Source organism: Phycisphaerae bacterium, from assembly GCA_018003015.1.
Lineage (GTDB): Bacteria > Planctomycetota > Phycisphaerae > UBA1845 > PWPN01 > JAGNEZ01.
On sequence record JAGNEZ010000004.1, the window covers coordinates 111101 to 210511 of the forward strand.

Genomic DNA, 99411 nt, shown 5'->3' on the forward strand with positions numbered 1-99411 from the left:
GCCCTCTCTTCGCGACTCCTCGTGGTGGTGTCCTGGGGCGTGTCAGCGGTCTCTGATTCTCAGGAGAAACGCTCAGGAGCCAGCGAGGGAGCCGAGCGGATATCCACAAGAGTACCGTCAGAGGGTATACTGCGCCGGTACGGCTGCAGCGTCTGTATGGGATCATGTGAAGGATTCGGAAAAGGAGACTGATATGATGACCTCGCCTCTAACAAGAACTGGATGGCTGTTTCTTTGGTTCGGCTTGTTGACCTTTGCGCCGCTCGGGGCACTGGGCCAGGACGCCGCGGCGACCACCAGCGGCACGGTGCGCGGGGAACAGGCCTTCCCGACCGGCAACGCAAGCACCAGTGTTCTTCTCATCCGGCATATCGGGCCGGCCGAGATGCGCGTCAACGCACCGTTCACCTATGAAGTCCAGGTCCGGAATCTGACCGACGCAAACCTGCCGGAAGTCGTCATCACCGAGAAACTGCCCAATGCGTTCAAGGTGAGCTCCATCGATCCAAAGCCCGCCGACTCGGGCGAGGGGACAGCGAGTTGGACCCTGACACAACTGGGCCCCAAGGCCTCGCAGGTCATCAAGATCAGCGGGACGCCAAGCGCGGTCGGGGCAGTCTCATACTGCACCACCGTGGCCTTCAAGACTACCGCGTGCGCCGAGACGCAGATCGTCGAGCCGGCACTGAAGCTGGTCAAGACCGCCCCGGCCGAGGTCATCATTTGTGACCCGATCCCCGTCAAGCTGGTGGTGACGAACACCGGTACGGGTGCCGTGCAGAACGTCAAGGTAGTCGATAAGCTCCCCGATGGCTGGGAATCGGGCAACAGCAAGGACGCGATCAACTTTGACGCCGGTACCCTCAAGCCCGGAGAGTCTCGCGAGTTCTCCTTCCAGGCCAAGGCGACCAAGACCGGAAGCTTCGTCAACGAGGCAACGGCCTCGGAACCTGGGGGGCTCGCCGCCAAGGCCAGCTCCGAGACGGTGGTGCGCAAGCCGGCACTGAGTGTGACCAAGACCGGCCCCGAGATCCGCTACATCGGTCGCCCCGCCGAATACAAGATCACCGTGACCAACACGGGAGATGCGCCCGCCAAGGATACGACGCTGGTCGACACCGTGTCCGGTGTGGGCGAGTTCGTCAAGGCCAGCGACGGCGGACAGTCCGCCGGCGGAAAGGTCACCTGGAGTCTTGGAACACTCGAGCCCGGCGCTTCCAAGAGCGTCGAGCTGACATTGGTCGGCCAGAAGGCCGGTACGATCAAGGATGACGCGGTCGCCACCGCCTACTGCGCTCAGGGCCAGGCCTCGGCAAGCACCGAAGTCAAGGGTGTTCCGGCCATTCTGCTGGAGGTCGTCGACGTGTCCGACCCCATCGAGGTCGGCGCCGATGAAACCTACATCATCACGGTCACCAACCAGGGTACGGCTGACGACACCAACATCCGCATCGAGTGCACCCTCCCGGCCGAGGAAGACTACGTTTCCGCCGAAGGCCCGACCAAGTTCAAAGCCGAGGGCAAGACCGTCTCCTTCGAGCCACTCGCCACGCTGGCACCCAAGGCCAAGGCGACCTATCGCGTGGTCGTCAAGGGCACCAAGGAACAGGACGTCCGGTTCAAGACCAGCATGACCAGCGATATGCTGAAGAGCCCCGTGGAGGAAACGGAAAGCACGCATATCTATTGACCAGCGTCGCTGATAGTGGTGATCCGGGACAGAGAAAGAGGTTGTCGGATCGTGCCCGGCAACCTCTTTCTGCTCTCGGTCCACAATCGATGTGAATCAAGGAGATGGGTTATGAGAAAACCTCGATATCTGATTTGGGTGGCCATCCTCTCCCCGGCGATTCTGGCCATGGGCTGTAACAAGGTCACTCCCGAGAATTATGACAAGATCCAGAACCAGATGACTTTGACTCAGGTGGAACAGATCCTCGGCAAGGGTACAGAACAGAGTGGCGGTGGCCTCGCGGTGGGCGACTTGAACGTCTCGGCCAAGACCGTGACTTGGGCGAGCGGCGACAAATCGATCACCGTCACCTTCGCTAACGACAAGGTGGTGATGAAGACCAAGAAAGGCCTCTGAGACGCGGTGCGGCCGGACCGCGAGGGCAGGGGAATGGCATCCGGGGGCTGCGTGCGCCATGATTGGGAGAGAGAACGATGAGCCCGGAAACCCAGTCCGAACACGGGGAAGGACCAGGCGGCAACCTTCCCGTGACAACCGAGGGCAAACCGGTGAAGCGGAAGCGGCGACGCCGGTGGCTCAAGCTTGTTGTCTTGCTCGGCGTGCTGATTCTGATCATCGTCTGCTGTCTTCCCTATCTCCTCTCGACCAACGCCGGCAGGAGACTCGTGGTCTCCGTAGCGGACAGCTACCTGCCCGGCAGCGTGGAGATGCGGGATCTCTCGCTGTCCTGGTTTGGCCCCTGTAGGATCAGCGGATTACGTCTTCACGACCCGGAAGGCAAGGAAGTCGCCCGCGCGGACGATGTCGTCCTGACGGAGGGAGTCTGGCGGGGGATCACCTCGCCCTCTCACTTCGAGCAGCTGAGCCTCGATACTCCACGAGTCACCCTCTTCGTCGATGAACAGGGTCAGATCTCGCTGCTCCGGGCAATCGCGACAAGTGAGGTATCACCCCCTGACCAGAAGCCCTCTCCGTTGCCGGCGGTGACCGGCAGGCTGGTTCTCCGCAACGGCTCGATGAAGGTGGTCCGCCCGGACGGCCGCGAGTTGGAGGTGTCCCACGTGGACGGCGACCTCCGCCTCGAAGCCACCAGCAGCATCGCCGGCCAACTCGTCGCTCAGGCGGCCGAGGTTGGCACCGTCACCGGCGAAATCGACCTCCGGGAACTTGTGCGGGATGGCCGATTCCAGCCTTGGGGGGCAACAGGAACTGCCCGCCTGTCGACCCCCGCCAGTCTCTCCCTGGCCGGACTCGGGCAGTTCGCGACGGGCCAATCCCACGCGGACGGTTCGGCCCAGGTTCAAGTCAGAGCCGCCTTTGGACAGGGAGAGATCAAGGTCGACACCAGCATCGAGCTCGCCCGTCTGCTGGTCCGGCTGGCCGACAGCAGCGGGGCCAGTCCCGTCGACGTCCGGCTGTCCAGCCAGCTCCGGGCCACACGCGAGTCTCTGACCGGTCATGCCGCCTTGGACGGGCAAATCGGCGACGGGCGGGTGGATGTGACCTGCTCCTGGCCCAAACAGACGGAAATCCCTTCCGTTGAGGATATCGTCTCCGGTGCCTTGGCCGGGAAAGCCGTCAAATGGCCCGATTTCGTCGTCGAGGCCAAATCACACCTGGATCTCGCCCGGTTGGCTCAGGCGGTGCCCGCGCTGCTGCATATCCAGTCCCAGGTGGTGGTTACTGGAGGTACGCTGGATGCCCAACGCGTCATCCTCCGCGGCGGTGAAAAGCCCTCGACCACCGGAGCGGTCACCATCACCAGGCTCGCCAGCCGGCGCGATGCCCAGATCACCGCGTGGCAGCCGATCTCGCTGGATTGGAACGTTCACATCGAACCCGGCACGGGTCTCAAGGTGGAGAAGCTCGCCTTGGCATCCGATTTCGCCAATCTCGTCGCCAAGGGCACCCCTTCCGATCTGCACGCCGATATCCAGAGCAACTTGGCTAGACTGCAGCAGCAGGCCGCGCAGGTCTTCAACATGGATGGCGTGGATCTGGCCGGCGGCACCTCCGGCACGTTGGACCTGAAACGGGCTGATCAGGAACGTATCGACCTCGCGGTGACCCTGGCAGGCGAGGGAATCCGATACCGGGCTGGAAAACGGAATCTCGAGGTCGGCAAGCTGTCCGTGAAGAAGAACGGCTACTTCACCTTGGCCGGCTCCAAGGTCACCCGGCTGACAATCGCCGACGCGACCTGGAATGCGGACGGCAGCGTCGCCGGAACCGGATCAGGCTGGACCGGCGTCGGGGACGGAACCTTCGAAGTGGAGATGAAGATCCCGCGCGCGGACCTCGCGTATGTCGCCAAACGCCTCGTCGACCTCGGCGTTGCCGGTGCGGCCGGGTACGCCGGTGAGGCCGCCCTTCAAGCTCGGGCCAGCCGCTCATCCCACAATGCTCCCGTGGTGTCTGAAGGCTCCGCGGCTCTCCGCAACACCCGCCTCGGCAACGAGCCCCTCCTTGCAGAGGATGTCTCACTCAGTTGGTCCGGCCTGAGCATCGCACCCGACGGGCGGCGATTCGAGATCAAGTCGGCCGAACTCGCCAGCACGCCCGCACGCCTCGCCGCCGCGGCAGTGAGTCTCCGCACCGACGGCCAACCGGTCGTCGAAGGCAAGGTCGAGGGCAACGCGGATCTCGCCCGCTGTCTGGCCATCGGCAGCCGGATCGCCGGTTGGGATAAACCCCCGGCCATTGCCGGCCGCCTCACCCTGTCCACCGTCAGTCAGGGCTCCGCCGACGGGGCAAACCTCACCGGCAACGCCCGCATCGATGGGCTCGCGATCGGGGCCGGCGAAAAGACGATTCGAGAAGATCAGGTCCGTCTTGCCGTCAAGGCCGGGGTCAACCGTCGCCAGGAGACCGTCACTCTCGATCAGTTCCAGATGGACTCGCGCATGATCGCTGTCAAGATGACCGGTACCATCTCAGATTACGCCCGGACCTGCTTGCTTGATCTCAAGGGCAGCTATCAGGCGTCCTGGGAGCCCATCAGCTCCCTGCTCCACGAACTGGCTCCGGCGACTGCCGACAAGGTGACCCTCGCCGGTGCGAGCGAGAGCCGGTTCACGGTCACCGGTACCGCCAACCAGCCCCAGGTGACCCCGACATATCGAGACGCCTCCGCCACCGGAGAGGTGAGCTGGGTCTCGGCGGATGTCTGTGGCGTCCAGGTGGGGAAAGCCCTCCTCACCCCGGCATTCAAGCAAGGACAGCTGACCGTGCCCGTGTCCGCGATCCCGGCCGCAGGCGGGCAGGTCCACCTCGGCGGCGGCGTTGATTTCCGTCCGGCCACCCCAGTACTCAGCCTCGGTCCCGAGCTCCAACTCCTGGAGAGCGTGCGCATCACGCCGGAAATGGGCCGGCAGCTTCTCAGCCGCGTGAATCCCATCTTCGGCAGCATGACCCGCGTCGAGGGGACCGTCTCCCTCATCACCAGGAATATCCAGCTCCCACTGGGCGAGGCGATCAAAACCGGCGGCTCCGGGCAGGGCCGCCTCGACCTTCAGAACCTCAAGGTCCAGCCGGCGGGCTTCATGATGGTGCTGCTTGATCTGGGCGGACTGACCGGCGGCGACAACTACACCGTGCAGGTCAGCGGCGTGGATTTCCACCTCAAAAACGGACGGCTGCACTACGACAAGTTTGCGATGACGTTTGGCCCGGACTTCGACTTGCGATTCCGTGGCTCAGTAGGCTTCGATGAGACTCTTGACTTGGCCGTCTCCCTCCCGATCAGGGCCGCACTCCTTCAGAAACTGGGCGTCGCTGGCCCGACCGCCGAGTACGCACGCCGACTGGAGAAGGTGCGAGTCGAGATACCGGTCGTGGGTACACGATTGCAGCCCAGAATGGATCTGTCCCAGATTGACATGAAGCCGCTGATCGAGGAAGCCGCCCGCTCCGCCGTCTCCCAGGGAGCCGACAGCTTGCTCAAGGACCTGATGGGCATCAAGCGAACGCCAAAACTTGATTCCGGGACGGGCGCATCGGAGCGGACGCCCGTGGCCGGCCCGAGGACCCCGGTCCGTCCGCCCGCCGACCCCGCCAAAACCCTCGAGAAGAAAGCCCTGGACCTGCTCAAGACGCCCAAGCCGGGTGCCAGTCGTCCCGCCCAGCGGGGCCTCGAAGCCCTGCCATCCATCCTCCGCGAGCGAACTGGGCCACCGGCGAGCAGGCCCAGCCAGCCGGAGGTGCGTCGTTCCACCACCGGCAGCACCGCCCAACGCGGCGGCCCATCAACTCAGCCGGCGATTTCCAGGCAACCCGCAACGCCGCAAACGAAACCGGCCGTTCAGCCATTTCGAGGTATCTTCAGACGAGAACGACGATGACCGCGACGCCCGGCAGGACAACCCAGCCGCCCGTACCTCCTCCACAGAAGATCAGGTACGACCTCCTTGAACAGGCGACGTCCCTCGCCCGGTACCATGGCCGGATGTGGCGAATCGGCGCCGCTCTGCTGTGGAACCACAACGTGACCGCCATGAGCGCGGCGCTCTCCTTCCGGACCATCTTCGCCATGGTCCCCGTCCTGGTGCTGGCTTTCCTCGTTCTGAAGTCCGTCGGCGTGCTGGAGGATAGCAAGCAGGGCCTTCGAAGCGTCCTGCAGGCGTCAGGCTTCGGCCAGATCGCACTCACTCAGCCAATCGACATCGCCCCGACAAGTCCCTCCGACACCGGCTCCCCATCCGGTGAACAGGTGCTCAATCTGGCCGACGAGATCGAACGCCTCGTGGAGAACGTCGAGGGGAAACTCACCGTGGGCCGGCTCGGTCCCGTCGGAATCGTGCTGCTGATCTACACGGCCACCACTTTGCTCACTTCGATGGAACGCTCGCTAAACAGGATCTTCGGCATATCACGCAGCAGGTCTCTCGCCAGGCGCGTTCCTCTCTACTGGTCGGTCATGACCCTGGGCCCCGTGCTCGTCGTGGCAGCCTCCTACCTGGGTCAGCGGACCACAAAGGCACTGGAACAAGTCAGCGGTGTCTCGTGGCTCCTCGCAGCTTGCGGATACTGGGCTGCCCCTGTCGCTGGGTACTTGCTTCTCTTCCTTGGACTCTACAAGCTCCTGCCCAACGCCAATGTCTCGTGGCGTGCCGCGCTCGGCGGCGCCCTGTTTGCCGCACCGGTCTGGCTGGTCGCCAAATGGCTATTCGCCCTCTACGTGCGCGAGATCGTCGCAACCGGGAACCTCTATGGAGCACTGGGCTTGGTGCCGATCTTCCTCCTCTGGCTTAACCTTTCCTGGCTCATCTTCATGTATGGTGCCGAACTGGCCTACGTGGCAGGAAACCTGGCGAACCTGCAAGGTCCTGATCATGCAGAGCCTGCATCCCTGAGACCTCATGATCTTCTCGCCGCGGCGCTGGCCGTCGCGCGACCGTATGAGGCCGGCGGGGGAGCAGTATCGCTGGATGAGGTTCGGGGCAGGCTCAGACTCACAGATCAGTCCGCCCGGCAGCTCTTGGAGCAGCTGGGCTCCGTCGGGGCCGTATGCCCAGTGGCAGGCGACGGACCTCCGATGTACGTGCTCGCGCGTCCGGCTAACAGGATTCCCGTTCTCGAAGTCCTCGGAGTCCTGCGACCGGAACGGGACTTCGAACCCGGACGCTACGATCCCGAGATCGGCGCGACCATCAGACGCTTTCAGCAGCGATCACAGACCGCCCTGGGCGATCTGACCGTCGGCGACCTGATCCGGGCGGGAACATAGCACCCACGGCCGTGTGTCGCAGCATAATCCGCCTGTGCGCGTGACCACCCACGGTGCGGATGCTGGTTTGTCCTTCGGAATCATGGTCTTCACCTTCGCCTCGCAGGCAGGCGGAGGAAGACCCGGACTCTTAACTGAGAAAGAGAGGTTACTATGGATCCGGCGAAGAAAGGCTTGGCATTGCTGCAGGAGTTCAAGAACTTCGCACTGAAAGGCAATGTGGTCGATCTGGCCATCGGCGTGATCATCGGAACGGCATTCGGCAAGATCATCGACTCGCTGGTCAAGCACATCATGATGCCCTTCATCAGCCTATTCATGCCCGGCGAGCAAGGTTACCTTGCCTGGAAACTGACCGTCGCCGGCAAGGAAATTCCCTATGGACTGTTCATCGGCGAGGTCGTCAACTTCCTGGTCGTCGCACTGGCCCTCTTCATCTTCATCGTCAAGTTCCTCGGTTGGATCATGAAAACCAAGAAGGAGGAGGCACCCCCTGTCCCACAGCTGACCAAGGACCAGGAGCTGCTGACCCAGATCCGTGATCTGCTCACGCGCCCCGGGTCGAGGCCGCAGTCAGCGTAACCAGACCAACGACCATCTCCCGAGGGACCAGTCTCGGAGCGAGAGGCTCGTTGCGGCCCTGGCGATGACTCTCCAGATGGCTCGCCGTGCTCCCCCAGGAGAGCACTGCGGGCATCAGCTCCCGCAGGCCCACCTGGCGTGCGATGGCCCGGCGTAGCGGCTCGCCCAGACACAGAGTCGCCGCCGGGCACCCGCCTTCGCCGATCAGGCGGTCGTTGTCGAGAACGCCGCTGCCGGTCACGGTTGCCGGCATCGGCGAGTCTTGCGCGCCAGCCGTCTCAGTGATCTGCGGTTGGCGAGGAGGGCCGTTGTGGTCAGCGCGCTGGCGGCGCCCCGGGCTGCGGCGCTGGATCGGTCAATGCGGCTCGGGTATGCGCGTCCGTCGGCCTCGGTCACAGAGCTCGGAGGATGAACTCGGATTCGGGCCCGCTGGCAGTGCAGACCAACCGCCGGCTGCATTCGCTTAGCGGTTCCATCCGGATGGTCAGCAGGTCGACGGGCAGGAGGTCGGCTACGCGGTCGGCCCATTCCAGAACGATGGCCCCCCCCGCCAGCATCTCGTCGAAGCCCAGAGCCTCGAGATCACGGCTTCCCCGGAGCCGGTAGGTGTCAATGTGGTGGATCGCCAGACCGGCCTCGCTACTCGTGCCTTCATACTCGTTCACGATCACGAAGGTCGGGCTGTTGACCTGACGCAAGTCGGCCACGCCCGCACCCTCGGCAATCCCCTTGACCAGCGTGGTCTTGCCTGATCCCAGCGGCCCGATCAGGCCGATCACATGCCCCGGCATCAGCCGGGTACCCAACCGTCGGCCGATCGCTTGCGTGGTGGCCACGGAGTCGCTTTGCAGAACCAGTTCAATCATGTCCAGTGTTCGAACCCGCGGGGCTCGACAAGCACCCGCTTGCCCCCGGCCAAGACCATCCACAGGCTCGATCGTTCGGTCGACGAGCGAGCTACAACGCGGCCCACCGGCCACAGCCCTGCCCCCACGCCCGTTCCGGCCGCACCCTCCAGACACGTATCGCCGACTACCAGCAGCTCGAAGTCCTCACCATCGCTGAGGGCATGCTCGAGGGCCGGCCGCCCATCCTGCTTCGCGATCTCGCGGGCCGCATCGCTGATGATCCGCTCGATCAGCTCCGGTCGCAACTCGGCATCGCACCCCGACGAGGTACACAGCCGGTGCAGATCCATGGTCAGACCATCGGAGATGTCCATCATGGCGTGCAGACCAGCCTCACCCGCCAGCCGCCGGGCGCATTCCAGCTTGGGCTCGAACGTCAGGTGCCGACCCAGCAGGCTGCCGCCCAGCGGACCACTGACGAAGAGGATATCCCCGGCCCGGGCTCCGGATCTGCGCATCGGACCACGAGCGGCCATCGGCTCAGCCACCATGGCCACGTCGATCGCCAGACGGCCGTCCCAACTCGTCGTGTCTCCGCCTACGATCGCGCACCCGTACCGGTCGGCCACACCCGCCATACCCTCGTACATCCGTTGCACCTCGACCAGGGACATGTCTCGGTTGAGGGCGATGCTCACCGTGGCCGCCCGGGGCGCGCAGGCCATGCCCGCGCAATCGCTCAGTGAACAGGCCATCGCCTTCCGCCCGATCAGCTCGTGATTATGCCGCTCGGTGTCGAAATGGACCCCGTCCAGGAGCATGTCCGCGGTGATGGCCACCAGCAAGCCGTCCAGCCGCACCAGGGCCATGTCGTCACCGATGCCAATCGGTACCCGCCGCGTGTCGGCCTTAAACCGCTCGGTCAGCCAGGCAACCAGTGCGTTTTCACCCTTAGCCATGGGTGTTAGCTTACCCGTGGCCGGGCAAGCCATAAAGGTGCAATTCTGCTCCGCGACAGGGGTATAATGACTGTCAACCGCATTGGTCGCCGAGCATCGCAAGAGGATGTACATGCCAGCATCAGAGGCGAAGTCCCTCATCCACCGTACCGTCTTCCTTGGGATCCTGCTCATCGCAGTTCTGACTATCGGTGTCTTCCTCTGGTCCATGGGTCGAGCTTGGCTCCTCGCGTCGCGGTCGGTGAATCCGACCCAGGTCAGAGTCCCGCCATTGGCCACCGCATCATCCTCTGCCGGTCGGCCGTCACCGGATGAGTATCGGCGGCGGTGGTCCGAGCGGATCGAACCACGCATGGCCGCTGCGGACGTGGCCTGCGATAGGGCTCTGCGCAGGAACATCGGGTTGGTGCGGTTGTTCCTCCTTGAGCGAAGGGCGGGCAGCCGGGCGTTCGCCGAGGACATGCTCTCGATCCGCGGCAAGTGGGCGCTGGTCAGGACCCATCTGCCCAATCTGGTGGGGGGGCGAGAGGATGCCGAACTGCGGTACCTCGCGGACCGGTTTGCCTGTCACGTCGTCTCCGATGAGGAGTTGAAAGCGGTCCTTGAGATCGCGGTGGCCGCCTACGTGGCCCAGGTGCAGGCGATCGAGAACGAATTGCTGGTCGGTGTTCGGGCGGATGTGGCGGATCTCCCGCTGGCATCATTGCCGGCCAATGCGACCGACGAGATCGTAAGGGCGGAATACGAGCGGCTGGTGCGGGTCATCGCTCCTGCGGTGGCCGCCGATCTGGGCGTGGATGCGGCCCGCGAGTTGGCCAGCCTGGTGGCCGGTGATGTGGCCGCCGGAATCGCCGGCAGCGTGCTTGGCACCGTCGCCACGCGACTGGGCATCTCTTCCGGAATCCTGGCCGTCGGAGCAGGTTCCTCGTGGGCCACGCTTGGACTCTCCATCGTGGCGGCGGTGATCGCCGATCAGATCATCGACTTCGTCATCGACCAGGTGCACGATCCGACGGGAAAGCTCGCAGCCCGGGTGGACGAGATGCTGGCCGACGTCGGCCGTCTCATCGCTGAGGGGGACGGCGAGCGGCCGGGCTTGCGGGCCCAGCTGACTACCTTCGACAAGGCCCGGTCGACCATTCGCCGCGAGGCCCTGCGCAGGTTGGTGTTGGAAGAGCAGACTGCATCGAGATAGGAGTGAGAACCGAATACCGAAAGCCGAGAGAGTAGTCGTTCCAGCGTCGAGACCGGAAACTGACCAATGCGACTTCCCTCCCGCCTTTCATTCTCGGCGAAAACGGCTATCCTCGCTGTCATCATGACCAAGAAGGAGGTCGTGCTCGAATCCCTCGCATTTCGTCCGCCGCCGTATGTGCCTTGGGCTTGGGAGATGACCAAGGGATGCCAGCAGCGGGTTCGGGAGTTCCTCGGGACGGATGAGCTGACGGAGTTCGCGGGATCCCACTTCCTGGACATCGGGCCGGCGCCCGGGCGGTTCATCCAACTTGACGACCATTGCGTGCGAGATCTGTTCGGCGTCGTCTGGGATCGATCGGTCGACAAGGAGGTCGGTACGCCGCGAGAGTGGCCTATCCGTCAGCCGGAAGAACTGGACAGCTACCAGTTCCCCGACCCGACGGCCGACGTCTGGTTCGACGCAATCCCTGAACGGAAGGCCGCCCATCCCGATCTATTCTGCCGGTACCGCGTAGGCTTTGCCCTGTACGAGCGGGCGTGGGCTCTGCGCGGTATGTCCGATCTGCTGATGGACATGATCGAGCGCCCGGAGTTTGTCGATCGACTTCTCGACGAGGTGATGGAGCACAATCTGGCCAAGGCTCGCCAAGCGATCGAACTGGGGGCCGACGCGATTCTGTTTGGTGACGACTATGGCTCACAACGTGGGCTGATCATGGGCATTCGGCTCTGGCGTCAGTTCATCAAGCCGCGCCTGGCCCGGCTGTTCGCCGAGGTCCGGGACGCGGGGCGCGTTGTCTGTCTGCACTCCTGCGGATGCGTCGCCGAGTTGTTCGACGAGTTGGTCGAGATGGGTCTGCAGGTCTTCAACCCGTTCCAGCCAGAGGTCATGGATATCGCCGCGCTGAAAAAGCAGTATCACGGGCGGCTGGCCTTCCACGGCGGCATGAGCATCCAGAAGATCCTGCCCTTCGGCACGCCCGACGAGGTTCGCGCTGAAACCCGGCGTCTGATCGAACTAGGCCGCGAGGGCGGTTACATCGTGGCTCCGTCGCACATCGTGCCGCCGGACGTCCCGCCGGCCAACCTGGCGGCCATGATGGAGGTGCTCAGGGGCCAGCAGGGATTCCCTCGTTGAGCCTTTTCACACACCGCAGCCGCTTTCGTGGGTGGCCTGGGCGCGCTCAGACCACCCCAGTGCCGCAAATCGACCGCTGTTTCGGCCGACGATGTGACGACGCCTGGGAACTCTCTCCGCCCAATCCAGTATAACCCGATAGAGAACGGCATCGACGGCGTAGGGCAGGTTCATGGACGAGGACGCGATCCTCATTCAGCGGGTGGTCAACGGTGACGCGGGGGCGTTCCGGCCGCTCGTGGAGCGATACCAACGGCCCGTGCTCCGGTTCATCGCTAACATCGCCGGAGATCGCCATCTCAGTGAAGACATCGGCCAGGAGGTCTTCTTGGCGGCGTACCGGGCCCTGGGATCATTCGATTCCGCGCGGAGCCGGTTCGTAACGTGGCTGTTCACTATCGCCCGGAATCGGACGATCACGGCCGTGCAGAAGCGGCAAGTCGAGTATGTGCCGGAACTGCCCGATTGTCCGGCGGCAGGGAGGCCGGATGAGGCTGCGGAGCGGGCTGAATGGTACGGGGCTCTGGACCGGGCTCTGGCCGGTCTGCCGTTTGAGCAGCGGACGGCATTCGTTCTGGCCGAGTTCGAAGGGTTGACTTACGAGGAGATTGCCCGGGTAGAGCAGACTCGCGTGGGGACGGTTCGATCGCGCATCAGCCGGGCTCGGGAGAGACTCCGGCAGGTGCTGCACGAATATGGAGAAGAGCGATGAGCCGGCAGGATGAGCTGTATGAGGACTGGAAGGCTCGCAAGGCGGATGTCGTCGTGCCCGACGACTTCGTTGCGAACGTGATGGCCGGGGTTTACCGACAAGTGGCCGAGGGGGCGGCGGGACCCGCGTGTTCGGATGGCGTGTTAAGTCGGCTGCCGAGGCACCAGCTCGCCCAGGCGGGTCTGGTGGCCGCCGCGGCCGTGCTGGGCTTCCTGCGTTTGGCGGCGATGACCCACCTCGTGTTGGGCACGACCGTGGGAGGATGAGCGGATATGGCGGACGAGATGATCAGGGGGTCGGGGCCGGCGAGCGACGGTCCCAGTGATGCTTCGGGAAACGGCCTGGCGAGTTGTCCTACGATGCGAAAGCCATCGACCGCTCTTGAGCTGTCGCTGGTCCTGACCGGCCTGGGACAGGTGTATTGCGGTCGAATCGGACGCGGCTTGGCGCTCATGTTCCTGGCCGCGCTATGTCTTCCTGCGCTCATCGTGCCCCTGTTTCATGGGCCGTCGATGCACGCCTTCTGTGTAGTCCTGGTGCTATCTTCGATCCTGTACGTCGGCACAATTGTAGATGCTTATCGTCTCGCCAAGCGGACTCCCCCGGCGTATCAGCTCAAGGACTATAACCGTCCGTACGTGTACGTGCTGTTCATCCTGCTGTTTACGGGGGGCGCCGTCGCGTGCGCGTTCAACGTTCGATCGTCCCTGATGCAAGCCTTCTGTGTGCCGTCCGGTTCCTGCTTCCCCTCGATCATGCCGGGCGACCGTCTGTTGGCCAGCAAGATCGCGTACGACGATCATGATCCTGAACGCGGCGACGTGATCATCTTCCGACCGCCGGACAATCGGCGCGTTTTCGCGGTCAAGAGGATCGTGGCTCTGGCGGGCGACCGAGTGGAGATCCGAGGCGGGCAGCTCTACATCAACGAACAAGCGTGTCCGCGGCAGGAAGTTGGAGCCCGCACGCTTCAGCTCAAGGATCGTCCGGTCGCGGGAGCTGTCTTTCGCGAAACGAATGGAACGGCCGCCTATTCGGTCTTTTTGAGCAATGACGCAAAGGACCAACCGGCTGACTTCGGCCCGTTCACGGTGCCCAGATATTGCTGCTTTGTGCTGGGCGACAATCGGGCGAATTCCTCCGACAGCCGCCGCTTCGGCCCTATCTCGGTGACAAGCATTGTCGGCAAGGCTGAATACCTCTACTGGCCAGTGGATTCGTGGTCGCGGTTCGGCAGGTTGGAGTGAGGCTGCTACTCCCTCAGGGGCACGCCCGCGGCGCAGAACGCGGCGCGCAGATCGACCATACGCATGACGGGGGGCATCGGCCCGGACATGGTGGCCGCGAAGCCGCAGGAGCTATCGCCCCGGAGATTGCCATGGGCCCCGCGCAGACCGCCCAGGAGTTTGGTCATCGCCGGGCTGCCGACATACCATCCGTCCTCGAGGCTCACGAACACATCCGGAACATGGGCGAAGAGGCCGTGGAACGTCCGCCACAGGCGCTGAACCACGTCCGGATAGGTGTGCGTCGCCGTGGCCTCAAACAGAACCCGATCATCGACGAAACCGTTGGCGGCGATCTTGCCCGCGGCGCGAAGCCGGTCAAGCAGCGGCTCGAGCCGGAGCGGGTCGCCGGACTGGACTCGGTATCTGAATCCCGCGGGCGAGCGGTTGATCGTCGCCACGCCTTTGCGGTCGACCACGACGATCGAGTCTTCATCGCCACGGTAGGCGGCCAGCTCCATCCCGTCGATGTTGACCACGTCCCGGGCCACCTGGGCCGGCTCGCGGGTGTGGATGGCTGCGCACGTCACCAGACCGAACTCGGGGATGACGACGTCACCCGGTTGTCGGAGCGCATCGCCGACCCGGTAGCCGAGATCAGCCATCTGCTTCTTCAGTGCGACCCGCTTCCCGGTGATCAGGTCGTGGCCGTGGTCGCTGAACAGGCTGATGCGGATCCGGCCGCGGGTCTGATGGAGCATGGTCATGCAGAAGCGGTCGAGAGTGACCAGGCCGATGGCATGTCCATCGCGGCCTTTCTTCGCTCCCAGGGCGGACGTGCAGACCACGTAGGCCACCATCCGGCGCTTCCGGCCGCCGCCATGCTTGGCGTAGATCTCCTGGATCCGCCGCAGTTCGTGTTCGAACCACGCCCGCTGCCAGAGGTAGGCGACGGCATGGAGCGAGGGGGTGAGGTAGTAGTCCGTATCGGCGTGCCACGGCGTGTTGCCGTCCGCTGCGTAGGTCGCATAGCCGTTGGTGAGCTTCTGTCCGTCGAAGTACTCGGCCTCGACGCCGGGCAGGGGGGCTCGCCCGAAGAACTCGCTCAAGATCGGATCGGTCATGACTGGGAATGGACTGACGACCCGCGTCGGCCTCGGGAAGTACCGCAACCGGCCCTGGTCCCAGAACTCCTCGACCATGTTGAAGGGCACGCTGTCCAGGATGAGGACCAGGTGGTGAATCTCGTTCGCAGGAACCTCGGCCAGCTCGACGTCCTCTTCGATCTGCCCGTCCTCGTTGGTGTCGTACCCAATGCGAGTGACGAGCCCGGCATGAGAGAGCCTTTCCCGATAGTCCGGGTGGCCGTTGCCGTCCACGTCATACCATCGTTCGGTTATCCCGTCGGTCAGCCGGTCGAGCTTGGCGGCGGCGATGGGCAGCAAGCGAGGACCCGGTCCGGCGCAGCCGGTGCACAGCCCGAGCAGGGCGAGGATCGCGCTGCGGTATCGGAGGCGGGCAATCGGATTGATCATGGGCTCTGACCTTTCAGCCGTTCACGGCATGCGGCGACGATTTGTTCGGCTCCTTGCCGGCGCAGGTCACTCAGGATCTGAGCCACGCACTCATTCCACCGCATGGGGGGCAGGCCGGTAGCGGCTCGGAGGGCCTGTTTGCCGTCTGCGCTCATGACTTGGGCTTGCACCTGCAGCCGGTCATTGACCACGCGAGCGTAGACGGCCACCGGTGCCCGGCAGCCGGCGTCGAGGCCGCGGAGGATGGCTCGCTCGGTTTCGACGGCGAGGGTCGTCGCCTGGTCGTGGATCGTTGCCAGCCACCCGCGAAGCCGCGCGTCCTTGGTTCGTCCCTCGAGGGCCAGCGCGCCCTGTCCGGGGGCGGGGAGCATGACCTCGACCTCCAATGGGTGGGTGACATGTCGGGCGAGGTTGAGCCGGTTCAGACCCGCCATCGCCAGGACCGCTCCGGCGCAGCTGCCGCCGTGGATCTTCCGAATCCGGGTATCGACATTGCCGCGTAATCCGACGAAGGTCAGGTCGGGTCGGCGGGCCAGCAACTGGGCTTGGCGGCGCAGGCTGCTGGTACCGACCACGCTTCCGGCGGGCAGCCGCTCGAAGGATGTTCCATCGGCCGACACCCAGGCATCGCGAGGGTCCTCGCGGACCGGCACGGCCAGGATGGCCAGTCCTTCCGCCAGGTCGGTGGGAAGGTCCTTGGCCGAGTGTACCGCCAGATCGATTTGGCCCTGGCGCAGGGCCAGCTCGAGTTCCTCGGTGAATAATCCCTTGCCGCCGATCTCGGGCAGCGGCTTGGTCTGCTGCCGGTCGCCGCGTGTGGTGATGATCTCCATCCGGGCGGACAGGCCGGGATGGGTGGCTTGAAGGCGGTCGATGACCCACTGGCTCTGGGCGCGGGCCAACTGCGAGCCGCGGGTACCGACCACAAGTGTCTCGGTTGGGTTCATCCCGATTACGTCAGCGCCCGGATAACCGCCTCGGTGAAGCTCTGGGTCGTGCCCTTGCCGCCGATGTCCGGTGTGAGGGTCTCGGGGTTGCCCTCCTGCAGCACATGGTCATAGGCGTTACGGATCCTGGTGGCGGCCGTCGTCTCCCCCACGTAGTTCAGCAGCATGACGCCGCTCATGATGCAGGCCAGTGGATTGGCGATGCCCCGCCGGGCGATGTCCGGAGCCGAACCGTGGACTGCCTCGAAGACGGCGCACGACTTGCCGAAATTGGCTCCCGGCACGACGCCCAGGCCGCCCACCAGACCGGCCGCCAGATCGCTGACGATGTCGCCGTAGAGGTTCTCGAGCAGCAACACGTCGAACTTGGACGGATCGCGCACCATCTGCATGCAGGCGTTGTCGATGATCATCTCGTCGTACTCGATCCGATCGGCGTACTGGCTCTGGACCTTCCTGGCACACCTGAGGAACAGCCCGTCGGACAGCTTCATGATGTTTGCCTTGTGGAACACGGTGATCTTCTTGCGGTTGCGGGAGGCGGCGTAGTCGAAGGCGAATTGGGCGATCCGGCTGCACCCCTTGGTCGTCGCGATCTTGAGGCTCTGTACCACTCCCTCGACGACCTCGTTCTCGATGCCCGAGTAGAGCCCTTCGGTGTTCTCTCGAACGATGATCAGGTCCACATGGTCAAAGCGCGTCTTGATGCCCGGCAGTGATCGGACCGGCCGGACCGCGGCGAAGAGGTTGAGTCGCTTGCGAAGCTCGACGTTGACGCTGGTGTGACCGGAGCCGATCGGGGTGGTGGTCGGTCCTTTGAGAGCCAGGCCGTGTCCTTCGATGGCGGCGACCGTGCGGGCGGGCAGAACGCTCCCGCAGAACTCCAAGGCGGTCGTCCCGGCGGGCAGGACCACCCACTCGACATCCACCCCGGATGCATCGATGACCTCGCGGGCAGCGGTGGTCACTTCCGGGCCAATCCCGTCGCCCGGGAGAAGGCACACGATGTGGTTCATGCCAGGATTCCTCGGACCCCGGCCGCCGGACGGTGCGGTCGGAGCAAGTTTCGGGCGGTGGCGGCCGCCTTGCGTTTTCGCCAACGAACGCGATTATAACTGAGGGCGGGGACGGAGCAACGACCCTCGCCGGTGTGTGGGATCGTCCTCGCCGACGTGTCGGGTCGTTGTTCACTCGGGTTGTCGTTTCCCGGAATACCGTGTCCGGCGGGCGACTGGGACATAGGGAACTCGCTATGAGCCACGCTGACATACCGGTGGGGGCCGGTGATCTCGCCGCCGGCTTGCCCGCTACCGCTCGGTTGAGTCTGGTGACGGCCGCCCTCGCGGACGGCGTCTCCACGCTGCGAGGCGTGACCTTGGATGAGACGGTCTGCTCGATCCTGCAGGCCCTGTCTGTCCTGGGCATGAGGACTCGCGTGGACGAGTCGCTTTTGAAGATCGAGATCGCGGGCTGTGCGGGGCACTGGCCGGAAGGCGAGTGTGACCTGGAATGTGCCAACCGCGCGGTTCTGGGAATCCTCGCGTCCGCATGCTGCACGGGGTGGGGACGATACCGGTTGATTGATGTCCCGGGCGGGGCCCTCGCCCCGGACCCTGGCATGCTGGCGGCGTTGCGGGATCTGGGCGTGTCCGTGAGTCATGACGAGGCGGCCGGGCGGTTGCCGCTCGACATTCGGGCGAGCGGGCTGACCGGTGCGATCGTCAAGGTCACGTCTCCTGGGGCTGGCCAGTGGCTTGGCGGGTTCCTGGTCGCCTCGGCGTGCAGCCGGTCCGATGTCTTCATTGAGATCGACACGCCGGCGTTCTCTCTGGACGCGGTTCGTCCGGCACTCAGGCTCATGGAGGTATTCGGTGTACCTGTGGTGGGCCCGGATCACGGCAAGATTGTGATTCCTGCTCCGCAGGTCTATCGGGCCGCCGAGATCGATTTTTCGATGGCGTGATGCTACATTGTTCGAATGTGCGTCTCGAGCGCCGCAGGGCACGGTGCCCAGCCGGTCGTTTGTGGTGTTCTCGGACGCACAGGGCTTGTCGTTCACGCCGTGTCGGATCGTTTCCCGCGGGGTCTGGACGCAGAGGTTGGATTGGGTTGAGTCATGCGCGATCGTGGCCACTTCATGACGGAGCAGAAGAACGAGCGGTCTCGGACGATCGACCGGATGTCGATTGCCGAGGCCGTGGAGTTGATCAACAGCGAGGATGCCAGGATTCCGGAAGCCGTAGCCGCCTGCAAGGCTCAGATTGCGGCGGCGATTGAACTGGTGGTGGCCGCCTTCCGTGCGGGTGGTCGCCTGATCTACGTCGGAGCCGGAACGAGCGGTCGACTTGGCGTCGTGGACGCGTCCGAGTGTCCGCCGACCTTTCTCACGGATCCCGAGATGGTTCAAGGGGTCATCGCCGGTGGCAACGGGGCCATGTTCCGAGCGGTGGAGGGTGCCGAGGATAGCGAGGCGGACGGCGCGGCCGCGATGAAGGATCGGAAGGTCGGTTCCAAGGATGTCGTCTTCGGGATTGCCACCGGCGGGACCACGCCGTACGTTCATGGGGCGATCGGCTACGCTCGCCAGGTCGGAGCCAGGACCGTCTTCTTCGCCTGCGTGCCCAAGGAACAGTGTGATGATGCGGCCGATGTCTCGATCCGTGTGCTGGTCGGTCCGGAAGTGATCACGGGTTCCACTCGGATGAAGGCCGGCACCGCCACCAAGCTCGTGCTCAACATGATGACCACCATCTCGATGGTTCAGTTGGGCAAGGTGTACGAGAATCTGATGGTGGATGTAAATGCCTATTCCAACGTCAAACTCGTGGATCGCGGGGCCCGCATCATCGCCGCCATTACCGGTGTGGATCGCGACAAGGCCCTGGAGCTTCTGCATGCGGCCAAGGGCCGGGTCAAGACCGCCATCGTCATGCACCATCGCCAGGTGGACCGCGAGAGCGCCGATCGCCTGCTGGCCGCACATGGAGGCCGGGTCAGGGCGGTGCTCGAGAGCGATATGCCGTGATGGATGAGAAGAAGCGACCAGCGATCGGTGGTCAGCTGGGTCGGGTGTGCCGAGTGACTGTTGACTGCGGCACGCTGTGTAACGCGTGCTGAGTTGGGTGACCTGCGGGTCTCGATTCGGCTTTCGGCGTTTCGGTTTCTGTTCCGACGTTTTCCTTTGTTTCTCCATCCTCTCAGCCTGGCGTACCTCATTACCGACCTTGAAGTCGGGGGCGTGCCCTTGCACCTCTTTCGACTGGCGACGGCGTTGCCGCGTGACCGGTTCCGGGTTCGGGTGATTTCGCTGGCGGGGGAGGGGCCGGTAGGGGGGATGCTTCGCGAAACAGGGATTCCGGTCTGGGCCTGCCGGGCCCGATCGGTCGCCGATCTTGCCGCCCTTTGGCGACTCTGGCGATTTCTGCGGGCGGATCCCCCCGATATTGTGCATTCGTTGCTGTTTCACGCCAACACCGCTGCCCGGTTGGTGGGCCCGATGGCGGGCGTACCGATTTCCCGGATCCTGTGCGAGATCCAGACGGCCGAGGTCGAGCGGGGCTGGCACCTGATCCTCGACGGCCTGACCTGTCGCTTGTGTGCCTGTGAGATCGGCAACTCTCCCTCCGTCGTCGAGCACCTGCATCGGGAGGCTCATATTCCCCGGTCCCGCCTGGCTTGCGAGTGGGGTGCGGTCGAGGTGGCCAAATACGCTGACGCGTTGCCGCTGGCCCGCGAGGCGCTGGGCCTGGGTTCGGACCAGCAGGTGCTGATCTGGACCGGCCGACTGGATCCGGTGAAAGGTTTCGAGGAGATGCTGGCCGCGTGTGCCTTGGTGCGTGAGCGACATGGCATCAAGCTTGTACTGGTCGGCGAAGGACCGTATCGGCCCGTGGTCGAGCGGCTCATTCGTCAGCACGGCTTGTCGGGTGACGTGCTGATGCTTGGTCGTCGCACAGATGTTCCTCGGCTGCTTAAGACCGCCGACGTGTTTCTCTTCTGTTCTCGGACCGAGGGGTTGCCCAACGCCCTCCTGGAGGCCATGGCCGCCGGTCTTCCGATCGTCGCCACGGACGTCCCCGGTTGCCGGGACTTGATTGTCCATGGCCGGACCGGTCTGCTGGCCGCGAAGGGGCGGCCCGACGAGATTGCGGCGAACCTGGCGGTCCTGCTGGCGGATGCAGATCTCGCTCGGCGGCTGGGTTTGGAGGCCCGCCGGTGGGTAGGTCTGAACGCCGATGCCAGCCGGTTGGCCCTGCGCTGGGAGGATCGCTACACGGCCATCGTGGGCGGGGTGGGGCCGCGATCGCTCGGCAGGCGAGGTCTCGATATGTTGAAGCCAAACGAAGCCAGCGAGTTGCGGGCGTGACAGACCGTGGTCGGTGGGTGACGAGCAGCGTCTGGGTGGGGCGGAGAAAGCCGCAGCCGGCCGCCAATAATTCAAAGCGCCAAACGAAGCCAAACGGCCCGCGGGGGCCATTCGCAACCCCATTTTTAGCCGATGGTTACACATGCAGCGATGGAGCGTGGGCATAGCCTATCCGACCGATCGAATCGGATCTGCGACGCGAAGCCCGTCGGTTTCCTCGGCCTCTGGATTTCCCCGTGCCGTTCCTTCTTTCTCGCGCGCGTTGTTGACCTTACCGGCTTGGTGTGGCTGTATGTAGCCAGCGGGCAGCGCCGGCCTCTGCTCAAGAACACGGCGTCTGTCCCGCGGCGGCACGTGGATTGAGTCGGAAGAGGGTGGTCAGGTGCCCCGATCTGGTCAGGGCAGCTTCCGTGTCTCTGTGTGATCGGGAGTTGGGCCTCTATTCACGGGTCAGGCGGTGCCTTCGTTGGGCGGGGCAGCTGCATCAAGGCTGGGGACTGGCTTGGAGCTGCCCAGCGGGGGGGTAGAAGTCCTGTTCGTGAGTCGCCCGAGTCTCACGCCCGTTCGGGCAGGCCCGCAACGGAAGTTGTTTGCCATTCAGGACATCCATCGCTATACTCATGATTGCGCGTCGGACGTTGCGGCCGTCCTGCGGGCACTGTCGCGAGTAATGCTGTTGTCCGGCGTACATGTCAAGGCATGGTGTTGTCTGACCCCACCGCTTGGCTTGTGGGGCCGCACCCGGGAGCCAGGCGAATACCCGGGGGAGGTCGATATGTCTTCGATACCACAGGTTCCCGCGACGAATGCAGGCTCGATCAAGGTTTTGGTTGTTGACGACCATGGTTTGGTTCGCGACAGCGTCAGTACGCTGCTGGCCCGTGAGCCGGACATTGTCATCGTTGGCGTGGCGGAAGATGCGGATGCCGCGATCAGCAAGGTGCTGGAGCTGAAACCTGACCTGGTGCTGATGGACATCGACATGCCGGGCATCAGTTGCTTTGATGCGATCCAGATCGTCCGGTCGCGTGTGCCCCAGACGAAGTTCATCCTGGTGACGGCTTACGAGCACGATGAGCACCTTGAGCAGGCGCTCAAGGTCCGGGCCAATGGGTTCATTGTGAAGAGCCAAGGAATGAACTCGCTGATTGGGGCGATTCGCGAAGTGGCGGCGGGGCGCATTCACTATTCGCCGGAGATCATGAGTCGTTTGATCGTTGAAGGTGACCAGATTCGCCTCGAGAATCCGCCCAAGAGTCGCTTGAGCACGCTGAGTCCTCGGGAGCGTGAGCTTCTTCGGGTGCTGGCCCGTGGACAAAGCCTCAAAGAGGCGGCGAGCATTCTGGGGATCAGCTACAAGACGGCGGACAAGCAGAAGGCCTCGCTGATGGCTAAGTTGGACATTCACGACCGTGTCGAACTGGCTCGGTATGCCATCCGCGAGGGGCTGGTTGAGCCGTGACGTCCGCCGGCGGGCCTATTCCAGGGCTTTGCGGAGCTCTCTAGGGGTATTTGACTCTAGCGGCGTGCCCTGGGGTGGTTGCAGGGTGGGCGGATGGCCGGCGTGGGTGTGCCGAGGGTCTGGGGGCAGGCTCTTGGGTCCTCCTCCATTCAGACTGTTTCTCCGAATTTAAAGGACCGGTAACTCGTGATGAGAGCCTGTATAATCAGGGTTGAATCCGTATTTTAGGTAAGCTTGGTAAGCTACATTAGGCTTTCCCCAACCATATGTGGATAGGGAATATGCCCCAGCTCACGAAGCCTGGGGGGTGTGAAAACCTTTTGAGTACATGGAGGTCTATCTGTCGTAAATCATTGTCGAATAAGGGTTTTACTCCCCTTGATCCCAGCCGATAATGTGATACACTTGCCTCAGCTTTGAGGATACTGGCGGGTGAAGGGACCATCAGGGTTGCCGCCAGTGGGAGCCAATCAGGAAACGCTTGCGGTTCACGATTGATAATCAGTGGACCGGGCGATCAGGAAGCTCAGAACGTTCCCTTTCTCGGGGGCGGCCTCGCCGAGATGCGGGGTTTCATGTCTGGAGGAGAAGGAACTCCCGAAGATAGCCAGTCCGATCGGCCCGTTAGTCATTGCGTGGGACACGTGGATTTCTGTGCGTGGGTCAGGGACCGGGTCCCTGGAATGGGTGTCGACCGGTGTCAGGGATGATGCCGCAGGCTGATCGCGGGAGCCATGGACGGCCAACCAGGCCGCTTTTACTGCCTGTCGTTTATCGGTGCCATTCAGGGACATTTCGTTGGTGCCAGCCGGTCCTCGGTGATCGGGTGATCCAGATTCAGACAAGCTGCGGGTTGTGAGGTACCGTGGCCGCTGATGCTGCGGCAGTGAGCAGCAAGGGATTGCGGGTCAGTCCCTTGGATCGAGAGCCGGCAATCACACTACAGTGGTGGCCCGGCGCGGCCAGGAGAACGAATCGGCATCCGAGGCGGTTCATCGCGTGACTGGCAAGGGGCCGCTTCGGAATATGGCATCGATGAAGAAGGGATGCTTCATCGATGACCTTATTCGTCCGAGTGTACGACCAGACCGAGTGTCTGACAAGTGGATTTGGATCGATCAAGTGGGTTCTCTGAAGGAGGATCTGACTAAGACGGGCCAGGGCAGCGAGGATGCGTTGCCCTGACCAAGCTTCGGCGGGCCCGGAGGCGATGCCCCTCCTCCAACTGTCAGGTTGTATGCGTTTGGACCGCAGCAAGACTTGATGGTTCCCTCGCTCAAAGCCAATACCAGGAAGCATTCGCTTCCGGGCCAGCCTCTTTTAACGACACGCGAGCGGCCGGTTCAAGGAGGAACCGCCGCTCGCCTGTATCTGAAGGACTGAGCGAATGATCATCCATCCTCGGGACAAGGACGTCATCAAATGGGCGATCGACCAGGGACACGCCTACGAGTACACCCGTGAGTACGGTCTGCCCGAGCCCTGTCTTCGCGTTCATCTGGGCTTGAGTGTCGCGTTCTTCCATGCTGGTCGGCTGGTTCGCTGGCGGGCGGATGCAGAGGGCGGGCAGATGGACCAACTGATGTGTGAATTGACCTCGCTCTTTGGCCTATGCGCCACGGTTCGGGCTTATCCTCGCCAGGAAGCTTTCGTGTCTCCGGCGGAGATGACCCTCTTGCATCGCTGAGCTTTGCTGTCTGTCCGGCTCGCGGTTCCGTTTCGGTTTTATCGGCGGTCGGTTATAGCCCCGATTCGAGCCTCCTGGCGTCTCCTGGCGCGTTTTCGGACTCCTCCCACACACCCCCACCATCACCCCCGTGCAGCAAAGTTGCTGGTTCTCTGGGCTTTCCAGATCGTTGAGATGAGCGGTCGATAGAGGTTTCGACGGAGGTCCATCCTCACGTTGACGGCCTGCTGTCTCTTCTCGGACGAGGTTATCGGGCGTGGGCTGGCTGCAGCTACCGCCGGTGGGGGTGATCTGCGTGTGACGCCCCACATGGTGGTGCTAACTTAAGCCGAATCATTCCGCGAAGAAATGGAATTCGGATTTCGGGTAACTAATCCGAAAAAAGGGCTTGCTTTGGTGTGATGCTGTGGTATCTTATCCCTGTCTAGCCCCAGTAGTGGGGCCAAGTGAGCAGGTTCTTGGCGCGGCAGCGATCATGTTGTTCACTGGGACGTTTGATCTGAGCGTCGATCCCAAGAATCGTCTTTCGATACCCGCGAGCATTCGAGCAGGCTTGGATCCGGAGAGGGATGGGACGCGTTTCTATCTGGTGCCGGGGACGCCCAAGACGACGTTGAGTTTGTATGCGGACCGGTACTTCGAGCGGTATGCGGACGAGTGCAGTGCATCGCTTGATCCCAACGACGAGCGAGAGAAGTTTGAGAAGGTCTTTTACGCGATGGCCACACCGCTGGACCTGGACAAGCAAGGACGCATGGTCCTGCCTCAGTGGGTGTTGGACAGGGTGGGGATTGGCAAGCAGGTCACGTTGACCGGTGCTCGGGACCACTTGGTGATCTGGAACCGGAGCGAGTACAGCTCCTTCATGAACGAGAACTGGGACCGGTATCCCGACCTGCTGCGAGTGGCCCGGCTGGAAACGGCCCTGAACCGACGGAACGGTGGAGGCGCGACCAGCGGCCGCTGAGAACGGAATAGAGAGCGAGGGCGCGGTCTCGGGAAGGGAAGCGTTCGTGGCGACCCGGTGGCGTTTCCCTTTCCGAGCCGAGCAACGAGTCGACCGGAGGCGAAAGAACGAGTGCTGGGCTGGCCGGACTCCTGGCGCGGCGTCCGGCGTGCCGCAGCGGTGGAAGGTGGAGGTGAGGGTGATTTGGCCGGACCCCGGGCAAGCGGCGCGGCTCCCGCGGGTCCGGCAAGAGGTCGTTGATCAGCGGTTTCAGACGGACCGACCATACTGATCGGCGGGTCACTCGCCGGTCAGGCGGACCGCTTCCCGTCGCAGAACGCAAGGGATTGCCTGGGAAGAGGGTGCCCGAACGACATCTCACTCGGGTTTGACCCGCAGCTGCCGGGTGGGTTTGGCCGGCTCGACGACGCGGACGAGCCGGGAGTTCACCTCAGAAGGCGGCGGGTGTCTTGCCGGAGGGCAGGAGTTGTTGTCGGGCTGCTTTCCATCCGGCCGGGAAGTGCTGGGGCCAACGTCGGCACGGATGTCCGACGTTGCCCTGCTTAGAAGGATGCCGCCTGGTGAGCCGATCTGAGATCGAGCATATCCCGGTTCTCGGTGAAGTCCTCATGTCGCTCGTCGATCCTCGACCGGGCGAAACGGTGGTGGATGCGACGGTGGGGCATGGGGGGCACGCTGAGTTGTTGGCGGGGGCCATCGGGTCAAGGGGCCGGCTCATCGGCCTGGATATTGACGAGAGCAATCTGGCCCGAGCCCGCAGTCGTGTGGAGAAGGCCATGGTCGGCAAATCAAGTCCATCGCTGCACTGGGTGCGGGCCAACTTCTCCGAGCTGGGGTCGGTGCTCGACGAATTAGGCGTGAGCCGTGTCGATGTGATCCTGGCCGATCTGGGGGTCAGTACCGATCAACTGCTCGATTCAAGTCGAGGTTTCACTTTCAGCGAGGATGGGCCGCTAGACATGCGGATCGACCCGCGGCTGGAGACGACTGCGGCCGATCTGGTCAACCGGCTGGAGGAGAATGAGCTAGCGGATCTGATCTTCCATTCGAGCCAGGAGCGGTTCAGTCGGCGGATCGCGAAGCGGATCTGTGAAGCTCGTCGGGAGAAGCGGATTCGAACGGTGTCGGAGCTGGTGCAGATCGTCTGTTCGGCGATGGGGGTGTTGGGGCAGTTTTCCCCCCACCGGCTCCATCCCGCCACGAGGACGTTTCTTGCCCTGCGGATGACCGTCAACCACGAGCTGGAGAACCTGCAGGAGCTGCTGGAGTTCGCCCCCCGACGACTATCTGTAGGGGGTCGGCTTGCGGTGATTAGCTTCCATAGTGGTGAAGATCGAATCGTCAAGCAGAATTTTCTTGATCGTAAGCGCGATGGCGTGTATGAATTACGGACAAAGAAGCCGGTTCAGGCTTCGAGTGAGGAAACCCTGCGGAACCCACGTGCTCGCAGCGCCAAGCTTCGGGTAGCGTTGCGGTTGGCGTCAGTCCAGGGCGCGGCCTGAGGGCTTGAGGGGGGCGACTTGCGAAGTGGGCATAGCGGTTTTGGCAGGGTGGACATGGAGGTTCAAATGACCCGGGAAACGAAAATCGGGCTTTTGGTGGGGTTGGGTTTCATCGTCGTGTTTGCGGTACTTCTCTCGCAAACGACCTCGGTGCCGTCGACGGGAGAGAACCTGCCGTTTGTGTTGAAGCCGTCGCCGCAGCTGCCCAGTCTGCCGAGTGGCCGCGAGGTGGCCAACAAGCCGTCGGGCTCGAGCGGCGACCGGGCCGTTCCGGCGCCGGGCGTGGGACGGACGCCTGAGTCTCCGTCGACGCCGGTGGACAGAGATGGTGGCCTGGTCAGGTTGCCGAATTCGCCGGATTCGTCGTCGAAAGGGCCGGATGGTGTGGCGTGGCGTCTGCCCAATCCACCCTCTCTGGGCCCGTCTCCATTCGCGTGGACGCCGAACGGCGGCGGCAGCACCCCGTTGAGCGGCCAGATGCCATCGAGCGAAGGGGATCCGGACGTCGTCACGACGAGCTACGTGGGCAAGAGGGCTCCGAGTCCGGTAGGGCCATCGGTGGTGGGCACCGCGCCTCCGGGGCCCTCCGTTGCGGTGAAGCACCCCGAGTCGACCGACCTGGCCAAAGGTATGATTGATGCCCCGAAGCCGGTGGCTGTCGATCCCGACGAGCTGGTGAAATCGCCGGATCCCGCTCCCGCCAGTCCGCCGAAGGAGTACCTGGTTCAGAAGGGTGATACCCTGCGGAGTATTGCGAAGGGGCGGTATGACTCGGTTTCCGCCAAGGTGGTGGAGTTCGTAGCGGATGCGAACAAGGATCGGATCAAGGACAAGAACAGGGTATTCGAGGGTCAGAAGCTGTTGCTGCCTGATCTCCCGCCCGACATGTTCGAGGTGGTCCAGCCGGTGGGTGGCAAGAGGCCCAGTCTCAGGGAGTTGGCCAAGGAACTGACGACGGTTGATTCCCGCAAGGCGCCGCAGGAATCGGCGAGGCCCAAGAGTGGTTCGACCGCGCCCTTGTCGGCGGGCACTGCCGTCGTGAAGGGCGGCACCGACGGAAGGGAGGCATCTGGAAGCCCCTCACCGCAGGTTGTCGACTACCCGAAGCTGACCCCCAGGAAGAAGGTGTCGTCGCCGACCCTGACGCCGGCGCCGGCTCCGAGCCCGGCACCCGACGACGCCGACGATCGGCGGGCTCCGACGGTGATTGCCAGGAACGACGGCGGGGCTCTCAAGGGCAAGTTGACGCTGGACAGTACTGAGCTTAAGCCGGCAGCGGCCTCGAGCAAGTACCGGACTTACGAGATTCGGGACAAGGACACCCTAGGTTCGATTGCGGCCAGGGAATTGGGTACAGCCACTGCTTGGCCGGAGATCAAGAAGCTCAACAAGGACCTTGATCCGAGGAAGATGAAGGCCGGCATGAAGATCAAGTTGCCCGCCAGGCCGTCGGTTCCTTCGCCGAGTGGAACATCGTCTAGACCTGAGGTGAATCGAGCGTCCGCATGACCATACCGCGCATGGTGGGCTTGCTGGCCGTGCTGGCGATGGTGGGCATCACCGTGGTGGTGATGCGTGCCGATCAGCGGCAGGTTTGTCAACGGATCCAGGAGCTGCAGTTCCGCCAGACCGAGCTTCGACGGGAGATCTGGACGCAGGATATGGAACTAGCTCGGCTGCGTTCGCCGGCGATGATACGTGAACGTGCCGAGCGGTTTGGGCTGGCGACGGGGCTGGTGAGCTCGAAGCCGACGCCGAAGCCGAAGCGATAGCGGCCCTTCGGCCACCAGGAGTGGCACATCGGCCGGAGTGGCTTGATATGAGCCTGAACGAACCGAAGGCAGGGGAGGGGCGGGCGGTCCCGATGGCCTATGCCCGCGTGCAGGCCAAGCCGGTCTGGTTTCGCCCGTGGGTGGGGCAGCTGGTGATCGGTCTGATCTGTGCGGTTCTTTTGGGGCAGGTCGGCCGGCTGGCCTACATTCACCACGTTCTTCGCCCATCGCTTCTGGAGTATTCCGAGCGCCGGCAGACGAGTACGGTGGCTTTGCCTGCTCGTCGGGGTGCGATTCTGGATTGCCGTTTCCGGGTGCTGGCCGGCAGCCATGACTCGCCGACCGTCTACGCCGATCCTCGGATGGTGAAGAATCACACCGAGGCTGCCCAGGAATTGGCTCGTGTACTTGGCAAGCCGTCGGAGGAGATCCTGCAACTCCTGCGGGATCCGAAGAAGAGGGCATTTGTCGTCATTCAGCGTGGTGTGGCGGAGAACGAGGCCGAGGGCGTTCGCGACCTCAAGATCGAGGGCGTAGGTGTCCGCAACGAGCCGAGTCGTACCTACCCGATGGGAACGCTGGCCGCCCACGTGGTGGGGTTCGTCCGTGCCGGCAAGGAAGGCCCGGAGGGTATCGAGGGTATTGAACTGGCGATGGACAAGTATCTGCGCGGCAAGAGCGGCCAGCGCGAAGTCTATCGCGACGTGAAACGGCGCGCGATTTTCGAGAAACCGGACAGCTACCAAGCGCCCAAAGACGGCATCCACGTGGTGCTCAGCCTGGATTCCGCCATCCAGGAGGTACTTGAAAGCCAACTGGCGGCGACCGTCGCGAAGTTCAGAGCCGAGAGCGCCATCGGCGTGGTCATGAGCCCCAAGAACGGCGACGTCTACGCGATGGCCTGCTACCCGGCCTTTGACCCCGGCAAGGTCGCCCAGGTGCCCCGCGACAGTCGTATCCTGTGCAACCGCGTTTTGACCGATCCGGTTGAGCCAGGCAGCGTGTTCAAGCCATTTGTGCTGGCCGAGGTGCTGTCCGAGAGCGCGGCCAGGCCGGCGGAGACGGTTTTCTGCCATAATGGCCTGTATGAGACCGGTAAACGACGACTTCACGACCATCACCCTTACGGATCGTTGACCGTTGAGCAGATTCTCACCAAGTCGAGCAACATTGGCATGGCCATTCTGGGGCAGCGGCTGGGCAACCCCCGGATGCACGCGGGGCTCAGCCGGTTCGGATTCGGGCGCAAGACGGGGGTCGATTTGCCTGGTGAAGACCCGGGCCTGATGCTGCCGGTCAAGAGGTGGAATTCCTTTTCGACCACTTCGATTCCGATGGGGCAGGAGATTGCGATCACCCCGATGCAGCTGGCGACTGCGTTTTGTTCGTTGGTGAACGGTGGGAGGCTGCTCATGCCCCGGGTCGTGTCGGCGGTCCTGGACCATGACGGCAACGTGTTTGAGGATCGAACGGCGGCGCAGGGCCGAGGGCAGGCGCTGAATCCGGCCACTGCGGCCGTCATGAAGAGTCTCCTCGCCAAAGTAGTCAACGAAGGCACGGGCAAGCCAGCGCAGCTCGTTCAGTGGCAAGTGATGGGCAAGACCGGAACCGCTCAGATCCCGAAGTTTGGGCACAAGGGTTATGAACCGAATGCCTATCTTGCCTCCTTCATTGCCGCCGCGCCCGAGACGGATCCGGCTGTCGTCGTCCTGATCACCGTGCGCAAGCCGGATCGGAGCATCGGTTACTATGGGGGTACGGTGTCCGCTCCGCCGGTCAAGGCGGTCCTGGAGATGGTTCTTCCGTATCTGGGTATTCCGCCGGAGCGGTCCGAGGAAGAGGGGGCCAAGCTGAAGGTGGGAATCGTCGGCGGTGGCGACTGAGTCAGGGAGAGGGGCTGGCCACAGGTGAAGGGTATCGTGAATGGTGTGATGACATGGGGCAGCCTTGTTCGGCGGGCAGGGCTGGTATCGCGATGGCGTGGCCCGATTGACCCCCCGATCAACTCCGTGATTGAGGATTCACGCCAGGCGCGTCCCGGGGCATGTTTTGTTGCAGTCCGCGGGACCAAGGCCGACGGGCACGACTACGTGGAGGCGGCGGTCAAGGCCGGGGCTGCTGCGGTGGTATGCGAGCGGCCGATCGCCATGCCGCCCTCGGTGGCGGTGCTCGAGGTGGCCAGCGCCCGCGGCTTGGCGAGCCGGCTGGCAGTTGCGTTGTGGGGGCTTGATGAGACTCTTCGCGAAGGCCGACTGAAGCTGGTGGGCATCACCGGCACCAATGGCAAGAGCACGTTCTGCTACCTGGTTCGCTCGATACTCCGGCAGGCCGGCCTGCCGACGGCCATGCTGGGGACGGTGCAGTACGATCTGTTGTCGCGATCGGTTGAGGCGTCGATGACCACGCCTCCGGCAACGGTTCTTGCGGGCTACCTGGCGGAAGCGGCCAACGCGGGGGCTTCTCACGCGGTGATGGAAGTATCGAGTCATGCGCTTGATCAAGGGCGATGCGACGGCCTCCGTTTTGCCGTCGGTGTCTTCAGCAACCTGACCGGCGATCACCTCGACTACCACAAGACGATGGACGAATACCTCCGGGCCAAGAAGCGGCTGTTCGATCGCCTTGCTCCGGATGCGGTCGGTGCGGTGAACGCCGAGGACCCGGCCGCCGAGCGGATGGTCACCGACTGCAGGGCTCGGGTTCTCCGCTACGGGATCATCGCCGATCTGTCCAAGGGGGGGCCAGGCGGAGTCGGAGGCACGGCTGCTCCTGAAGGTGTGGCGAGGGTTGAGGATCTGGACGTCTTTGCCCGGGTTCTTGACGGCGACGCGCGCGGCACGCGGTTCGAGGTCACCGTGCGGCGTGGCGGTAGTCTTCGAAGTGGGCAGGTTGAATCGCAGCAGGTGAACTCGGTTCTGGTGGGCCGGCACAATGTGCAGAACTGCCTGGCGGCCGTATCCGCAGCGGTTGGATTGGGGCTCCCGCTGGGGCGGATTGTGGCCGGTCTGGAATCGGTGCGGATCGTGCCTGGTCGGCTGCAGCGTGTGGAAGGTAATGGGAGCGGCGTTGCCGTTCTGGTGGATTACGCTCACACGGATGACGCGCTGATGAACGTTCTTCGGGCGGTGCGGCCGATCGCCAAGCGGCGGCTGATCGTGCTCTTCGGCTGTGGCGGCGATCGTGACCGTTCGAAGCGTCCGAGGATGGCCAAAGCCGTGGCCCAGTTCGCGGACTGCATCCTCGTGACCAGTGACAACCCGCGAAGTGAGGAGCCGCGTGGTATCATCGACGACATCCTGCCCGGCTTTGCGCCCCAGGATATGGAGCGAGTCGTGGTGGAGCCGGACCGGCGCAAGGCGATCGCGGCGGCCATCGAGATGGCTTCCCCCGGCGACGTCGTTCTTCTGGCCGGCAAGGGTCACGAGACGTATCAGGAGATCCGTGGCCAGCGACATGACTTTGATGACGTGGCCATTGCGGCCGAGATCCTGAAGGGGAAGAGCAGGGCATCTTGAACGATCGGGACTGGGCAGGGTGTATTGGATGAGATACGTCGGCGTCCGCAAGCCATTGAAGGCGGACGACTGGTTGCTGATGGCTGATAGCGCCGCCCATGAAACCGTTGACCTTGCAGGAAGTCGTCACCGCCATGGAGGGCACACCGGATCGGCCTGTTCCGGTGGGGAGCGTTTCGCGCGTGTCGATCGACTCGCGAGCGGTGGTCGCGGGTGATCTCTTCGTTGCGATCAAGGGCCTGCAGTATGACGGCCATGACTATGTTGGGCCGGCCTGTACCGCCGGGGCGATGGCGGCGGTGGTTCGTAACGACTACCTCGGTCCCAAACCCCGCGGGAGCGCTGCGGGCGCGAATCCCTCGGCCGGTCTGCTGATCCGGGTGGACAGCCCGGTCGCGGCGTTGGGAAGGCTGGCTCGCTACTATCGCCGGTCGGTGATCGGAGGATCGGTCAAGGTTGTGGCGGTGACCGGCAGCAACGGCAAGACCACGACCAAGGCCATGATCGGGCACGTCCTGTCGAGCAAGTGGCGGGGTCGGGCTGGCATCAAGAGCTTCAACAACGAGATCGGGGTGCCGCTTACGCTGTTGTCGACGGAGCCATCGGACACGTTCCTGGTCTGCGAGGTGGGGACCAACGCTCCTGGCGAGATTGCCGCGTTGGCTCGGCTGATCGAGCCGGAGATCGCGGTCATCACGAACGTGGCGGAGGTTCACCTTCAAGGCCTGGGTACGATCGAAGGCGTGGCCCGTGAGAAGTTGTCGTTACTCAGCTACGTGCGCCCGGACGGATGTGCTGTCATCAATGCCGATCTGGAGGTTCTCCGGGCCATGGTGCTTCGCGAACGCCAGTACTCGGCGGTCAAGAAAGTGATGTTTGGCGAATGGCCGGAAGCGGAGCTGCGGCTGAGCGGCCTGCGGTCGGTTTCTGACGGCGGAGGCGGCTCCGGGGGAGCCCCTTGCGGGACGGAGTTCACGGTCAATGACCGTTTCAAGTACCGGCTCAACGTGCCCGGTCGGCACAATGCTCACAATGCCCTGGCGGTGATCGGCGTAGCCCGGCGCTTTGGCATGGAAGACGAGGAGATCGCGGCCGCCCTGGCGACGTTCACGCTGCCCCCGATGCGGCTGCAGTACGAGCGGCTTGGCGGATTGACGCTGATCAACGACGGGTACAACGCCAATCCGGCGTCGATGGCCGCGGCCCTGAATGTGCTGCTGGAAGCCGGGGCGGCTGGCCGGCGGGTGTTTGTCGTCGGCGACATGCGGGAACTGGGCGCGGTCTCTGAACGGTGTCATCGTGAGTTGGCGGATCGCATCGGGCAGTTGCCGATCGACCTGCTGATTGCGGTGGGCGAGAACGCCGAGCTGATGGCCAAGGGGGTCAAACGGGCCAGTGCCGGGCGGATTGAGACTCATGCCTATGCGACGACGGAAGCGGCCCGGCGCCGGCTGGTGGCGTTCCTTCGTCGCGACGACACCGTGTTGGTCAAAGGCTCGCGGGCTTTGGCGCTGGAGCGCCTGGTGGAAGCCATGGAGAAATGGGCTCAGCGCCCGACGGTGAAGGGCAAGGGTGCTGCTCGCTAGGGGCCTATGAGGGATACTGAGACGTGCTCTACCATCTCGTAGACTGGCTCGTCAGGTCACACGGATACCCGCCGGGGCCGTATGCCTATAAGGACCCGCTGTTTCGTGGGACCTGCGCCCTCATTCTGGCCTTTCTGGTCGTGGTGCTTGCCGCCCCAAAGGTGATTCGAATCCTGGTCCGCCACAAGATTGGCGATCGCACGGAGTTCGATCACAAAGCGCTCAACGAGCTGGTTGGCCATAACAAGGAGAACACGCCGACGATGGGTGGAGTGCTCATCGTGGCCGCGATCCTGATTTCCCTGCTCCTTCTGGCCGACCTCATGAACTACTACGTGCGAATGGCCATTTTCTGCATGCTGTGGCTGGCCGCTTTGGGAGCGGTGGACGACTGGCTGAAGCTGACTGTTGGGCGGCGGAGCGGGTCGCGTGACGGGCTGAAGATGTACGAGAAGCTGCTTTTCCAGATTGCCCTGGCCGTCCTGCTGGGGACTTTCGTCTACCAGTACGGCCGCGAGAACATGGCCATTGCCACGGTGGTGGGCGACGAGCCGGTGGAGACCTATCGCATTTTCAACGTGCCCTTCTACAAGCAGGGCATTTTCCTGAACACCACGGCGTTTCTCATCCTGACCGTCCTGGTGACTGCCGGAACCTCGAATGCGGTCAATCTCACGGACGGGATGGACGGACTGGCCGCCGGCTGCATGGCTTTGTGCAGTTTCGTCTTCATGATTTTTGCCTTTCTGGGCGGTGATCCGCTGAAGGCCAGCAGCCTACTATTCCCTTACATTCCGAAGACAGCCGAACTGGCGGTGCTCTGTGGAGCGATGGTTGGAGCGTGTCTGGGTTTCATGTGGTACAACGGGTTCCCGGCCCAGGTGTTCATGGGTGACACCGGCTCCTTGGCACTGGGTGGGCTGATTGGCTACGTCGCGATTGTCATCCGGCAGGAGCTGATGCTGCTCATCGTGGGCGGGGTATTCGTGATCGAGGCGTGTTCGGTGTTGTTGCAGGTGGGCTCCTACAAGCTGACCGGCAAGCGGATCTTCCGGGTCGCTCCGATTCATCACCATTTTCACCTGGGTGGCTGGACGGAGACCCAGGTCGTGATGCGTTTCTGGCTGATGGCGGCGGTATTTGCGGCCTTGGCCCTGGCTACGATCAAGCTGAGATGACGAGGTGATGGGGCAAGGGTGAAGAGTAGAAGGTCATGAGTGACGTTTTGCGGATCGACATGATGGACGCGAGCGGGATGATGATCGAGGGGCAGTCGCAGGCCGAGGGTATGGCCCGAGGCCGGGCGGTGTCAATCGCGATTGTCTCCGTGGCCGTGGGACTCATGGCCATCGGCGCGGTGATGACGTTTTCGGCCGCGTCGGGCGGTGATCGGACGCTGATCGGATGGCCGTTCTGGAAATACCCGGCGCTCCGCCAAGTGGTCTTTCTCCTGGGTGCCCTGGTGGCCCTGCTGGTTACCACGATGATCCCCTATCGTCTGTGGTGTCGACGGAACGGTTGGCCGACGATCATCCTTTTGGGTTTGGGGTTGGCGACATCGGTTCTGGTGCTCGTGCCGGGGATCGGGCAGGAAGTCAACAACGCACGACGGTGGATTCGTCTCGGACCGGAGAGCCTGGGCTTGCAGATCCAGCCGTCCGAGATTGTCAAGATGGCACTGCCGCTGTTCCTGGCGTTCTGGATCACGCAGAAAGCCCAGATCCGTCTGTTCTGGAGCGGTTTTCTGCCGGCGGTGGTGGCCATTGGTCTGAGTGTCGGTGCGGTCGGGGTCGAGGACTTTGGGACGGCCGCTCTGCTCGCGGTAGTTGGAGGGGCGATGCTCCTGGTAGGCGGGGCCAAGTGGAGCCACATGCTGTTCCTGGTGCTGCCGGCGGTTCCCGCGTTCGGTTATCTTCTTCTCAGCAGGGCCCACCGGATGGACCGGTTAGTCATGTTCCTGGACATCTGGCGTGATCCGGAAGGCAAGGGCTATCAGGCGATCCAGTCTCTGTGCACGATCTCCAGCGGCGGCTGGTGGGGTCGTGGGCTTGGTGCCGGCTTCGTCAAGGGGTATCTGCCGGCGGCTCGGACCGACTTCATCTTTGCCGTGATCTGCGAGGAGCTTGGCATCGTCGGGGCCATCGCGGTCATTGGTTTGCTGATTGCCCTGCTATGGAATGGGCGAACCGTCTTTGTGCGGTGCGGCGATCCGTTCGGCCGCCTGTTGGCCTTTGGCATTACGCTGGCGCTGGGTGTCCAGAGCGCGATCAACGTTGCGGTGGTGACGGTTTCGGTGCCGACCAAGGGGATCGCCTTGCCGCTGGTGTCGGCTGGCGGGTCAGGGGCCATCATTCTGGGGGCCCTGGTGGGGATCCTGGCCAGCATTCCTCGTTCGTGTCCTTCCATGCCCGAACTCGAGCAAGAGTAGGCTATGTCACCATCACCCTGGTTTGTTTTTGCCGGCGGAGGCACGGGCGGGCACCTGTTCCCCGCCCTGGCGGTGGTGGATGCTCTGCGGGCTCTGGGCAATCCTGTGGATGTGTCGTTCTTCTGCACCGAACGGCCGATCGATGGTGAACTTCTGGGGGCGGCCGGGATCGATGCTGTGCCGCAGAGTGTGCGGCCGCTGGCGACGCGGCCCTGGCACTGGCCTGGTTTTCTTCTTCACTGGTGGCGATCGGTCGGGTTATGTCGGGACCGGTTTCAGAGGCGGCGGCCGGCGGCGGTGGTGGGTGCTGGCGGTTACGCGTCTGGGCCACCGGTTCATGCCGCCCTGGGACTGGGGGTGCCGACCTTTCTGCTCAACCCGGATGCCGTTCCGGGCCGGGCCAATCAGCATCTGGCCCGGAAGGGCCGTCTGCGGGGGATTTTCGCCCAGTGGGAGGTGACTCGGGGGCATCTTCCCGCCCAGGCTCCGGTTTGCGTCACGGGTTGTCCGGTCCGGCCGATGTTTCGCCCGCAAGTCGAGCCGGACAGGGCCCTGGTGTGGCGGTCATTTGGCCTGGAGCCGGGACTGAAGACGCTGCTGGTGACCGGGGCCTCGCAGGGTGCCCGCACGGTGAATGATGCCGTGCTCCGGGTGATGAGCGGGCTGGAGCTCGCTGGCTGGCAGGTGCTGCATCTGGCGGGTGCGGCCGATGCCGAGCGGGTGGGCCAGGCGTACGGATCGGATGGGGTGTTTGCCGCGGGGCGGCGTGTGCCGGTCAAGGTGTTGCCCTTCACTGACCGCATGGGCGAGGCCATGCTCAGTTGTGATCTGGTCATTTCCCGAGCCGGGGCGTCGACGTTGGCGGAGATCCTTGCGGCCGGCAAGCCGTCCATCCTGATGCCCTATCCGTTTCATCGCGATGAGCACCAGGTGCACAATGCCCGGGTGTTGGTGGATGCGGGTGCTGCGGTTCTAGTGCGCGACGCGAAGGAAGCCGGCGCGAACGCCGAGCGGCTTTCCCCGGTGCTCCGGCCGCTGCTGCGGGACGATGCGAAGCGAGCGCAAATGGGTCGAGCGGCGCGGCTTCTGGATCGCCCGGATTCGGCCGTGTGCATTGCTCGTCAACTGGTTAATCAGCCTCAAGGATTTTGAAACCGACGCCCGATATGATATTCGGCGAGGTATTGGTTTAGAGCGGGTTTCCGGCTCCAGCGATCGTGACTCGGGACGGGAATCGGTCGCATTTTCCCCTTGGAACCTGATCCGCTACTCAGTAGAATGGTGCATCGAATCCGCCGCGGGATTGCGGCGGCGAGAGCTCACCGGATCGTCCAAGTGCGCGCGGGTCATTGGCGCTCCCGCGCACGGCCGGATGAACAGCGGCGGCGGTCGGTTCCCCAAGGTGTCTGACTCACAACGCGAGGGGGGCTTGCCTACGCGGCTCACGTTCGGCAGCGAGGGTATCTGTTCAATCTAGAGGAAGGATGTGGCTATGGCCCAAGGCGCACGGACGCGCCGGTTGTCCGGCCGTGATACATCGACGGTGCCCGCCTATCCGCCGGTCGGTCCGGAACCGAAGGTGGTATTTACTGGCATTCCCAAGAGCCTGGTCGCCGGCATGCGTGTGCACATGGTCGGGATTGGGGGCTGCGGAATGCGCGGAGCGGCCGCAGTGCTCCTTCGTCGAGGTGTTCACGTGTCGGGGTCGGATCGTTCGGTCTCGGCTGAGCTGACCGGTCTGATGGAGAGCGGGGCCTCTGTCCAGATTGGGCAGGCCAAGGAGCATGTGCCCGACGCATGCGACCTGGTTGTCCGGTCGGCCGCGGTTCGCGATGACAACCCGGAGGTGCTCGCCGCTCGCGAGCGCCAGTGCCCGGTCATCAAGTACTCTCAGCTCCTGGGCCTGCTCATGGCTGACCGGATGGGGGTCGCGATCGCCGGCACGCACGGCAAGAGCACGACCACGGCCATGACCGCCTTCGTGCTTCGTCAAGCGGGGCTTGATCCCTCGTTTGTGATTGGGGCCAATGTGGAGCAGTTGGGTGGCGGCTCGGGTGTCGGTGACGGTCGCCACTTCGTGGTCGAGGCCTGTGAGTTCGACCGTTCATATTTGAATCTCAAGCCGCGGATCGCGGCGATCCTCAACGTCGAGGAAGATCATCTCGACTACTACAAGAACCTGGACGAGATCGTGGCCTCGTTTCACGATTTCGCCATGCTGGTACCGGACGACGGGTTGGTGATCGTGAACGGCGGGCATCGGGACGCCCTCAAGGCGGTGGTAGGAATCGCGGCGAAGGTTGAGACCTTTGGCTTCGAGGGGCGGCTGAACTGGAAAGCCGAGATCCTCGGTTCGCAGCGAGGCTGTTTCCAGTTCCGCGTGTTGCGCGACGGTCGTCCGCTCACCGTGGTCCAGCTGGCCATTCCCGGGCAGCACAACGTGGCCAACGCCCTGGCGGTCATGGCCATATGCATTCATGCGGGGGTCGAGCCGGAGACAATTGCCAAGGGTCTGGCCGGCTTTCACGGCGCGTCCCGCCGTCTGACCTGGCGAGGCTGTGTCGATGACGTCAACGTGGTTGACGATTACGCTCACCATCCGACGGAACTGCAGGTGACGATCAAGGCGGCCCGCGAGTATTACAGTCCCCGCAAGCTGTACGTGGTGTTCCAGCCGCATCAGCATTCGCGGACGCGTTTTCTGCTCAACGATTTCGCCCGCAGCTTTGGGGCCGCGGACGTGGTCGTGGTGCCCGACATCTACTTCGTTCGGGACAGCGAGAAGGAGCGTGATCTGATTGACGCCAAGGATCTGGTTGAGCGGATTCGCTCGAATGGTGGAGACGCCCGGTACGAACCGGGCTTCGAGAGGATTGTTGCCCGGCTGTGCGCCGAGGTTCAGAGCGGGGATCTGGTTATCACCATGGGGGCGGGAGACGTGTGGCAGGTGGCGGACGGACTGCTGAAGTGCCTCGCGGCGACGCGGGGACGGAAGTGAGGACAGCGGGACAGACCGATCGGGCCGACTGAAAGCGAACGCCATGGACCACCGTTGGTCGGACATGTCCGAGATCATTGCCGAGCAGGAGCCGCTGGCCCTGCACACGACCTTTGGTCTGGGTGGGCCGGCGCGCTGGCTGGCCGCGCCTCGATCGGTTGAGGAGGCCGGGCGGCTCGTAGATCGCTGTCGCGAAGAGGACATCCGTCTCTACGTACTCGGTTTGGGTGCCAACCTGCTGGTCTGTGACGACGGGGTTGACGGCTTGGTTCTTCGGCTCAACCACCACGCTTTCCGTCAGGTCGAATGGCCGCCGCTGGACGGCTTGCGGGGTTCGAAAGTGGCGGTGACCGCTGGAGCGGGTGCGGACATGCACCGTTTTGTGCTCGAATCGGTTCGGCGGGGTCTGGCGGGGCTGGAAGGGCTGGCGGGCATTCCTGGCACGCTGGGTGGCATCGTTCGGATGAACGCCGGAGGGCGTTGGGGTCAGATCGCGGACGTGGTTCGCGAGGTGACGGTGGTGGACGAGGGGGGGCGAAGCCGGCGGCTGACCTCGGAGGAGGTGGGTTTCAGCTACCGCAGTAGCCGCCTGGGCAAAGCGGTGGTCTGCGAGGTGAAGCTGGAACTGACGATGGATGATCCCGCCCAGGTCCGTCGGCGGTTCATGGACATCTGGTCTCAGAAAAGCCACGTTCAGCCGTTGGGGCAGCCCAGCGCGGGGTGCGTGTTCAAGAATCCGCCGGGCCACAGTGCCGGAAGGCTCATCGAGCAGGCCGGCCTCAAGGGTCATTCGATCGGCGGAGCCCACGTTTCGAACGTACATGCGAATTTCATTGTTGCCCAGGAGGGTGCGACCGCGGGTGACGTGTTTGCCCTGATCGGCCTGATTCAGGGCGAGGTCGCCCGGCGTTTCGCGATCGAACTGGAATTGGAAGTCAAGGTTTGGGGCCGGCGCCGCGCCCGGAGTCTGGAGTCGGTGGCGTAGCTGGACTCTGCAGGTCGAGGCCTGGTTTTTCACAGGAGCGACGCGATGACCCGCCTGGCGGATCAAGCGGCATCACGAATGGCCATGAGCAACGTATCGGCGCGACAGGCCGCCACGAAGCTGCCTCTCCGCGAGCTTGCCGCCCCGCCGCGCTTTCCGGAAGTACCCATCGTTGCCCGGAAGCTGAAGATCACGGTTCTGTCGGGCGGACCCAGCTCGGAGCGGCAGGTCAGTCTGAAGAGTGGGCGGGCCGTGGCCACCGCCCTCCAATCGCTGAGCCACGACGTGACCTTGGCCGACATTGATCCGGACCACCTCGAGGCCCTGGACGTGCCTGTGGACATGGTGTTTATTGCCTTGCATGGCAGTTTTGGCGAGGACGGCCAGCTCCAGCGGATCCTCGATGACCGCGGGATCACCTACTGCGGTTCCGGGGCGGCGTCGTCGCGGCTGGCGATGAACAAGGTAGCCGCCAAGGCCCAGTTCATTCGCGCCGGCGTGCCGACCCCGCGTTTCGACGTGGTCCGTCCGGATCGGGTTGACCGGGTCCTCGGGCACTGGTCCGCCCCGGTGGTGCTCAAGCCGATTGCCGAGGGCAGCAGCGTCGACTGTGAGCTGGTTCGTGACTGCAAGGACCTCCGGGCGGCGCTGGTCCGCCTGGCGGGGCGATACGGTCAGTGTCTGGTCGAGGAGTACGTCCGGGGGCCGGAGCTGACCGTGGGCGTGCTGGGGGACGAAGCTCTGCCGCCGATCCAGATTCGCACCAAGCGGGAGTTATATGATTATCAGGCCAAGTATCTCGACAACGATACCGAGTATCTGTTCGACATCGACTTACCGCCCGACGTGCTCGAGAGCGTTTGCGCCCTGAGCGTCAGGGCTCACCGGTCGCTGGGATGCCGCGATTTCTCCCGCGTGGACTGGATGATAGACGCCCGGACGCACCGGCCCTATGCTCTGGAAGTCAACACCATTCCCGGCTTCACCGACCACTCACTGCTGCCCAAGGCAGCCGCTCGCGCCGGCCTGAGCTTCGCGGGGCTTTGCCAGCGGATTGTCGAATTGACCTGCCGGCGCATGGGAGGGTAGAATCGGATCGCGGTCCGCATGGGAACGCGTGATACCTATGAGCAAGCCAGATCGAGAAAGCAGCAAAACCCGGAAGATCGCTCCCAAGAACGCGGTCGCCTCGCTGGGCAGCAGCCTGCGGCCGCTGCTCCCTTTGCTGGTTATCATCCTTCTGATTGCAGGAGCGGTGTACGGCCTGGAGCAGGTGCGATACCGCGTCCTGGCTCAGCCGGAGTTCCACCCCGTGGTCCGGGTCGAGCTGGCCGATCCCCCTGACTGGCTGGTTCGCGAACAATGGACTCCGCATATTGTTGCCGGATTCCAGCCGGGAGTCAGCCGCCTTGCCGACGACGGGCAACTGGTCGGCAACGTCGCCGAACTGCTGAAGTCGAGCGGATGGGTGCAGAAGGTGCACCGGGTCACGCGAGGGATGGACGGCACCGTTCGGGTGTCGTGCGACTACCGCCGACCCATCGCGATGCTCTGCACCAAGCTCAACGGCAAGGAAGTGTACATCCCCGTAGACCGCGAAGGCTACCGGCTGCCGGAGACGTTCGAGCATCTGGAGCCGGACTCGGGGTGGTCAGGCTGGCTTCGTCTGATTGGCGTGAGGACGCCGGTGCCCAGGGAAAACGCTCAGTTTGAGGGGGAGGACGCCCGGGCCGCGATCCAGTTGGCGACGATGATCTCCGATCGAGGGGGCATTGTGGCGTCCAGAATCAGCGCCATCGACGTGAGCAACCTGCTGCATCCTCGGGATCGGCGGAAGAGCCCCATCGTGCTGTGGCGGGCCGACAGCCTCTATCGCATCCGATGGGGCTCGCCCATCGGGCGGGAGATCGAGGAGCCCACAGCAGAGGAGAAACTCACCAGTATCGCTCTGATGCTCCGCGGCGGCGGTCCCCAGGCCGAAGTCGATGTGAGCACCTACGCCGACGCGGTCATTGTCCCGGCGGCAGGTGCCTCGGCGGCCTCCGCGGGCGTGCAGACCGCTGACCGGGGGCGTCCGCAGGACCGCTAAAGCCCTGCTTGCCAGCCTTGTCTCCATCGTTGTAGAATCAATGCCCCGATGCCCTCGCATCCTGCGTGGCGGCTTGGATTTGCGCCACCGGCAGAGAGTCGTGTTGGACTGGGTGCATGGTTGACCTGCAGATCATGATCGATCGGGTGGTGAGCTGCGTGAGCTTCCTCCGCCAGCTCTGCCTGCCCGGCTGGCACCCCAGCGTGGCCTTGGCCGCCGGCATGGCTATCGTGGCCGGCTTGGTGACCGCCATGTGGGGAGCTCGTCTGCTGCGTGCGTTTTTCGTGTTGGGTTTCATGGTTGCGGGTGCGGCCATTGGCATCTACTGTGCCCGCCGACTCGATATCGAGTTGCTGGTCGGCCTGGTTCTCGGGGCTGGTGTTTTGGGACTTATCGGACATTTCCTGTATCGCTGGTGGGTCGGTGTTGGCACCGGTCTGTGCGCCGCGCTGGTGGTGGTGATGGTTGGGACGCCCTGGATCTGGAGTGAGGTGGAGAGCTTCTCCGATAGTTACTTGAAGCCCGGATCGGGGATTCGGATCGCGGGGGCGGCTGAGGGCGCGGGATCGCCAGGGGAAGAGAGTTCGAGGCAGCCCGCAGTCGCGACCTCGGTGTTCTGGCGGGCTTTTGGTTCGCATCTGTGGGGTCAGAAACACGCCGAACTGCGGCGTCTGGCCGTCCTCGCGGGGACTGCCACCCTTTTGGGATTGGTGCTCGGTCTGATCCTGCCGCGGTTCACGACGGTGATGGGGACATCGGTGATCGGCGTCGGGTTGGCGGTGACGGGCGGAGCCGTGCTGTTGATTCGGAATCAGCGGACCTGGTGGGACGCGATGTTGGCCAAGCCCGGGTGGTTTCTGGGGGTAGTCGGCTTGATGATGCTGCTGGCCTTTGTCTTTCAGATTCGGCATCGTCGGGGTGCCCTCGTTCCGGCGGCCCAGCCGGTGGTGCCCGTCGCGACTGCCTGACATCTCCGAAGCGTGTCTTGCCCTGTCCGGGTGGGCCGGCGCTTGGTTTCTTCAAGGGAGCGAGTTGATGCCTTTGATGGCTTTGTCCGAGTTCCTGGACATGATGGAGAGGATCGATCCGGGACTGGGTGCGCTCCTGATCGGAGCGGGTCTCGTGTTCATGCTGGTTGGCGCACGGGTGTTCAAGGTGCTGCTGGCAATCAGCATCGCAGCGATTGGCTTCCTTGTCTGCTGGAGCGCCCTTCCGTGGGACGTGGTTACTCGAGTCCTGACCGGGGTAGGAGTGGGAGTAGGGCTTGGTTTCGCGGGTGTGTTCCTCGTTCGAGCCGGGGTTGTCCTGTTGGCGGGTGGATGGGCCGGGCTCACCTGCGGCACGCTGGCTGGCACTTTCGGTGCCAACGAGTCTGCCACTTGGGTCGTGGCGGGAGTGGGCTTTGTCCTGGCGGTTTCGCTGGTCTTCGTCTACTACCAGGAGGTGATTGCACTCATCACCAGCCTGGAGGGCACGCTGCTCTTCCTTTCAGGGATGATTGCGCTGCTCAGCCGTTTTCCGTCGTTCTGGCGGGCGATAAGGCCGATCTTCCAGGATGCGCCCTTTTTCGCCGCTTTCGCCGTTCTTGCAGGAACGGTTACGGGCTACTACCTGCAGATCGCCGAACTGCAGAAGAAGAAGCTGGGCACGTCGGGCTGAACCGGAGGCCGGAGGGTGACCCTGAAAAGGCGGATCAGCGCGACTACTGTCTGATGAAGAACAGGCTGATGATCTGGATGATGAACTCGACCAAACTGGTCACGAACTCGGCGAGCGATTGCAGCAGCAGGGTAGGATCCCAGTTCATACCATATCCTCCATCTCACAGACAGTCTGGCCACGGCTCTCTCGGGTGAGTCGGGGCACTCGCTTGGTGTTATATCGGCAGTTGGGCTCCGCCGCCTCAATCGATCACTTGCCTCAAGGCTTGCTCGAATGATGCCAGGGTACGATGCCAGTCGATCGCCTGACCGTGTTCCTGGTTGCAGAGCCTCAGGAGGGCCTCTCGTGCGTCGATGCACTGTTCGCAGACACAGGGGTGATGGCTGGTCTGCCCGTCCTGGAAGTGAATGGGAGAGATGAAGTTCACCAGTTCCTCGCGCATGGTGTCCTGTCCGCAGCCGGGGCAGGGCACGACGAGTCCCTCCGCGAATGCGAGACCCCGGAAGCACCGCTTGGCATTTCCTCGGGTTTGCGGGCAAGCGGCGCCCAGGCACGGACCCAGCCAGCCGTCCGCCCGCCCCTGGCCTGCGCACAACCCAAGACCCCGCCATGTGCTCGGCCCAAACCGGTTGTCCATCACCGCCGCCAGATCGTTCCAGGCCCCTGCCTGGGAATCGCCCTCAAGCAGTTCGCGGAGGAAACGGTTGTCGTAGCTGCAATAGTAGGCGGGGGCGTCGAACAGGTCGTGGTGAACCTCAAAGAACAGCCCCTCGATAACCAGGGCCTGGAAAGCGGGCCCCAGGTTACCGTAGGCCCGGCCGGCCACCGCCTCGGCGGCCTGGAGGATCTCGCTCGCCGGGAGCGGAGAGGGCCAGATGCCGCCAGGGTTCTCCTGGCACGCGGCCAAGGCCGCCTGGATCAGAGCCTGCCTGGCGCTCAGCGGATGGTCCCCCCTCGTCGGGGCGGTCGATTCAGTGCTAACGCGAGGAATCAAGGCTGTCTCCATGGGATCGCCTCCTGGGTCTGCTCCATTTCATTACGCGGAATTCTCCGTCTCAACACCTCACGAAGCCGTCTGGCCGACTCGAGAATGCACCCGGGTGAGAGGGAGGGGCGCATCGGCGATGCGGTCAGCTTCCGAAAGGCAGGCGGGCGGCGTCATCAGGCGGTTCAGCGGCTTCTTCGTCGATGGCGGTTGGTGGTTCGCAAGGCCGGCTGGTTGGCCGGGACGAGGAAGGGGATGGCATGCTGGAGGCGGCCCTGGATCCGGGTGTCGGAGGCCGAACCGGTTCCATCAGGAGCCGCAGTCTGGCCGCTCCGTCCAACTGGAAGTACTCGATTTGGACCTGGTGAGGTCCCTCTGTCAGTTCGATCTCAATCCTCTTCACGGTGACTGCATGCGGTGTCCAATCATCGATGATCCGGCGACCGTCGATCGAGACGCGTACCCCATCGTCGGCGGCGGTCTCAACGAGATGGCGTCCGGCGGGCGTCGCGAGGGTCGCTGTCGCCACCATCCCGAATGATGTCAAAGGGAGGCCGGGAGCCGGCGTGTGCTTGTCCCAGTTGAAGTCGATGATCCTCCGTTGGCACCTGACGACGTCCGGTCCGTTCCGAGCGACGTTCCATCGATTGGTCATTTCCTGCAGGTCGTGGGTGGGGGGCCAGGAGAAGAAGCTGGTTTCCCAATCGGCGGTCACCGGTGATCGGCTGTGCCCCCGGGCCAGAACACGGTTCAGCGCTTCCCGCTGAATCGCCGGTGGCAGCGAGTGGTCGATCCGAATGGCCTCCGCGACTCGTTCCCAGTCGCCCAGTAGATTACGCAGCCCGGTGATCAGCCGGCTGGCGACTTCGATCTGGTCCTGATGCTGGCGTCGAGCCACGAGGACCTGCGGATACGGCACCGTGTCGCGGAAGACGATGAAGCGGTCCTGGCCCGCCGAAACCAGCATTCTGCCGTCGGGGCTGAACGCGGCGCTGGTCACGGTTGTTCGGTGCTCGTGGAAGGTCAAAATGTCATCGCCGGTTTCGGAATCGGACAGTCTGACGGTTCTGTCCGCTCCGGTGGACACGAACCGGTGCCCGTTCGGGCTGAAGGTTGACCAGAGCACCGGACCGTCCAGGATCATGGAGGCCACTGGAACGGGCTGGTTGTGCAGATCCCACAGGCGAAGACAACCGTCGGCACTGGAGGAGACCAGGTGACTGCCATCCGGGCTGAGGGCGATGTTGAGGATCTCAGCCTGGTGTGTGGAAAGCGTGTTGAGGCAAGCCCCCGTTCGGGTGTCCCAGATCCTCACCGTCATGTCGATGCCTGCGGACGCGCCCAGGCGACCGTCCGGGCTCGCGGCGACGGCCATGACCCAACCGTGGTGCCCCTGGCAGACGTGCACGCTGTCTTCGCAGGCGGCGCTGAGGTACTGCCATTCCCAGTCCCGCAAATCAGAAGGGGCCTCTCGGAGTCGACGTTTGCCGCTCCCGATCGCGCCGCCGCGGAGATCCAGCGATGCCAGGGTCATCTCTCGCACATAGACGGCCCGCCGAAGCTGTCCGGCTTGTTTCTGGGTCTGCTGTTCAGCGAGGAGTGCCCGGTCCCGGGACCGGGACGCCAGCACGACGCCGGTGATCGAGCCGCCAAGCCCGAGGAGAAGGGCGAAAAGGACGACGCAGGCCACCTTGTTTCGCCGAATGAACTTCATTGCGTGGTAAGCGAAGCTGGGCGGAGCGGCGAGGGTCGACTCGTTTCGAAGGTAACGTTCGATGTCTGCCGCGAGCTGCTCCGCCGACACGTAGCGGTGACCAGGCTCCCTGCGCATGGCCTTCAGGATGATGTTGTCCAGGTCACCTCTCAGCTGCCTCGCCAGCTGGTCGGGGCTTGCCCCCCTGACGCTGCTGATCGCCTTCGGCGTCAATTCGGTGAGCACGCCTCGCCGTCTGACCAGGACGCGCTTTCCGATGGCGTCACTCGGCCGCATCGGATCCTCGTCCGAACCGATGGCACGCTCGAGCTCCTGTTCTGAGCGATCGCCCGATTCTCGGGGCTGGTGACCGCTGAGCAACTCGTACAGGATGACGCCCAGCGCGTAGACATCGCTGGCCGTGGTGATGATCTCGCCGCGGACTTGCTCGGGGCTGGCGTATTCCAGGGTCATGAAGCGCTGGTCGGCGAGGGTGAGCTCCGGAGATCCTCCGTCTCGATGGGTCAGCTTGGCGATGCCGAAGTCGAGGAGCTTCGGGATGCCTCTGGTCGACACCTGGATGTTGGCCGGCTTGAGGTCTCGGTGCACGAGGGTGTTCTGATGCAGGAAATGCACGGCGGCGCAGACCTGCTGAAACAGTCTGAGGCGCTGAATCGTGGTGAGCCGGTGGTATTCGTCGCAAGCCTGACACGGGCTGAGAAGAGCGGGCATCGGGCCCACAGGTATTCTACCGGCCGAGAGTCATACCGCCAGAGCAGTCCTGCAGGGACGTGCCTGGGGGGCGGGCAGATCGTGATCCGGCCCGCGGCCGCCTAGCTTCTCGCGGCCAGAGCCACGGCCGCATCGAGGTAGTGTTTGAGCGAAGCCCGGACTTCGTTCATCGTGTCGCCGGCGAATTTCTCGAGAAAGGCCCTGGCAATCTCGAAGGCCACGACATTCTCCGCGACGACGCTGGCGGCCGAGACCGCACAGACATCGCTTCGTTCGTAGTCGCTGCGTTCGGATCTGAGGGTGGCGAGATTGACGCTGTCCAGGCCGCGGAGCAGCGTGGCAATGGGTTTCATCGCCCCGCGGACGACGACCGTCTGGCCGTTGGTCATCCCTCCCTCCACGCCGCCGGCATTATTGCTGCGGCGGGTGAAGCCCAGGCAAGGGGTGTTCCGGAAGGCGGGGTCGAAGTCGATTCCGTCGTGGACCTCGCTGCCGGGTCGGGAGGCGACGCCGAACCCCAGGCCGATCTCGGCCCCCTTGAACGCCTGAATCGAGCCCATCGCCTGCAGGAGGCGGCCGTCCAGCTTGTCCTGCCAGCGCATGCAGCTGCCCAGGCCGGGCGGGCAGCCGAAAACGCGGACCTCGACGAGACCGCCGATGGTGTCCTTATCCTCCTTGGCCTTGCGAACGGCGGCGGTCATCGATGCGACGGCCGCCGGGTCTGGGGTATAGAGGTCGTTAGCGTCTCGGGCATCTATGAGCTGGTCCGGGGACAGGTCGGCAGGGACCCGGGCCTCGGCCGGGCCGATTCGAGTGACGAAGCCGATGCAGCGGATGCCGAACGGCTGGAGCACGCTTCGGGCGATGGCTCCGGCGGCCACGCGGGCGGCGGTTTCACGGGCCGATGCCCGCTCCAGCGTCTCGCGGCAGTCGGTGGTGAGCCACTTGAGGCTGCCGGCCAGATCGGCGTGGCCAGGGCGGGGGCGATGGATCTCCGGGGCCTCGTCGATCCGCCAGTCCCGATTGGGGATCTGGATGGCGAGGGGAGAGCCGATGGTCCTGCCTCGCCGCACGCCGGACAGGATGTGGATTTCGTCCTTTTCGATGCGCTGCCGGGCGCCGCGGCCGTAGCCGCCTTGTCGGCGGGCCAGCTCATGGTTGGCCGCGGCGATGTCCAGCTCGACACCGGCGGGCAGCCCCTCAATCAGGGCGATGAGGGCCTGGCCATGGGATTCACCGGCAGTTCGGTACTCGAGTGTGCTCATGGCGTGCATTCTAGTCAGCTCGGCTTCCGCTCGCCATGAACGGTGTTCCATTGGTTCGCCCTCTGGCGGATAGTCATGTGTCTATGGGCGGGGGGCTTGCATCCGGCCGAAGGGATGGTATGATACCGCCGGACAAGTGAAGAGTTGCACGATTGCAGGTTCCCGCAAGGGATGAACAGGGAAGGGTGGTGAGAATCCACCGCGGACCCGCCGCTGTAATCGGATTGAGTCGGCCACGAAGTGCCATTGTTCGCAAAGGAGTGGGCCGGGCCTGATCGCAGGCCGGTGCCCCGCTCTTCGCGAGTGAGAAGGCGTGACTGATGGTGAGGAGCCGTTCGGGTCCTCACGTCCGTAAGCCAGAAGACCTGCCTGTGAGCGTGTTTTGTCTCGTCATGTGCCTCGGGCTGTGGGCACTGGACGATTGACCGGTTTCCCGCCGGCGGCCGACGGCCGCTCATGGAAGCCGGCTCCTTCGGTGGAGAAATCGACCCAGTACTCGCTGACGCGGGCACTGGGTTTCTTTTTTGGCGGCTCGCGGTCAGTCGCCGGAAGGAGTCGGTTCGCATGCGAGGATCCTCTCGTTGCCCCTGGTTGATGCTGGTTGTCCTGTCGGGGTTTCCGCTCGGCGGGCCATGGGCCCGGACCACGGCGGGTGATGTGGTGGGCGGGGTGGCTTTTCTGCCCGAGTACTGGGCCGGGGCCGGGTTGAACGAGGCCGTTCTGGTGGTCGATTTCAAGGCCACGGGCGGGAGGGCTTACACGTTCGGCTACCGCTGGGATGGCCCTGCCACCGGGTATGACATGATCACTGCCGTGGCCGCCGCTGGCGACCTGGACTTCGCCGCCGACTACTGGCCGGGGCTGGGTTACGCCGTCGACAACATCACCTACCGGGCCGAGGCTGGCGATGCGGGTCTGTATTGGGCTTACTGGCTTGGCACAGGCGACGGTGGCCAGATCGCGTGGTCGGAGGCGGCCACCGGGATGTCCGGTCGAACGCTGGCCAGCGGCGATTTCGATGGCTGGTACAACGGCTTTGACAACACCCGCCCGCGGCTGCCGGAGCCGGCCACGGCCCTGTTGCTGGGCGCGGCGTGCGTACTCCTGCGGCTGCGGGCGCGGCGATCGTGACCCGGGGACGGGGTAGAACGTCGGCGATTCCCCTGCCCTCTCGAGGTGGGGTACAGGAGGCAGCGATGACCGGCAGGCAGGTTCATGCGAGCGGGCGGCGGAAGCGGTGTCGGGCCGTTCGGACCGCAGTGTTCACCGCACTGCTGCTTGCGGCGGACGCGAGCCGGGTGGCGGGCGCCGGCGACCGGCCGGAAGACTATGCGGTGGAGGTGGTCGAGTATGTCGAGGGGACGGGCGTCCCCAAGGATTGGCTGGTGGGGATCAGGTTCAATAACCAGGTAGAGGTCGAAAGACCACTTCCACCTCTGAGAAGGCCCACAGTCGACACCACCGGCGATGGCTTCAATACCGGCTCGCCCAGTCAGGCCGTGCCGGTGGTGCCGGTCAATCCGCCTCTGCGGTACTACGAGCTTGTTTCGGTCGGTGAGGGCGGGCGGCTGATCCTCAAGCTGGGGCGGCCGGCCACCGACAACCCCGCGAATCCGTACGGGATCGATTTCATCGTCTTCGGGAATACCTTCGCCGTCATCGGCGGCACGACACCCTGGCGGAATGGCGACCCAAACCTGACGACACTGGGGACGGTGATGCTCTCTCGCGAGCCGGGTAAGGTCTCCGTAAGCAGGACCGGGCCCCCTGAGGCGTACGACTGGCACACGTTCGAAAACGGCCCGTACGCCGACGATTTCGCGCCAACGCTCGGGCGTCGATACGATCCCGCCGCTCCGGACCCTTCGCTGGGAGTGTGGAACCTGTGGTGGGGGCAGCCGACGGATCCGCGCGTGCCGCTCAAGCCCGCCTTAACGGCGACCCGAATCTCCGGGCGAACGGTTGCCCAGGCAGCCCGGTTGTACGGGGTGTCGGCCGGCGGCGTCGGCTTCGACCTGGCGGCGGTCGGGCTCGACTCGGCGCTGTACGTGAAGATCGAGAATCCGATCGGCAGCGGCCTCTCGCCGGATATCGATGCGGTGGCGATCGTGGACGCGGCCGCCGCCCAGGCGGATCCCGATCTGGATGGTGATCTGGACGTGGATGAGGATGACCTTGTGGTGTTCCGGGCCTGCGTGACCGGCGCGGCCATGGGGCCGCCCTCCGCCCCCTGCCGTCAAGCGGACCTGGACGGCGACAGCGACGTGGATCAATCCGACTTCGGCTTGCTGCAGCGCTGCAGGGGCGGGCCGGACGAGCTGGTCTTTCCCGATTGCGTGAGGTGAACGAGGGTAACGGATGATGCTCCTAACTGGCGACAGAACAGAATCGGACCAAGCTGCTCGGCGGCGGGCCATCGGCGGAAGGGGCGGCCTTCAGGCCGATCGGCCAGGTTTCACGCTGATCGAAGTGCTGGTGGTCGTGGCCGTGGTCGCCCTGCTGGTCGCGATTCTCCTGCCCGCGCTGGCCCGAGCCCGCGGGCAGGCCCGAGGGGTGACCTGCCTGAGCAACCTGCGCCAGATGGCCGTGGCCGCCCACACCTACACGCAATCGCACAAGGACCGTTACCCGATCGCCTACGCCTTCTCCATGCACGAATCCACTTTCACCTCGTACGCGTGGGATTTCACCAGCACCAGGGATTGGAGTGGAGGCGGGAGCCGAGTGGTGGCGGGCTTGCTGTGGCAGGGGGGAGCGGACAAGGATGTGCAGCAGTGCCCGTCCTTCCGCGGGACCTCGAATTGGCAGCAGGATCCCCGGACGGGGTACAACTACAATACGAGCTACATCGGGCACGGCACAGCCGAGTCCATCGTCGAACCGGCTCGCGCCGGCGATGTGCGAATGCCGTTTCGCTGCGCCCTGTTTGGTGACGGTGAGTATGCCGATGGGGCCAACAAGTTCATGCGCGCTCCATGGAAGAACCCTGGCGATGACAGCTTCACCGGGCGGTATTCGGGTACGCAGGGTTTCCGGCACGCCGAGCGGACAAACGTCGCCTTCTGCGACGGCCACGCCGAGCCCCGCGCACAGCGGTTCAACGATACCTACGCCGCCGACCAGGCGATGATTGCGCCGGGAACGGGTTTTCTGTCCAAGGACAACGGCGCCTACGGGGGGTGACAGGGTGCGCGGCCCAGGTCCTGGAGTTCGATTCCTGCGACCGCCGGTCTTTGACCGACAGGCGAAAGCGCTCGAGAGAGTCCCATGAAGAAAGAGGATCATCAAGAGGTCCAGCGGATCGTGGCCATGCGGGCCGTGCGGAAGGCCTGCCAGCTCTGCCAGTCGGTTCGTGACACTCTGGTGTCCGCCGAGACGTTAGCCAAGAAGGACAAGTCGCCCGTCACGGTGGCGGATTTCGGAGCCCAGGCGATCCTCATTGGCGAACTGGCCCGGGCGTATCCGGACGTGCTCGTGGTCGGGGAGGAGGATGCCAGCGCACTCCGCGATCCGACTAACGCGGCGATCAAGGATCGCGTCGTCGAGCAGGTGCGGAGGGTAGATTCCTCACTGGACGAACCACGGATCCTCGAGGCCATCGATCGCGGGGCCCATGACGGCGGCTCCGGCGGGCGGTTCTGGACGCTCGACCCGATCGACGGGACCAAGGGTTTCCTTCGCGGAGACCAGTATGCCATCGCCCTGGCGTTGATCGAGGAGGGCCAGGTGACCCTGGGCGTGCTCGGCTGTCCGAACCTGCCCTGGTTGGAGGGTGGCCCGGGGCCGACGACCGGGGAAGGGCAGGCCTGCAGACGGGGCTGTGTGTTCGTCGCCAGCCGGGATCGAGGAGCGTTCCTCTACCCGCTTCAAGGCGGTGAGGGGACTCAGGTTCGCGTGACCGACGTGACCGATCCCGCCCGGGCGTCCTTCTGCGAATCGGTCGAATCCGGCCATTCCTCCCACGGCGACGCCGCCCGGATCGCCACACTGCTGGGCGTCACCGCTCCGCCGTTTCGCATCGACAGCCAATGCAAGTACGCCGCCGTGGCCCGCGGCGACGCGTCCATCTACCTGCGATTGCCGATGTCCGAGGGTTATAGGGAGAAGATCTGGGACCATGCCGCCGGGTGGATTGTGGTTCAGGAGGCGGGCGGCGAAGTGAGCGACGTTCGCGGTCGTCCGCTGGACTTTGCCGCCGGACGGACGTTGAGCAGGAACCAAGGGGTGGTGGCCACGAACGGCCGACTGCACGACCGGGTCATCGCGGCCGTCAGGGAGACGCTCCGGATCTGAGCGGGCTGCGGGCCGAACGCGGCAGGCTGAGGCTACGACGCGGCACCGGCGGTAATAGGTAGGCAAGGGTACTCTGCGTATCGGTTCCAGGTTCGACGGACGACGTCGGCCATCATGTCGATGAAGAGCGGATGATCGTTGACCGTCTGAGCCCGTGTCACGGCCACGCTGATCTCCCGCCCGATTTCGACCATCCGGTGGTCCAGTTCGTAGATGACCTCGACGTGGTCGGTGGTGAAGCCGATGGGAATGAGCACCGCCGCCGACAGGCCGCGCTGCTGTTCGGCGCGCAGGTATTCCGCGACGTCGGGCCCGAGCCAGGGCTCCTCCGGCCGCCCGCTGCGGCTCTGGAAAACCAGCACCCAGTCCTTGCACTCGAGCTGATCGACCACTTGCTGGCAAGAAGTTCTTATTTGGTCAACATAGCGGCATTCATCCGCCATGGCGACGGGGATGCTGTGGGCGGTGAAGAGCAGTCGGGCCCTGGGCTGCATCTGGGGTTCAAGCCGGCGGAACGCGGCACGGACTTGGTCGACGTTGGCACCGATGAACTTCTCGTGGTCATACCAGTCCTCCACGTAGGCCACCTCGACGTCCGGCAGGCCGCGGGCGACGAGTCGGCGTCGGGCGTCGCGAATGTCCTGCTTGTATTGGCCGCAGCTCGGATACGAGTGGTGGGGGGCGGAGATGAAAGCGATGACCCGGCGGGCACCCTCCCGGGCCAGGTCCACGAACATGTCGGACAGATAGGGGTGCCAGTTACGCATGCCCAGGTGAATTGGGACGTCGATCCCGGATTCGTGGAGCTTTTGGCGAAGCCGCCGGGCCTGGCGCTGGATGATCTCGGTCATCGGCGAGACGCCTCCAAAGAGGTTCAGATAGCGCTCGGCGATCTCGTCGATGCGGGCTCGCGGGACGGGCTTGCCACGAACGACGTTCTCCAGGAAAGGGCGAACGTCGCCGGGCCCGTTAGGGCCACCGAAACCGATGATGACTACGGCGTCAAAGGGTGTCCTTGTGGAATCCATGCCTGCAGTCTGCGCCCTTTCGGGTGAACGATCAAGAGGCCAGTCGGTCTTGCTTCGGCCCTGATCTCCAGCCAAAGGGGGGACACGCGGCGGGCTGGCCCGTGCAATGAGTGAATCCGACGGGGAATCGTCTATCGGCGATGAGCGAGGGGAGAAAGGCGGACTATGTCGCGATGAGCACCGCCATGGGGCCTGTCCGGAGACCCTCGGCAAAGCCTGCGTCGAGGAAGCGGAGCGGTATCCACCTGGCGAAACCGCGGCTACGGCACGATGGTCGCCTTGTTGACAACGATATCCGTAACCGGCACATTCTCAAACGTGCTTCCGCTCGGACCTTGTTCGTTGCCGACCGCGACAGCCGCCATCGCGTCAACCACCGTCATATCCGCCACTCGAGCGAAGACGCTGAAGCCGCCGTTCTGGTTGTCCAGGTTGCTGGAGTTGTCAACCAGGTTGAAGAAGAACTGGGACGTGGCGGAGTCCTCGTTGCCGCTGACCTTGGCCATGGCCACAGTGCCGCGCACGTTGCTGCGGCTGTCGCTGAACTCGTTCTCGATCGCCGAGCGCACACCGGTCTGGGCAGTGAGATCCGCCAGGTATCCCCCGCCCTGGACGACGAAACCCTCCATGACCCGGTGCATGATCGTGCCGTTGTAGAACCCGTCATCCACGTACTGCAGGAAGTTCACCGACGTGATGGGCGCGTCGTCCAGCAGAATCTCCATGCGGACGTCGCCCAGGGTCGTCTCAAGCTTGACGTAGGGGGCGGTGACCACAGTGAGTGTCACCGTCGCGGAGTCCGTGGCCCCGTTGCCGTCATCGACGGTCAGCTGGAAGGTCAGATCGCCAGCCGCGTTGGGCACCTCGAAAACGGCTTGAGCGGCGGTAGTGCTGCTGAGGACAACGCTGGTGCCGGCCGTCTGAGTCCAGGAGTAGGTCAGGGTATCCAGATCCGGGTCCGCACTCTCTGATCCGTCGAGCGAGGCACTGATGCCGGGAGCGACATAGCGTGCGTCACCGGCGTCGGCAACCGGGTCGCGATTCTCGCCGCTCGGCGAATCGGCGGAGGTTCCTGCGTAGTCGGAGTAGTTCATGCTCGCGCTGTTCATCGAGACCGGCGTCTTGGGGAGGTAAGTCAGAGAGACGCCGTTTCCGGCCGTCTTGGTGATGGTCGACATCGCGGCGATCGCGTCGGCGACCTCCATCCCCTCAACGACGCGGCCGATGACCGTGTAGTCGACCGGCGAGCCCTTGTAGTCGAGGCTCGAGTTCGTGCCCAGGTTGATGAGCAACTGCGGCGCCCCGGACGCGGCTCCATCCGGGCCGTAGAGTGCAACTCGTCCGCGGAAGTTGGTCAGACCATTGTCGGAGTCATTCATCAGCGGTTGGGCGTCCTGGGCGGCCAGCAGGTGGTTGTATCGGCCGCCAATCAGCCACTTGCCGCCCTTGACCTCACTGAAGACGGCATCGTCGTAATAGCCAGCGTCGAGATACGTCTTGAAGTTCGTGGCCGCCGTGGTCTGCTGGGTGAACAATTCGATGACGATGTTGCCCTTGTTGGTGGCCAAGGTCACCTGGATGCTCTCGGTCGAGGGCCCTGACCCGGAAGGCGTGCTGCACTGCTGGCCGAGGGCAAAGGGGATGAGCACGAGAACAGCGAGATTTCGTCTAAACATGGCAACTCCAACAGTGTCAAGTACTTGACGCGACACGGCCGCTGGCATTATACGCCGGGCACCGTTCGCCACCAACGCGATAGGCCCTGGTTGCCATCGCGTTGGATATGAAAGCGCTATCGGCCATTGAGAGACGCATCGCCAGAGGAAATGGTGCTGATAAACCTTGTGGAGAGAATCAGTTGCCGCACATTGCGTACATAGCACTGGGTTCGAACCTGGGCGATAGACGGTTGTCCGTCACGCAGGCTGTGGCCGCCCTCAGTGCCGACGCCGGGGTGGGGGATGTCGTCTTGTCCTCGCTGTACACCACGGATCCCGTAGGCGGGCCGGCAGGCCAGGGGCCGTACCTTAATGCGGCCGCCAGGCTGGAGACGCTGCTTGGGCCGGAGAGTCTGCTCGAGCTGCTGCTGGAGATCGAGCGGTCGTTGGGTCGTGTCCGCCAGGAGCGGTGGGGCCCGCGAACGATCGACCTGGACTTGTTGCTGTATGACGACCGGATTATCGACCTGCCGGGCTTGACTGTACCCCATCCGAGGATGCACGAACGCCGTTTTGTCCTCGAGCCGCTGGCGGAGATTGCCCGCGACGTTGTGCATCCGATCCTGGGCAAGAGCGTTGCCCGGCTGCTCGAGGAGCGAGTTGAAGCCGATCGGCACCGGGCGTTGATTCACTCCTCGGGTGCGGGGGGCGGGTGAGTCTGGCCTGGGCGCCTGGCTGCGGTCCGGCCGCGCTCCCCCCCCGGTGGATGGTGAGGGCGTGACGGTGATTTGCCGCAAGCTCCACGATCCGGGTCACACCGGTGGGTGTCTCAACATGTAGACGCCGGGTAGATGCTCTGCGGGCTCCCTGATTCCATGGAGGTATCCTCGTGAAACGCACGCGTACGCTTTGTCTCGTCGTGATGATGATGGTGTTTGGGTGCACGACGGGTGTTCGGGTCGTGGGTGCACCTCCCGTGACGAGACAAGCGGGGGAGATGTCCGCGGTCCCGGGCGTTCATTCTCGGCTTGCGAATCTGCATCTTCGCGCGACGCCCACCTCACGACCTGCGGCGCAGTCGGTGCCCGTCGTCCAGCTTCGCGGTGCCGATGCGGCGGCGCTGGGCACGTCGCACGGCCAGCTACTGGGTAAGACCATCGTCCCGCTGTATCGGGCCTATTTCGGTCGGTACTTTTCAAGTTCGGCCGAGCGGGAGGCTTGTCTGAAGGCGGTCGTTGAGTTCAAGCGTTTCATGCTTCCGGAGCATGTGGATGAAATTCGGGCTCTGGCCTCGGCTACGGAGCTGACCTTCGAGGATCTCATGTTGGCCCAGACGTTCCTGGATCTGACCGAGGCGATGGCTTGCTCGACCATCACCCTCCCCGCGGCGGCTTCGCCGGACGGCGTCGCCCGATTCGGCCGGAACCTCGACTTCGCGTCCTTCGACATCGCGGACAAGAACAGCGTGTTGCTTATGTTCCATCCAAAGGACCGTTACGCGTTCGCCTCGGTGATCTGGCCCGGCATGGTCGGCGTTCTTTCCGGAATGAACGAGCATGGCTTGAGCCTGGCCGTCATGGAGGTCCCGCGCCAGCGTCGCGCACCGGCCGGGATGCCCTACGCCATGCTGTACCGCATGCTGCTTGAGCGGTGCAAGACGGTCGACGAGGCCCTGGGCTTGCTGAAGAAGACGCTCCGCCATTCGGCCAGCAATCTCATGCTGATGGACGCCTCGGGTCATCGAGCGGTAGCGGAAATCACCCCTTCCGCCGTTACCGTACGCCGGGCGCCGGACACTGCGGCCTTGATCAGCACCAATCATCATCGCGGCACGGATCTGGACACTGCGGGGCGATGCGATCGCTTCGATGCGCTCCACGACATCGCTCGCCAGGAGTTCGGGCGCATCAGCGAGGCATATCTCGAGCAGTTTCTCGGCTGTGCGGCCGCTTGGGGGAACGCCACCATCCAGTCAATGATCTTCGAACCGGTCAACAGGCTCATGTACGTGGCGGTCGGCGCCGGGGCTCCGACGCGCGGCTACGTGGCCATCGATCTCAAGCCCTGTTTCCGCCAGGGAACGCGTGCTTCCGTTGAAGAGCGATAGTGGCAGCGTGACCCGATGTCGATCGCTCGGCTCATGTCATGATGTGGGAAACCAGGATCCGGCAGCCGATGAGGATCAGGATGATCCCGCCGAGGATGTCGGCGAATCGACTCCAGCGGCCGAGGACCCGGGCCCCAAAGGTCATTCCCACGCAGGTGAGCAGGGCGGTCACGGCTCCGATCACGACCGATGGAAGCCAGATAGAGATTCGCAGGAAGGCCAGACTCAGGCCGACGGCGAAGGCATCGATGCTGGTGGCCACGGAGAGGGAGACCAGCAGCCAGCCTTTGGTCGGATTGGCCTTGTTTCTCGCCTCCTGGTGACGCCAAGCCTCGTAGAGCATCTTCCCGCCGATGGTCCACAACAACGCGGCGGCGATCCAGTGGTCGACGGAGGCAATATGGGCGGCCACGGTCGAGCCAATCCACCATCCCAGGATCGGCATGAGGAACTGGAACAAGCCGAAATGCCAGCCGAGGCGGAAGACCTCGCGCGGTGTTACTCTCCCCAACTGCATGCCGGCCGCGATGGCCACCGCGAAGGCGTCCATCGAGAGTCCGAGGGCAATTCCCAGAATGTTCAACCAGCTCAAGAACGACCTTCCCGAAGGGGTGCTTGCCTATGATCACCTGGCCCCGGCGACTCGCTGGTCGGCCGCAGGTGGTCAGAGACGACGTCGCCCGCGTGCTCCGGCAACACCGGAACGGAGGTATGATAGCAGCGAGTGCTATCAAACACGATGGCGCGTACTGATGGATCGTTGGTCGATTACGGGCTATACTGGCTTCTGCAGATCCAGGAGTGCCGCCCGATGTCGAGTATGATCCAGTGTTACGGGGTGCAGTTTTCGCGAGGGAGGCCGGTCTCGGGTCTGGCCATGGTGGTCCTGTCGTGCTTCCCCCTCGTTGCCCAGGCCCAGCCGATCAAGGGGCTGATCCACAACGAGGATGAGACCGACTTCTTCTGGCGGGTATCCCTTGTCGAGGGCAAGGCGGGCGATGCCGTTGATGAATACGTGGACGTCATGGCTCGGGCCGGCGTCAGGACATTCCTGTGCAACACCAACGCCCGGCGAACGCACTATCGAAGCCGTGTCTGGGATGCCTATTGGGACGGCTATGATCCGAACGGGCCGGACGATCAGCCGTTTCTCGCTCCGATGCCACGCGAGGAGGTGAGCGCGTACCGCAAGGGGGTCAACAACATGCTGGCCGTGCACAAGGAGGGGATCGACTATCCGGCCAGGGTCGTTGCCCGGTGCCGCCACAACGGGATGTCGCCGTGGATCAGCCTGCGGATGAATGACTGTCACAACAATGACATTCCCGACCACCCGTTCCACGGGGTGTTCTGGCGGAAGAACCCGCAGTATCGTAGGCAGGGCGTCTCGGGCTACTTCGCGACCTGCCTGGACTACGCCCGCCAGGAAGTCCGAGACTACTTCCGGTCGCTGATCGTCGAGTCGCTGGACCGCTACGACATTGACGGTCTCGAGTTGGACTTCATGCGCGAGCCGTACCTGTTCAGCGCGGGCAAGGAGGAGGAAGGGGCGAAGATCCTGACTGCATGGATGCGGGAGATCCACAAGCTGACCGTCGAGGCGGCGGGAAGGCGAGGTCATCCCGTGCGGCTGGGCGTTCGCGTCCCGTCCCGGCCAGAGGTGGCCCTGGGGTGGGGGCTGGACGCGGTCACGTGGGCCAGGGAAGGGCTGATTGAGCTTCTGGTCGTGACCCCGCGATGGGCGACGATCGAGTTCGACATGCCGATCCAGCGATGGAGGCAAATGCTGGTCGGTTCGAGGGTCACGCTGGCCGGCGGGCTGGAGGTCCTGTATCGGCCATGCCCGGACGGGCCGGCTGTTCAGGCGACGCCGGAGCAGGCGATTGGTGCGGCCTATTCGGTCCTCTCTCGAGGGGCGGATGCCGTCTATCTCTTCAACTACTTCCAGAAGAGCACCGCGTGGCCCCACCCGACCTACCTGAGCACGCTCAAGGCGATGAACTCGCTCGACACGCTCGGGGGCCTTCCTCGATGCGTCGGAGTGACCTACAGGGACATCACCGGCCCGGGCGAGCACTACCGGCCGCCGCTCCCGGCCACAGGCAGGGAACTCGCGTTCACGATCGAGCTGGGCCCCGTTCGTCCCCAGGAGTGGCCTTGCGAGCTGCTGATCGGCCTCGCCCCCTCACCCGACGCCTCGGTGGCCGTTCCAACCGTCCAGGTGAACGGCCAGGCGTGCGCCGTTCGAGATGACACCACCAGAGACGGTCTTCGTCTGGTTACGTTCAGGGGCCCACCCGCCGCGGTATCCGAAACAGGGTCTTGCGTGATCAAGATCGCCGGCGGCAATTCGGACGCGTTGACCATCCGGCGGATTGAGGCGTCGTGGGTGCAGGCTCGCAATGGAGTGCGTGGAAGGTGAATTCCTGCCGGTAGAAGCCGGCCACGCGATCGAAGGAGGGCTCTGATGCGATCAAGCCAGTGGGGACATCCTGTCCCGTCAAGCAGTACGGGGAAGTAGAAGGCTCGCCCAGGGCGATCCGGCCGCAGAGTTGGACGGGAGGTGCAGCGGTCACCGTTTCGGCGTCACAAGACCTGTGACGGCGATTTCGGTCACGGGCCACTCTCGACGAGCGGACTGACGCCGCTATGATCTGGGCCATGACGGACGACGGCACAGCCATCACGGTGCAGCGAGCGGCCTTCGAGGACGCGCTGACGAACGCCACGGCCTCGTTGGGGCTGGCCATCGATGACGCTCAGCGGGAGAAAATGTGGACCCACTTCCAGTTGGTCGTGGAAACGAACCGCAGATTTAACCTGACCCGGATCTGCGCACCGACGGACGCCGCCGTGAAGCACTACGCCGATTCCCTGGCTCTGCTGGCCGTATCCGGTATCGATCCGGCTCGCCCGTGGCGGGTTCTGGACGTAGGCACCGGGGCGGGGTTTCCAGCCATCCCCCTGGCCATTGTGTGCGATGCCTGGCGACTGACGGCCATCGACGGGACGGGTAAGAAGGCCCGCTTCGTGGTCGACGCGATCGCCGGCCTCGGACTCGCCAATGTGCAGGCTCGCCAGGCTCGGGCGGCCGAACTGGCCAAGGTGGGCGGCGACAGTTTCGATCTGGTCCTGCTCCGTGCGGTGGGTAAGCTCGCCGAGGGGCTCGTCGAGGTTCGCTCGCTCGCCAAGATCGGGGCGGAGGTTGTGTTCTACAAGACGGCGAACATCAGCGATGAAGAGTTGGCCGAAGGTCTGAACGCGGCCGACGCGCTGGGTTTCCGCGCCCTGCCGCTCGCGGACGTCGTGTTGACGTCGGGGAATGGCCCGCTGCATCGACGGTTTGTGCGATACCGGCGGCTCCCCAGCCAGCATTCGAGACGACGGGGGTGGAAAGCGAGATGAGTCGGAAGGGTGTTCTGCAGAACGAAGGGACTCGGCAGTCGACGGCGCGGGTCGCCGACGGCCGAAAACGGACGGCGGGGCTTCTGCTATGAACGACAACAGCCAAATCACTGAACTGTTCGGCGTCCCGAAGGCCATGGTTGCCATGATTCACGTTCAGGCACTGCCGGGTACGCCGCTGGCCCGGTTCCCGGTCTCCCAGATCGTCGAACAAGCCATGGCCGAGGCTCGGTTGCTCTCCCATGCCGGTTTCGACGCGATCATGATCGAGAACATGCACGACCGGCCTTACCTGCGACAGGCGGTCGGGCCGGAGATCGTGGCCGGCATGACCGCCGTGCTGCAGGCCGTGCGCGAAACGGTGAGTCTACCGATCGGCGTGCAAGTGCTGGCGGGCGCGAATCGCGAGGCCCTCGCGGTGGCGATGGCCGGTGGGGCGACGTTCATTCGGGCGGAAAACTTCGTCTTCGCCCACGTGGCCGATGAGGGGTTCATGCCCGAGGCCGACGCGGCCCGGCTGCTGCGGTACCGGCGGGAGATTGGCGCCGAGCACATCCGCGTTTTTGCCGACGTCAAGAAGAAGCACTCCAGCCACGCCATGACCGCGGATGTCGATCTGGCCGAGACCGCTCGTGCGGCGGCATTCTTCGGAGCCGATGGCATCATCGTCACGGGAACCGCCACCGGTCAGGCCGCCTCGCTGGCCGATGTTCGCGAGCTCAGTGCGGTCGTGGGGCTACCGGTTGCCGTGGGTTCAGGACTCACCCCGGACAACCTCGGTGGATACTGGGATTTCGCCGACGTGTTCATCGTCGGCTCGTTCATCAAGCAGGACGGCCAATGGCATCAGCCGCCCGATCCCGATCGTGTCGCAGCGATGATCAGGGCGGCGCAGCGGCTGACCGGCGGGAGAGCGTGCTGAAACACACATGCTGACTGACCAGCCGGGATCCCCGTTAGATGCATCTCTGGCAGGGGCTTGCAGGAGGCGGCCGGCCAACGACGCCGAACACATATACCTCTTAAAGGTGGTCTCGACTGATCCGGATCTCTCGCGGCGGTACGTCGCGGGCAAGTATCGGCCATGCAGCGACGAGGCGGACCATGCGGCCGGAGCTGAAAAAGGACACCTTGGCCGAGAAAGGTGTCCGGGCCCATCGCGGGTGTCATTCCTTACCTCGCTGCGAGGCCATCTTGAGTTCCCGGGCGAGATCGTCAAGCGTGCCCTGTGCCCGGCGCCAGCGGAATAACCACCAGATGCCACCAACGGCCATGAAGCTGATGATCATCGGCCCTATGCCCACGCGCAAGGTCTGGCTGAGACCCGGCCCCGGAGGCGTGATGATCGCGGTGACGTGGGCGGCTTGACAGCGCAGCGGGGTGGGATGCTCGGGTGCCGGCCGCTCCTTCAGCTTCAGGAGTTGCTCGAGTAGCGTCCCGCGCTGCCGCTGGAGCTGCAGGACCCGCGAGCTGCTTTGCCGCTGCGATTCCTGCACTGCCAGCAGGCCGACGATCTCGGCGATTCCGCCGATCATGGCCGTCTCGAGCTCAGACGCCCTCAGCTGGTTCTCCTCGTGCCGAAGACGCAGGCCTCCCAGTTGCTCTTCGTGTTTCGCCCGGAGATCCTGCAATGCGTGCTCGCGCAGTTGCGACTGGATTTCACCGCGCTGGCTGCTGACCCGATCACGCAGGCTGGCAACCATCTTGACCGTGGCCGCCAGCTGGGCGTTTTCGTTCTGCTGGACCAGTCGTGCCGCCGCCTGGGCCTTGTCCATGGCCTCCAGGGCCGGTTGAATCTGCTGGCTGAGATTGCGGTGCAGAATGATCCGTTTGGTGGGCTCGTCTCCCCCTTCCTTGATGGTGGTCAGGGCGACCTGGATCCGGGCACGGGCCTTGTCCCCCTCTTGCAGGAAGTCCTTGGCGGCCATCTCGAGCGCCGCCTGGCACACCGGGGCGTCGAACGCTGGGCCCGCCGCCTCCAGATCCTCCTTCTTGCTCCTCCAGGCATCGGCCAGCTCGCCGGTTGTCGTCGTCCAGGCCTGCAGTGCCTCCCGGATAGTCTGAAGCTGCTTGCGGACGTCCGGGTCGGAATCGGCCGGGACAGCGCCGCCCAGCCCTCCGGCCTTCTCGTCAACCGCGGACTTGGCGATTTCCAGTCGCTCCATACTTGTGTCGAGCAGTTCGCGCAGGAGTTCGGCGAGCCGGCCTTGCCGCTGGTTGAAGGCCGTGGTATCCGCTTCGAGCCGCCGGAGAGCCTGGGCGCCCTCGTGGCTCGGCAGCGTGGCCGGCATCGTCGTCAGGGTGACCTGGTCGGCCGTCGGCGGCGGCTGCTTGAGTTGAACGGCGATCTCCTTGAGTCGGGCGGCGTTTTTTTGTCGCTCGGTCAGGGTCTGCTGGAGCGCGACCAGGAGGTCGGCCACACGGTGGGGTTGCGAAGCAGCCGGCTGGGACGCCGCAGCCAGCTGCCGATCACAATCGTCGATCAGACGACGCAGCCGGGCGTTCTCTGCCGCCACGGCCGGATCGATCGCGGGCCTGCTGGCCAGCTGGGAGTTGACCCGATCCACGATGTCCCGGGCAACACGGTCGACCGCCGCTACACCGGCCGTCGGGTTCTCGGCTTCCAGAGATAGCGTGAAGGTCCCTTGTTTCAGATCAACCTGACTGGTCCATCTTCCATCCGTTCGAGCGTGGTCGCTCGCTCGGGCGATCGCCTGGCATCGCGTCAGCGTATCGGCGTCCTGAGGTGAGCCGATGATCGTGCCGCTGATGCGATAGGCCGGTGCGGCCGCGAGACCCGCCGAGATGAGCAGGATCAGGGTGCTCAGGAGCAGCGTGCCGCCGGCGAAAAAGACCACCATTCGCGGAGTGATATCGGTTCGATCCCCGAGCTTTGCATGACGAGCCATGCCATCAGTCTATAGGTCGCCGGAACCGTGTACAAGCGACGACAATGAAGCGGCGAGACCGCGGGCCAGGCGGCGGTGTAGTCAGGTCAGGGGTCTGAAGAGACCTCGTGGCGCGCGTCCGAGAGGAGGTGCCTCATGGACGGCGAAGCGGTCGCGTCTCGATCAAGCGAGCGGCGAGGCTTGTGGATCTGGTCGGCGGGAGCGGGCATTCTTTCCGGCGGACTGATGGCGGCCTGTGATGAGCCGGTCCACTTCCACCAAGCGGGCCGGGTTGCCTTGGTACCCTGGTTCGCGGCCATGTCACGCGTCACTGCCGGTGCGGCCTGGCTGTACGGCGCGCTGCTGGGTGTGATCTTCTATCGCATCAGCCTCGGCTGGCAGGTCGATCTGGCCGGTCGGAGGGTTTGGCAGCCATGGTCGTGTTCGCCGTTTGGATGGGCCGGTCGTTCCGAGTCGCTCGGTTGCTGGCGGATCGGTTCGATTCAGCGGCGATGTGGTGAGCTCTCGAGCTGCCATTTGTCGGTCAAAAGGTTCTACGCTGCAAGGGGCTGACCCGATACCGGTTCGCCTACGCGGCTTTCCGCTAGTCGCAGTCGCCAGGTGCGTGGTGTGACCGGATGGTGGCGGTGGGGGATCTACGTGTTGTCGCTGTTTGTGGGATGGCTCGAAGAAACGGGCCGCCGCGTGACCCGCACCATCTCGCCCTTGTCCTCCATCACGCTGCCGTCGGGATTGAGCGTTCGTTCGGTCACCCTCATCCGGTCATCGCTGACCCGCTCGGTGATCCGCGTGCTCTTGTGGCCGCTGTGCCATTCCCAGGCGACAGTCTCCTTGCCCTTGTCGCGCGTCCCCTTGCCTTGAGCCACGCACCGCAGGTTGTCGAACAGAAAGCCGATCACCTCGCCGGTTTGCTGGTCGATCGTGTATACCTCGAGTGACTGGTAGCCCGAACGCCGGAATCGCTCGATTTCCTCGTCGGTGGCGTGCATGTGCTTCTTGAGGTAGTCGGGGTTCAACTCGGTGATCTTGGCGTCGCCGCGGCAGATCAGGAATTGACCGCCGAGGGCCAACTCGATGTGGGCCGTGCCGGAGCCTTTTCCACTGTCGGATGTGCCGGCTCCCTCCCAGTCGCCGACCATCCACTTCGTCCAATCGTCCGTTAAGGGGAGAGGCATGAACATGGTTTTTCGAACCTCCGTATCAGTGTCTTTCTTCGAGTCCGTGTCAGGCAGGGCGAGGGCTGCCGCCGCGGTCCACAGCAGTAGTGATCGGCTTTTCATGGGAGCACCAGCGCCTTGCCGCCTTGTTTGAACGCCCTGAAGATGCCCACGGAACAAACCTCTCGTTTTTATCTCACCGTCTCGAAAGCATCCGTCTGGAAACTCTCGCCGCCGCAGTAGATGCACCGTGGGTGCTTCCGGCTGAGCGTTCGCCCGCACCGTTGGCATCGTTGGGTCTGGTGGGCAGTGAGCTTGCCATCCAGACGGCCGTCGCGAAGATCGAGTTCCTTCACCTTATCGACCAGATGGCTGTCCTCGAGTCCGTGCTGGGCCCGAACGAGTTCCCACAGGGCCCGGTTGATCAGCAACAGACGATCGACATCCGCCTCCAGTTGACGAATCCGGATGGATGCATCCGCTGCTCGGTGTCTGGCGCAGGCTGCGTCGGCGGGGGCTTGTGACATCGGCGATTGCTGCGCCCACCACAACATCTCAAACATGGTAGCTCCCTCGGTTGCTATCGATCGCGTCGGACGGCATGATGGGAATCGATCTGATTCCTCCCGCCCATTGTACCCCAGCCGAGGCAGGCCTGCATCCCGCGGAGGCAGTTGGCCGGAGAAGTTGGTACAATGGACCACGGTTGCTGCACGACGTTGCTGTGACGTGGCACGGAGGAAGCTCGGTGTCCGAACCGCCGATACGCCAGCCTGAAGAAGATTACGGCCGCCTGGCGTCGCCCGATCCGATCGTGCCGCGCGGGACGGAGGGGGACGAACTGATCCGGTGGTGGCGGCCAGGGTGGGGTGAACTGGTTCGTTACGTGGGGTACCGATGGGTGTATCTGGTGCCGGCGGTTGTCCTGCTGATCCTCGGATTGGCCAGTCTGTTCTTCACACCCGTGGCGGGTTCACTCGCCTTCCTGGGCGTCAAGATGATCGGGGTGGGCGTCGCGGTGGCCGTTTCCCTGACTGTCTATGTCGTTCGGGTGGCGGTGCAGGCCCGAACCGAGCCCTTCTGCATCTTCTGCGGCTACGACCTGACCGGTTTGCCCGACCACTATCGCTGCCCGGAGTGCGGCCGTCAGTACACCTGGGAACTCATCGCCGAATACCGGCGCGACCCTCAGTCGTTCATCCACCGCTGGAAGGCGCTGCGGAAGCTGCCGGAGTCCTATCCGCCATTCGCGGCCGGCGCGGTCCCACGCCGGCGCCGGGCCAAGGATGGCACGGAGTGATGCCGAGGTGGTGCCGGGCAGCCGCGTCCAGCGAGGGTCAGCCCCTCTCCGGTTCGATCACCACCGCCGTTCCGTAGCAGAGCACTTCCGTGGCACTGAACTTGCTCGCCACCTCGGAAGCGTCAAACCGGAGCCCCACCACGGCGTTGGCCCCCAAGGCGATCGCGTGGTCCACGAGAAGCTCGTAGGCCTGCTGGCGAGCTTGCTCGCACATCTCGGTGTAGGCCCCGATTCGCCCGCCGACGATCGACTTGAGTCCGCCGAGAATGCCCTGCGAGATCGTGGGTGCGCGAACGGTAATGCCGCGCACAACACCCAGGTACCGGCTGATCCGATAGCCTTCAACGCTGAACGTTGTTGTCGTGGGAATCGACATGGCGAATGCTCCTGATACAACTTCACTGGGCCCGCATCACTCCACGGCGATGGGGCCGCCAGAGGTCTTCTATGGCTTGCCTGCCGGTCTGCCGGCCGGTGGCCACGAGGCCCGAAGCTCGTCCTTGTATAGCCCGATCTTCTCCACCGGGATCTGCTTGAATCCCAGCTTGAACGCCGGTGAGTCGTCCTTGAGCCGGAAATCGCCCTTGGCCGGGTCAACAAAGTGCGGGTCCTGGTCCACCAGGTTGTCCTTCACGGTCACGACCTTGTCGGTCAAGCCGTCGAGAAGGTCAAGCCATCGGCCGCCGGTCGAGATGTTGCGAACCACCGCGTTGTACTTGGCCAGGGCGGGTTCATCCTGGTAGAGGGTCAGTAGCTCGGGGTACCGCGTGCTCCAGGGCGGATCCTGGTAGGGCACCTGTTTGAGCCGCTCAACCAGCGTATTGTCGGTCTGGTCAAAGTAATACTTCGCCCAGCCCAGGCCGCGTGAATCGACGTGGACGGCCGGCTTGCAGTCGACGAAAACGTTGTTCTCCACGGTGTTGTTTCGCCCGCCGCCCACGAGGATGCCTCGCCCTCCGCGGTAGCAGATGTTGCCGAACACGGTCGTGCCGCTGGCCCAGTCGTCGAGGTAGATCGACTGCACGCCCACGTTGCCGGAAAACCTGCCGACGTGGTGGAAGTAGTTGTACCGGATGAGATTGCCGCGCCAGGTCCAGTCCCGCCCCATGTAGAACGCGCCGGCATCGTCGGTATCCATGCAGACGGTGTGGATCTCGTTGAGCTCGATGAGGTGTTCGTTGCCACTGAGGCCCAGAGCCATGTGCGGGGCGTCATGGATGAGGTTGTTGGCGATGCGGTTGCCGACGCCCGAGGTGCTGACGGCCGTGCGATAAGTCTTGCTGGTCCGGCTGTAGTCGTAAATGTGATTGTTGACCGCATAGTGCATGCCCGGGGCGAGCGTCTTTCGGTCGCCGCCGTTGAGGGTGATGCCCCCGTCGCCGGTGTCGTGGATGTCGCAGCCGACCACGCCGTTCTCCGTGCCGCCGGAGATGGTCACCGCCTGGCCGCCCAGGTTCCGCAGCGTGCAGCCGGCAACGAGGTTGCACGAGCCATCCTTCACGGTGATGGCCGTGCCCCGGCTGAACTCCAGGCGCAGGCCGCGGATGGTGATGTAAGAAACACTGCTCAGGGTGACGATGCGCTCGGTGACGGATACGAACGCCTTCGCCGAGTCGATCGCCGCCGGCGGCCAGAAGTAGAGGATGCCCGCACCGCGGTCGAGGTACCATTCGCCGGGCGAGTCGAGTTCGGCCAGCAGATTCAGTGCACAGTAGCGCTGGCCCGTGCGGTAGCCGTAGTGATGGTAGGGGGGCACGGTCGAGATGATGCGCTTCTCGGTGTCGATCGAATCCACCTTCTCGTAAGCGTCGGCCCAGTCCCAGAACCAGTAGCCCAGCAGCCTGATGTCCGGTTCCCCCTTCCAGCGACTCGGGCGGTCGCCCTCGTAGGTGAACTTGCCGATCTTGTCGCCTTTGTGGCCGTGAATCTGCGTGGGCTCACCGCCGACCACGTTGACGATCCGCACGAAACCCTCGTTCGGCCAGCGGGCCAGGGTCATGGGCTTGTCCTGGAAGAACAGCTCGAACCGCTGGCCCGCTTTCACCACTTCACCGAAGTCGCTGACACCCAGGGCTTTCACGTCCGCCTGGTAGACCTGGTCCTTGGCCGCCGGGTCGAGCCGGGCAAGAACGGCTCCGTCCGTGACTCTCCTGAAGCCGGTCACCTCGCGCCCGCCGATCAGTCGAGCCTGTTCGCTCTGCCAGGCGCGGTAGGTGATTGGCGCGTCCTTGCTGCCGCTGTCGACCGCGGTGAGCTCGAACGGCCGGGAGAGAGCATGCACCCCGCCCCGCAGAAACACGTTGACCGGCCCCGCTGGCAACGTGTTGTCCTTCTTCAGGCGGCGGATCTCATCGCGGGCTCGTTCCAGTGTGGCGTACGGGCCGTCCCGGCCGTCACCGGTCGGAGCGGCCAGCCTGCCGCTCCAGCCGTCGTTGCCGCCCGTGGCGACGAACAGGTCGAAACCGAGAACCGGGGATGTCGACAGCATCATGACCAGGGTGAGCAAGGAGGGTCGCATCGCAGGGCTCCTTCAAGGGTAGACACGTGCTCACCGGTTTAATCGGGTTTTCACTGCCATGCAAGGGGTGCCGGGTGCTCGCCAGGGTGATCGAGTAGAATCGGGGTCCAGCCGCACGAGACGGGGCGGTTGCCCAGGAGACCTGAGAATGCCATCGGATACTGCCGAGTGCCAGGAGAAACGTGGACGCGTTGTCGAGTACCTCGACAGTCATTGCCTGGACGCCGTCGTCCTCACGCGGCGGTGCAATTTCGCCTGGTTCACGGGGGGAGGTCTGAACCATGTGGGCACGGGCGGGGAAGTGGGCGCAGCCTCGCTGGTGATCAGTCGTCCGAAGCGGACGGTGTGTGTGACCAGCTGGATCGAAGAGCGGCGGGTTCTCGACGAGGAGCTGAGCGTACTCGGATTCGCGGTTCATGCCTGCCCTTGGCACGATCCGGAGTCGGCAGCACGTTTGTGGCGAGTTGTGCTGGGTGACCTGCGGGCGGCATGCGACGTGCGAGTAGCCGGCTTGCCGGAGACCGTTGCCCTCCTCGGAGGTGATTTCGATTGCCTCCGCTGGTCGCTGACGGATGGGGAAACGGCGAGGATCCACGCCTTGGCTCGGGAGACGGCCGCGTGCCTGGAGGAGACTTGTCGGCGGGCTCGTCGCGGCATGACCGAGCACCAACTGGCCGGCAGACTGGCCGGTTCGCTGCTCGAGCGGGGGATCCGGGTGCCAACCCTCCTGGCCGCGGCCGACGACCGCGCTGCCCGCTATCGGCATCCGATTCCGACGACCGCCAGGTTCGACCGGTACGGCTTGGTCGCCGTCGGGGCCGAACGCGGGGGCCTCATCGTCTCGTGCACCCGGTTGTTCTCGTTCGGGCCCATCGATGAGGATCTGCGCCGCCGTCACGAATCGGTGTGTCGGGTGGATGCGGCCATGATCGGAGCTACCCGCCCATGCAGCACGCTCGGAGAGGTCTTCGCGGTCGCCCAGCGGATGTACGCGGAGACGGGATTCCCGGACGAGTGGCGGCGGCATCATCAAGGCGGCTCGACCGGCTACCTTCCTCGCGAGGTCAAGGCCGTTCCGGGCGATACCACTCCCGTGTTGTCTGGCCAGGCCTTCGCCTGGAATCCCTCCATCGCCGGAACCAAGAGCGAGGACACGATCCTCACCGACCTGCTGGAGAGCGAGATCCTGACCGCCACCGGAGCATGGCCGACCACGTCGTATCCCGGCGGAGGAAAGACGTATCCACGCTGCGATATCATGGAACTCTGAAGAGCGGCAGGGGTCTCGGCTGGAAGAGAATCCACCAGGTGCGGCTCGGCGGGTTGCGTCTGTCCGGCCCGCCGAGAGCTGTGCCAGTCGGAGGCGTCTGCTTCCGGCGCAGCTGGGCGCCGCCCCCCCGAAGGTCGCCCGGTCCGGTGCCCGACCGTGATCCCTACGCCTGCATCGCGGTTGCGTTGGGCGCAGTGGCCGCGGCGGCTGCCGGCGAAGTCGGGCGCTGACCGCGGCCGTGCCGGGCGGCGTAGACAAGGGCGGCTCGGGCCAAACCGTGAAACATCGGCTGCGGTCGGAGTGGACGGCTCTGCATCTCCGGGTGAGCCTGGGTCCCGAAGAAGAACAGGTGCTTGCTGGTCGGCAGCTCGAGGATCTGCATGATCGGGTAGTCCGGGGCCTTGCCGGAGAAGATCATGCCGCCCTTCTCCAGTCGCTCGATGTACTGGGGATCGACCTCATAGCGGTGGCGGAAACGCAGCCTCGTCTCGGGAGCATTGTTGAACAGCTCGGCGGCCAGTGTGCCGGGTTTGATGAGCACGTCGCGCCCGCCCAGGCGCATGTTGCCTCCAAGGCCCTCTATCTGCTTCTGTTCGGGCAGGATGTCAATGACCGGGTGAGGCGTGTCGGGGTCGATCTCGGTGCTGTTGGCGTCGGTCAGACCACAGACATTGCGTGCGAACTCGATCACGGCCATCTGGAATCCGTAGCAGATGCCCAGGTAGGGGATGCCGCTTTCCCGGGCCCACTTGATGCAGGCGATCTTGCCTTCCGTGCCGCGCACGCCGAAGCCGCCGGGAACGATGATGCCATCCACCTCGGCCAGGGCCTTGGCCGCAGTGGCGTCGGTGATGTCGGTACTGTCGATCCACACGACCTGGATTCGGGCTTCGACGGCCGCGCCGGCGTGTTCCAGAGCGTGCAGAATGCTCGCGTAGCTGTCGCGCACCGATGTGTACTTGCCGATCATTCCGATGCGGATCTCGCGGGTGGGCGTGCGCAGCCGCTGAATGAAGCCGGTCCAGGCCTCCCGGGCCCGGGTCTCGTTTTCCGGATGAACCCGGTCGCGGATGCCGAGAATGTCGATCACCGCGTCGTCCATCCCGGCGCCGCGGAGCATATCCGGGATCACGTAGATGCTGTCGCAGTCATGCATCGAGAACAACCGATCGATGGGCACGTTGCTGTACAGGGCAAGCTTCTCCATGACCTTGCGGGACGCGGGCTCGGACGCCCGGCAGGCGATGATGTGCGGCTGAATCCCCACCGCCAGCAGGCCGCGGATGCCGAGCTGGGCCGCCTTGGACTTCTGTTCGCCAAGCTTGGGGGGCGAGATGATGTAGGTCAGAGCCACGAAGGCGCAGGAGTTGGCCCCTTCCTCGAAGGCCATTTCGCGGGCGGCCTCGATGTAGTAGGCGTTCTCGACGTCGCCCACCGTTCCGCCGATCTCGACGAACACGACATCGGCATCAGACGCTACGGCCAGCTCCCGAAGCTTGATCTTCACCTCGCCGGTGACGTGGGGAATCATCTGCACGTCGCGCCCCAGGTAGCTGCCGCGCCGCTCCTTCTCCAGTACGCGGGTGAAAATCTGACCGCTGGTGGCAAAATTCACGCGGCTCAGGTCCTGGTCGAGCATTCGCTCGTAAGTCCCCAGGTCCATGTCGGTCTCCATGCCGTCGTCCAGGACGTAGACCTCGCCGTGGCGGTAGGGATTCAGCGTGCCGGAGTCGACGTTCAGGTAGCCTTCAAGCTTGATCGGGGCCACGGTGAGCCCCTTGTTCTTGAGGCATTTGGCCAGCGAACTGGAGAAGATGCCCTTGCCCAGACCGCTCATGACCGTGCCGAAAACGAACACGTACTTCGTCTTGCCCGGCTTGTAGCCGGCGGGCATCGGAGCGTAAAACTCGGTCTCGTCTGACGCATAACTCAACGATGCCAGTAGCTTCTCGGAATTCATGTCTTACCTCTGTTGAGTTGGTTGGTGATGCTCAGTGTGCCGGAGGCCGGCCGCCCGGTTCCGATATCGTTCGACGAACGCCGCATATTGTTCGGGCGTGTCGATCCCGGTACTGGATCGCTCCACGACCGCCACCACGATCTTCCGACCCATCTGCAGCACGCGAAGTTGCTCGAGCTGTTCGACTCGCTCAAGCTCGCTCGGCGGCGTGCGGGTCAGTTCTTGCAGAAAAGCCGGGCGAAACGCGTAGATGCCCAGGTGCAACAGCCAGCGACCGGGATGGTCCACCTCGCCCTTGGTATCACGTGGGTAAGGGATCAGGCTGCGGCTGAAGTAGATTGCGTTCGAAGCCCTGTCCAGGATGACTTTCACGCAGGCGGGATTCAGCACGTCGGAAACTCGCCGGAATCGGCACGCCAGCGTGCCCATGGGGGTGTCCGGGCGAGCGGCCATGAGATCAACCAAGGCGTCGATCGCCTCCGGCTCCATCTCCGGTTCATCACCCTGGACGTTCACAATCAGATCAACCGCCAGGCCGGCGGCGGCCTCGGCCACCCGGTCGGTTCCGCTGGGGTGATCCGCCCGGGTCATGACCACCTCGCCGCCGAACGCCCGAACCGCGCCGGCAATCCGGCTGTCGTCAGTGGCGACCAGTACTCGATCGAGCCGGCGAGCCCTCGACACCGCCTCATAAACGTGCTGAATCAGCGGCTTGCCTGTCTCCGAGGCGAGAGGTTTCCCGGGAAAACGTGTGGAGGCGTAACGAGCAGGAATGACTGCGGCAGCCAACAAACGGCAACCCACCCGCGTCGGAGGGCCAACGGTTGATCAGCGGACAACGGCGAACTGTAACCGCGCCCCTCGCCATTGTCAAAGGGCGGTCTCCCCCTTTTGCTCTGCACCATGACAGGACCACGGTGCTCGCCTTGTATCCCGGTCTCGCCCTGCATAGCATAAGCCCCGGCCTGTGAAATCCTGAGCACTGTTCCCGCGAGGTGCGCATGTCGGCGAAATACCCCATCTTCGTCAAGCGAGATCTGGACGGCTTCTTCGGCTTGGCCATCGATAATCTTGTGCAAATGCTCCTGATCGTCGGGTTGTGCGGCGCTTACTGCGGCATGAATGGCGAGGACGCCCGCTTCATCACCCGGCACATCATGCCCGGAGTGGCCGTCTCGCTGATCATCGGCAACCTGTTCTACGCCCTGCAGGCACACTGGGTCGCCAAACGCGAGGGGCGCTCGGACGTCACCGCCTTGCCCTACGGGATCAACACCCCCTCCTTGCTGGTCTACGTGTTCTTCGTCATGATGCCGACGTACAACAAGACCCACAGCGCCGCCGCCGCTTGGCAGATGGGGCTGATCGCCTGCCTGGGCAGCGGGATCATCGAGTTCGCAGGCGCGTTTGTGGCCGAACGCCTCCGCCGAAATACGCCTCGGGCCGCGCTGCTCAGCACGCTGGCCGGAATCGCCATCACCTTCATTTCAATGACCTTCGCCCTGCAGATATGGCAGCGGCCGCTCGTGGCCATGGTGCCCATGGCCGTCGTGCTCCTGGTGTACTTCTCACACGCCCGCTTCCCGCTGGGCCTCCCCGGAGGCTTCGTCGCCATCCTCCTCGGAACCGCCTTGGCCTGGGGGCTACCCCTCCTCGGCGTGACCACCGACGTGCCGATGAGCCACAGCGCCATCCAGCAGGCATGGGCCGAACGCCGACTCTACCTGCCTATCTGGTCGGGACCGGCCCTATGGGAAGTCCTGCGGCAGGACTGGAGCCAAGTCATTCCACTGCTGTCCGTCATCATCCCGATGGGACTGTTCAACGTCTTGGGCAGCCTCCAGAACATCGAGTCGGCCGAGGCGGGCGGGGATGTGTTCACCACCGGACCGTCGCTGGCCGTCAACGGGATCGGGACCATCGCGGCCGCATTGTTCGGAAGTTGTTTCCCAACAACAATTTACATCGGACACCCGGGCTGGAAGGCCCTCGGGGCCCGAGCGGGGTACTCCACGCTGAACGGCCTGTTCGCGACCACCATCTGCCTGACCGGGACGGTGGCCCTGATCAGCAAAGTCGTGCCCATCGAGGCGGGCATCGCCATCGTCTTGTGGATCGGAATCGTGATCACCGCCCAGGCTTTCCAGACTTCGCCGGTTAGGCATGCACCGGCCGCCGCCATCGGGCTGTTCCCGGCTATCGCCGCCTGGGGGCTCACCATCGTGGCTGGGGCGTTTCTCGAGGCGAATCGCAATCCGATCGACGCCTCCCTCCGATTCGTGCCCGCCCACCAGTTCCCAGCGCCCCAGGCCTCTACCCCTCCATCGCTTCTCCAGGCGGCGACCACCAGCCAGTCCGCCACGCGCCCACGCGAGCCGTCCCGGTTCGTGGCCACCACCATGCAGGACCTCCTGACCTCCAGGCATCCCCAGTATGGACGCAGCACCCAGGTCAACGGCTTCTGGTTGCAGGGCATGGTGCTCCTGGAACGCGGCTACATCTTCACCTGCATGATCGTGGCGGCCATCTGCGCGTTCCTCATCGATCGGCGGTTCTTCAACGCCGCCGGTTGGGCCGTGGCCGGAGCGGTGCTGACCTTCGCCGGCCTGATGCACGCCTATCAGCTCAAGGATAACGTGGTGGACTACCTGCCGATTTTCGCATCCCCCGCCGAGGGCGCCCTTTCCAACCGGGCATTCCACGTGGCCGTCGGCTACCTGCTGCTTGCGGCCGTCTTCGCCGCGATGGGCTACCTGCATCGCCGGAACGGGGAGCCCCAGGGCAACACCGTGGACGATGCCCGCCTTCCCGAGACGGATGTCGAGCCACCCGTGGGCAGCTGAAGAAACGGCCCGCCTGTCATCCGCCGCTGCGCCCCTCACCTTCGGCAAGAGGTGCCGGCGCAAATGACGTCGCGCCGTCCGGCTCCCATCGTGCTGCCGTTTCAGCTTCGAGGGCGGAAGCGGATTGTCACGGAAGGTCGAAACCGAACTCCTGTGCCCAGTAGCGGCGGCCAAAGGGATCGACATAATAACCGATGCCGACGTACACGTAGTCCGGATCAACCATGTTGAGATGGTGGGTGGGGCTGTCTTTCCATGCCTGCATGGCCTGAAGCACAGTGACTTGCCCCGCGGCGAGGTTCTCACCCACGTACTTGTGGCAGAAGCCCGCCCGCACCGCCCGGGCGCCGGGGTCTTCACCGTCTGGATTGACGTGGGCGAAGAAGTTGCGCTCGAAAAGATCCTGCACCTGGCCGTCGGCCGCCGCCTCGAGGTTCTTGGAGTATATAAGAGGTTTCAGGCCGAGCCCGGCGCGATATTGGTTCAGTTCCGCAAAGAGCTCGGCGTGAGTGGCGGTGCGAGCCTGCCCATTATTCACACAGGCCGGAAGCGGAGTGTCGCCGGCCACCTGGGTCGTGTTCTGCACCGGACCAACCAGGTCCCCGTTCGTCAGGGCGTCCAGGCCCGGGAACAGACTCACCGGGCCGCCACAGCCGAGAAGCCCGCTGGCCACCGCCAGGCCGAGCACCGCAGCCAGGCGATGTCGCTCGCTGACCGCCCGATAAACGCCGGCTCGCCGTTGAATCATGGTTGGCTTCGTGATCATGGTTATTCTTCAATGCTATGTCCGTGGGCTGGAAAAGTAAATGGACACTACTTGGCCCGGGTAGGTGCTGCCGCTGCTTTCGCGGAGTCCACTTCGACGTCCGAGGGTTGTGCGTTCCGGTAGAGTGCAAATGCCAGCTTATCGTTCTTGTCAACCTGGAGAAGCTGGGCAAGAACGGGATAGGACTGCGCCCTCTGGTTGGAGTAGTACAGCACGTAGCCAAGCATGAAAAGACGGTCCGGATCTCGAGGAGACACCTCCAGGGCCTTACGCAGAGCCTGCAGGTGGTCGTCGAAATCCGCACCATCGCTGTAATCGCCCCGGATGTCGTATGCAAGGTACGCGATCCGCGGTTGGAGCTCGAATGCCCTGCGAATGAAGCGGCCAGCTTCTCGATAGCGCCCGAGCGCAAAAAGGGCGTGGCCGGCGCACAGCCGGGCGGCAGGATCGCCCTGATCGAGTTCGGCGGCCAACTGGTAGGCATCCGCGGCCCGGCGGAAGTCGCCTTTGCGGAAGAACTGCAAACCACTCGACACATTCAGGCTCGCGTGAGCGGCCACAGACTCGGCCCGCTCCTCACCCGACCGGTCGAACTTGCCCTTGTCATATCCCTGCATGAAGCCGAAGCGATAGACGTCCCCCTCCTCGTAACCGTACCCGGGGTAGGGGCCGTAGCCCCGGTAGCCGCCGCCGTCGTAGCCGTACATCCCGTAGCCGTAGCGGGAGGGCTGCCCCCCGAAGTAGCGGTAGGTGGCCCACTCGCGGTCGTTGGTCGACAACCGGCGACCGCTGTGATAGCGGGCCGACGTTCCAACGGAGAGGTCCGTCACCTGAGGCGAAGTAGATCGGGCATTGGCATCACCGCCCCTGCGCTGCCCCTTCGCGGCCGGCGCGGTGCTCGGCCGCCCCGTGGACGACCCGGCATCGGATCGCACCGCTGACCGGGATGCGGATTGGGCAGGCGTCGCGTTCAAGCCTTGGCCGGCGCTATCACGCGGGATGACATACAGCTCGCGCAGGGCCGCACCGACAACGCCGCTTTCCAGGCTCGCCGGACGGGTCGTGGTTGCCTGAGGGAAGGTCACCGCTGGAGCTGGTTGGCCCGACGGCGGGGCGTTTGTGCCGACGCGGCCATCCTCCGCCGCGACGGTCGGTGATCCGGCGCGGACCAGAAAAGCGACCACGACTGCCATGGCTGCACCTGAGAAATCGCGCTTCAACATGGCACGCCTCCAGTTCATCGGCGCTCGAATCACACGGCGTACCCTATTATCTGCTAACCGCACGTCGCTGACAAGTTGCGTGCCCAGGCGGCTGATTCACCCTTGGACGTGAGCAGATCCCTCGAACACACTCCACTACCGCCCGCCGCCGCAACGCCCTCGCCGGAAAATCGGCTTCGATGCTGCCTCCTCCAGCACCTCGTTCAGGGTCGTATCCGCTGCCCGTCCGACAACCGGCTGAGTCCCTCGACCACGATGGTCTGTCCGGCGGTGAGGCCTTCGACAATCTCGAGTTGTCCCCCCATGCGTCGGCCGATGGTCACGATGGTCCTCTTTGCCCGACCCTCGCTGACCACGAATACGATGCCCTTCCCACCGGTCTCCTCGGGGATGCAGGCCGACAGGGGAATCCAGGGGGTCGGCGTGCCTTGGGTTGCCGGGGCGCCTTGGTTGGCGGCTGCGGCTTGGCTGCTCGGAGCCGGGTCCCCCGTTCCAGGCTGGGGCAGAAACACGACCTTGGCCGAACCCTCGACCCGAAGGATGGATGGATCGGGGTCCTCGATCCGGATCTTCACCTGTACCGTGGCCTTGCTGTAGTTCGCGCCCGGGTCGATCCAGAGCACCCGGCCGCCGAACTCGCGGTTCTTGTAAGCCTCGGGGGTGATCCTGCAGGGCATGTCCTTGTGGATCCGGTTGATGTCCAACTCACTGACGTCGACTTCGACTCGCAGCTTGGTCATGTCGGCGATCAGCGCGAATTGGGCGTTGGCGTTGGCTCCTCGGCCGCCTTCGGCGGCGACGAAATCGCCGACCTCGACATTACGTTCCAGAATCACACCGGCAATCGGGGCGACCACCTCGCAGTCGTCGAGCTGCTTCTGGGCGTAGTCGAGAGCCGCCTGCTCCATGGCCACCGCCCCCTCCGCGTCCAGCAGGGCGCGCTTGGCCTCGGCGTATTCGATTCGCGGAGCGGTGTCCTGGTTGAACAGACCATTCATCCGCTCATAGTTAAACTTCTGGTACGTCAGATTGGCCTTCGCTCGCTCCAGGCGGGCGGCGGCCTGGTCGCGCATCGCCTTGGGATTCACGTCCTCCAACCGGGCCAGCACCTGGCCCTTCTTCACGTTGTCGCCCTGCTCGAAGTAGAGACCGACGATCTGGCCGGAGACCTTGGTCGCCACCTGTACCTTGTGGTCGGAGACGATTCTGCCCGTCGCGGTCAGCACGGGGCGCGGACCGATACTCCGCTGAGCCTCCACCTGGAGCGTCCGGACCTCGATCGCCTCACCTGCCGTGAATCGCGCGATCACCGGTTCAAGACGGTCCCGCCAGTGGTAGCCGCTGGCCCCGAGGCCGCCGAGCACGACCAGCAGAAAGAACCACCGGAGCCCCCGCCGTCGCCGCGGCCTCCCGTAGCTGGCCGCGGATGCAGGTCGCTGCTCCTTCGGAATTCGCAGGCTCTGCAGCTGATTCCGGATTTCGCGGGGTGCCTGGCTCATGGTGTGTTCGGCGGGTCCCAACCTATGCCTTGCGCAGTGCCTCGATCACGCCGGTGCGGGCGGCGCGAACGGCCGGAGCCATCGCTCCGACAATGCCTACTATGGTAGCCACGATCAGGGCCGCCGCCAACGTCTGCGGGGTGATCTGAAGCTCGTAGGCCAGGACCGTCCAGGTGGTCTCGGAGAGGAAATCCTGACGAGCACCATACGCCTGGCGAACCATCAGGCTGAGGCTCAGCCCGAAAACGCATGCCCCGGCGCAGATCAGCAGCGACTCGATCACGAACGCGGTCATGATCGATGCCCGCGAGAAGCCAATGGTCCGCAGCATCGCAATCTCGCGCCGCCGACCGTCGACCGCCGCGTACATGGTGTTTGCCACCGCGAAGACGGCGCCGATCGCCATGATCCCGACGAGCACGCAGGTCAGGATGATGATGTCCCGCGTCTTGGACGCCAGTTCCTTGTAGTAGTCGATCTCCCGCTTGGCTTCGAGAGCGACGGCCGGGCCGTTGATGTAGGCGATGGCGTCCGGCGCCGCTTGAGGACTGGTGAGCCGGAGAACAACGCTGGAGCAGATTTGTTCCTGGTAGAGGTCCGCGAGCGTGGTCCTGGGTGCCCAGATTTCGCTTTCGAAGGCACTGCCACCCGCCTCGAACACGCCAACCACCTGGCACAGCCGGTTTCCCAGCCGTCCCAGAGCAATCTGGTTGCCAAGCTCGAGATTGACGTAGCGGTCGCGGGCCGCCTTGCCCACGATGACCTCCAGACCTCCCTTCTCGCAGCGGCGGCCTTGGCCCGGAATGATCCGCACCTGCTCATGCACGACGAAGGCGGTCTCCTCGACCCCGCGAACGGCCACGTTGGCCATCGCCCCCCCCGGCCCCTTGCGCGGCAGCGAGGTCTGCACGTACAACTCATGGCTGATCAGCAGACGGCCCTCCGCGTCACTGGCCAGGTGGGGGGCCTGTACCAGGCGGGAGGCATCCTCCAGGTCGATGATACTGGTACTCTCCGAGGTCGCGCCCGGCCGGAGAACGAGCAGGTTCTCCGGCGAGCCGCTGGCCGTCAGCGATGCCTGGATCCCTACGGCGAACGACAGCAGGACCGACAGCACGCAAACCACCACCGCCACGATGGTGAACGTCAGACCGGTGCTGAACTTCCGCACGAACAGATTGCGCCAGTTGTAGGCCAGCGGAAGAGCCACAATCTCGCCTCACGCCTGCCATCCCGGATCGAGACGCTACTTCAGCACCTTGAGCCGGATGTTGCGGAACTCGACCGGGTCGCCATGGCCCATGAAGCCGATGTGGCCCTGCGTGCGCCGCATCCCGGGATGGGCCTGCTCGTCCAGGGGCTTCTCCACCTTGCTGAGGTCCGCGTCCAGGATCAGGGTGCCGTTGACGCTGACCTGGATCTTCGAGCCCTTGACCAGTACTTCTTGATAGTTCCATTGACCGGGGGGCCGGAGGTAGCCGCGGTGGGCGGGCACGACACCGTAAACCGAGCCGTGCACCTGCCAGGGCTGAAGACCCTTGTACTTCTCGTGGCCGTCATCCAGGATCTGCAGTTCCATGCCGACGAAGGCCGGGTTGCCTTCAAGCGGCGAGCGGATCGCCAGCCCGTTGTTGCCGCCCGGGGGCAGCTTGAACTCGAAGCGGATGGCGAAATCGCTGTATTCCTCCTTGGTCAGCAGCGTGCCGCCTCCGCCGGCCTTGCAGCTGAGTACGCCCTCCTTGACCACGTACTCGCCGGTCGCACCCGTCCAACCGTTCAGGTCCTTGCCGTTGAAGATGGTCTTGAAGCCCTTGTCGTCCAGACCGCCCAGGAATCGGTCGGCTTCCTCCGCCGGAATCTCACGGATGAAAACGTTCGCGAAACGCATCTCGCCGCCGTGAGTCTGCAACTGGATCGGCCCGCGCGGCGGCAGCGGCCGGGAGCGATCCCAGTAGTTCTCCATCACCGCGTTCTTGACCACCAGCTGGTCGTTGAAGTACACCGTCACCCGGTGGCCGATCATGAGAATCCGGAAACGGTTCCACTGGCCAACCGGCTTGTCCGCCTTGACCAGCGGAAACTTGCCCTCCGGCTTCTCATTGTTCCACAGCGATCCCGAACCCTTGTCCGCCCCGAGCGGCCAGACCTCCTTGTTGGTCGGATCCCAGATCTGGACCTGCGGCGAACCGCGGAGGTAGATGCCGCTGTCGGCGTTGGGCACCATCATGTTCCAGTCCACCAGCAGCTCGATATCCCCGTAGTCCTGCTCCGTGGTCAGGTAAACGCCGTGGCCGTCGTTGATGATCTGCCCCGCCTCAACCCGCCAGTGCTTGCCCATGTCATCGTTGGCCGCCGCCTGCTTCTCCCGGCGCTCCTCGCCGCTCCACTTGGCCATGTCGTAGGGGTTGGTGTGCCCCAGCCCCCGCCAGCCGGCCAGGTTCTTCCCGTTGAACAGGGGGGTGAATCCCTTCGGCGGCTCGTTGGCCGGCTTGGGCACCTCAACCGCCAGTCCCGTGGAAACCGGTATGGCCAGCGACAGCAGCAGGGCAACAGTCAATCGTGTCATGAGTCCATTCTCCATGTCTGGAACGCGGATCCGACCGGGCTTCCCGGAACCTCACCCCTGGGTGGGTATCCCGGAAAAGCCCATCCTACCCGCTGGCCGACGCCGCGCCCACACCGCCCGCCCCTGCCACCCGGGCGACCGGTTCACTCCAGGTTCCGCAGGGCCGCCACCACGTGCATGCGCAACGCCTGCCACGAAGGCCACAACCCGGCGATCAAACCGATGCCCAGGGCAATCAGCATGGCATAACCGCAAACCAGCGGGTGGATCCGAATCTCCAGGATGATCGGCACGGTGAAGTTGCGCAGCGGCGTGTGAGTGAAGGCGATGTACGGCCCCGCCGCCCCGACCAGCCCGCCCAATCCACACAACAGCAGGCTCTCCGACTGGACCAGGGCAAACAGGAATCCACTGCTGAAACCCAGTGACTTCAGGGTGGCCAGCTCGTTCAGCCGGTCGCGGAAATTCATGCTCATCGTGTTGGCCGCCGCCATGATCGCTACGAAGACCGTGACCGCCGCCAGAATGGTCAGGTTACGCGGCAGATCGAACTGCTGGGTGATGAACTCGTTCATGAAGGCCTTCTCGTCCTGGGTCTTGGTCTCGTCCGGCGTGCGGGCGAACAGGTCGTCAATCGCCGCACGATAACGGTTCACATCCGCTTGGGTCGCACACTTGACAAAGTAGAAGTTCACCATCTCCCCTCCGTAGCCGGCCTTCTTCAGTTCCTCCACCACGTAATCCCTGCGGAACCAGAGGGTGATCGGATCCTCGGCCAGGGGAGCAGTGGAGATGACGTGGAACTCCATCAGGGTGTAGGGAGGCACGGACGCGCGGATGGTGATCCGATCACCCGTCTGCCAGCCGAACTGCCGGGCGGTGGCCGAGCCTACGATGATCGCCTGCCGATCCCGGTTCCACGCTTCGATCTCCTCCGGCGTGAGCCGGTACTCCGGGAAGGTGGCTACGAACGTGTCCGCGTCAGCCCCCATCGTCGACAGCGGCCGGGGATCGTCGGATACCTTCCCGCCAATCCAGTTCATGCCGCAAACGGACACAATGCCGCGGCGGTCCGGGTCCAGCGACTCGATCTTGGCCCGATGGCCGGCCGGCAGAGGATTCACCAGCGAGGTCTTGTGAGTGATCGCCAGGCGAAGCTGCTTGGCCGAGTTGTCCAGAAAACGATTGATCCCGTCAATCACCGCCGTGGACAGGACGTAGATCATGATCGGCAACGCGACCGCTGCGCAGGTCAACAGCGTTCGCAGTACGTTGCGGGTCAGGTTGCGGTAGAGATAGATGAAGCGGAGCATGATCCCGGTGTTCCGTCCAAAGCATCAGCCAGCCGGTCAGTATACAGCCGCAGGCGCCAAGGTCACGCCTCCCGCAGGGCCGACACCATGCCGATCCGCGACGCCCGGAAGGCCGGGACAATGGCCCCGATCGCACCGACCACCGCCACCGACAGCAGGGCGGCCACCACCGTGCCCGGGACCATGCGGATGACGAACGCCATCGAGCTGAACGTGCTCGCCCCAGAAACGTCCTTCAGCCCGCCGGCCACGCCCAGCCAGGCCGCACAGGCCACACACCCCAGCCCGCCGCCGAGCAGCGACAACAGGACGGCCTCCACCACGAAGCCGATCAGGATCTGCCCGCGCGAGAACCCGATCGTCCGAAGCATCGCGATTTCCTGCGTCCGCCCGGCCACAGACGCAAACAGGGTGTTGGCCACCGAGAGAATCGCCGCGACACACATGATCGCCACGAGAACGTAGGCGATGGCCAGATAGATCCGCACGAACCGGGCTTGAGCCTCCCAGTAGACGGGCTCCGTCCGACCGGAAAGGCCGATCGCCGGACCCTCGATCTGGGCGATCGCGGCTTTCGGGTCGGCCGACGCCGATAGCCGCAGGTTCACCGATGAGTACATGGTCCGGTTGTAGGCGTTCATCATCGCCGGAAGATAGCCCCAGATCTCGCTTTCCATCGGGCCGCCATCGGCCGAGAAATGAGCGACGATCCGGTAGTCGGCGCTTCCCCCGTAGCCCAGCTTGATCGTCTGCCCGACCTCCAGACCCGCGAACTGCCGTGCCGCCCCGGCACCCACGACCACCTCCGGCTCCGCGGTCGAGAACATCGGACCCAGCAGCCTGACGTTGCGGTGAACCTTCAGCGCGTCCTCGGTCACCCCGCGAACGGCCACGTTCGCCGAGGTCCTGCCGCCGTCCCGGATACGCGGAACCAGCACCTGCACCACCATCTCCGGGCTGAGAATCGCGTGCCCCGTCGAATCGTGCTCCACCCCCTCGAGCTGGCTGAGCCTGCTGACCTCCTCCACCACGATGGCACTGTTGCTCTCCGCGGTGGCCCCACGCTTCAGCACGATCAGCTTCCGCCCGTCACTGGCCATCGCCAGCGAGCCGCGCAGGGCGGCCGCGAAGTTCAGCATCCAGCAGAACACGGCCACGACCACAGCAACGACCAGAAGGGTCAACAGCGTCGTGCTTCGCCGCACGAACAGGTTTCGCCAGTGGTAGGAGAGAGGCAGCGACATGGCAAATGTCCAGCGTCCCGCAGTCGGCGCCCGGCATCGGACGGCCCATTCCCGGCGTTCCTCGCTCCGGCCGCCAGAGGCCGGCAGCTCTGTCAGGCGACCCTCCTCAACGCATCGACCGTCTTCAGACGCATGGCCTGGTAGGCCGGCCACAGCCCGGCAACCGCCCCGACCACCAGCGCGATACCCAGAGAGCCCATCGCCGCCAGCGACGACGGCTTCAGCGAGCCTACCGAGCTGAGGTTCCGAGTCCACTCGGGGCCGGCCGCCAGAAATGCCATCGTCGGAGCGATCCCCGCAACGGACCCGATCACTGCCAACAGCAGACTCTCCGCCAGCACAACGAAGAACACCCGTCGAGCCTGGAACCCGATCGCCTTGAACACCGCCAGCTCGCGGACCCGCTCGCGGAAACTCATCATCATCGTGTTGCCCCCGACCAGAGAGATGATCAGCACGACCACCACGGCCATCGCCTCCATCAACGCGGGGATATCGCCCGCCGCCTGGATGAAACCCGCCAGGAAGGCGTTCTCGTCCTCGGACCGCGTTTCATTCGGACTGTTGGCAAACTCCAGGTCGATCTCCCGTTGGAGCGACCGAAGAGCCTCCGCCGAGGAACACTTGACCCAGAAGATGTTCACCTCCGATTCGCGGCTCCCCACGGCCTTCAAGGCTTCGTCCAGATAGTCAAGACGGAAATAGAAAAAGTTGGTGTTCGCAGGGTCGGTCAGGAGCTTGATGATCTTGAACTCCAGGGCCAGGTACGGCGGCGTGGTGCTCTCCGCGACGATGCGGTCGCCGAGCTTCCAGCCGTACTTGGCGGCCGTCGCCTGGCCGACGAGAGCCGCGCGCCGCTCGCGCCGCCACGCGTCGATCTCCGTCGGGGTCATGCCGATGGTGCTGTAGGTCGTCGGGAACGTGTCGGCGTCGCCCGCCATGGCATGGAGCATGTCCTGCGTGTTCGGGGCCCGGCCTCCGAACCAACGCATGCCGCAGATCGCAGTGATGCGCTGCCCGCCCGGATCAAGGGCTTGAATCTTGCTCCGCATCCCCGCAGGTAGCATGTTGGAGATGGAGGTCTTGTGGTGCACCGCCAGGCGCAGCTGCCGCTGGTTTTCCCGGGCCAGCTCCTCCATGGCCACCAGCAGGGAAATCGCCGCCGTGAACACCGCCATCGGCAGGGCGAACGCTGCCGCGGTCAGGCTGGAACGTAACGGGTTTCGCTTGAGGTTCTGCATGAGCACGTAGGTGAGCGTCACCGTGTGGTCTCCGTCACCCGTCTGTCGGGCCGTGGTCGCCTCGAGGCTGCCGGCCCGCGGAGGACCACGTCACCCGCCCCAGGGTGAGACGGATCCCGCCTGGCTGACATCCCGCTCCAGAACACCTTTCTCCAGGTGCAGCGTGTGCCGGGCGTGGGAGGCCGCCCGCGGATCGTGCGTGACTATGAGAATCGTCTTGCCGAACTCGGTGTTCAGTAGGTTCAGCAGGTTGAGGATGTCTTCCGACGTCGTGGCGTCGAGGTCGCCGGTGGGCTCATCGGCCAGGATGACGTCCGGATCGGTGACGATCGCCCGGGCAATGGCAACACGCTGCTCCTGTCCACCGGAAAGCTGGTTCGGTCGGTGGTCCATCCGGTCGCCGAGGCCCACCACGTTCAACGCGGTGGCAACCCGCTCGCGACGGTCGCGGGCCGGCATCCTGAACAGCAGCAGGGGAAGCTCGACATTCTGGGCCGCGGTCAGGACCGGTACCAAGTGGTACATCTGGAAGATGAAGCCGACATGCCGGCTCCGCCACTGGGTCAGTTCGCGCTCCGTCATCCGCTCGAGGTGGGCATCGCCCACCCGCACACTGCCTGCGGTCACCTGATCGAGACCGCCAATCAGATGGAGTAGCGTGGACTTGCCCGATCCGCTCGGGCCCATCAGGGCCACGAAGTCGCCCGCCAAGATGTCCAGCTCCAGTCCGTCAAGCACAGGGATTTCGAGCTGGTCCTTGTAGTAGACCTTGCGCACGTCGCGGAGTTCGATGTCCGCACTGCTCATGAAGAGGCTCTTAGGCCGGTGCGATCTGCACGTACTTCTTTATGCTGGTGAGGTCCTTCAGCACGTCGAGCGAGGCAAAAATGCGATAGGTGGCCCCGGGGTCGGTCGAGACGGCCGGCACCCGGCTGGGTCGGTCCTTCCACATCCGCCCCCCGCGGCGATGTTCGCCGACCGGCCGCGCTTTCCTGGCCCGGGCCGCTTTCTTGCGGGCCACCTTGTCCATCTGCAGCAGCCGAGCCAGGGTCTTCATCGCCCCGGCCGCCCTCGGCTGACGGGTGACGGTCACGTTGATCCACTGTCCCGGTCGAATATCGATGGCCATGGCACACTCCGTACGACGGTCTTCTCGATCCGTATCCTTGTTCTCGACAAACAGTCCGGCACCGGCATCCGCCCGGCGACACCCTTCGGGTACACCGCCGTCCCACCGGTCGGCCAAGGTGCGAGCCATGAAGTTTAGCTGATCTCGTCCCCCGTTTCCAGTCCCACTCCCCGGCCACCTCCCGCCGGGGTCCGTGAGAGTTGTGCCGGCCGGGGTCTGGCTCCCTTTTTTTTGCCCTGAGGCTGATGTCGCCGACAAGAGCACCTCAACCCGCGACCGGAACACCCCGAGTGGAGGACATCCCGGGCAATGAGGTGCCTGACCCCCTCTCTTGGGCCCCGACCCCCTCCCGCCCCAGCCCGCCATCCCTGCCCCTCCATCCGGGTCAGAAGGGGGCCGACTCGTCGCCCGGCGGGCCGCTTGGCTCGTACCTCCCCGCGGGAATGTACGCCGGCTCCGGACCGGCGCTGAGCGGCCGGAACCGGGCCAGTTCAGGGCTGAACTGAACCTTGACCGTGTCCGTCGGACCGTTACGCTGCTTGGCGACGATCACCTCCGCCTGGCCCCGGACCTCGTCCGGCGGAATCTCGCCCTTGGTGCGGTAGTAGTACTCCTCGCGATGCAGCAGAATGACCACATCGGCATCCTGCTCGATCGCCCCGGACTCACGCAGGTCGCTCAGGGCCGGCCGGTTGCCGGTCCGCCCCTCCGGGTTGCGGTTGAGCTGGGCCATGACCACCACCGGGATGTTCAACTCGCGGGCCAGAGCCTTGAGCCCCCGGCTGATGTCGGCTACCTCGACCTGGCGGCTTTCAACCCGCCCCGGACTGCGCATCAGCTGCAGGTAGTCGATGAAGATGATCTGAATCTTGTGCCGCTGATACAACCGGCGGGTCTTGGCCCGCAGCTCCAACACGCTCATGCCCGGCGTGTCGTCCACGAACATGGGCATGTTGGCCAGAACCTCGCTGGCCGCCTGAAGCTTGCTGATGTCGGCCTCCGAAACCATGTTCCGACGCAGATGCTGGGCGTTGACCTCGGCCCGCATGCACAACAGCCGCTGGGCGATGGCCAGCTTGCTCATCTCCATCGAGAAGAAGCCGACCGGGATGTTCTCGTTCGCCGCGATGTGCTCGGCCATGCTCAGACCAAAGGCCGTCTTGCCCATGCTGGGCCGGGCGGCCACGATGATCATCTCGCCACGCTGCAGACCGCTGAGCAGGTCGTCCAATTCCAGAAAACCCGATGGCACGCCGGTGATGTAGTGCCCGTCGCTGGATTCGAGCTGGCGGAAAATCTGCCCCAGGTACTCGCCAAGCTGCTCGGCCTGGACGCTGATCCGCTTGTCGGTGACCTCGAACAGGACCTTCTCCGCTGTGTCAAGGATCTCCTTGGCGTCCTCACGGGCGTCATACGCGGTGTCGCGGATCCGTTCCGCCGCGCCGATCAGGCCGCGAAGCATGGCCTTGTCCCGGACGATACCCGCGTAGTTCCCCGCGTGCAGGTAGTTGGGGACCGACTCCGCCAGCTGGACCAGGTAATCCACCCCCCCGACTTCGTTCAGCCGCCCGATCCGGATCAGCTCGTCGCGCACCGTGACCAGATCAACCGGCTTACCCTCTTCATAGAGGTACATGAGGGCCTTGAAGATCTCCCGGTGGTCCGGCCGGTAGAAGTACTCCGCCTCGTTGCGGTGAATCAGTCCGGTGACGTCGCCGATCACCTCGCGGTCCAGCATCATCGACCCAAGCAGGGCCATCTCCGCCTCGATGTCCTGAGGCGGAACACGGGTCAGCCCCCCCTGGGACGGGGGCGGCTCAGAGGTCGGTTTCGAGGGCGTCAACATTGGATCCGTAGTCAAACCCGCGGTCACGACCGCGGCCACGCTCGCGGCTCTCCTCAGCCTTCGGAGCGGCCTCCTTCGGCTTGGCTTCCTCTTCCAGGTCCCCGGCACTGGTCTCGCGGACCACCCAGACCTTTACCTCCACGGTCAGATCATTCGCGAAAACCACCGGAACGGTCACTGTGTCCAGCTGCCGGATCGGCTCCGCCAGGTGAACCTGCTTGGCCTCCACGTCGTGACCCTCGTCACGCAGGGCCGCCGCGATCTCCCGCGGGCCGACCGAGCCATAGAGCCGACCTTCCAGGTTGCACGCCGCGGCAATCGTCACCTCGACGTTACGCAGCTTCTCGGCCTGCTGCTCGAGGGCGGCGCGGCGGAACTTCCGCTCCTGCTCGGCCAGCTTCTTGTCTTCCTCGATCGCCTTCATGTTCGCCTTGGTCGGCTCAAGCCCCAGATGGTGCGGGATCAGGTAGTTCCGGGCGTATCCTTCCTTGACCTCGACCACGTCGCCGGCCAAGCCCACATTCGGAATATCACGTCGCAGCAACAGCTTCATCACGTCACCTCGCGGATCCGCTATCCGTCAACCTCAAGTCTACATCACATTCCGCCCGGCTCACCTCAGGTTCACGCCGCCGGACGCAAATCACCTGTCATTCCTTCAATCGGGCCACCGTTAGCCGTTGTCAGAACGGAACATCCGGGTCTTCCGGCGGCAAGTCGTCCATCTGCGGCGGCGGGCCCTCCTCGTGCTGAGCCGCAGCCTGAGCCGCCGGCGCCGAACGAGACTGCCCACCGCTCGCTCGTCCACCACCACCACCCTGGCCACCGCCGCCAAGGAAGGTGAAGTTCTCCACCATCACGTCCAACTTGCTGCGGTTCTGACCCTCCTTGTTCGTCCACTGCCGATAACGCAGATGGCCTTCGATTAGAATCGGGTTGCCCTTCTTCATGTACTGATTGATGACCTCGGCCTGCCGACCGTAGGCCACCACGTCCACGTAACACACTTCATCCTTGGAGTTGCCGTCGCGATCACGCCACTTGCGGTTGATCGCCATCCCCATTTCACACACCGAAACGTTGCTCGGCGTGTAAGACAACTGCGGGTCACGCGTCAGGTTGCCCGCCAGAATCACCCGGTTGAAGCTGGCCATTGGGTCTCACTCCTTGGCATCGGTACCGTCCAGATCGGCGATGGCGCTCACCACTTCCTCACGCCCGACGGCGTCGGGGCTCGCCCCTTCCCGCCGCTGACCATCGCGCGGCACCACCTCCACGCGAGCCGGGCCGGCCAGGGCTTCCTTCATGGCCGCCTCGGTGACATGGTCGGCACGAAGGACCATGCACCGAATGATCGCTTCCGAGAGCTGGGCGTCACGCTCCAGGCCACCAATCTTGCCGGCCTCAGCCCTGAAATAGGCCAGCACGTACATGGCCCGCTTGTGACCACCGATCTCGTAAGCCAATCGGCGCTCGTCCCACTTGCCGCTGACGATCACTTCCGCGCCCGCCCGGCCCATGAGCCGATCCAGCTCCGCCTTGGCTTGTTCCCACTCGGCCGTGACGGCCGGGTCGAACAGAAACATCCCTTCGTAGGTTTTCAAGGTCGCATACCTCCGCAAATACCGCCGGCGAGCCAACTACTCGCCTGATGGCTCCTCAGTCCGATTGAACCGATTCATCGCCGCTTCCAAGCCCTCGGCCAGGAAGCACTCCACCGCATCCGCAGCCCGGCACACCGCCGGACCCACCACCGCCTCCTCCTCGGCATCGAACGGGCTGAGCACATGGTCCACCATCCGCTCACCACTCACTTCCTCGATTCCGATCCGCAGCCGGGCGACCGCGTCCGTACCCAACTCCCGGATCACGTCCGCCAGACCGTTGTGCCCGCCCGCCGAGCCGCCCGCCCGAATCCGGATCCGACCCAGCGGCAGGGCCATGTCGTCCAGCACCACCAGCAGATCCACCGGCTCGACCTTGTGGAACGCCGCCGCCTCCCGAACCGAGCCGCCGCTGCGATTCATGTACGTGCCCGGCTTCAGCAGCAACACCCGCTGATCGCGGATCCGACCCAGCCCCGCCGTCCCCTGGAACTGCCGCCGGCCAACGTTCAACTGCCACCGCCGGGCCAATTCGTCGATCACGCGAAACCCGACATTGTGCCGGGTGCTCTCGTATTGCCGCCCCGGATTCCCAAGGCCCACCACGAGCTTCATTTCTTCTCAGCGGCTTCCTCTTCCGTCGGCTTGGCCTTCGCCGTGATGATCTCCGGCTCCTTGGGCTCCTCACCCTCGACCGGCGCCACCACCACTTCTTCGGCCACCTTGGCACGAACCGCACACAGGATCGCGTCCGGCGGCGTGATCGCCTTCACGCCTTCCGGCAACTGAAGATCCTTCACGTGCAGGTAACCTCCCAACTTCAGGTCCGCGACGTTGACCCGGATCGACTCCGGAATCTGCGTCACCACCGCCTCCACCTCGACGTCCACCATGTTCTCCTGGAAGACACCGCCCTCGAGCGTGCCCGCCGGCGTGCCCCGATACTCGAGCGGAACCGATACCTTCACCCGCTCGTTCAGATCCACGCGCATGAAATCGACGTGCGTGGGCGTCGTGCCTACACAGTCAAACTGCATCGCCTTGACCAGCACGGCGGAACGAGAGCCACCTACCTCCAGCTCGAGAACGTGGGCGCCATGCTCCATGATGATCTCGAACTCGCGGCGCGGCACGGCCACACTCTCCGGAGCCAGACCATGCCCGTAGACCACACCCGGCAGCTTGTTCTGACGCCGAAGACGCGACGCCTCGCGCGAGCCGCCGGCCTTACGCGTTTCGCCCTGCAGTTTTGCAATTTCCATCGCTACATTACTCCGATTGACTCACTCACCTGAGCGACCCCGGACCGCCTTCGTCCCTGGACGGCTCCGCGAACCTCACCCGGTCATCGCTCCGCCTTCTTGAACATCGCACTTACCGACTGATCGAGGTGGATCCGCCGGATCGCCTCTCCAAACACATTCGCCACCGACAACACGTGCATCTGCGGCAGACGATCCGCAACCCCCGGCCGCAGCGGAATCGTGTTCGTGGTCACAATCCAGTCCAGCCGGGCGGCCACCAGCCGGTCCACCGCCGGGCCGGCCAGCACCGGGTGCGTCGCCGTCAGCATGAACCGCTCCGCCCCATGATCACGCAAGATGCGAATCGCCTCCGTGGCCGTCCCACCCGTGGTGATCATGTCGTCAAACATCAGAATCGTCCTGCCCTCCACGTCACCAATCACCCGGGCGGCCACCGTCGTGTCGCCCGAAACCCGCCGCTTGTCAATCACCGCAATCTGCCCGCCAATCCACTCCACATAGGCCGTCGCCCGCTTCAGATTGCCCACATCCGGCGAACAGACCACAAAGTCCTCCAGCCCGGTCGACTGAATGTGCCGGGCAATGACCGGCAGGGCGGCCAGATGATCCACCGGCAGGTCGAAAAAGCCCTGAAGCTGCTCCGCATGAAGGTCCATCGCCAGAACCCGATGAGCCCCCGCCTGGGCAATCAGGTTCGAGACCAGCTTGGCCGTGATCGGGGTGCGACCCTCCGCCTTCCGATCCTGGCGGGCATAACCAAAGTACGGGATCACCGCGGTGATCCGCCGAGCCGAGGCCCGCCGAAGGCAGTCAATGAAGATCAGCAGCTCCATCAGGTTCTCGTTGACCGGCGGACAGGTCGACTGAACCACAAAACAGTCGCGGCCGCGAACGTCCTCCTCCAGCTTGATGATCGTCTCACCATCGGGAAACCGGTCAATCTTGACCGTGCCCAGCTTCACCCCGACCACCGCCGCGATCTCCTTCGCCAGGCCGGGATTCGACGACCCGCCAAACACCTTCAGCCCGGTGTCGGCATCCGATTTCAGAAAGTCCGGACCGTACGCGGTCATTGCTTGGTGACCTCCCCGAGGTTGCTCTCGCGGACCACCGAACCGTGGTTGATCTGCAGACCCTGCGGCACCTCCAGCGGAGCCACCAGGATGGACCCGTTGCCGATGTAGGTGTCGCTCCCCACCACCGCCTCGTGGATCTGACGGCCATCAAAATTGGCGAAAATCGTGCCCGCGCCCACGTTCACCCGCTCGCCGATATGGGCGTCGCCGATGTAGCTCAGATGCCGGACCCGAGTGCCAGTACCCAGCTTCGAGTTCTTCAGCTCGGTAAACACGGCGACCACCACGTCATCCTCCATCGTGGTGCCGTCACGCAGATAGGCGAACGGACCAATCACACACCGCGACCCGATCTTCACCCGCCCGTGAATGTAGCTGAAAGGGTAGATGACCGTGTCCTGCCCAATCTGGGCCCGGATGTCAATCCAGGTGTTCGCCGGATCCACAATCGTCACCCCGTTCTGCATGAGCTGGGCCTGGATCCGGTTCTGCATGATCCGGCCAACCTCGGCCAGCTGCGCCCGGCTGTTGACGCCCATGGCCTCCTCAGCCTTGACCGCTGTGATCGCGATCGCCCGGTGACCCTTCTGAACCAGGATGTGCAGGGCGTCCGTGATGTAGTACTCGCCCTTGACATTGTTCGGCTCAATCTGATCCAGAGCGTCAAAGAACAAGGCCTTGTCAAAACAGTAGTAGCTCGGGTTGATCTCCTTGATCTGCTTCTGCTCCGGTGTACAGTCCGACTCCTCGACAATGCCCTGCAGGTTGCCGTACTCGTCGCGAACGATGCGGCCATAGCCGGTCGCATCCTCCAGAACCGCCGTCGCCAGCGTGACCGCCGAGTTCTGCTTGCGGTGCGTGCCGGTCAGCAACTGCAGCGTCTCGGCTCGCACCAGCGGCATGTCCCCGGCGATCACCACCACGTTGCCCTCAAAGTCGGCCAACGCCTCCCGGCACATCATCGCCGCATGACCGGTACCCTTCTGCTCCGTCTGGGCGACAAAGGTCAAGCCGGCCTCCTTGCCGAACGCCTCAACCACTTGCTCACGCTGGTAACCAACCACCACGATCAGCCGCTGAATGTCCGCCGCCCGGCAGGCGTCAAGAACGTAAGAGAGCATCGGACGACCGCAAACCTCATGCAGAACCTTGGGCAAATTCGTGACCATGCGCGTCGACTTCCCCGCCGCAAGAATGATGGCTGCCGTCGGTTTGTTGGGCATCGATGTCTCCTCACCTCACCAGCCCGCAGCGCGGCGGGCGATCGTCTCTCCCGGAGCCGCCAGTTGCTCGGGATCAGGCGGCCCAAAGGCACTACCCGGCCTGGACTCGAACCAGGAATGCCAGGACCAAAACCTGGTGTGTTACCGATTACACCACCGGGTATCAGAGCCGTCCCGCGCCAGGGCCCCGCCCCGCACGGTCCGACACCGTCCGTCACTTGTTGCGACGATTGTCAGGTCAACAGATCGGTCGCAGCTTCGTTGGCCACGCTCGAGGTCTGAACTCCCCGCTGCGAGCAGGAAGCCCATTCTCCCTTGAGAGGAGGCGCCCCAGTGATCGTGGCATCCTCCGCCAAGACCCCGTCCAGGCCCCAGCAGAACCCGCCACCATATCCGATCGCTCCCCCCGCGTCAACATCATCGCCCTCAATCGAGCCCTACGCAGATAACTGAAAAAAAGAAACCATACTGCTCGCCAAGGCCGCCCGCGAGCCCTCCTCGTCCTCGCCCGCCGTACCCTCAGCCAACCAGCCCTCTCCCCGTAACCTCCTGCCATCCCATCAGTTGCCGGGTCGCCCGACGCCTCCAAACCTGACCCACCAACCACGTGGGCGGGCGAAGGTCGAACGTCAGGGGCGGCCCGTACGACAACTTGACTTCGCCCCGGGCAGCGAACAGACTCCCAGACAGGGGGAGTGTGGAACCATCCAACGAAAAGTGGAACCAGCCAATGAAAACATGCCGTCTCCGCCTTCTCCTGCCGATGATCGTTCCAGCCATGCAGACCCTCGCGGCTGACCCGCAGACCCAGGACCAACGACTCGACCTGGTCCCGTTCGGCTATCAGTATCGAGCCCATCGGTCCCCAACCGAAAACCCGCCAGAAACCCAGTGGCTCATCGAAGGCCAATCCGATGTGCTCGCCGGCGTGATGTGGGAGGAGCATCGGCCAGTCCGCGAGGTCGCATTTCATTTCGCTGAGCAAACACCCGATCCCGGCTTGCTGGTGGTCGAGGTGACGACCAGTACCCCGACCGCCAAGCAGGACAACCGCCCGACATGGTGGACGCGGGCGTACGAGCCATTTCCAGGTACGGCCATCCGATCCGGCAACGCGTTGGTGTATCACTCCGACCGGCAGATGATCGTCCAGCGCCTGAGCCAGTATCCAGAGGCTTTCCGCTTTGAGCCCGATCCCCAGGGGCTGATCTTCGTGGACAAGATCCGGCTGCGGTATCGAGGAGGCGAGCCGCGGCCGCGGGTCGTCCAGATGCGCGCGGTCGGCGTCGCCGCCACGCAGCCGCTCCACGTGGAAATCGAGTGGGGTTTCCTGCCCGCCCAGCGGGACCAGACGTTCGATGGCGGAGTAGAAGCCTACAACGGCCAGTTGGAGGCAGTCAAACCGCTGCCGGGAGAAGGGGGCGTGGTCTGTACCGGGCCGGGCCAGTGGCGATCGGCACCGGTAACCGCGGGCCGGCGCGGCATCGAAGCCACGGTCCATTATGTGGCCGACGACGGGCAGGACCTCCGGTTCCGCCCCAACATCGACCTGCCCACGGGCTCGAGCGGATCGCTGACCTACTATCCGAACCGAACGGTCGTCACGGTGAGGACGGCCGGCGGCAGTTTTTCCTTCACGCCTCGTGACCTGGCCGAGGGCAAGCCGATCCTCGTGCCCAGCCTCGGCTTCTACGTGGCCAGGGCAGGCAAAGCCCACTCCGCCTCCGAGTACATGACCCAATGGCAGGCTCAGAACCCGCAAACCACCCGTCAACGTGTGCGCCGCATGCCCGAGCAGAGCATGGGGCGAGCCTTGAGCGATCATTACACCGCGAACCGTCCGCCCTTACCGGCACCGGCCGAAGAGCCGCCCATGACCATCGAGACCCCGGACGAGCTGGTCTCCCAGGCTTGGCGGCTCGCCTATTGGCACGTCAAGCGACGCTGCATCAAGGAAGGCGACGTCTACCAAATCTACATCTGGCCCTACAAGGCTCTGTTGGGCCAGGAGTCGTGGCGAATCTTCATGGCCCTGAACTTGCTCGGCGAACACGAGATTCCACATTCGGGCTTCGAACCGTGGTTCCGCGCCCAGGGTCAGATGGTGGCCCGCGGGGCGTTCACCGACCACGAGGGAGCACTCAATGTGAGCGGCTGGGACCTGAACCACGCCCAGGGCCACGGCTCAATGCTCTACGCTATGGCCCAACACTACCTGCTCACCGGCGATAAGGCATGGTTGACTCAGCATCTGCCTAACTTCAAGGCCGCATGCGTATGGATCGAGCGACAGCGTCAGCAGTGGGTCAGAAAGGCGGGCCCCGATTCATGGTCGGCCGGCCTCATCCCACCCTGCGAGATGGGCGACTACGCGGACTGGCGCAGCCTCTACCAGACAAGCGTGTTCTTCTGGCGAGGACTCGCCTCCGCCGCCGAGGCGATCGGCGAGCTGGAACCGGAGACCGGCCGGCGCTGGCGGGATCAGGCGGAGGACTTCCGGCAGGCAATCCAGCGGGCGGTGCAGCGTTCGGTGACCCTGACCCCAGTGATGCGCGTTGCCGACGGCAGCTGCCGACGCTACATCCCCCCGCACCCCTACCTCCGCGGCCTGTGCGACGGCATCGCCAACCCCTACGGAAGCGGCCACGCGGGCAACCTGGTCATGGACGGCGACCTCGGGGCGGCCACACTCGGCCTCGGCGTGCTCGACCCCACCGATCCCCTCATGGACGAGCTGCTTGACGTGCTCGAAGATGTGATCTACCGGGATAACTGGATGGTCCGCCACCACACCAGCGAGCGTATGCCCAACCGACCGGAAGCCTGGTTCAGCATCGGCGGCTACTACTACCAGTGCGGCTACTCCCAGTCCGCGCTGGCCCACCTCCACCGGGATGACGTGCCCAACTACCTGCGCTCGATGTTCAACCAGTATGCGGCCGACGTCGACCCGCAGAAAGCGTACCAGTTCCGTGAACATCCCAATCGGGCGGGCGAGGGCAACGGCGGCGATAAGACGTTCGAGGTGGGAGCCTTCCTCGAGCGGCTACGTTCGATGTTCGTGATGGAGGACCGCGGCGGCCTGTGGCTGGCTCGGGCCACACCCCGGACTTGGCTGCAGCAGGGCAAACGCATCGCCGTCAAGAACGCGCCCTCGCGATTCGGCACGATAGCGTTCGAGATCGTCTCGGACGTCGACCACGGCCGGATCCGGGCGACGATCGATCTGAAAGCCCGCGCCCAGCCCTCGCCCATCCTCCTGCGACTTCGCCACCCGACGGCCGCCCCGCTGCGCGCCGTGGAAGTCAATGGACGCCCGCACACGGCTTTCGATCCATCGCCCGAAGTGATCCGGCTGGAAGGCCTCAACGGCGCCGCAAAGGTCGAAGCGTTCTACTGATCGCCGGGCAAACGGAAAACGGGACAGGTCCGTTTATTTCGAACGCCTATTCTCCGGTTAACCGCCATTTCTCCGCTTGCGTGGACGAGCGCACGGACCAAGCGACCGCTCCAGGCCGAGCTTCCGCACCGAGCCTCCTGCGGCGAGGACACTGAGGAATAGGTTCTCTCCGGAATCTCTGCAACGGCTCTGAGCCTGGACGTACGCGGTCAGACTAATCGCGCTGTGCCTTCACGTCGTAGGCGAACAGCAGGTCCTGGTCGCGCAGGTACAGTTTGCCGTTGGCAATGACCGGATGTGTCCAGGCTGGAGCCTTTGTACGGTCGGGCTGCTCGAAGCGACCGCGTTCGACGTATTCCTTGGGGTTGGGCTCGATCAGAGTCATCGTGCCTTTCTCGTGACGATAGTAGAGGCGTCCGTCGGCCAGGAGAATCGAGCCTTTAGGGGGCTGGTTCTGGGCGACTTGGCGCCCATCCCACATCACATTGCCCGTCTTGAAATCAAGGCAGATGAGATTGCCGCCTTCGTTGCCGCCGTTCGCGCCGTACAAGCAGCCGTCGACAACGACCATGCCGCCATGGTGGTTCTGCATCTTGTTGGTGAAATAGACTTCCTCGGCCTTGACACCGCCGTTCGCGTCCTTGCTCAGCTTCACCAGCCCACCGCCCGTTCCATAGGCCGAGGCGGCGAACACCTGGCCATCGCGATAGAGGGGTGTAGAACAGTTGATACTCATGCGGTTGGCGGGCCGGTCATACCGCCAGAGGAACTTGCCGTCGGACGCCGCGACGCCCATGAGCGTCTTGGCAGTGAACTGAACGTACTGGCGCTGTCCCTCGAAGTCGATGGCGATGGGTGAGGCATAGGCCGCTTCAGAGCCTCCGGTACCGCCGAAACCACCGGGGCCACGGCCAGGGCGACCGCGACCGCCGCCGCGCTCGCCAGGACCGGCAGGACCACCGCCAGGACCGCCGGAGCCGGGTGCCGAGACGCCGGCTGCCGAGACGCCGGGCATCGGGCTCTTCCAGATCATCTTGCCGGTCAGCTTGTCGAGAGCGACCAGAATCGCCTCCTGGCTGCCGGGCGTGCAGATGACCTTGTCACCATCAACCAGCGGCGATTCCCGGTAGCTCCATGTCGGGGCACGCCCGCCAAAATCACGGGTCAGGCTGCACCGCCAGACGATCGCGCCGTCCTGCACCTGCAGGCAAACCACATCGCCACTCATGCTCTCGACATAGAGCCGCTCGCCATCGACGGTCGGCGTGCACCCAGGCCCCTCCTTTCCCTGCGGCATGCGCTGCCCGGCGGCCGGCCCAAGACGCGTCGCCCACAGCTCCTTGCCGTCCTTCTCCGACAAGGCCCAGACGACTTCGTCTTCACCGCGGTTGCTCGTACCGTAGATCCGCCCAGCGGCGATGGACGGGGCGCTGTAGCCGCCCCCGAGCCCGCTAACCTTCCAGGCGAGCGGTGGGCCTTCTTTCGGCCATTCCTTGAGGAGACCGGGCTCCTTGGAGACGGCGTTCCGGTCCGGGCCCTGCCACTGGGGCCAGTCAAAGGATTCCGCTGAGGCGGCGGGGGCCGTCCCGCCGGCAAGTAGCAGGGCCAGGATCCAAGGGTAGCGTTTCATACGAGGACCTCCGTGATAGACAGACCCCAAACCCACAGGTCTTATTCTAACTTCCCATATCGTCTTACACGGGCCGATTCGGCCCTCGGGATATGACGATTATCCAGAATCCTTGAACAATTCTCCAAAACACCGTACCGTGCCATCGCCGAGTCGACGAAAACACCTGCTATCGTGCGGGAGGCGATCAACGTGACGGGTAATCGACAAGCCGACCGCATGCAGGCAGATCGTGAGGAACTCGCCCGCCGAATCGCAAACGCACTGCCACGCGATGGTCACCTGGAGCCGCAGCCGGGTCTGCACTTCCACCGGCATTCCACAGTAGGCGAACGAGTGTGCGGCTTCGATCCGGCCGCATTCTGCGTCATCGCCCAGGGCAGCAAGGTCATCCTCCTCGGCCAAGATACGTTCCGTTACGACCCGGGCCACTACCTGGTCGGCACGATGCAAGTGCCGCTCATGGCCGAAGTTGTGAAAGCGTCCGCGGAGCGTCCGTACCTTGGTTTCCGGCTGGTGCTCGATCCTGCAGTGCTGACATCGGTGATGGCGGAGTCAGGTCTCACGCAGCCACGCGGGCAAGGCTGCGGCGTGAAGGCGGTCGATGTCAGCCGCCTTGACGCAAGCCTGCTCGACGCGACGCTAAGGCTCGTACGGCTCATCGACACCGTGACCGAGTATCACGTGCTCGGGCCGCTCGTCATCCGCGAGATTGTCTATCGCCTGCTGACCGGGGCCCAGGGGCACCGCGTACGCCACCTCGCGACGTTCGGTGGTCATGCTCACCGCATGGTTCGCGCGGCCGAGATACTGCGCGAGAGCTACAACAAACCGCTGCGGATCGAGCATCTCGCCCAGGAACTCGGAATGAGCGTCTCGGGCTTCCACGCCCATTTTAAGGCCGCCACCGCCATGAGTCCGCTGCAGTTCCAGAAACAGTTGCGGCTTCAGGAAGCCCGCCGCCTGCTGCTCAGCGCCAGTCTCGACGCTGCGGAGGCCGGTTACCGTGTCGGCTACGATGATGCCTCTCACTTCAGCCGTGAGTACAAGCGATATTTCGGCGACTCACCGATGCGGGATGTCGAGCGGCTGCGAACCTCGGTCCTCCATTCGTCCGGTCACTATTGGAGGTCACGCGATCCGAAAGGCGGATCAGCAAAGAGGGACAGTCGCCGTCTCGGCGAGGGGCTATGAGCCGCGTGCGGAAGCCGACGGCTCGATGACTGCTTGAGTTGTCGGCACGGTAGCCGGTTGAGTGGTAGGCGGAGCGGCACCCGCTGCCATCGCGTACAGATGCGAGCGGTCAACGATGTACAACGTGCCATTGGCGGGAGTGACGGTCGAGCAGATCGGCTGTTTCATCGGGTTCTTGGCGAGCAGCTTGCTCTTCCGGCCTTCGGCGAATACGAACATATCGCCGTCTTCCGTGCCGATGTAGACCTTGCCGTCAGCCACCATCGGCGACGCCCACGTCGCAGATCCCAGATCGTGCTTCCAGAGAGGTGTGCCGTTCGACACATCCACGCAGTGGAGAAAACCACGAAGCTCGGCCACGTAGACCCCAACGTTGCATAATCCGCCCGCCTCAAGCGGCGTGTTGGGCGGTCTTCATCGCCTGCAGCAGGCCGAGGAGCCTTTGCCGGGCCCAGGTATTGGCGTTGCAGGTGAGGGTGAAGACGCCT

The 99411-nt window shown here is 64.3% G+C and carries 84 protein-coding genes, 1 tRNA gene, 1 pseudogene and 1 riboswitch; of the genes and pseudogenes, 46 read left to right on the plus strand and 40 right to left on the minus strand.

The features are described from left to right. Positions 1-193: 193 nt before the first annotated feature. The 5 genes from KA354_03020 (at position 194) to mscL (ending at position 8000) form a co-directional block, all read left to right on the plus strand. A complete protein-coding gene (locus KA354_03020; GenBank protein MBP7933599.1) occupies positions 194-1690 on the plus strand; it encodes a DUF11 domain-containing protein in 1497 nt (498 codons plus the stop codon). Positions 1691-1801: 111 nt separating this feature from the next. Beyond that, positions 1802-2089 (plus strand): hypothetical protein, encoded by a 288-nt coding sequence (locus KA354_03025; GenBank protein ID MBP7933600.1) that lies wholly within the window; start codon positions 1802-1804, stop codon positions 2087-2089. A 77-nt stretch (positions 2090-2166) separates the two neighbouring features. After that, complete coding sequence (locus KA354_03030) at positions 2167-6033, plus strand: hypothetical protein (protein MBP7933601.1); 3867 nt, start codon at positions 2167-2169, stop codon at positions 6031-6033. Continuing rightward, a complete protein-coding gene (locus KA354_03035; protein MBP7933602.1) occupies positions 6030-7418 on the plus strand; it encodes a YihY/virulence factor BrkB family protein in 1389 nt (462 codons plus the stop codon). The genes KA354_03030 and KA354_03035 overlap by 4 nt, the downstream gene beginning before the upstream one ends. A gap of 153 nt (positions 7419-7571) precedes the next feature. Beyond that, positions 7572-8000, plus strand: a complete 429-nt coding sequence (mscL, locus tag KA354_03040) for a large conductance mechanosensitive channel protein MscL (protein ID MBP7933603.1) — start codon at positions 7572-7574, stop codon at positions 7998-8000. Here the strand turns inward: mscL and KA354_03045 are convergent. From KA354_03045 to KA354_03055, 3 genes are all read right to left on the minus strand, one after another. Beyond that, positions 7966-8253, minus strand: coding sequence for a hypothetical protein (locus KA354_03045; GenBank protein MBP7933604.1), 288 nt, complete (start codon positions 8251-8253; stop codon positions 7966-7968). The genes mscL and KA354_03045 overlap by 35 nt on opposite strands. Before the next feature lie 139 nt (positions 8254-8392). Further along, positions 8393-8866: a tRNA (adenosine(37)-N6)-threonylcarbamoyltransferase complex ATPase subunit type 1 TsaE gene (gene tsaE, locus KA354_03050; protein MBP7933605.1), complete on the minus strand. Its 474-nt coding sequence runs from the start codon at positions 8864-8866 to the stop codon at positions 8393-8395. Beyond that, positions 8863-9807 carry a thiamine-monophosphate kinase gene (locus KA354_03055; protein MBP7933606.1) on the minus strand — a complete coding sequence of 315 codons (945 nt, stop codon included), beginning with the start codon at positions 9805-9807 and terminating at the stop codon, positions 8863-8865. The genes tsaE and KA354_03055 overlap by 4 nt, the downstream gene beginning before the upstream one ends. A gap of 112 nt (positions 9808-9919) precedes the next feature. Between KA354_03055 and KA354_03060 the strand changes: the two genes are divergently transcribed. The 5 genes from KA354_03060 to lepB all read left to right on the plus strand — a co-directional run bounded on the left by KA354_03060 (position 9920) and on the right by lepB (position 14101). Further along, on the plus strand, positions 9920-11002 hold the full coding sequence (locus KA354_03060; protein MBP7933607.1) for a hypothetical protein: 1083 nt from the start codon (positions 9920-9922) through the stop codon (positions 11000-11002). Between the two features lie 66 nt (positions 11003-11068). Next, a complete protein-coding gene (locus KA354_03065; protein MBP7933608.1) occupies positions 11069-12142 on the plus strand; it encodes a uroporphyrinogen-III decarboxylase-like protein in 1074 nt (357 codons plus the stop codon). A 172-nt stretch (positions 12143-12314) separates the two neighbouring features. Then, positions 12315-12854, plus strand: a complete 540-nt coding sequence (locus KA354_03070; GenBank protein MBP7933609.1) for a sigma-70 family RNA polymerase sigma factor — start codon at positions 12315-12317, stop codon at positions 12852-12854. Further along, complete coding sequence (locus KA354_03075) at positions 12851-13120, plus strand: hypothetical protein (GenBank protein MBP7933610.1); 270 nt, start codon at positions 12851-12853, stop codon at positions 13118-13120. The genes KA354_03070 and KA354_03075 overlap by 4 nt, the downstream gene beginning before the upstream one ends. Before the next feature lie 93 nt (positions 13121-13213). Further along, positions 13214-14101 (plus strand): signal peptidase I, encoded by an 888-nt coding sequence (gene lepB, locus KA354_03080; protein MBP7933611.1) that lies wholly within the window; start codon positions 13214-13216, stop codon positions 14099-14101. A gap of 5 nt (positions 14102-14106) precedes the next feature. On the opposite strand, the gene KA354_03085 is transcribed toward lepB, so the two are convergent. From KA354_03085 to KA354_03095, 3 genes are read right to left on the minus strand one after another with little or no spacing between them, the layout of a single operon-like run. After that, positions 14107-15615 carry a hypothetical protein gene (locus tag KA354_03085; protein MBP7933612.1) on the minus strand — a complete coding sequence of 503 codons (1509 nt, stop codon included), beginning with the start codon at positions 15613-15615 and terminating at the stop codon, positions 14107-14109. Beyond that, positions 15612-16562 (minus strand): hydroxymethylbilane synthase, encoded by a 951-nt coding sequence (gene hemC / locus KA354_03090; protein MBP7933613.1) that lies wholly within the window; start codon positions 16560-16562, stop codon positions 15612-15614. Before hemC ends, KA354_03085 begins: the two co-directional genes overlap by 4 nt. 5 nt (positions 16563-16567) lie before the next feature. Continuing rightward, on the minus strand, positions 16568-17578 hold the full coding sequence (locus KA354_03095) for an isocitrate/isopropylmalate dehydrogenase family protein (GenBank protein MBP7933614.1): 1011 nt from the start codon (positions 17576-17578) through the stop codon (positions 16568-16570). A gap of 236 nt (positions 17579-17814) precedes the next feature. Between KA354_03095 and KA354_03100 the strand changes: the two genes are divergently transcribed. The 21 genes from KA354_03100 (at position 17815) to KA354_03200 (ending at position 43578) form a co-directional block, all read left to right on the plus strand. After that, complete coding sequence (locus KA354_03100) at positions 17815-18525, plus strand: hypothetical protein (protein ID MBP7933615.1); 711 nt, start codon at positions 17815-17817, stop codon at positions 18523-18525. Positions 18526-18678: 153 nt separating this feature from the next. Next, positions 18679-19587 carry an N-acetylmuramic acid 6-phosphate etherase gene (gene murQ / locus KA354_03105; GenBank protein ID MBP7933616.1) on the plus strand — a complete coding sequence of 303 codons (909 nt, stop codon included), beginning with the start codon at positions 18679-18681 and terminating at the stop codon, positions 19585-19587. Between the two features lie 156 nt (positions 19588-19743). Beyond that, complete coding sequence (locus tag KA354_03110; protein ID MBP7933617.1) at positions 19744-20928, plus strand: glycosyltransferase; 1185 nt, start codon at positions 19744-19746, stop codon at positions 20926-20928. Between the two features lie 775 nt (positions 20929-21703). Further along, positions 21704-22390, plus strand: a complete 687-nt coding sequence (locus KA354_03115; protein ID MBP7933618.1) for a response regulator transcription factor — start codon at positions 21704-21706, stop codon at positions 22388-22390. A gap of 1387 nt (positions 22391-23777) precedes the next feature. Continuing rightward, positions 23778-24077: a hypothetical protein gene (locus KA354_03120; GenBank protein ID MBP7933619.1), complete on the plus strand. Its 300-nt coding sequence runs from the start codon at positions 23778-23780 to the stop codon at positions 24075-24077. Between the two features lie 475 nt (positions 24078-24552). Further along, on the plus strand, positions 24553-25044 hold the full coding sequence (locus tag KA354_03125; protein MBP7933620.1) for a hypothetical protein: 492 nt from the start codon (positions 24553-24555) through the stop codon (positions 25042-25044). Between the two features lie 560 nt (positions 25045-25604). After that, positions 25605-26546 carry a 16S rRNA (cytosine(1402)-N(4))-methyltransferase RsmH gene (gene rsmH / locus KA354_03130; GenBank protein MBP7933621.1) on the plus strand — a complete coding sequence of 314 codons (942 nt, stop codon included), beginning with the start codon at positions 25605-25607 and terminating at the stop codon, positions 26544-26546. A gap of 66 nt (positions 26547-26612) precedes the next feature. Continuing rightward, entirely contained in the window at positions 26613-28055 is a 1443-nt protein-coding gene (locus KA354_03135) for a LysM peptidoglycan-binding domain-containing protein (protein ID MBP7933622.1), read from the plus strand. Further along, positions 28052-28318, plus strand: coding sequence for a hypothetical protein (locus KA354_03140; GenBank protein ID MBP7933623.1), 267 nt, complete (start codon positions 28052-28054; stop codon positions 28316-28318). Before KA354_03135 ends, KA354_03140 begins: the two co-directional genes overlap by 4 nt. A gap of 47 nt (positions 28319-28365) precedes the next feature. Continuing rightward, the gene (locus KA354_03145) at positions 28366-30201 is read left to right on the plus strand and encodes a penicillin-binding protein 2 (protein ID MBP7933624.1); all 1836 of its coding nucleotides are present in this window, start codon (positions 28366-28368) and stop codon (positions 30199-30201) included. Positions 30202-30237: 36 nt separating this feature from the next. Further along, positions 30238-31833, plus strand: coding sequence for a UDP-N-acetylmuramoyl-L-alanyl-D-glutamate--2,6-diaminopimelate ligase (locus KA354_03150; GenBank protein MBP7933625.1), 1596 nt, complete (start codon positions 30238-30240; stop codon positions 31831-31833). 98 nt (positions 31834-31931) lie between these two features. Further along, complete coding sequence (locus KA354_03155; protein ID MBP7933626.1) at positions 31932-33419, plus strand: UDP-N-acetylmuramoyl-tripeptide--D-alanyl-D-alanine ligase; 1488 nt, start codon at positions 31932-31934, stop codon at positions 33417-33419. 23 nt (positions 33420-33442) lie between these two features. Continuing rightward, complete coding sequence (locus KA354_03160; GenBank protein MBP7933627.1) at positions 33443-34597, plus strand: phospho-N-acetylmuramoyl-pentapeptide-transferase; 1155 nt, start codon at positions 33443-33445, stop codon at positions 34595-34597. Positions 34598-34632: 35 nt separating this feature from the next. Beyond that, positions 34633-35847, plus strand: coding sequence for a cell division protein FtsW (locus tag KA354_03165; protein MBP7933628.1), 1215 nt, complete (start codon positions 34633-34635; stop codon positions 35845-35847). 3 nt (positions 35848-35850) lie between these two features. Then, positions 35851-36999: a UDP-N-acetylglucosamine--N-acetylmuramyl-(pentapeptide) pyrophosphoryl-undecaprenol N-acetylglucosamine transferase gene (locus KA354_03170; protein MBP7933629.1), complete on the plus strand. Its 1149-nt coding sequence runs from the start codon at positions 35851-35853 to the stop codon at positions 36997-36999. Positions 37000-37339: 340 nt separating this feature from the next. Then, positions 37340-38845, plus strand: coding sequence for a UDP-N-acetylmuramate--L-alanine ligase (gene murC / locus KA354_03175; GenBank protein ID MBP7933630.1), 1506 nt, complete (start codon positions 37340-37342; stop codon positions 38843-38845). A gap of 43 nt (positions 38846-38888) precedes the next feature. Beyond that, the gene (murB, locus tag KA354_03180; GenBank protein ID MBP7933631.1) at positions 38889-39830 is read left to right on the plus strand and encodes a UDP-N-acetylmuramate dehydrogenase; all 942 of its coding nucleotides are present in this window, start codon (positions 38889-38891) and stop codon (positions 39828-39830) included. A gap of 45 nt (positions 39831-39875) precedes the next feature. Next, a complete protein-coding gene (locus tag KA354_03185) occupies positions 39876-40919 on the plus strand; it encodes a D-alanine--D-alanine ligase (protein ID MBP7933632.1) in 1044 nt (347 codons plus the stop codon). 37 nt (positions 40920-40956) lie between these two features. Then, complete coding sequence (locus KA354_03190) at positions 40957-41919, plus strand: hypothetical protein (protein ID MBP7933633.1); 963 nt, start codon at positions 40957-40959, stop codon at positions 41917-41919. 116 nt (positions 41920-42035) lie between these two features. After that, positions 42036-42887 (plus strand): hypothetical protein, encoded by an 852-nt coding sequence (locus KA354_03195; protein MBP7933634.1) that lies wholly within the window; start codon positions 42036-42038, stop codon positions 42885-42887. Positions 42888-42954: 67 nt separating this feature from the next. Then, positions 42955-43578, plus strand: a complete 624-nt coding sequence (locus KA354_03200) for a hypothetical protein (GenBank protein MBP7933635.1) — start codon at positions 42955-42957, stop codon at positions 43576-43578. 244 nt (positions 43579-43822) lie between these two features. Here KA354_03200 and KA354_03205 read toward each other — a convergent pair whose 3' ends face one another. The 3 genes from KA354_03205 to aroC form a co-directional block, all read right to left on the minus strand. Beyond that, on the minus strand, positions 43823-44587 hold the full coding sequence (locus KA354_03205) for a hypothetical protein (protein ID MBP7933636.1): 765 nt from the start codon (positions 44585-44587) through the stop codon (positions 43823-43825). A 124-nt stretch (positions 44588-44711) separates the two neighbouring features. Then, positions 44712-46991: a protein kinase gene (locus KA354_03210; protein MBP7933637.1), complete on the minus strand. Its 2280-nt coding sequence runs from the start codon at positions 46989-46991 to the stop codon at positions 44712-44714. 101 nt (positions 46992-47092) lie between these two features. Continuing rightward, complete coding sequence (gene aroC / locus KA354_03215; GenBank protein MBP7933638.1) at positions 47093-48256, minus strand: chorismate synthase; 1164 nt, start codon at positions 48254-48256, stop codon at positions 47093-47095. Between the two features lie 139 nt (positions 48257-48395). Next, positions 48396-48644: riboswitch (cobalamin riboswitch) on the plus strand. A gap of 176 nt (positions 48645-48820) precedes the next feature. Here aroC and KA354_03220 point away from each other — a divergent pair. The 4 genes from KA354_03220 (at position 48821) to KA354_03235 (ending at position 52549) form a co-directional block, all read left to right on the plus strand. Beyond that, positions 48821-49387, plus strand: a complete 567-nt coding sequence (locus KA354_03220) for a PEP-CTERM sorting domain-containing protein (protein MBP7933639.1) — start codon at positions 48821-48823, stop codon at positions 49385-49387. Between the two features lie 65 nt (positions 49388-49452). Continuing rightward, complete coding sequence (locus KA354_03225) at positions 49453-50601, plus strand: hypothetical protein (GenBank protein MBP7933640.1); 1149 nt, start codon at positions 49453-49455, stop codon at positions 50599-50601. Positions 50602-50614: 13 nt separating this feature from the next. After that, positions 50615-51439 carry a DUF1559 domain-containing protein gene (locus KA354_03230; GenBank protein ID MBP7933641.1) on the plus strand — a complete coding sequence of 275 codons (825 nt, stop codon included), beginning with the start codon at positions 50615-50617 and terminating at the stop codon, positions 51437-51439. An 84-nt stretch (positions 51440-51523) separates the two neighbouring features. After that, positions 51524-52549, plus strand: coding sequence for a 3'(2'),5'-bisphosphate nucleotidase (locus KA354_03235; GenBank protein MBP7933642.1), 1026 nt, complete (start codon positions 51524-51526; stop codon positions 52547-52549). Positions 52550-52581: 32 nt separating this feature from the next. Here KA354_03235 and hemH read toward each other — a convergent pair whose 3' ends face one another. Then, the gene (gene hemH, locus KA354_03240) at positions 52582-53577 is read right to left on the minus strand and encodes a ferrochelatase (protein MBP7933643.1); all 996 of its coding nucleotides are present in this window, start codon (positions 53575-53577) and stop codon (positions 52582-52584) included. A gap of 260 nt (positions 53578-53837) precedes the next feature. Then, complete coding sequence (locus KA354_03245; protein MBP7933644.1) at positions 53838-55253, minus strand: peptidylprolyl isomerase; 1416 nt, start codon at positions 55251-55253, stop codon at positions 53838-53840. Between the two features lie 107 nt (positions 55254-55360). Here KA354_03245 and folK point away from each other — a divergent pair, with 107 nt between their 5' ends. Beyond that, positions 55361-55951 carry a 2-amino-4-hydroxy-6-hydroxymethyldihydropteridine diphosphokinase gene (gene folK, locus KA354_03250; protein MBP7933645.1) on the plus strand — a complete coding sequence of 197 codons (591 nt, stop codon included), beginning with the start codon at positions 55361-55363 and terminating at the stop codon, positions 55949-55951. A 173-nt stretch (positions 55952-56124) separates the two neighbouring features. After that, positions 56125-57342 (plus strand): hypothetical protein, encoded by a 1218-nt coding sequence (locus tag KA354_03255; protein MBP7933646.1) that lies wholly within the window; start codon positions 56125-56127, stop codon positions 57340-57342. Positions 57343-57373: 31 nt separating this feature from the next. On the opposite strand, the gene KA354_03260 is transcribed toward KA354_03255, so the two are convergent. Then, positions 57374-57934: a manganese efflux pump gene (locus KA354_03260; protein MBP7933647.1), complete on the minus strand. Its 561-nt coding sequence runs from the start codon at positions 57932-57934 to the stop codon at positions 57374-57376. 219 nt (positions 57935-58153) lie between these two features. Between KA354_03260 and KA354_03265 the strand changes: the two genes are divergently transcribed. The 3 genes from KA354_03265 (at position 58154) to KA354_03275 (ending at position 61669) form a co-directional block, all read left to right on the plus strand. Continuing rightward, on the plus strand, positions 58154-59764 hold the full coding sequence (locus tag KA354_03265) for a hypothetical protein (protein ID MBP7933648.1): 1611 nt from the start codon (positions 58154-58156) through the stop codon (positions 59762-59764). A gap of 239 nt (positions 59765-60003) precedes the next feature. Beyond that, a complete protein-coding gene (gene rsmG, locus KA354_03270) occupies positions 60004-60747 on the plus strand; it encodes a 16S rRNA (guanine(527)-N(7))-methyltransferase RsmG (GenBank protein MBP7933649.1) in 744 nt (247 codons plus the stop codon). Between the two features lie 88 nt (positions 60748-60835). Continuing rightward, positions 60836-61669: a BtpA/SgcQ family protein gene (locus KA354_03275; GenBank protein MBP7933650.1), complete on the plus strand. Its 834-nt coding sequence runs from the start codon at positions 60836-60838 to the stop codon at positions 61667-61669. Between the two features lie 244 nt (positions 61670-61913). Here the strand turns inward: KA354_03275 and KA354_03280 are convergent, their stop codons facing one another. After that, positions 61914-63656 (minus strand): hypothetical protein, encoded by a 1743-nt coding sequence (locus KA354_03280; protein ID MBP7933651.1) that lies wholly within the window; start codon positions 63654-63656, stop codon positions 61914-61916. A gap of 135 nt (positions 63657-63791) precedes the next feature. On the opposite strand from KA354_03280, the gene KA354_03285 reads away from it, so the two are divergent. Then, positions 63792-64208, plus strand: a complete 417-nt coding sequence (locus KA354_03285) for a hypothetical protein (protein MBP7933652.1) — start codon at positions 63792-63794, stop codon at positions 64206-64208. Between the two features lie 83 nt (positions 64209-64291). On the opposite strand, the gene KA354_03290 is transcribed toward KA354_03285, so the two are convergent. Both KA354_03290 and KA354_03295 read right to left on the minus strand, forming a co-directional pair. Further along, positions 64292-64936, minus strand: a complete 645-nt coding sequence (locus tag KA354_03290) for a hypothetical protein (protein MBP7933653.1) — start codon at positions 64934-64936, stop codon at positions 64292-64294. Between the two features lie 68 nt (positions 64937-65004). Further along, the gene (locus KA354_03295; protein MBP7933654.1) at positions 65005-65376 is read right to left on the minus strand and encodes a hypothetical protein; all 372 of its coding nucleotides are present in this window, start codon (positions 65374-65376) and stop codon (positions 65005-65007) included. Between the two features lie 185 nt (positions 65377-65561). Between KA354_03295 and KA354_03300 the strand changes: the two genes are divergently transcribed. Further along, positions 65562-66113, plus strand: a complete 552-nt coding sequence (locus tag KA354_03300) for a hypothetical protein (GenBank protein MBP7933655.1) — start codon at positions 65562-65564, stop codon at positions 66111-66113. Positions 66114-66150: 37 nt separating this feature from the next. On the opposite strand, the gene KA354_03305 is transcribed toward KA354_03300, so the two are convergent. Further along, positions 66151-66489, minus strand: coding sequence for a YbjQ family protein (locus KA354_03305; GenBank protein MBP7933656.1), 339 nt, complete (start codon positions 66487-66489; stop codon positions 66151-66153). A 69-nt stretch (positions 66490-66558) separates the two neighbouring features. Continuing rightward, entirely contained in the window at positions 66559-68631 is a 2073-nt protein-coding gene (locus KA354_03310; protein ID MBP7933657.1) for a right-handed parallel beta-helix repeat-containing protein, read from the minus strand. Between the two features lie 148 nt (positions 68632-68779). Between KA354_03310 and KA354_03315 the strand changes: the two genes are divergently transcribed. Further along, the gene (locus KA354_03315; protein ID MBP7933658.1) at positions 68780-69901 is read left to right on the plus strand and encodes a M24 family metallopeptidase; all 1122 of its coding nucleotides are present in this window, start codon (positions 68780-68782) and stop codon (positions 69899-69901) included. A 163-nt stretch (positions 69902-70064) separates the two neighbouring features. Here KA354_03315 and KA354_03320 read toward each other — a convergent pair whose 3' ends face one another. Together KA354_03320 and kdsB are read right to left on the minus strand one after the other, a co-directional pair. Further along, complete coding sequence (locus KA354_03320; protein ID MBP7933659.1) at positions 70065-71861, minus strand: CTP synthase; 1797 nt, start codon at positions 71859-71861, stop codon at positions 70065-70067. Positions 71862-71864: 3 nt separating this feature from the next. Continuing rightward, positions 71865-72653, minus strand: coding sequence for a 3-deoxy-manno-octulosonate cytidylyltransferase (gene kdsB, locus KA354_03325; GenBank protein MBP7933660.1), 789 nt, complete (start codon positions 72651-72653; stop codon positions 71865-71867). 209 nt (positions 72654-72862) lie between these two features. On the opposite strand from kdsB, the gene KA354_03330 reads away from it, so the two are divergent. Then, positions 72863-74704 carry an NCS2 family permease gene (locus KA354_03330; protein MBP7933661.1) on the plus strand — a complete coding sequence of 614 codons (1842 nt, stop codon included), beginning with the start codon at positions 72863-72865 and terminating at the stop codon, positions 74702-74704. Positions 74705-74831: 127 nt separating this feature from the next. Here KA354_03330 and KA354_03335 read toward each other — a convergent pair whose 3' ends face one another. From KA354_03335 to KA354_03425, 19 genes are all read right to left on the minus strand, one after another. Beyond that, positions 74832-75470 (minus strand): CAP domain-containing protein, encoded by a 639-nt coding sequence (locus KA354_03335; GenBank protein MBP7933662.1) that lies wholly within the window; start codon positions 75468-75470, stop codon positions 74832-74834. A 47-nt stretch (positions 75471-75517) separates the two neighbouring features. Next, the gene (locus KA354_03340) at positions 75518-76693 is read right to left on the minus strand and encodes a tetratricopeptide repeat protein (GenBank protein ID MBP7933663.1); all 1176 of its coding nucleotides are present in this window, start codon (positions 76691-76693) and stop codon (positions 75518-75520) included. Positions 76694-76896: 203 nt separating this feature from the next. Continuing rightward, on the minus strand, positions 76897-78192 hold the full coding sequence (locus KA354_03345) for an efflux RND transporter periplasmic adaptor subunit (GenBank protein MBP7933664.1): 1296 nt from the start codon (positions 78190-78192) through the stop codon (positions 76897-76899). A gap of 22 nt (positions 78193-78214) precedes the next feature. Beyond that, complete coding sequence (locus KA354_03350; protein MBP7933665.1) at positions 78215-79402, minus strand: ABC transporter permease; 1188 nt, start codon at positions 79400-79402, stop codon at positions 78215-78217. A gap of 36 nt (positions 79403-79438) precedes the next feature. Beyond that, the gene (locus KA354_03355) at positions 79439-80758 is read right to left on the minus strand and encodes a DUF1080 domain-containing protein (protein MBP7933666.1); all 1320 of its coding nucleotides are present in this window, start codon (positions 80756-80758) and stop codon (positions 79439-79441) included. A 143-nt stretch (positions 80759-80901) separates the two neighbouring features. Beyond that, the gene (locus KA354_03360; protein ID MBP7933667.1) at positions 80902-82071 is read right to left on the minus strand and encodes an FtsX-like permease family protein; all 1170 of its coding nucleotides are present in this window, start codon (positions 82069-82071) and stop codon (positions 80902-80904) included. Positions 82072-82133: 62 nt separating this feature from the next. Continuing rightward, positions 82134-83315: an ABC transporter permease gene (locus KA354_03365; GenBank protein ID MBP7933668.1), complete on the minus strand. Its 1182-nt coding sequence runs from the start codon at positions 83313-83315 to the stop codon at positions 82134-82136. A 92-nt stretch (positions 83316-83407) separates the two neighbouring features. Then, positions 83408-84577, minus strand: coding sequence for an ABC transporter permease (locus KA354_03370; GenBank protein MBP7933669.1), 1170 nt, complete (start codon positions 84575-84577; stop codon positions 83408-83410). Between the two features lie 69 nt (positions 84578-84646). Further along, positions 84647-85363 (minus strand): ABC transporter ATP-binding protein, encoded by a 717-nt coding sequence (locus KA354_03375; GenBank protein MBP7933670.1) that lies wholly within the window; start codon positions 85361-85363, stop codon positions 84647-84649. A 10-nt stretch (positions 85364-85373) separates the two neighbouring features. Next, positions 85374-85814, minus strand: coding sequence for a hypothetical protein (locus KA354_03380; GenBank protein MBP7933671.1), 441 nt, complete (start codon positions 85812-85814; stop codon positions 85374-85376). A gap of 256 nt (positions 85815-86070) precedes the next feature. Further along, a complete protein-coding gene (dnaB, locus tag KA354_03385; GenBank protein MBP7933672.1) occupies positions 86071-87531 on the minus strand; it encodes a replicative DNA helicase in 1461 nt (486 codons plus the stop codon). After that, positions 87503-88084 (minus strand): 50S ribosomal protein L9, encoded by a 582-nt coding sequence (gene rplI, locus KA354_03390; protein ID MBP7933673.1) that lies wholly within the window; start codon positions 88082-88084, stop codon positions 87503-87505. The genes dnaB and rplI overlap by 29 nt, the downstream gene beginning before the upstream one ends. Before the next feature lie 130 nt (positions 88085-88214). Then, on the minus strand, positions 88215-88685 hold the full coding sequence (ssb, locus tag KA354_03395; protein ID MBP7933674.1) for a single-stranded DNA-binding protein: 471 nt from the start codon (positions 88683-88685) through the stop codon (positions 88215-88217). A 6-nt stretch (positions 88686-88691) separates the two neighbouring features. Continuing rightward, positions 88692-89135, minus strand: coding sequence for a 30S ribosomal protein S6 (gene rpsF, locus KA354_03400; GenBank protein ID MBP7933675.1), 444 nt, complete (start codon positions 89133-89135; stop codon positions 88692-88694). A 36-nt stretch (positions 89136-89171) separates the two neighbouring features. After that, the gene (locus KA354_03405; GenBank protein MBP7933676.1) at positions 89172-89750 is read right to left on the minus strand and encodes an aminoacyl-tRNA hydrolase; all 579 of its coding nucleotides are present in this window, start codon (positions 89748-89750) and stop codon (positions 89172-89174) included. Then, the gene (locus tag KA354_03410) at positions 89747-90397 is read right to left on the minus strand and encodes a 50S ribosomal protein L25 (GenBank protein ID MBP7933677.1); all 651 of its coding nucleotides are present in this window, start codon (positions 90395-90397) and stop codon (positions 89747-89749) included. Before KA354_03410 ends, KA354_03405 begins: the two co-directional genes overlap by 4 nt. Before the next feature lie 83 nt (positions 90398-90480). Next, the gene (locus tag KA354_03415; protein ID MBP7933678.1) at positions 90481-91473 is read right to left on the minus strand and encodes a ribose-phosphate pyrophosphokinase; all 993 of its coding nucleotides are present in this window, start codon (positions 91471-91473) and stop codon (positions 90481-90483) included. Beyond that, entirely contained in the window at positions 91470-92699 is a 1230-nt protein-coding gene (locus tag KA354_03420) for an NTP transferase domain-containing protein (GenBank protein ID MBP7933679.1), read from the minus strand. The genes KA354_03415 and KA354_03420 overlap by 4 nt, the downstream gene beginning before the upstream one ends. 91 nt (positions 92700-92790) lie before the next feature. Continuing rightward, positions 92791-92862 (minus strand) — tRNA-Gln (locus KA354_03425). 567 nt (positions 92863-93429) lie between these two features. Between KA354_03425 and KA354_03430 the strand changes: the two genes are divergently transcribed. Next, a complete protein-coding gene (locus KA354_03430) occupies positions 93430-96099 on the plus strand; it encodes a hypothetical protein (protein MBP7933680.1) in 2670 nt (889 codons plus the stop codon). Between the two features lie 214 nt (positions 96100-96313). Here KA354_03430 and KA354_03435 read toward each other — a convergent pair whose 3' ends face one another. Beyond that, positions 96314-97729 carry a PQQ-like beta-propeller repeat protein gene (locus KA354_03435; GenBank protein MBP7933681.1) on the minus strand — a complete coding sequence of 472 codons (1416 nt, stop codon included), beginning with the start codon at positions 97727-97729 and terminating at the stop codon, positions 96314-96316. Positions 97730-97948: 219 nt separating this feature from the next. Between KA354_03435 and KA354_03440 the strand changes: the two genes are divergently transcribed. Then, entirely contained in the window at positions 97949-98923 is a 975-nt protein-coding gene (locus KA354_03440) for an AraC family transcriptional regulator (GenBank protein MBP7933682.1), read from the plus strand. Here the strand turns inward: KA354_03440 and KA354_03445 are convergent. Further along, positions 98918-99292: pseudogene (locus KA354_03445) on the minus strand (PQQ-like beta-propeller repeat protein). The gene KA354_03440 and the pseudogene KA354_03445 sit on opposite strands and share 6 nt — an antisense overlap. Positions 99293-99411 lie beyond the last annotated feature (119 nt).

Excerpts from the sequence above, each read along its gene's own strand:
- KA354_03415 (MBP7933678.1), bottom strand. The coding sequence starts at position 91,473 with ATGACCGCGTACGGTCCGGACTTTCTGAAATCGGATGCCGACACCGGG.
- tsaE (MBP7933605.1), bottom strand. The coding sequence starts at position 8,866 with ATGATTGAACTGGTTCTGCAAAGCGACTCCGTGGCCACCACGCAAGCG.
- KA354_03155 (MBP7933626.1), top strand. The coding sequence starts at position 31,932 with ATGAAACCGTTGACCTTGCAGGAAGTCGTCACCGCCATGGAGGGCACA.
- KA354_03430 (MBP7933680.1), top strand. The coding sequence starts at position 93,430 with ATGAAAACATGCCGTCTCCGCCTTCTCCTGCCGATGATCGTTCCAGCC.
- KA354_03285 (MBP7933652.1), top strand. The coding sequence starts at position 63,792 with ATGGACGGCGAAGCGGTCGCGTCTCGATCAAGCGAGCGGCGAGGCTTG.
- KA354_03295 (MBP7933654.1), bottom strand. The coding sequence starts at position 65,376 with ATGTTTGAGATGTTGTGGTGGGCGCAGCAATCGCCGATGTCACAAGCC.
- KA354_03375 (MBP7933670.1), bottom strand. The coding sequence starts at position 85,363 with ATGAGCAGTGCGGACATCGAACTCCGCGACGTGCGCAAGGTCTACTAC.
- KA354_03340 (MBP7933663.1), bottom strand. The coding sequence starts at position 76,693 with ATGTTGAAGCGCGATTTCTCAGGTGCAGCCATGGCAGTCGTGGTCGCT.
- KA354_03330 (MBP7933661.1), top strand. The coding sequence starts at position 72,863 with ATGTCGGCGAAATACCCCATCTTCGTCAAGCGAGATCTGGACGGCTTC.
- KA354_03115 (MBP7933618.1), top strand. The coding sequence starts at position 21,704 with ATGTCTTCGATACCACAGGTTCCCGCGACGAATGCAGGCTCGATCAAG.
- KA354_03280 (MBP7933651.1), bottom strand. The coding sequence starts at position 63,656 with ATGGCTCGTCATGCAAAGCTCGGGGATCGAACCGATATCACTCCGCGA.
- KA354_03020 (MBP7933599.1), top strand. The coding sequence starts at position 194 with ATGATGACCTCGCCTCTAACAAGAACTGGATGGCTGTTTCTTTGGTTC.
- KA354_03170 (MBP7933629.1), top strand. The coding sequence starts at position 35,851 with ATGTCACCATCACCCTGGTTTGTTTTTGCCGGCGGAGGCACGGGCGGG.
- KA354_03195 (MBP7933634.1), top strand. The coding sequence starts at position 42,036 with ATGGTTGACCTGCAGATCATGATCGATCGGGTGGTGAGCTGCGTGAGC.
- KA354_03275 (MBP7933650.1), top strand. The coding sequence starts at position 60,836 with ATGAACGACAACAGCCAAATCACTGAACTGTTCGGCGTCCCGAAGGCC.
- KA354_03085 (MBP7933612.1), bottom strand. The coding sequence starts at position 15,615 with ATGATCAATCCGATTGCCCGCCTCCGATACCGCAGCGCGATCCTCGCC.
- KA354_03095 (MBP7933614.1), bottom strand. The coding sequence starts at position 17,578 with ATGAACCACATCGTGTGCCTTCTCCCGGGCGACGGGATTGGCCCGGAA.
- KA354_03360 (MBP7933667.1), bottom strand. The coding sequence starts at position 82,071 with ATGCTCCGCTTCATCTATCTCTACCGCAACCTGACCCGCAACGTACTG.
- rplI (MBP7933673.1), bottom strand. The coding sequence starts at position 88,084 with ATGAAGCTGTTGCTGCGACGTGATATTCCGAATGTGGGCTTGGCCGGC.
- KA354_03070 (MBP7933609.1), top strand. The coding sequence starts at position 12,315 with ATGGACGAGGACGCGATCCTCATTCAGCGGGTGGTCAACGGTGACGCG.
- KA354_03265 (MBP7933648.1), top strand. The coding sequence starts at position 58,154 with ATGTCGAGTATGATCCAGTGTTACGGGGTGCAGTTTTCGCGAGGGAGG.
- KA354_03025 (MBP7933600.1), top strand. The coding sequence starts at position 1,802 with ATGAGAAAACCTCGATATCTGATTTGGGTGGCCATCCTCTCCCCGGCG.
- KA354_03060 (MBP7933607.1), top strand. The coding sequence starts at position 9,920 with ATGCCAGCATCAGAGGCGAAGTCCCTCATCCACCGTACCGTCTTCCTT.
- KA354_03140 (MBP7933623.1), top strand. The coding sequence starts at position 28,052 with ATGACCATACCGCGCATGGTGGGCTTGCTGGCCGTGCTGGCGATGGTG.
- lepB (MBP7933611.1), top strand. The coding sequence starts at position 13,214 with ATGCGAAAGCCATCGACCGCTCTTGAGCTGTCGCTGGTCCTGACCGGC.
- KA354_03030 (MBP7933601.1), top strand. The coding sequence starts at position 2,167 with ATGAGCCCGGAAACCCAGTCCGAACACGGGGAAGGACCAGGCGGCAAC.
- KA354_03420 (MBP7933679.1), bottom strand. The coding sequence starts at position 92,699 with ATGCCCAACAAACCGACGGCAGCCATCATTCTTGCGGCGGGGAAGTCG.
- murQ (MBP7933616.1), top strand. The coding sequence starts at position 18,679 with ATGCGCGATCGTGGCCACTTCATGACGGAGCAGAAGAACGAGCGGTCT.
- KA354_03065 (MBP7933608.1), top strand. The coding sequence starts at position 11,069 with ATGCGACTTCCCTCCCGCCTTTCATTCTCGGCGAAAACGGCTATCCTC.
- KA354_03165 (MBP7933628.1), top strand. The coding sequence starts at position 34,633 with ATGAGTGACGTTTTGCGGATCGACATGATGGACGCGAGCGGGATGATG.
- KA354_03135 (MBP7933622.1), top strand. The coding sequence starts at position 26,613 with ATGACCCGGGAAACGAAAATCGGGCTTTTGGTGGGGTTGGGTTTCATC.
- KA354_03380 (MBP7933671.1), bottom strand. The coding sequence starts at position 85,814 with ATGGCTCGCACCTTGGCCGACCGGTGGGACGGCGGTGTACCCGAAGGG.
- KA354_03335 (MBP7933662.1), bottom strand. The coding sequence starts at position 75,470 with ATGATCACGAAGCCAACCATGATTCAACGGCGAGCCGGCGTTTATCGG.
- KA354_03245 (MBP7933644.1), bottom strand. The coding sequence starts at position 55,253 with ATGTTTAGACGAAATCTCGCTGTTCTCGTGCTCATCCCCTTTGCCCTC.
- KA354_03145 (MBP7933624.1), top strand. The coding sequence starts at position 28,366 with ATGAGCCTGAACGAACCGAAGGCAGGGGAGGGGCGGGCGGTCCCGATG.
- KA354_03410 (MBP7933677.1), bottom strand. The coding sequence starts at position 90,397 with ATGGAAATTGCAAAACTGCAGGGCGAAACGCGTAAGGCCGGCGGCTCG.
- KA354_03365 (MBP7933668.1), bottom strand. The coding sequence starts at position 83,315 with ATGTCGCTGCCTCTCTCCTACCACTGGCGAAACCTGTTCGTGCGGCGA.
- KA354_03205 (MBP7933636.1), bottom strand. The coding sequence starts at position 44,587 with ATGGAGACAGCCTTGATTCCTCGCGTTAGCACTGAATCGACCGCCCCG.
- KA354_03210 (MBP7933637.1), bottom strand. The coding sequence starts at position 46,991 with ATGCCCGCTCTTCTCAGCCCGTGTCAGGCTTGCGACGAATACCACCGG.
- murC (MBP7933630.1), top strand. The coding sequence starts at position 37,340 with ATGGCCCAAGGCGCACGGACGCGCCGGTTGTCCGGCCGTGATACATCG.
- murB (MBP7933631.1), top strand. The coding sequence starts at position 38,889 with ATGGACCACCGTTGGTCGGACATGTCCGAGATCATTGCCGAGCAGGAG.
- KA354_03305 (MBP7933656.1), bottom strand. The coding sequence starts at position 66,489 with ATGTCGATTCCCACGACAACAACGTTCAGCGTTGAAGGCTATCGGATC.
- KA354_03320 (MBP7933659.1), bottom strand. The coding sequence starts at position 71,861 with ATGAATTCCGAGAAGCTACTGGCATCGTTGAGTTATGCGTCAGACGAG.
- KA354_03405 (MBP7933676.1), bottom strand. The coding sequence starts at position 89,750 with ATGAAGCTCGTGGTGGGCCTTGGGAATCCGGGGCGGCAATACGAGAGC.
- KA354_03315 (MBP7933658.1), top strand. The coding sequence starts at position 68,780 with ATGCCATCGGATACTGCCGAGTGCCAGGAGAAACGTGGACGCGTTGTC.
- KA354_03045 (MBP7933604.1), bottom strand. The coding sequence starts at position 8,253 with ATGCCGGCAACCGTGACCGGCAGCGGCGTTCTCGACAACGACCGCCTG.
- KA354_03225 (MBP7933640.1), top strand. The coding sequence starts at position 49,453 with ATGACCGGCAGGCAGGTTCATGCGAGCGGGCGGCGGAAGCGGTGTCGG.
- KA354_03435 (MBP7933681.1), bottom strand. The coding sequence starts at position 97,729 with ATGAAACGCTACCCTTGGATCCTGGCCCTGCTACTTGCCGGCGGGACG.
- KA354_03440 (MBP7933682.1), top strand. The coding sequence starts at position 97,949 with ATGCAGGCAGATCGTGAGGAACTCGCCCGCCGAATCGCAAACGCACTG.
- KA354_03345 (MBP7933664.1), bottom strand. The coding sequence starts at position 78,192 with ATGAGCCAGGCACCCCGCGAAATCCGGAATCAGCTGCAGAGCCTGCGA.
- ssb (MBP7933674.1), bottom strand. The coding sequence starts at position 88,685 with ATGGCCAGCTTCAACCGGGTGATTCTGGCGGGCAACCTGACGCGTGAC.
- KA354_03075 (MBP7933610.1), top strand. The coding sequence starts at position 12,851 with ATGAGCCGGCAGGATGAGCTGTATGAGGACTGGAAGGCTCGCAAGGCG.
- KA354_03235 (MBP7933642.1), top strand. The coding sequence starts at position 51,524 with ATGAAGAAAGAGGATCATCAAGAGGTCCAGCGGATCGTGGCCATGCGG.
- KA354_03355 (MBP7933666.1), bottom strand. The coding sequence starts at position 80,758 with ATGACACGATTGACTGTTGCCCTGCTGCTGTCGCTGGCCATACCGGTT.
- hemC (MBP7933613.1), bottom strand. The coding sequence starts at position 16,562 with ATGAACCCAACCGAGACACTTGTGGTCGGTACCCGCGGCTCGCAGTTG.
- mscL (MBP7933603.1), top strand. The coding sequence starts at position 7,572 with ATGGATCCGGCGAAGAAAGGCTTGGCATTGCTGCAGGAGTTCAAGAAC.
- KA354_03100 (MBP7933615.1), top strand. The coding sequence starts at position 17,815 with ATGAGCCACGCTGACATACCGGTGGGGGCCGGTGATCTCGCCGCCGGC.
- KA354_03230 (MBP7933641.1), top strand. The coding sequence starts at position 50,615 with ATGATGCTCCTAACTGGCGACAGAACAGAATCGGACCAAGCTGCTCGG.
- KA354_03310 (MBP7933657.1), bottom strand. The coding sequence starts at position 68,631 with ATGCGACCCTCCTTGCTCACCCTGGTCATGATGCTGTCGACATCCCCG.
- KA354_03035 (MBP7933602.1), top strand. The coding sequence starts at position 6,030 with ATGACCGCGACGCCCGGCAGGACAACCCAGCCGCCCGTACCTCCTCCA.
- KA354_03125 (MBP7933620.1), top strand. The coding sequence starts at position 24,553 with ATGTTGTTCACTGGGACGTTTGATCTGAGCGTCGATCCCAAGAATCGT.
- KA354_03120 (MBP7933619.1), top strand. The coding sequence starts at position 23,778 with ATGATCATCCATCCTCGGGACAAGGACGTCATCAAATGGGCGATCGAC.
- KA354_03185 (MBP7933632.1), top strand. The coding sequence starts at position 39,876 with ATGACCCGCCTGGCGGATCAAGCGGCATCACGAATGGCCATGAGCAAC.
- KA354_03220 (MBP7933639.1), top strand. The coding sequence starts at position 48,821 with ATGCGAGGATCCTCTCGTTGCCCCTGGTTGATGCTGGTTGTCCTGTCG.
- folK (MBP7933645.1), top strand. The coding sequence starts at position 55,361 with ATGAAAGCGCTATCGGCCATTGAGAGACGCATCGCCAGAGGAAATGGT.
- hemH (MBP7933643.1), bottom strand. The coding sequence starts at position 53,577 with ATGGATTCCACAAGGACACCCTTTGACGCCGTAGTCATCATCGGTTTC.
- KA354_03055 (MBP7933606.1), bottom strand. The coding sequence starts at position 9,807 with ATGGCTAAGGGTGAAAACGCACTGGTTGCCTGGCTGACCGAGCGGTTT.
- KA354_03200 (MBP7933635.1), top strand. The coding sequence starts at position 42,955 with ATGCCTTTGATGGCTTTGTCCGAGTTCCTGGACATGATGGAGAGGATC.
- aroC (MBP7933638.1), bottom strand. The coding sequence starts at position 48,256 with ATGAGCACACTCGAGTACCGAACTGCCGGTGAATCCCATGGCCAGGCC.
- dnaB (MBP7933672.1), bottom strand. The coding sequence starts at position 87,531 with ATGTTGACGCCCTCGAAACCGACCTCTGAGCCGCCCCCGTCCCAGGGG.
- rsmG (MBP7933649.1), top strand. The coding sequence starts at position 60,004 with ATGACGGACGACGGCACAGCCATCACGGTGCAGCGAGCGGCCTTCGAG.
- KA354_03290 (MBP7933653.1), bottom strand. The coding sequence starts at position 64,936 with ATGAAAAGCCGATCACTACTGCTGTGGACCGCGGCGGCAGCCCTCGCC.
- KA354_03190 (MBP7933633.1), top strand. The coding sequence starts at position 40,957 with ATGAGCAAGCCAGATCGAGAAAGCAGCAAAACCCGGAAGATCGCTCCC.